Annotated in this window: 99 protein-coding genes and 2 pseudogenes (2 of these 101 cut by a window edge); 40 read left to right on the forward strand and 61 right to left on the reverse strand. The window is 66.2% G+C overall.

Annotated elements, in window-relative coordinates; genetic code table 11:
* The 5 genes in view from ACGF7Y_RS25805 to fadD11 are tightly spaced (at most 18 nt apart) and all read left to right on the forward strand, a layout consistent with a single transcriptional unit that may run on beyond the window.
* Window positions 1-221: the 3' portion of an aldehyde dehydrogenase family protein gene (locus tag ACGF7Y_RS25805; protein WP_393237510.1), read on the forward strand. It extends 1,276 nt beyond the left edge of the window; only the last 221 of its 1,497 coding nucleotides appear in the window; the start codon falls outside the window, past its left edge; it ends in the stop codon at window positions 219-221.
* A 3-nt stretch (window positions 222-224) separates the two neighbouring features.
* On the forward strand, window positions 225-1,688 hold the full coding sequence (locus ACGF7Y_RS25810) for a flavin-containing monooxygenase (protein WP_393237513.1): 1,464 nt from the start codon (window positions 225-227) through the stop codon (window positions 1,686-1,688).
* The gene (locus tag ACGF7Y_RS25815; RefSeq protein WP_393237516.1) at window positions 1,688-2,554 is read left to right on the forward strand and encodes an SDR family oxidoreductase; all 867 of its coding nucleotides are present in this window, start codon (window positions 1,688-1,690) and stop codon (window positions 2,552-2,554) included. The genes ACGF7Y_RS25810 and ACGF7Y_RS25815 overlap by 1 nt, the downstream gene beginning before the upstream one ends.
* Window positions 2,551-3,483 (forward strand): alpha/beta hydrolase, encoded by a 933-nt coding sequence (locus tag ACGF7Y_RS25820; protein WP_393237519.1) that lies wholly within the window; start codon window positions 2,551-2,553, stop codon window positions 3,481-3,483. The genes ACGF7Y_RS25815 and ACGF7Y_RS25820 overlap by 4 nt, the downstream gene beginning before the upstream one ends.
* A gap of 18 nt (window positions 3,484-3,501) precedes the next feature.
* A complete protein-coding gene (gene fadD11, locus ACGF7Y_RS25825) occupies window positions 3,502-5,307 on the forward strand; it encodes a fatty acid--CoA ligase FadD11 (RefSeq protein ID WP_393237523.1) in 1,806 nt (601 codons plus the stop codon).
* 156 nt (window positions 5,308-5,463) lie between these two features.
* Here fadD11 and ACGF7Y_RS25830 read toward each other — a convergent pair whose 3' ends face one another.
* Window positions 5,464-6,693 (reverse strand): alpha/beta fold hydrolase, encoded by a 1,230-nt coding sequence (locus ACGF7Y_RS25830; protein ID WP_393237526.1) that lies wholly within the window; start codon window positions 6,691-6,693, stop codon window positions 5,464-5,466.
* 138 nt (window positions 6,694-6,831) lie between these two features.
* On the opposite strand from ACGF7Y_RS25830, the gene ACGF7Y_RS25835 reads away from it, so the two are divergent.
* Window positions 6,832-7,437, forward strand: a complete 606-nt coding sequence (locus ACGF7Y_RS25835) for a TetR/AcrR family transcriptional regulator (RefSeq protein WP_393237529.1) — start codon at window positions 6,832-6,834, stop codon at window positions 7,435-7,437.
* Between the two features lie 80 nt (window positions 7,438-7,517).
* Window positions 7,518-8,343: pseudogene (locus ACGF7Y_RS25840) on the forward strand (Tn3 family transposase); the annotation flags it as partial.
* Between the two features lie 166 nt (window positions 8,344-8,509).
* Here ACGF7Y_RS25840 and ACGF7Y_RS25845 read toward each other — a convergent pair.
* Together ACGF7Y_RS25845 and ACGF7Y_RS25850 are read right to left on the reverse strand one after the other, a co-directional pair.
* Window positions 8,510-9,370: an alpha/beta fold hydrolase gene (locus ACGF7Y_RS25845; protein ID WP_393237531.1), complete on the reverse strand. Its 861-nt coding sequence runs from the start codon at window positions 9,368-9,370 to the stop codon at window positions 8,510-8,512.
* A gap of 136 nt (window positions 9,371-9,506) precedes the next feature.
* Window positions 9,507-10,340 (reverse strand): alpha/beta fold hydrolase, encoded by an 834-nt coding sequence (locus tag ACGF7Y_RS25850; RefSeq protein ID WP_393237533.1) that lies wholly within the window; start codon window positions 10,338-10,340, stop codon window positions 9,507-9,509.
* A 240-nt stretch (window positions 10,341-10,580) separates the two neighbouring features.
* On the opposite strand from ACGF7Y_RS25850, the gene ACGF7Y_RS25855 reads away from it, so the two are divergent.
* Window positions 10,581-11,210, forward strand: a complete 630-nt coding sequence (locus ACGF7Y_RS25855; protein ID WP_393237536.1) for a TetR/AcrR family transcriptional regulator — start codon at window positions 10,581-10,583, stop codon at window positions 11,208-11,210.
* A gap of 151 nt (window positions 11,211-11,361) precedes the next feature.
* Window positions 11,362-12,360, forward strand: a complete 999-nt coding sequence (locus ACGF7Y_RS25860; protein ID WP_393237911.1) for an NADP-dependent oxidoreductase — start codon at window positions 11,362-11,364, stop codon at window positions 12,358-12,360.
* Between the two features lie 418 nt (window positions 12,361-12,778).
* On the opposite strand, the gene ACGF7Y_RS25865 is transcribed toward ACGF7Y_RS25860, so the two are convergent.
* Together ACGF7Y_RS25865 and ACGF7Y_RS25870 are read right to left on the reverse strand one after the other, a co-directional pair.
* Window positions 12,779-13,669, reverse strand: coding sequence for an alpha/beta hydrolase (locus ACGF7Y_RS25865; RefSeq protein ID WP_393237539.1), 891 nt, complete (start codon window positions 13,667-13,669; stop codon window positions 12,779-12,781).
* 65 nt (window positions 13,670-13,734) lie between these two features.
* Window positions 13,735-14,292, reverse strand: coding sequence for a TetR/AcrR family transcriptional regulator (locus ACGF7Y_RS25870; RefSeq protein WP_393237541.1), 558 nt, complete (start codon window positions 14,290-14,292; stop codon window positions 13,735-13,737).
* 401 nt (window positions 14,293-14,693) lie between these two features.
* Here ACGF7Y_RS25870 and ACGF7Y_RS25875 point away from each other — a divergent pair, with 401 nt between their 5' ends.
* Window positions 14,694-16,073: a DEAD/DEAH box helicase gene (locus ACGF7Y_RS25875; RefSeq protein ID WP_393237544.1), complete on the forward strand. Its 1,380-nt coding sequence runs from the start codon at window positions 14,694-14,696 to the stop codon at window positions 16,071-16,073.
* Window positions 16,074-16,870: 797 nt separating this feature from the next.
* On the opposite strand, the gene ACGF7Y_RS25880 is transcribed toward ACGF7Y_RS25875, so the two are convergent.
* From ACGF7Y_RS25880 to ACGF7Y_RS25920, 9 genes are all read right to left on the reverse strand, one after another.
* Window positions 16,871-17,287: an SRPBCC family protein gene (locus ACGF7Y_RS25880; protein ID WP_393237547.1), complete on the reverse strand. Its 417-nt coding sequence runs from the start codon at window positions 17,285-17,287 to the stop codon at window positions 16,871-16,873.
* Between the two features lie 319 nt (window positions 17,288-17,606).
* Window positions 17,607-17,996, reverse strand: a complete 390-nt coding sequence (locus ACGF7Y_RS25885) for a hypothetical protein (protein ID WP_393237550.1) — start codon at window positions 17,994-17,996, stop codon at window positions 17,607-17,609.
* Window positions 17,997-18,414: 418 nt separating this feature from the next.
* Window positions 18,415-19,314 carry a class I SAM-dependent methyltransferase gene (locus ACGF7Y_RS25890; RefSeq protein WP_393237552.1) on the reverse strand — a complete coding sequence of 300 codons (900 nt, stop codon included), beginning with the start codon at window positions 19,312-19,314 and terminating at the stop codon, window positions 18,415-18,417.
* A 95-nt stretch (window positions 19,315-19,409) separates the two neighbouring features.
* Window positions 19,410-20,249, reverse strand: a complete 840-nt coding sequence (locus tag ACGF7Y_RS25895; protein WP_393237555.1) for a hypothetical protein — start codon at window positions 20,247-20,249, stop codon at window positions 19,410-19,412.
* A 656-nt stretch (window positions 20,250-20,905) separates the two neighbouring features.
* Entirely contained in the window at window positions 20,906-21,115 is a 210-nt protein-coding gene (locus ACGF7Y_RS25900) for an FAD-dependent monooxygenase (protein ID WP_393237558.1), read from the reverse strand.
* A 331-nt stretch (window positions 21,116-21,446) separates the two neighbouring features.
* Window positions 21,447-36,371 (reverse strand): helix-turn-helix domain-containing protein, encoded by a 14,925-nt coding sequence (locus ACGF7Y_RS25905; RefSeq protein ID WP_393237561.1) that lies wholly within the window; start codon window positions 36,369-36,371, stop codon window positions 21,447-21,449.
* A gap of 9 nt (window positions 36,372-36,380) precedes the next feature.
* Window positions 36,381-37,031: a hypothetical protein gene (locus ACGF7Y_RS25910; RefSeq protein WP_393237564.1), complete on the reverse strand. Its 651-nt coding sequence runs from the start codon at window positions 37,029-37,031 to the stop codon at window positions 36,381-36,383.
* A gap of 982 nt (window positions 37,032-38,013) precedes the next feature.
* Window positions 38,014-39,375, reverse strand: a complete 1,362-nt coding sequence (locus ACGF7Y_RS25915; RefSeq protein WP_393237567.1) for a hypothetical protein — start codon at window positions 39,373-39,375, stop codon at window positions 38,014-38,016.
* A gap of 368 nt (window positions 39,376-39,743) precedes the next feature.
* Window positions 39,744-40,709 (reverse strand): helix-turn-helix transcriptional regulator, encoded by a 966-nt coding sequence (locus ACGF7Y_RS25920; protein WP_393237570.1) that lies wholly within the window; start codon window positions 40,707-40,709, stop codon window positions 39,744-39,746.
* Between the two features lie 598 nt (window positions 40,710-41,307).
* Here ACGF7Y_RS25920 and ACGF7Y_RS25925 point away from each other — a divergent pair.
* Window positions 41,308-41,559, forward strand: a complete 252-nt coding sequence (locus ACGF7Y_RS25925; protein WP_393237573.1) for a hypothetical protein — start codon at window positions 41,308-41,310, stop codon at window positions 41,557-41,559.
* A 104-nt stretch (window positions 41,560-41,663) separates the two neighbouring features.
* On the opposite strand, the gene ACGF7Y_RS25930 is transcribed toward ACGF7Y_RS25925, so the two are convergent.
* Entirely contained in the window at window positions 41,664-42,101 is a 438-nt protein-coding gene (locus tag ACGF7Y_RS25930; protein ID WP_393237576.1) for a MarR family winged helix-turn-helix transcriptional regulator, read from the reverse strand.
* An 85-nt stretch (window positions 42,102-42,186) separates the two neighbouring features.
* On the opposite strand from ACGF7Y_RS25930, the gene ACGF7Y_RS25935 reads away from it, so the two are divergent.
* Entirely contained in the window at window positions 42,187-43,428 is a 1,242-nt protein-coding gene (locus ACGF7Y_RS25935; RefSeq protein WP_393237579.1) for an epoxide hydrolase family protein, read from the forward strand.
* Between the two features lie 265 nt (window positions 43,429-43,693).
* Here ACGF7Y_RS25935 and ACGF7Y_RS25940 read toward each other — a convergent pair whose 3' ends face one another.
* Together ACGF7Y_RS25940 and ACGF7Y_RS25945 are read right to left on the reverse strand one after the other, a co-directional pair.
* On the reverse strand, window positions 43,694-44,059 hold the full coding sequence (locus ACGF7Y_RS25940) for an HPF/RaiA family ribosome-associated protein (protein WP_393237582.1): 366 nt from the start codon (window positions 44,057-44,059) through the stop codon (window positions 43,694-43,696).
* Window positions 44,060-44,246: 187 nt separating this feature from the next.
* Window positions 44,247-44,693, reverse strand: a complete 447-nt coding sequence (locus ACGF7Y_RS25945) for an MFS transporter (protein WP_393237585.1) — start codon at window positions 44,691-44,693, stop codon at window positions 44,247-44,249.
* A gap of 20 nt (window positions 44,694-44,713) precedes the next feature.
* Between ACGF7Y_RS25945 and ACGF7Y_RS25950 the strand changes: the two genes are divergently transcribed.
* Window positions 44,714-44,857 (forward strand): hypothetical protein, encoded by a 144-nt coding sequence (locus tag ACGF7Y_RS25950; RefSeq protein ID WP_393237588.1) that lies wholly within the window; start codon window positions 44,714-44,716, stop codon window positions 44,855-44,857.
* On the opposite strand, the gene ACGF7Y_RS25955 is transcribed toward ACGF7Y_RS25950, so the two are convergent.
* Window positions 44,845-45,336 (reverse strand): hypothetical protein, encoded by a 492-nt coding sequence (locus ACGF7Y_RS25955; protein ID WP_393237591.1) that lies wholly within the window; start codon window positions 45,334-45,336, stop codon window positions 44,845-44,847. The two genes, ACGF7Y_RS25950 and ACGF7Y_RS25955, sit on opposite strands and share 13 nt — an antisense overlap.
* 282 nt (window positions 45,337-45,618) lie before the next feature.
* Here ACGF7Y_RS25955 and ACGF7Y_RS25960 point away from each other — a divergent pair, with 282 nt between their 5' ends.
* The 3 genes from ACGF7Y_RS25960 to ACGF7Y_RS25970 all read left to right on the forward strand — a co-directional run bounded on the left by ACGF7Y_RS25960 (window position 45,619) and on the right by ACGF7Y_RS25970 (window position 48,612).
* The gene (locus tag ACGF7Y_RS25960) at window positions 45,619-46,314 is read left to right on the forward strand and encodes a hypothetical protein (protein WP_393237594.1); all 696 of its coding nucleotides are present in this window, start codon (window positions 45,619-45,621) and stop codon (window positions 46,312-46,314) included.
* On the forward strand, window positions 46,314-46,997 hold the full coding sequence (locus ACGF7Y_RS25965) for a hypothetical protein (protein ID WP_393237596.1): 684 nt from the start codon (window positions 46,314-46,316) through the stop codon (window positions 46,995-46,997). Before ACGF7Y_RS25960 ends, ACGF7Y_RS25965 begins: the two co-directional genes overlap by 1 nt.
* Before the next feature lie 178 nt (window positions 46,998-47,175).
* Window positions 47,176-48,612 (forward strand): DUF4328 domain-containing protein, encoded by a 1,437-nt coding sequence (locus ACGF7Y_RS25970; protein WP_393237599.1) that lies wholly within the window; start codon window positions 47,176-47,178, stop codon window positions 48,610-48,612.
* 88 nt (window positions 48,613-48,700) lie between these two features.
* Here ACGF7Y_RS25970 and ACGF7Y_RS25975 read toward each other — a convergent pair whose 3' ends face one another.
* Window positions 48,701-49,222, reverse strand: a complete 522-nt coding sequence (locus tag ACGF7Y_RS25975; RefSeq protein WP_393237602.1) for a hypothetical protein — start codon at window positions 49,220-49,222, stop codon at window positions 48,701-48,703.
* A gap of 128 nt (window positions 49,223-49,350) precedes the next feature.
* Between ACGF7Y_RS25975 and ACGF7Y_RS25980 the strand changes: the two genes are divergently transcribed.
* Window positions 49,351-49,614 carry an excalibur calcium-binding domain-containing protein gene (locus tag ACGF7Y_RS25980; protein WP_393237605.1) on the forward strand — a complete coding sequence of 88 codons (264 nt, stop codon included), beginning with the start codon at window positions 49,351-49,353 and terminating at the stop codon, window positions 49,612-49,614.
* 349 nt (window positions 49,615-49,963) lie between these two features.
* Here ACGF7Y_RS25980 and ACGF7Y_RS25985 read toward each other — a convergent pair whose 3' ends face one another.
* Entirely contained in the window at window positions 49,964-50,929 is a 966-nt protein-coding gene (locus tag ACGF7Y_RS25985) for a DUF3626 domain-containing protein (protein WP_393237608.1), read from the reverse strand.
* 279 nt (window positions 50,930-51,208) lie between these two features.
* On the opposite strand from ACGF7Y_RS25985, the gene ACGF7Y_RS25990 reads away from it, so the two are divergent.
* The 4 genes from ACGF7Y_RS25990 (at window position 51,209) to ACGF7Y_RS26005 (ending at window position 54,232) form a co-directional block, all read left to right on the forward strand.
* A complete protein-coding gene (locus ACGF7Y_RS25990) occupies window positions 51,209-51,781 on the forward strand; it encodes a TetR/AcrR family transcriptional regulator (RefSeq protein ID WP_393237611.1) in 573 nt (190 codons plus the stop codon).
* Window positions 51,782-52,408: 627 nt separating this feature from the next.
* Window positions 52,409-52,885, forward strand: coding sequence for a DUF1772 domain-containing protein (locus tag ACGF7Y_RS25995; protein ID WP_393237614.1), 477 nt, complete (start codon window positions 52,409-52,411; stop codon window positions 52,883-52,885).
* A gap of 191 nt (window positions 52,886-53,076) precedes the next feature.
* Window positions 53,077-53,475, forward strand: coding sequence for a PPOX class F420-dependent oxidoreductase (locus tag ACGF7Y_RS26000; protein ID WP_393237617.1), 399 nt, complete (start codon window positions 53,077-53,079; stop codon window positions 53,473-53,475).
* Window positions 53,476-53,752: 277 nt separating this feature from the next.
* A complete protein-coding gene (locus ACGF7Y_RS26005) occupies window positions 53,753-54,232 on the forward strand; it encodes a hypothetical protein (protein WP_393237620.1) in 480 nt (159 codons plus the stop codon).
* Between the two features lie 18 nt (window positions 54,233-54,250).
* Here ACGF7Y_RS26005 and ACGF7Y_RS26010 read toward each other — a convergent pair whose 3' ends face one another.
* A complete protein-coding gene (locus ACGF7Y_RS26010) occupies window positions 54,251-54,607 on the reverse strand; it encodes a hydroxyisourate hydrolase (RefSeq protein ID WP_393237623.1) in 357 nt (118 codons plus the stop codon).
* A 175-nt stretch (window positions 54,608-54,782) separates the two neighbouring features.
* Between ACGF7Y_RS26010 and ACGF7Y_RS26015 the strand changes: the two genes are divergently transcribed.
* Together ACGF7Y_RS26015 and ACGF7Y_RS26020 are read left to right on the forward strand one after the other, a co-directional pair.
* Window positions 54,783-55,481 (forward strand): hypothetical protein, encoded by a 699-nt coding sequence (locus ACGF7Y_RS26015; RefSeq protein WP_393237626.1) that lies wholly within the window; start codon window positions 54,783-54,785, stop codon window positions 55,479-55,481.
* Window positions 55,478-55,987, forward strand: a complete 510-nt coding sequence (locus ACGF7Y_RS26020) for an HAD domain-containing protein (protein WP_393237629.1) — start codon at window positions 55,478-55,480, stop codon at window positions 55,985-55,987. The genes ACGF7Y_RS26015 and ACGF7Y_RS26020 overlap by 4 nt, the downstream gene beginning before the upstream one ends.
* 123 nt (window positions 55,988-56,110) lie before the next feature.
* Here ACGF7Y_RS26020 and ACGF7Y_RS26025 read toward each other — a convergent pair whose 3' ends face one another.
* Entirely contained in the window at window positions 56,111-56,872 is a 762-nt protein-coding gene (locus tag ACGF7Y_RS26025; protein WP_393237632.1) for a class I SAM-dependent methyltransferase, read from the reverse strand.
* Window positions 56,873-56,974: 102 nt separating this feature from the next.
* Here ACGF7Y_RS26025 and ACGF7Y_RS26030 point away from each other — a divergent pair, with 102 nt between their 5' ends.
* Together ACGF7Y_RS26030 and ACGF7Y_RS26035 are read left to right on the forward strand one after the other, a co-directional pair.
* Entirely contained in the window at window positions 56,975-57,136 is a 162-nt protein-coding gene (locus ACGF7Y_RS26030) for a hypothetical protein (RefSeq protein ID WP_393237936.1), read from the forward strand.
* Window positions 57,137-57,232: 96 nt separating this feature from the next.
* On the forward strand, window positions 57,233-57,589 hold the full coding sequence (locus ACGF7Y_RS26035; RefSeq protein WP_393237635.1) for a YybH family protein: 357 nt from the start codon (window positions 57,233-57,235) through the stop codon (window positions 57,587-57,589).
* Between the two features lie 24 nt (window positions 57,590-57,613).
* Here ACGF7Y_RS26035 and ACGF7Y_RS26040 read toward each other — a convergent pair whose 3' ends face one another.
* A complete protein-coding gene (locus ACGF7Y_RS26040) occupies window positions 57,614-58,561 on the reverse strand; it encodes an alpha/beta fold hydrolase (RefSeq protein WP_393237638.1) in 948 nt (315 codons plus the stop codon).
* Window positions 58,562-58,670: 109 nt separating this feature from the next.
* Here ACGF7Y_RS26040 and ACGF7Y_RS26045 point away from each other — a divergent pair, with 109 nt between their 5' ends.
* Together ACGF7Y_RS26045 and ACGF7Y_RS26050 are read left to right on the forward strand one after the other, a co-directional pair.
* The gene (locus tag ACGF7Y_RS26045) at window positions 58,671-59,756 is read left to right on the forward strand and encodes a glycosyltransferase family 4 protein (protein WP_393237914.1); all 1,086 of its coding nucleotides are present in this window, start codon (window positions 58,671-58,673) and stop codon (window positions 59,754-59,756) included.
* Window positions 59,753-60,667 (forward strand): hypothetical protein, encoded by a 915-nt coding sequence (locus ACGF7Y_RS26050; protein ID WP_393237641.1) that lies wholly within the window; start codon window positions 59,753-59,755, stop codon window positions 60,665-60,667. Before ACGF7Y_RS26045 ends, ACGF7Y_RS26050 begins: the two co-directional genes overlap by 4 nt.
* Here ACGF7Y_RS26050 and ACGF7Y_RS26055 read toward each other — a convergent pair.
* The 3 genes from ACGF7Y_RS26055 to ACGF7Y_RS26065 are packed head-to-tail and all read right to left on the reverse strand — an operon-like array spanning window position 60,597 to window position 63,614.
* Entirely contained in the window at window positions 60,597-62,237 is a 1,641-nt protein-coding gene (locus tag ACGF7Y_RS26055) for a CocE/NonD family hydrolase (RefSeq protein WP_393237644.1), read from the reverse strand. The genes ACGF7Y_RS26050 and ACGF7Y_RS26055 overlap by 71 nt on opposite strands.
* On the reverse strand, window positions 62,119-62,904 hold the full coding sequence (locus ACGF7Y_RS26060) for a PIG-L deacetylase family protein (RefSeq protein WP_393237647.1): 786 nt from the start codon (window positions 62,902-62,904) through the stop codon (window positions 62,119-62,121). Before ACGF7Y_RS26060 ends, ACGF7Y_RS26055 begins: the two co-directional genes overlap by 119 nt.
* Complete coding sequence (locus tag ACGF7Y_RS26065; RefSeq protein ID WP_393237650.1) at window positions 62,901-63,614, reverse strand: lysophospholipid acyltransferase family protein; 714 nt, start codon at window positions 63,612-63,614, stop codon at window positions 62,901-62,903. Before ACGF7Y_RS26065 ends, ACGF7Y_RS26060 begins: the two co-directional genes overlap by 4 nt.
* An 861-nt stretch (window positions 63,615-64,475) precedes the next feature.
* Here ACGF7Y_RS26065 and ACGF7Y_RS26070 point away from each other — a divergent pair.
* Together ACGF7Y_RS26070 and ACGF7Y_RS26075 are read left to right on the forward strand one after the other, a co-directional pair.
* Complete coding sequence (locus ACGF7Y_RS26070) at window positions 64,476-64,886, forward strand: hypothetical protein (RefSeq protein ID WP_393237653.1); 411 nt, start codon at window positions 64,476-64,478, stop codon at window positions 64,884-64,886.
* Window positions 64,887-65,624: 738 nt separating this feature from the next.
* Window positions 65,625-66,173, forward strand: coding sequence for a hypothetical protein (locus ACGF7Y_RS26075; RefSeq protein WP_393237656.1), 549 nt, complete (start codon window positions 65,625-65,627; stop codon window positions 66,171-66,173).
* 149 nt (window positions 66,174-66,322) lie between these two features.
* Here ACGF7Y_RS26075 and ACGF7Y_RS26080 read toward each other — a convergent pair whose 3' ends face one another.
* From ACGF7Y_RS26080 to ACGF7Y_RS26165, 18 genes are all read right to left on the reverse strand, one after another.
* On the reverse strand, window positions 66,323-67,750 hold the full coding sequence (locus ACGF7Y_RS26080; protein WP_393237658.1) for an aminotransferase class V-fold PLP-dependent enzyme: 1,428 nt from the start codon (window positions 67,748-67,750) through the stop codon (window positions 66,323-66,325).
* Window positions 67,751-67,989: 239 nt separating this feature from the next.
* A complete protein-coding gene (locus ACGF7Y_RS26085; protein ID WP_393237917.1) occupies window positions 67,990-69,189 on the reverse strand; it encodes an acetyl-CoA C-acyltransferase in 1,200 nt (399 codons plus the stop codon).
* A gap of 85 nt (window positions 69,190-69,274) precedes the next feature.
* Entirely contained in the window at window positions 69,275-69,925 is a 651-nt protein-coding gene (locus ACGF7Y_RS26090; protein ID WP_393237920.1) for a TetR/AcrR family transcriptional regulator, read from the reverse strand.
* 134 nt (window positions 69,926-70,059) lie between these two features.
* On the reverse strand, window positions 70,060-71,751 hold the full coding sequence (locus tag ACGF7Y_RS26095; protein ID WP_393237923.1) for an MFS transporter: 1,692 nt from the start codon (window positions 71,749-71,751) through the stop codon (window positions 70,060-70,062).
* Window positions 71,751-73,328 (reverse strand): long-chain fatty acid--CoA ligase, encoded by a 1,578-nt coding sequence (locus tag ACGF7Y_RS26100; protein ID WP_393237661.1) that lies wholly within the window; start codon window positions 73,326-73,328, stop codon window positions 71,751-71,753. Before ACGF7Y_RS26100 ends, ACGF7Y_RS26095 begins: the two co-directional genes overlap by 1 nt.
* Complete coding sequence (locus ACGF7Y_RS26105) at window positions 73,325-73,777, reverse strand: MaoC family dehydratase (RefSeq protein ID WP_393237663.1); 453 nt, start codon at window positions 73,775-73,777, stop codon at window positions 73,325-73,327. The genes ACGF7Y_RS26100 and ACGF7Y_RS26105 overlap by 4 nt, the downstream gene beginning before the upstream one ends.
* 12 nt (window positions 73,778-73,789) lie before the next feature.
* Window positions 73,790-74,923 carry an acyl-CoA dehydrogenase family protein gene (locus ACGF7Y_RS26110; protein WP_393237666.1) on the reverse strand — a complete coding sequence of 378 codons (1,134 nt, stop codon included), beginning with the start codon at window positions 74,921-74,923 and terminating at the stop codon, window positions 73,790-73,792.
* Complete coding sequence (locus ACGF7Y_RS26115) at window positions 74,920-76,092, reverse strand: acyl-CoA dehydrogenase family protein (protein ID WP_393237925.1); 1,173 nt, start codon at window positions 76,090-76,092, stop codon at window positions 74,920-74,922. Before ACGF7Y_RS26115 ends, ACGF7Y_RS26110 begins: the two co-directional genes overlap by 4 nt.
* Window positions 76,093-76,100: 8 nt before the next feature.
* On the reverse strand, window positions 76,101-76,871 hold the full coding sequence (locus ACGF7Y_RS26120) for an SDR family oxidoreductase (RefSeq protein ID WP_393237669.1): 771 nt from the start codon (window positions 76,869-76,871) through the stop codon (window positions 76,101-76,103).
* A gap of 58 nt (window positions 76,872-76,929) precedes the next feature.
* Window positions 76,930-77,970, reverse strand: coding sequence for a phosphotransferase family protein (locus ACGF7Y_RS26125; RefSeq protein WP_393237672.1), 1,041 nt, complete (start codon window positions 77,968-77,970; stop codon window positions 76,930-76,932).
* 25 nt (window positions 77,971-77,995) lie between these two features.
* Window positions 77,996-78,685, reverse strand: a complete 690-nt coding sequence (locus tag ACGF7Y_RS26130) for an HAD family hydrolase (protein ID WP_393237674.1) — start codon at window positions 78,683-78,685, stop codon at window positions 77,996-77,998.
* Entirely contained in the window at window positions 78,682-79,482 is an 801-nt protein-coding gene (locus ACGF7Y_RS26135) for an SDR family oxidoreductase (RefSeq protein WP_393237676.1), read from the reverse strand. The genes ACGF7Y_RS26130 and ACGF7Y_RS26135 overlap by 4 nt, the downstream gene beginning before the upstream one ends.
* Before the next feature lie 21 nt (window positions 79,483-79,503).
* Window positions 79,504-80,313, reverse strand: a complete 810-nt coding sequence (locus tag ACGF7Y_RS26140; protein ID WP_393237679.1) for an enoyl-CoA hydratase-related protein — start codon at window positions 80,311-80,313, stop codon at window positions 79,504-79,506.
* Window positions 80,313-81,560, reverse strand: coding sequence for an acyl-CoA dehydrogenase family protein (locus ACGF7Y_RS26145; RefSeq protein ID WP_393237682.1), 1,248 nt, complete (start codon window positions 81,558-81,560; stop codon window positions 80,313-80,315). The genes ACGF7Y_RS26140 and ACGF7Y_RS26145 overlap by 1 nt, the downstream gene beginning before the upstream one ends.
* Window positions 81,561-81,694: 134 nt before the next feature.
* Window positions 81,695-82,285, reverse strand: coding sequence for a QsdR family transcriptional regulator (locus tag ACGF7Y_RS26150; protein WP_393237685.1), 591 nt, complete (start codon window positions 82,283-82,285; stop codon window positions 81,695-81,697).
* Window positions 82,266-83,702 carry an FAD-dependent oxidoreductase gene (locus tag ACGF7Y_RS26155; RefSeq protein WP_393237688.1) on the reverse strand — a complete coding sequence of 479 codons (1,437 nt, stop codon included), beginning with the start codon at window positions 83,700-83,702 and terminating at the stop codon, window positions 82,266-82,268. Before ACGF7Y_RS26155 ends, ACGF7Y_RS26150 begins: the two co-directional genes overlap by 20 nt.
* A gap of 10 nt (window positions 83,703-83,712) precedes the next feature.
* Window positions 83,713-84,594, reverse strand: coding sequence for a diiron oxygenase (locus tag ACGF7Y_RS26160; RefSeq protein WP_393237691.1), 882 nt, complete (start codon window positions 84,592-84,594; stop codon window positions 83,713-83,715).
* Between the two features lie 29 nt (window positions 84,595-84,623).
* Window positions 84,624-85,082 carry a hypothetical protein gene (locus ACGF7Y_RS26165; protein WP_393237694.1) on the reverse strand — a complete coding sequence of 153 codons (459 nt, stop codon included), beginning with the start codon at window positions 85,080-85,082 and terminating at the stop codon, window positions 84,624-84,626.
* A 765-nt stretch (window positions 85,083-85,847) separates the two neighbouring features.
* Here ACGF7Y_RS26165 and ACGF7Y_RS26170 point away from each other — a divergent pair.
* Window positions 85,848-86,363 carry a CAP family protein gene (locus tag ACGF7Y_RS26170; protein ID WP_393237697.1) on the forward strand — a complete coding sequence of 172 codons (516 nt, stop codon included), beginning with the start codon at window positions 85,848-85,850 and terminating at the stop codon, window positions 86,361-86,363.
* Between the two features lie 1,200 nt (window positions 86,364-87,563).
* Here the strand turns inward: ACGF7Y_RS26170 and ACGF7Y_RS26175 are convergent.
* Complete coding sequence (locus ACGF7Y_RS26175; protein ID WP_393237700.1) at window positions 87,564-88,463, reverse strand: serine hydrolase; 900 nt, start codon at window positions 88,461-88,463, stop codon at window positions 87,564-87,566.
* Window positions 88,460-89,335, reverse strand: coding sequence for a LysR family transcriptional regulator (locus ACGF7Y_RS26180; RefSeq protein ID WP_393237703.1), 876 nt, complete (start codon window positions 89,333-89,335; stop codon window positions 88,460-88,462). Before ACGF7Y_RS26180 ends, ACGF7Y_RS26175 begins: the two co-directional genes overlap by 4 nt.
* 179 nt (window positions 89,336-89,514) lie before the next feature.
* On the opposite strand from ACGF7Y_RS26180, the gene bla reads away from it, so the two are divergent.
* From bla to ACGF7Y_RS26195, 3 genes are all read left to right on the forward strand, one after another.
* Window positions 89,515-90,429 carry a class A beta-lactamase gene (gene bla / locus ACGF7Y_RS26185; RefSeq protein WP_393237928.1) on the forward strand — a complete coding sequence of 305 codons (915 nt, stop codon included), beginning with the start codon at window positions 89,515-89,517 and terminating at the stop codon, window positions 90,427-90,429.
* A gap of 257 nt (window positions 90,430-90,686) precedes the next feature.
* Window positions 90,687-90,860, forward strand: coding sequence for a hypothetical protein (locus ACGF7Y_RS26190; protein WP_393237706.1), 174 nt, complete (start codon window positions 90,687-90,689; stop codon window positions 90,858-90,860).
* 1,197 nt (window positions 90,861-92,057) lie between these two features.
* Window positions 92,058-93,677, forward strand: a complete 1,620-nt coding sequence (locus ACGF7Y_RS26195; protein ID WP_393237709.1) for an ice-binding family protein — start codon at window positions 92,058-92,060, stop codon at window positions 93,675-93,677.
* 452 nt (window positions 93,678-94,129) lie between these two features.
* On the opposite strand, the gene ACGF7Y_RS26200 is transcribed toward ACGF7Y_RS26195, so the two are convergent.
* Complete coding sequence (locus tag ACGF7Y_RS26200) at window positions 94,130-95,143, reverse strand: serine/threonine protein phosphatase (RefSeq protein ID WP_393237712.1); 1,014 nt, start codon at window positions 95,141-95,143, stop codon at window positions 94,130-94,132.
* A 116-nt stretch (window positions 95,144-95,259) separates the two neighbouring features.
* Window positions 95,260-95,418, reverse strand: coding sequence for a hypothetical protein (locus ACGF7Y_RS26205; RefSeq protein WP_393237714.1), 159 nt, complete (start codon window positions 95,416-95,418; stop codon window positions 95,260-95,262).
* Between the two features lie 528 nt (window positions 95,419-95,946).
* On the opposite strand from ACGF7Y_RS26205, the gene ACGF7Y_RS26210 reads away from it, so the two are divergent.
* Window positions 95,947-96,789 (forward strand): alpha/beta hydrolase, encoded by an 843-nt coding sequence (locus ACGF7Y_RS26210; RefSeq protein WP_393237717.1) that lies wholly within the window; start codon window positions 95,947-95,949, stop codon window positions 96,787-96,789.
* Between the two features lie 93 nt (window positions 96,790-96,882).
* Here the strand turns inward: ACGF7Y_RS26210 and ACGF7Y_RS26215 are convergent, their stop codons facing one another.
* Entirely contained in the window at window positions 96,883-97,263 is a 381-nt protein-coding gene (locus tag ACGF7Y_RS26215; protein ID WP_393237720.1) for an inorganic diphosphatase, read from the reverse strand.
* A 311-nt stretch (window positions 97,264-97,574) separates the two neighbouring features.
* On the opposite strand from ACGF7Y_RS26215, the gene ACGF7Y_RS26220 reads away from it, so the two are divergent.
* Entirely contained in the window at window positions 97,575-98,630 is a 1,056-nt protein-coding gene (locus tag ACGF7Y_RS26220) for an alpha/beta fold hydrolase (RefSeq protein ID WP_393237722.1), read from the forward strand.
* A 180-nt stretch (window positions 98,631-98,810) separates the two neighbouring features.
* Entirely contained in the window at window positions 98,811-99,836 is a 1,026-nt protein-coding gene (locus ACGF7Y_RS26225) for an FAD-dependent oxidoreductase (RefSeq protein ID WP_393237725.1), read from the forward strand.
* A gap of 108 nt (window positions 99,837-99,944) precedes the next feature.
* Here ACGF7Y_RS26225 and ACGF7Y_RS26230 read toward each other — a convergent pair whose 3' ends face one another.
* Window positions 99,945-100,514 (reverse strand): hemerythrin domain-containing protein, encoded by a 570-nt coding sequence (locus ACGF7Y_RS26230; RefSeq protein ID WP_393237728.1) that lies wholly within the window; start codon window positions 100,512-100,514, stop codon window positions 99,945-99,947.
* 637 nt (window positions 100,515-101,151) lie between these two features.
* Window positions 101,152-102,000 (reverse strand): alpha/beta hydrolase, encoded by an 849-nt coding sequence (locus tag ACGF7Y_RS26235; RefSeq protein ID WP_393237731.1) that lies wholly within the window; start codon window positions 101,998-102,000, stop codon window positions 101,152-101,154.
* A gap of 164 nt (window positions 102,001-102,164) precedes the next feature.
* Between ACGF7Y_RS26235 and ACGF7Y_RS26240 the strand changes: the two genes are divergently transcribed.
* Entirely contained in the window at window positions 102,165-103,358 is a 1,194-nt protein-coding gene (locus ACGF7Y_RS26240) for a PucR family transcriptional regulator (RefSeq protein WP_393237734.1), read from the forward strand.
* Window positions 103,359-103,829: 471 nt separating this feature from the next.
* Here ACGF7Y_RS26240 and ACGF7Y_RS26245 read toward each other — a convergent pair whose 3' ends face one another.
* The 6 genes from ACGF7Y_RS26245 to ACGF7Y_RS26270 form a co-directional block, all read right to left on the reverse strand.
* A complete protein-coding gene (locus ACGF7Y_RS26245) occupies window positions 103,830-104,840 on the reverse strand; it encodes a DUF5914 domain-containing protein (protein ID WP_393237737.1) in 1,011 nt (336 codons plus the stop codon).
* On the reverse strand, window positions 104,837-106,432 hold the full coding sequence (locus ACGF7Y_RS26250; protein ID WP_393237740.1) for an FAD-dependent oxidoreductase: 1,596 nt from the start codon (window positions 106,430-106,432) through the stop codon (window positions 104,837-104,839). Before ACGF7Y_RS26250 ends, ACGF7Y_RS26245 begins: the two co-directional genes overlap by 4 nt.
* Window positions 106,429-106,761 carry a lycopene cyclase domain-containing protein gene (locus ACGF7Y_RS26255; RefSeq protein ID WP_393237742.1) on the reverse strand — a complete coding sequence of 111 codons (333 nt, stop codon included), beginning with the start codon at window positions 106,759-106,761 and terminating at the stop codon, window positions 106,429-106,431. The genes ACGF7Y_RS26250 and ACGF7Y_RS26255 overlap by 4 nt, the downstream gene beginning before the upstream one ends.
* The gene (locus tag ACGF7Y_RS26260; RefSeq protein ID WP_393237745.1) at window positions 106,758-107,111 is read right to left on the reverse strand and encodes a lycopene cyclase domain-containing protein; all 354 of its coding nucleotides are present in this window, start codon (window positions 107,109-107,111) and stop codon (window positions 106,758-106,760) included. Before ACGF7Y_RS26260 ends, ACGF7Y_RS26255 begins: the two co-directional genes overlap by 4 nt.
* Window positions 107,112-107,120: 9 nt before the next feature.
* A complete protein-coding gene (locus ACGF7Y_RS26265) occupies window positions 107,121-108,125 on the reverse strand; it encodes a phytoene/squalene synthase family protein (protein WP_393237748.1) in 1,005 nt (334 codons plus the stop codon).
* 124 nt (window positions 108,126-108,249) lie between these two features.
* Window positions 108,250-109,329 (reverse strand): glycosyltransferase, encoded by a 1,080-nt coding sequence (locus tag ACGF7Y_RS26270; protein ID WP_393237751.1) that lies wholly within the window; start codon window positions 109,327-109,329, stop codon window positions 108,250-108,252.
* A 799-nt stretch (window positions 109,330-110,128) separates the two neighbouring features.
* Here ACGF7Y_RS26270 and ACGF7Y_RS26275 point away from each other — a divergent pair.
* Window positions 110,129-110,239 (forward strand): annotated as a pseudogene (locus tag ACGF7Y_RS26275) (IS5/IS1182 family transposase); the annotation flags it as partial.
* A 393-nt stretch (window positions 110,240-110,632) separates the two neighbouring features.
* Here ACGF7Y_RS26275 and ACGF7Y_RS26280 read toward each other — a convergent pair.
* Entirely contained in the window at window positions 110,633-111,514 is an 882-nt protein-coding gene (locus ACGF7Y_RS26280; RefSeq protein WP_393237754.1) for a hypothetical protein, read from the reverse strand.
* A 194-nt stretch (window positions 111,515-111,708) separates the two neighbouring features.
* Between ACGF7Y_RS26280 and ACGF7Y_RS26285 the strand changes: the two genes are divergently transcribed.
* The gene (locus ACGF7Y_RS26285; protein ID WP_393237757.1) at window positions 111,709-112,275 is read left to right on the forward strand and encodes an AAA family ATPase; all 567 of its coding nucleotides are present in this window, start codon (window positions 111,709-111,711) and stop codon (window positions 112,273-112,275) included.
* Between the two features lie 155 nt (window positions 112,276-112,430).
* Here the strand turns inward: ACGF7Y_RS26285 and ACGF7Y_RS26290 are convergent, their stop codons facing one another.
* The 3 genes from ACGF7Y_RS26290 to ACGF7Y_RS26300 form a co-directional block, all read right to left on the reverse strand.
* Window positions 112,431-113,039 (reverse strand): hypothetical protein, encoded by a 609-nt coding sequence (locus ACGF7Y_RS26290; RefSeq protein WP_393237760.1) that lies wholly within the window; start codon window positions 113,037-113,039, stop codon window positions 112,431-112,433.
* Between the two features lie 333 nt (window positions 113,040-113,372).
* Entirely contained in the window at window positions 113,373-113,975 is a 603-nt protein-coding gene (locus ACGF7Y_RS26295; RefSeq protein WP_393237763.1) for a hypothetical protein, read from the reverse strand.
* A gap of 124 nt (window positions 113,976-114,099) precedes the next feature.
* On the reverse strand, window positions 114,100-114,309 hold the full coding sequence (locus tag ACGF7Y_RS26300) for a hypothetical protein (RefSeq protein WP_393237766.1): 210 nt from the start codon (window positions 114,307-114,309) through the stop codon (window positions 114,100-114,102).
* A 673-nt stretch (window positions 114,310-114,982) separates the two neighbouring features.
* On the opposite strand from ACGF7Y_RS26300, the gene ACGF7Y_RS26305 reads away from it, so the two are divergent.
* A protein-coding gene (locus ACGF7Y_RS26305; protein WP_393237931.1) for a DUF6492 family protein crosses the window boundary here: on the forward strand, window positions 114,983-115,343 show its start. It continues 623 nt past the right edge of the window; 361 of the gene's 984 nt are visible here — the first part of the coding sequence; the start codon lies at window positions 114,983-114,985; its stop codon lies beyond the right edge, outside the window.

A 115,343-nucleotide genomic window follows, 5' to 3' on the forward strand; every position in this document is an offset into this window, starting at 1 on the left:
TCGCTCACGCGACGGTCCCGGCACTTCCGCTGGGCGGAGTCGGGGCGTCCGGATTCGGCCGCGTGCACGGCCCAGATGGCCTGCGCGAATTCACCTATGCCAAAGCGACCACGCGGCAGCGTTTTCCCTCCCCGCTGGCGCTCACGACGTTCAGGCGCAGTGCACGCGTGGACTTCGTGGTCGATGTGCTGACCGCGGCACTGCACGGAAGGATCGGCTGACCCATGACCGCACACGACATCGAGCACCGGCAGATCGTCATTCTCGGCGCGGGCTTCGGCGGGATCGGCCTGGCTATCAAGCTGCGCGCGGCCGGATTCGACGACCTCGTGCTGATCGAACGCGCCGAAGACCTCGGCGGCACCTGGCAGGCCAATACCTATCCGGGCTGTGCGTGCGATGTGCCCTCGCAGCTGTACAGCTACTCCTTCGCGCCGAACCCGGATTGGTCGCGTACCTACGGCGGCCAGCGCGAAATTCTCGAATATATCCGCTCGGTAGCGACGAAACACGATGTGGTGCGCCACATTCGGCTGGGCACCGAACTCCTCGGCGCGCGATGGGACGAAGCGGCATCGGTCTGGCGGGTCGAAACCTCGCGCGGGCTCCTCACCGCCGACTACTTCATCTCCGCCGCCGGGATCTTCGCCGAAGCGAAGTACCCGGATCTTCCGGGCCTGGACACTTTCGAAGGCAAGGCCTTCCATTCGCTGCACTGGGATCACGACCACGACCTGTCCGGCGAACGGGTGGCCGTGATCGGCACCGGGGCGTCGGCCGTTCAGTTCGTGCCCGAGATTCAGCCGAAGGTCGCGTCGCTGACCGTCTTTCAGCGGTCCGCCCCCTGGATCGTGCCGCGGATGGATCGCCGGACGCGGGCGCTGGAACGTCTGTTGTTGCGTCGGGTTCCCCTGACCCAGAAGGCAGTTCGCGGCACCTGGTACACCCTGATCGAAAGCTTCGGCCTGGTCGGCTTCGTGGACAACCGATTCCGGCACCCGTTCGAACTGCTCGGCCGCTTCCAGCTGCGACGCCAGATCCGCGACGAGGCGTTACGTGCGCGAGTCACGCCGGACTACATGATCGGCTGCAAACGGGCCATCTTCTCCGATGCCTACCTGCCCGCGTTGGATCAGGACAACGTCGAGGTCGTGACCGACGGCATCGAAGAGGTCCGGCCGCACTCGATCCTGACTCGGGCCGGGGTGGAGATTCTGGTGGACACCATCATCTACGGCACCGGATTCACCTCCATCCCGACCGCGTACGAACGGATCGTCGGCCGCGAGAACCTGTCGATCGCCGACCTGTATCACAATCAGCCGCAGACCTACCTCGGCGCGGCCGTCGCGGGCTTCCCGAACTTCTTCTGCACGCTCGGGCCGTTCGGCGCGGCCGGCAATCAGTCCGCCATCTTCATGATCGAGTCGCAGATCGCCTACATCGTCGACGCCCTGTCGACGCTGCGCACCCGGCGCGCGCGGCGGGTCGAGCTGCGACCCATCGTCCAGGAAAGGTTCGTCGAGGAGATGCGGCGGCGCAGCGCCGAAACCGTCTGGCTCACCGGCGGCTGCGACAGCTACTACACCACCGCCGAGGGCGGCAACGCCGGGCTGTATCCGAGCTGGAGCTTCGAATATCGCAAGCGCACCGAACGGTTCGACGCCGAAGCCTACGAGGTGGTCTGATGACACGCAATCCGCTGAGCCGGTTCGCCGGCTCGAGTTATGACGTCAGCGGAAAGGTCGTGCTGATCACCGGCGCCGGACAGGGCATCGGCCGCGAACTCGCGAACCTGCTGCACACCCGGGGCGCGACCGTAGTGGTCTGCGACATCGATGAGATCACCGCGCGTGCGACGGCATCCCTGCTCGGCTCCCCCGCGTATCCGATCGCCGCCGATGTCGCCGACCGTACGCGGATGGAACAGGTCGTGGCGGAGGTGGTGCAGCGGTTCGGCCGCCTCGACGTCGTGGTCGCCAATGCCGGTGTCACTCCCGTTCCCGCCACGGTGCGCACGCTGGATCCGGCCGACTTCGACCGGGTGGTCGGCATCAATCTCACCGGGGTTTTCAATACCGTGCACCCCGCACTCGATCACATCGTCCAGGCCGAAGGTCATGTCGTGGTCGTCTCCTCGTGTGCCGCGTTCGCCCCTGGGATGGGCGGTTCGCCGTACATGGTCAGCAAGGCCGCGGTGGAACAGCTCGGGCGCGCCCTACGGGTCGAACTCGCTGCCGTGGGCGCGAGCGCCGGCATCGCCTACTTCGGCATTGTCGAGACCGCCATGACCCACGACATGCTCGACACCGACGAGCTGGGCCGTCGGCTCGACGCCATGCTGCCTTGGCCGCTGCGGATGCGGATCACCGCGAAACAGGCCGCGCGCAGCATCGCCGACGGCATCGCCCGCCGTGCCCCGCGCACGATCGCGCCCGCCGGCTGGGAGCCCTACGCGCTGCTGCGGGGTGCGGTCAACGTCGTTCTCGACAACCGTCTCGCGGCGAGTTCGTCCGTGCACGAGCTGCTTCGCACCATCGAGGCGCGCCGATGACCGCCCTCGTCGAGCGCGGATCGTTCCGGGCCCGCGCGGTGCGGCGCTTGTCGACGCACACCATCCGGCGGCTCGGTGCGCTCGCGCCGGTGAACCCGACGACCCTGGCCGCGATCCGGCCCCTGATCGACCGCACCTTGCGGGCCGCGGCGCCCACTCTGCGCGGCACCGTGACCCGGGTCGTGCACGGGCCGGTTCGGGGTGAATGGGTGTACGGCCCGCGAGCCACCCGCACCGACCACGTCGTGCTGTATATCCACGGTGGCGGATTCGTGGCCGGGTCCGCGGCTGGTTATCGCGGCGTGGCCGCACGAATGTCCACCGCGACCCGGATGCCGGTCTTCACTCTCGACTACCGCTTGGCGCCCGAACATCCCTATCCCGCGGCACCGATGGATGTCGCGCGCGGCTATCGGTGGCTGCTGAAGCAGGGCTACCGTCCCGAGCAGGTGATCATCGCGGGTGACTCGGCCGGAGGTTTCCTGGCCGCGGACCTGATCCTCGCCAACGGACAGTCGGCGGTGCCGCAGCCCGGCGCGGTGGTCCTGTTCTCCCCCATCACCGATCTGAGCCTCACGCTCGCCACCGGCCATGCCAACGCCACGCTCGACGGCTTGTTGACGGTGCCGATGTCGCGCCACGCGATCGCGCAGTTCACCGACCTGCCTATGGAATTGCGGCCCGAACCCGGGATGTCGCTGCCGCCCGCGCTCATCCACACCAGCGACACCGAGTTCTTCAGCAACGACGCCACGACGCTGGCGAACCGTTGGACGGCCGCGGGCGCACACTGCGAGCTGCAGGTCTGGCCGGACCAGATGCATGTCTTCCAGGCTCTGCCGGCGCTCATCCCCGAATCCCGCTTCGCCTACCGCGCGGCAGGCCGATTCGTCACCGCGATCCTCGAACCCGCCACTGCCGCCGGCTGATTCAGAAAGGTCAGTTCCGTGAGCCCTGCTCGCTTCGACACGCTGCCCGCAGCGTTCCAGCACACCGCGTCGATCGATCCCGACGCGATCGCACTGCGCACTCCCGGCAATGCCCGCACCCTCACCTGGCGGGACTACGCACGCCAGGTTCGTGAGGTGGCCGGCGGGCTCGCCCGACTCGGCGTCCGGCGCGGCGACACCGTGGCGCTGATGCTGACCAACCGCATCGATTTCTATCCCCTCGAGGTCGGCGCGCAACACCTCGGCGCGACATCGTTCTCGTTGTACAACACCCTGCCCGCCGAGCAGCTCGCCTACGTCCTCGACAATGCCCGCGCCCGCGTGGTGATCTGTGAACCGCAATTCCTACCGCGTCTGCGGGACAGCGGGGTCGAACTCGACCACGTGATCTGCCTCGACGACGCGCCGGCGGGCACACTGTCGATCGATCAGCTGATCAGTTCCGGCACAGCCGACTTCGACTTCGACGCGGCCTGGCGAGCGGTCCAGCCCGGCGACGTCGCGACTCTGATCTACACCTCGGGCACCACCGGCAACCCGAAGGGGGTGGAAACCACCCACGCCAACCTCCTGTTCCAGGTGTACGGCATCGACAGCGTGCTGCATTTCGAATTCGGTGACACCATCACCTCGTTCATGCCGACCGCCCACATCGCCGACCGGCTCACCGCCCTGTACGTCCAGGAAGTGCTGGGTACCCAGGTGACCTGTGTGTCAGACGCGAGCAACATCGCGGCCGCGCTCACCGATCTGCGCCCGACAGTCTGGGGAGCAGTGCCCAGGGTGTGGGAAAAGCTCAAAGCCGCCATCGAAATCAAGGTGGCCGGCGAGCAGGACGGGACCCGTCGCAAGGCCTTGGAGTGGGCGCTGGGGGTGGCCGGCGAGCGCAGCAAGCACCAGCTGGCCGGGGAGCCGGTACCCACCGGGTTGGCTGCCGAGTGGAAGCTGGCCGACGAGATGGTGCTGAGCGGCCTGCGCGCCGCCCTCGGATTCGATCGGCTGCGCTGGGCGCTGTCGGGTGCGGCGCCGATTCCGGCGCAGACCCTGGCGTTCTTCGCCGGACTGGGCATCCCGATCGCGGAGATCTGGGGCATGTCCGAGTTGTCGTGCATCTGCAGTGTCAGCCATCCTGACGACGCCAAGCTGGGTACCGTCGGAAAACTTCTGCCCGGCATGGAATCCCGCCGCGCGGCCGACGGCGAACTGCATGTGCGCGGTCCGCTGGTGATGAAGGGTTACCGCGGCCTGCCCGAGCAAACCAGCGAGGCGATCGACGCGGACGGCTGGCTGCACACCGGTGACATCGTGGAGATCGACGCCGACGGTTACCTGAAGATCGTCGATCGCAAGAAGGAACTGATCATCAATGCCGCCGGGAAGAACATGTCACCGGCGAACATCGAGAACACCATCAAGGCCAGTGCACCGCTCGTCGGGGCCATCGCGGTCATCGGCGACGCGCGCCCCTACAACACCGCGCTGATCGTCCTCGACGTCGAAATCGCCGGACCTTACGCGCGTCAGCACGGACTTCCCGACGCGTCCGCGGCCACCTTGGCCGCCGATCCCACCGTCGTGCGGACGATCGCGGCCGGGGTGGCCGCAGGCAATCAGCGGCTCTCGCGCGTGGAGCAGATCAAACGGTTCCGTGTGCTCCCGGTGTTCTGGGAAGCCGGTGGTGACGAAGTCACCCTCACCATGAAGCTCAAGCGGAAAGTCATTGCCGAGAAATATCTTTCCGATATCACCGACCTGTACAAACAGGAGCTCGCACCAGGGGTGCATGAGCCCCAGCGATCCTGACCTGCCGGTGTTGCACTGTGCCCCCGAAGGATTCGGCAAGGCACAGCCTGCCCGCGACGGTTCGGGTCGTGCTGGAGCGCTCCCGCGACCCAGCCGCCGCTGTCGGCGGCGAGCGGATCGCCGAGCACCAAGACGGCTTCGAGCAGCCGGGTGAGCTCACTCGGCGCGCGCTCGAGCGAGCGCTTCATCGGCGAGCGCTACCGCCGCCTCGTCCGGCGCGTACGTGGCCAGCGCGGCGACGAGGTCACGGATATCGCTGCGAATCGACGGTGCCGGCTGGGCGTGGCGGGCGATGTCGAGCTCGTTGGCGATGGTCAGGACGGCGAAATCGCGGAGTTCGGTTCCTTCGATCGTCTTCGAGCCGCCGGTGAATCTGTCGGTCACGGGCAAGGGCCGTCGGCCGAACTCGCGGTAGGTGCGCGCGCGATCGCATGCGCCGTAGAGGTACACCAGCGCCGCCGCGTCGGGTCCGATGACGTGATCCAGCCGCCGGCGATCCGTGGTCGGTAGCAGGGCGTGCCGGAACCCGTCGGTGCCGTATGACGCGTGGCAGATCGATGCCAGCCGAGTTCGTGGCGCGGCGTTCCATTCGACGGTGAGGGCGTGCACTCGGCGAAGGTGTTCGAACAGGGTCCCACCTGGGTGATCGATCTGTTCGGCGCCGAGCGTGCGCTGTAGCTCGAACGCGCGGCGGACGACGTCGTCGGTCCCGAGCCACTTGGTGGCGTGCGCCGAAACGATGCGCGCGAGTTCCGCCGGGGCGTCGCGAGCGACGAGATGCCCGGCGTCCGGTACGCGGGTAACGGTGACGCGCCGGTTGGCCGTGCGTAGCCGGTCCACGTCGGCGTCGGCGAGCGGAGACAGTGGTCCTCCCCGCACGAGCAGGATGGGCAGGTCCGATGCCGCGATGATCGCGTGGAGTTCGGAGCGGGACGCGAGAATGTCGTCGGCGAGCCCGGCATCGCGGGCGAGGAGTCCGTGGTCGTCGAGCCAGCGGCGGGCGCGATCCGCATCGATATCGGGGACGACGTCCACGAGCACGAGGCCGGCGACACGCCGCGCGACGGACGACTCCGCGAGGGCGGCGACGGCGGCGACCCCTCCGAGGGAGGCGCCCACCACGACGATCGGCGCCGGTTCGCGAGCCACCATCTCGATCACGTCGTCGGCGATCGCCCGCAAGGTGGTCGCCCGACCGGAACTCTCGCCGTGCCCGCGCAGATCGAAGGCCACCGTCCGCAGTCCGCACTCGGTCATCCCCTCCGTGACCGGTGCCCAGACGTCGCGACGTTCTCGGCCCGCGTGAAGCAGCAGGACCGTGGGGCCCGCACCGGTCACCGTGGCGCGAAGTGTGACGTCGCGCAGCGTGAGGGTCATGTCTGTCATCGCTGATCCACCTCCGTGCCGAATCTCGTTCTCAACTCCATGATTTCGACCATCGACATACCCCTCTCCGATTTACCTTGAGCCGTCGAGGTAACGGTACGCAAGGAAACCTTGGCCAGTCAAGGTAAGATTTCCGAGGTGACCAATTCGAGAACGCGCAGACCACCGGACGAAGCCCGTCGGTTGATCCTCGACGCCGCGGCTTCGCTGCTGGCCGAGGGAGGCGTCGCCGCTGTACAGGTGCGCGCGGTGGCAGCGCGGGTGGGGATGACCGACGCCGGCGTCTCCCATCACTTCGGCAATCGCGAGAAGCTGCTCGCCGAACTGCTTCGCCACGGTGGACGCGGGCTTCGAGCCGCGCTCCGAGACGTCATCGCCGTATGGCTGGAGCACGGCACCGATGTCCTCGAGCTCGTCGAGTCCCTCGAGTCCGTGTATCGGGGCGGCTACGGCGAACTCGCGGTGGCGCTGCACGCGGCGGGATGGCGCGACCCTGGTGCCGGCATGCTCGACCCGGTCGTCGACGCCCTGCATCGGAGTCGGCCTCCCGGAAGTTCCCTCGACGAGACACGACTCGCGGTCGCCGCCCTCCACCAGGCGATGGCAACCGAGCCCCTCTACGGCAGCGACTTCCGTCGGAGCGCCGGCCTCACCGGCGCGGCAGCGCAAGACTCGACCGCTCAGCTGCGCTGGTGGGCAAACCAGCTCCAACGCGCGCTCGACATCGACCCGGCACGCCGTTGACCCGAGAAGCGGTCGGCACGCTCGGTATCAGCAGCGCACTCCGATCCGCTCGCACTGCTTATGGGTCACCTCGGCGAGCCCCGCGGCGACCGCGCCGGCCGCCATGGACAGCGATCCGACGCCGAGCCGACCAGCACGCAAGCCGAGGCCGGATCGGCCGCGGCTTCACCGCACACCCCCACGGGTTTGCCGAGGCGCTGCCCCGCGGCCGCGGCGCGCGTGCCGATCACCCACGGCATGAGTTCCTGCTGGCACGGGCGATGGAGCACGATTCGCCGATGTTGTTGTCCCGGCCGGCGTGTGAGTATCTGATCTCGGCGCGGGTGATCCGGCCGGGCCCGGTGACGGTGGTGGAGCGGGTCGCGGACGCCCGCCACCAGGCCCAAGCTGAGACCTACGACCGGTTGGCGCACGATTTCACCCCCGAGCGGTCGCGGAGCTGGACGCGCTGCTGAATGTCGATCCTTCGCTGGGGATGTCACGGTTGCGGTGGCTGTCGACCGGACCGGTGGAGGCCTCGGCGACGGCGGTGAAAGCTGAGGTCGACAAGCTGGGGTTCCTGCGCAACCTGGGTGCGGACACTGTGGACATGTCGGTGCTGCCCGCGGAGCGGCGCCGGTTCCTGGCCACGATGGGCGCCGCCTGACCCCGCAAGCCGTCGAGTGCCGTGATCCGCAGCTCCGGTATCCGATCCTGCTCACTGTGCTGGCACAGTCGGCCACCGAAGTCCTCGATGAAGTGGTGGCGCTGTTCGACCAGGCGATCTCGGCGAAGTTCTCCACCGCTGAACGCCGGATGCGCGACGAACTCGCCGAACGCGGCAAGTCTGGTGAAGACCGCCAGGCACTGCTGGACGAGCTCCTAGAAATCATCAATGCCCCGTTGCTTGTGCCCGGCCAGTGGGGACAGCGCGTTCTCGAAGGTGACTTCGGCGATGCCGTCGATCTTGCGATCCTCGGCGATCGTGGTTTCGACGCCCTCGATGGCGGGCCAGCGCCCGGGGTTGTGTTCGGCGAGGTGGATCTGCCGGTACTCGTCCAGTCCGGGGGTGGCGGAGTGTGCGCACGGCGGGTCAGGGGGCGAGGAATTTCGCGGCGATAGGGGCGAACTTCTGCCAGTACTGGAAGATGCCACCGTGTCCAGAGTTCGGGTAGATGATCAACTCGCTGTTCTTGATCCGCTGGTGCAGGTCCTCGGACAGGACGGAGGGGACCATGCGGTCGTTGTCGCCGTTGGCGATCAGCGTGGGCTGGGTGATGACGGACAGGTCGGAAGGGGTGGAGCGTCCGTACTTCGCGATCGCCTTCAGCTGGGTCTGGAACGCGGAGACCTTTATCTTCTTGTCCCGGTCCGTGGTGCGTTCCTCGAGCCGCTTCACGAATGCCTTGCCGGCCCTCTTGCCTTCGTCGTCACGGTTGAAGAAGAGGAACTCCTTCGGGTCGGAGAAGGTCACGGCAGCGCGGAGCATGTCCCAATAGGTGGTGCCGATGACCTTGTCCATGTCCTTCCCGCCGCGAGGGCCGGTGCCGGTGAGGACGAGCTTGCGGACCAGATCGGGGTGCTTGACGACGAGGTCCTGGGCGATCATGCCACCCATGGAGAAGGAGAAGATGTCGATCTTGTCGTACCCGAGGCCCTTCGTGATGAATGTGTAAGCGTCGTCGGCCGCCCTTTCGAGGGTGTCGGGGACGCGGCCGCTGGATGCGCCGACACCGAGCTGGTCGAAGGTGATGACTCGGCGGTTCTTCGCGATGGCGTCCACGATGCGCGGGTCCCAGTTGTCGAGGGTGCCGGCGAGGTGCACGAAGAAGACCACCGGGATCTCCTCTGCGGGGCCGAGCTCGCGGTAGGCGAACGTGTCGCCTCCCGCGATGAGGGTCTTCGCGGGTGCGTTCGCGTACGAGGTGATGACGGGTTCGTCGGCGGTGCTCATGGTGCTTCTCCTTCTGGGGTCGGGTTGAATACAGTTGCTGACTTGGCGGTGGGTGCGGTGGTCGGAGCACCCCGTAGGTGGGTTGCGGTGCCCTCGTTGAAGGCCATGCTGATGCATTCTGCTGGTAGCCGGATGGTTACTCGGCGAGGAATTGCAACGCGTCGGGCACGAAATCCCGGTGGTGCTGGAAGATTCCGCCGTGCCCGGAGTTCGGGTAGATCTCGAGTTGTGCGTTGGGTAGTCGGCGCGCCATATCGGCGGAGTGGCTGCTGGCGACCATGAGGTCGTTATCGCCGTTGGCGACCAAGACCGGGTGGGTGACGACGGACAGGTCGTCGGGCTGGGAGCGGCCGGCGTGCCGGATGGCCTTGATCTGGGCGATGGCGGCCTGGATCGAGATCCGCTTGTCGCGGTTGTCGGTCCGTTCTTTGAGGCGGCGCAGGTAGTCGGTCGCGGCCTGTTTTCCTTCGGGGTTGCGGGGGAAGAACAGGAAGTTGCGGGGGTCGCTGAGGGTGAGCAATGCTTTGAGGTAGGCGACGGCGACGATGGAGCCCATCTTGTCGATGCCGCCGCCGCCGCGGGGGCCAGACCCGGCCACGATCAGGCGGCGGACCAGTTCGGGTGCTTGCAGGACCACCATCTGGGCGACACCGCCACCGAGTGAGAACCCGAGCAGATCGACTTTCTGCAGACCGAGCGCGCGGATGAACGCGATGGCGTCGGTGCCCATTTGTTCGACGGTGGATGGCACCGATCCTCCAGTGGCGCCGACGCCGCGGTTGTCGAAGGCGATGACGCGATGGTGTGCGGCGATGCCGTCGATGACGCGGGGGTCCCAGTCGTCGAGGACCGCGGTCAGATGGTGCAGGAACACCACGGGGACCTCGGAGGGTTCGCCGAGTTCCCGGTAGGTGAAGGTAGTGCCGTTGACGTCTATGGTGCGGTTGGGTGCGTCTTTCCAGGTCGTCATGGCGGGCCTTTCTCAGGAGAGCCTGTGAATCTGTCTGACGAGTGCGATCAGGGGGCGATGACGCTACGTGCGTCGAGTTCGGCCATGCGGCCAGGATTTGCGTGCTTCGTGCCAGTTGCGGGTCCAGGGCCCCTGCCCGGACGGCAGGGTCAACGGGTCATTGGGCGACGTCATAACAAGTTGGCCCACCGGATCTGCACCAGTTAACTTATGATCGTAATATTACGACCGTAAGCCAATGTGGTAGACTTTGGCAAGCACGAGATTTCGATAGCGATCGGGAAGTCAGTAGCAATGCCGAGATATGACGCGGAACACAAAGCCGAAACCCGGCGCCGGATCATCGATACCGCCAGTGCACGCTTCAAGCAGGCCGGCATCGATGCATCGGGCATCGCGACACTGATGTCGGACGCGGGCCTGACCAACGGCGCGTTCTACGCACACTTCGCCTCGAAGGGCGATCTGGTGGCCAACGTGATGGCCGATCAGCTGCGCATCCAGCACGAGACCCTGAGCGTGCTACCGACCGGACGCGCAGCAATCGAAAAGTTCGTGCACGAGTATCTTTCGCCGTTCCATCGCGACCATCCAGAGTCGGGCTGCCCCAACGCCGCCCTGCTCGACGAGGTCGGCCGCTGCGACAATGCCGTGCGCCAGAATTACACCCACGGCATGCAAGCCATCGTCAACGAGATCGCCGCGCGCTTGTCCCCGGATGACCCCGCTGGAGCGCGCACCACCGCACTGGGACTGTTCACCATTCTCGTCGCCACCCTGCAACTTGCCCGCGCCGTCTCCGACCCGACACTGTCCGACGAGATCCTGGCCGCTGGAATCAGCAATGCCCAGAAGCTCCTCGAAACCTGACGTGCACAGGCACCTCCGCTCTTCAGGCGGCCCCAACAAGAAGAAGCAGCCTCATGAAGGGTTTCGTCGACGCGCGATACGGCCACACAAGGTACCCACAACGGCCTCCACGCCGCCGCCCACGCGGAGGCCAACAGAAAGGCAGATTGTCATGAAGGCGTTCGTCGTCCGGAAATACGGCAAGGACGGCCTGGGTGCCGCAGTGGTACCGAAGCCGACCGTGGGCCCTACCGACGTGCTGGTCAAGGTGAGCGCAGCGAGCATCAACCCGTTGGACACCATGATCCGCAACGGCGAATTCAAACAGCTACTCAAGTATCGCAAGCCATTCATCCTCGGACACGACGTCGCGGGAGTAGTCACCGAGATCGGTTCGGCAGTAGAGGGTTTCGCGGTGGGCGACGAGGTCTATTCGCGGCCTCGCGACCTGCGCATCGGCTCGTTCGCCGAGTACATCGCGATCGATCAGGCCGATGCGGCATCCAAGCCGGTCTCGTTGAGTTTGCACGAAGCCGCAGCGGTTCCGCTGGTCGCTCTCGCCGCTTGGCAGATCCTGGTCGACCGCGCACACGTGCGGCCCGGTCAGAAAGTCCTCGTTCACGCCGGTGCCGGAGGTCTGGGGTCCACCGTCGTTCAACTCGCCAAGCACCTCGGCGCGCACGTTGCCACGACCGCGAACGGTCGCGACACCGACCGGCTGCGCGCGCTCGGCGCCGACATTGTCATCGACTACACCAAGGAAGATTTCTCGCAGGTGCTGTCGGGGTACGACTTCGTACTGGACTCACTCGGCGGGAAGAACCTTGAAAAGTCTGTCACCGTACTCAAACCCGGAGGCCTGGCCATCGGAGTCTCGGGCCCACCCGACGCCGGCTTCGCCAAGCAGTTGGGCCTGCCCCGTTTCATGAAGCTGCCGCTGGGTCTTCTCAGTCGCAACATCCGCAACGCCGCGAAGAAGCGGGGCGCGCGGTACGAGTTCTTCTTCATGAAAGCCAACGGAGCGCAACTACGTGACCTCGCCGCCCTCTACGACGCCGGCGTCCTTCAGCCGGTCCTGGACCGAACCTTCCCGTTCGACCGAACCCTCGAAGCCCTCGCGTTCGTCGAACAGGGCAAAGCCCACGGCAAAGTCGTCATCACGATGGACTGAGCCTCCCCGCCATCACGGAAACAACCGCGGTAGCCACCACGCCGGTGGACTAATTCGGGCGCATCCGCGAGCCGCCCCGGGCTCTTGCACCAGGAGGCGCCGATCAGGTCCATTACCCCGGATAACGGGCTGTCATCCGGGGTAGTGTCGGAGACGGCCTGCGGTGATCCCGCCCCCGGACCGGGCAAATACCTCGCCGACCGCGACATCTGCCCCGACACCGGACTCGCGCGGCTGTCCTACGACCAGGCCCGCGATCTCCTCGACGCCGCCACCGCCACCGATGGGCCCGCCACCGGCTGGGACCTACACGAACTCCGGCACTCCGGCCTGACACACCTCGGCGAATCCGGCGCGAGCCTGCTCGAACTGATGGCCGAGTCGCGACACCACAAGGCCGAGAACCTGCCCCGTGGGGTCACTTGCGCAGGTGGCGAACGAAGAAGTCGCGCGCGGCGGTCGATGCCTGGCCGAACTGTTCCTCGTACACCGAGAAATGGCCCCCCTCGATCAGTTCGAGCTGCTTGGGTTCCAACGCCTCGGCGTAGCTCTGCAACGCCAGATCGGTCGGTGTGAGGGTGTCGTTCGCGGCAACGATCATCAGCAGCGGAGTGGGTGAGACCCGGCGGATGAAGGCTTCGGGAGCGTAGGACTGGAACTTATCGATACTCGAGACCGTCACTTCGTTACGCCAAGTGGGAACCTGAGGCCCGTTGTCCATGAGCCACCGGTGAACCTCGACGCCGGGCATGGCAACCAGTTCCGATGGATCGTCCGACGCCGCCTTGATCGTGGCATGCGGCGCGCCGGCGAAGCGCTGCTTTCGATCGTCGGCGATCGCCTCGTGCACAAGGGGCAGTTGCACCGACGGAACCAACCGCGTGAAGGTCGCCCAGCCTCGAGTCAGGGGCACCTGCGACACGACGGCGCGGACCCGGCGGTCCGTGGCCGCCACTACGAGCGCATGCGCGCCCGCGTAGCTCGTCCCCCATACCCCGATTCGTTCCGCATCCACGCCCTCGAGCTGCTGCGCGAAGGTGATCGCGTCGCGGTATCCGTCGATCTGCGCCACCGGGTCCACCTCGAAACGAGGCTCGCCGTCGGAGGTTCCGAACCCGGGATGGTCGTAGACCAGGCATGCGAGGCCCGCGTCGGCCAGCACTTCGGCGAAGGGGGCGACCCACTCCTTCACTCCCGCGAAACCGTGCGTCATCACCACCAGCGGTGCGTCAGCCACTGTCTCTGTCGGGCGGTACAGCCACCCCCGCAACGTCACACCCTTACTGGCGAACTCCACGTCGGCGCGCACGGCGAGCCCCTTTCATTACAGAATGGAACGTAATGATGCGAGGGTAGTGGCGCTCCCGAGTGGCGTCAATCACACTGTGAAAATCCGACGGCGTCCAGCGCGGATCGCACGGTCAGCCGTACCAGACGCTCATCGATGGGGCCGACGGCCGGAAACAGCGCACGCATCATCATCGGCCCGGTGATCAGATCGCAGATCCATTCCGGGTCGGTCCCCGGCTCTATCTCGCCCCTTGCCACCGCCCGATCCAGGATGGAAGCGGTGGATCTGCGGCGCGGCCGGAGAAATCGCTCATGGAAACTGACCGCGAGCGCCTCGTTGCGCGACAAGTCATCGAGCAGGCCGGGCAATGCGTTGCCCAAGACTTCGTCGGTGAACAACTCCATCTGGTGGCGCTGGATCGCGAACAATTCCGCCTCGATACCGCCCAGATCCTCCGAACCGGGATGTACCCCGTAGCGGTCGATCAAGACCGCGACCACCAGCTCGGCCCGGTCCGCGTAGCGCCGGTACAGCGCCGGTCGCGTCGTCGCCGCCTCTTCGGCCACCGCTTGCAGGGTGAGCGCGCCGTACCCACGCTGCGCGATCAGCCGCGCAGCGGCGTCGAGCAGTGCTCTGTCCACTGTGCGGTTCCGCGGCCGCCCCACACTCGGCAAGTCTTGACCGTCAAGCATCCGACCACCGTACGACGGCCGATAACGCCCGCGAACCAGGTCGGTGGTGTGGCGACCATTTATCCTCTGGCGGAGATGACACTGGCGGCCCAGCCCGGGCCAGAGGCGAGAAACGTCACCCGATGCGTACGAACAGCCCATCACAGGCTATTGTTGATCGAGTGCGTGACATGTCACGCCAAGCGTCGTAGATCGCATTCGCTTCGCAACCAGCGCTTGCCGCATCCGCTCTTCTTACGGCGATCGATTTTGCCCATCGGCAATCTCGCCATTTCGTGCCCCGGCGCGGACCCGGAAGGTCCACAGACGGCTCGGGCACCACCTGATGTCCGAAAGGCACCGCACCACCTATGAGTTCTGCTGACATCTCTTTTGCCACGCTCGGCGTGAGCGCACCGCTGGTGAAGGCGTTGACTCGCGCCGGGATCACCGAACCTTTCCCGATCCAGACCGACACCCTGCCCGATTCGCTGGCCGGACGCCACGTGCTGGGCCGTGGCCGGACCGGTAGCGGCAAGACGCTCGCCTTCGCCATCCCGATGGTCAACCGTCTCGGCGGCGGTCTCGCCGGTAGGCGCGCACCGAGCCGCCCGACCGGCCTGGTGCTGGCGCCGACTCGGGAATTGGCCAGCCAGATCACGGCCGCGCTGGAACCCCTCGCCGCGGCCTATCGCATGACCGTCACCACGATTTTCGGTGGCGTCCCGCAGAACCGGCAGGTCCGGGCGCTGCGCGCCGGTGTCGACATAGTCGTCGCCTGCCCGGGCCGGCTCGAGGATCTGATGAACCAACGTCTGATCTCCCTGGACGCCGTCGAGGTAACCGTGATCGACGAGGCCGACCACATGGCCGACCTCGGGTTCCTGCCAGGCGTGACCCGTATTCTCGCGGCCACCCCGAATGACGGTCAGCGCCTGCTGTTCTCGGCCACCCTGGACAACGGCGTCAACAAGCTGGTCAGCCGCTTCCTGCCGGACGCCAAGCTGCATTCCGTCGATGAGGCGAACTCCCCGGTCGCCGCCATGACACATCACGTTTTCGAAACCGCGAGCGTCGAAGCCAAGCGCGAGGTCGTACACCGGCTCGCCTCCGGCTCGGGTCGGCGAATCCTGTTCATGCGCACCAAACATCAGGCTCGCAAACTGGCCAAGCAGCTGACCCTCGCCGGAATTCCGGCCGTCGATCTGCACGGCAACCTCTCGCAGGGCGCCCGCGACCGCAACCTCGCGGTCTTCGCCGCCGGTGATGCCCTGGTGCTGGTGGCGACCGATGTGGCCGCGCGCGGCGTGCACGTCGACGGTGTCGAGCTGGTCGTGCACGTTGATCCGCCCGCCGAACACAAGGCGTACCTGCACCGTTCGGGCCGTACCGCCCGGGCGGGCAACTCCGGTGAAGTGATCACCCTGGTGCTGCCCGGCGAACGACGCGACCTGGCCGACCTCATGCGCAAGGCCAAGATCACTGTGACCCCGCAACGGGTCACCGCCGATTCGCCCGTGGTAGCCGAGCTCGTCGGCACGATCGCCCCATTCGTCGCGCCCTCCTACAGCGAGCGGGCGGCACGTGAAGACGACCGCCGTAGCAGTGGCGGACCGTACCGTAGCAGCGGCGGACCGCGCAGGGGCAGTGGCGGACCGCGCCAAGGCAGCGACCGTCGCAACGGCAGTGCGGCGCAAGGTCGGTCGCGCGCCAAGCCGCGCTCTCACTCCGCGCGCGGAACGGCCGCATAAGGCCCGTTTTCGGTCGCTCCCCCGGACAAGCCCATGCCGGGGTCGCCGGGTCGCTGAGCGTCTCCGGCGAACAGTTCATCGAATGCTGGTGAACGTGGCGACGCCGATACTGGCGGGCAACCCATCGAGTGCGAGGCAGTCGCGCCCGATGGGTTGCCGTGCGATTGCGTAGCCGGGAAATCTGCGGGCGTGGCCTAGAGGACACGCCGGGACATGACCACGATGATCTCGTCGCGCTCGTCACCGTCCCCGGACTCCGCGTCAGCGCGCCTGTTCCACCCGGAACACGCCGATCCCGATGCCCTCACCGAACCCGGTCAACTCGCCGCACACGGGAAGGGCGCTACACTTACGCCAGTGCCCGGACGATGATCGGGCTCCGTCGTCTCGAACGCTGAAACCGGACTGCCTCGAGATCCCGCGTACGTCGCTGCTCTTGCACCGGACAACGGCCGATATCGCGGCACAGGCGCAACGAATACTGGGCACGAACCGCTGATGACACGGGACGATCCCGTATGTCGGACGCACCGACATACAGCGGGGCACGTGATCTCCGGGTGCGACACACTGTGGCGCAGGACATCCGCAGCAGAAGGTAGTGCGCCTCAAGCACGGCTGCGGTAGGCGAGCCCGGAGGAGGAGCCGGGCCGCACCGACCGGTCTGATTCCGTTCAGGTCAATCGCGGTGGAACCGCCCTCGGTGACAAGCTGCTGCAATTCTCTGTCCGCGACCTTGATCTAACCGGCTGCGAACGTCCGGGTGCCGGATGCCGAATGCCGGACGCCCGGCTCAGCTAGCAGCCGTGCGTGGCTGTGGCCTCGATCGCCCTCTTCATCTCCGCGATACCCAACTCGGTCCGGATCCGGATTTCTGGTGCGAAGGTGTCGGGCAGGATGTCGCTGATCCAGATGAGCCGAGCTTGATTCCCCTCGTCCCGCACCTCGAATGAGGCATGATGGTGATCTAGTGCGGGCCTGGATCCCTCGACCACGGAGTAGGCCAACCGGCGGGCTTGGTCATCGTTCGAAACGATCAGCTCCCGGACGACATGTCCGTCGGGGAACATCAGGAACCGCTGTACTCCGTCGATGCGGGTATCGAGAACTCGGCCGGGTAGTAGCCGCTTGTGAACGGCGCCCACGTCGCGCACGACATCCCAAACATGTTGTGGCGACGCATCGATGATGACTTCATGCCGAATGGAGGCCATGGTGCCAACCTACCGCGCGAAACCTTGTCCGCACTGATGCCGAAGGTATCGGACAGCAACGACAAACCGTGCTGGCCTGCATCCTTACCACCTGAATTCCGTCACCTGGGACCGGCGACGGCGCCAAGTCAGGGCGATATCTCGACCGAAGGCCAGGCCCGCCGAGGCGGTCGCCGCGGTCGACTTCGCACCGCTCGGAGACGGGTTGCGGCGCAGAACCCGCCAGCGGGTGTCGACTACGGCAGCGGTGACAAAGCACGGGTGGCCGGTGCCCAGGTGGGGCCGGCGGCATCGGTCTCGGGGAAGTCGGCGGGCATCGCTAGGCCACCAGCGTCCAGATCGTCAGCGCCGCGAGCACGAGGAGATAGGCCGCGCCGGTGATGGTTCCGATACAGTGCACGCGGCGACCCATGTGCGAATTGGCTGTGCGATCGTCGAGAATCGGAATCAGCATGCCGTTGTCGCCGCCGTCGGCCAGGGTCAGCGCGGTGGCGAGGAGAAGCACATCGGCAAGTACCAACAGAGGCCAGGCGGCATGGGGCGCGCAGAATCCGGCGAACACCAACGGCCCGAACAAGATCAGCGGGACCAGCCCCAGCGACACCAGGACGCCGATCAGCAGAAACCAGCCCATCGAGGTCAACCGCGCCAGAGCGGCGAGGGTGACCACGACCAGTTGGACGAACCCCATGATCATGTCCGAATTCATACCAGCGAAGGCTGACGGCGCGGAACCCGTCGCCGCCACAGCACGCTCACTCATATCCCCTCCGCCGCAGAGCCGTACCTCGAATTCAACTTCGATATTCGGCGCACGGCGTAGGCAACCGTCCGCAGAGAACGCCTTGTCGCATCCGGGCTCTGGAAGTTGGGTTCTGCATCTCGTCGTGGTGATCCGAGTTCTGCTGTGATTTCGGTCCGGCCGCAGCGCGGCGGCGGGCAACCTGCGCTGGGAGCAGAGTGGGCGGGCTGTATTCCCGCACGGGCACACAGCAACGAATGGGCGACGGCTGCAATCGGGTTGGTTCGCGACAGATTCGCCGGTTGTGCTCGAGATGGGGGACGTGACTTCGCTCAGTCTTGGAAGGCCGGCCTCCGCGGTGATGGGCTGCGCGGCTGCAGGAAATTCATTCGGGCCGCGCCGGCAACAATGATTTCCGTTCGCCGCCATGAGGTCCTGGACGTCGGGCGACGAAATTCGCGATATGTGGGGCGGAGTGGGAGTCGAGTTCTTCCGTGCAGTCGGCAAGAGCTTCCTGCATGAGCGCGATACGCTTGCCGATCGGAACGTTCATCAGCGACGGCAGAAAGGTGACCCGCGATCCATGACTATAGAAACCATCGAGTGTGAAGCGAAATGCTTGACTGGGTTTCAATGGCAACGGCCAGGCCTCGATCTCGACGTCGACAAAACCGGCCGCGTGTAGCTTCGCTGCTTCCCAGGCCGTATCCGTGAACTGACCGGATGACTCGTCGTTCCGGACGCCGGGATCGATACCGTGACGCGCAACGGTAGATTTGAGCTGGTCGACATAGATTTTGCCGAATCCATTGTACTCGTCTCCTGCAATTCTGATTTCGCCGAGATACTTGGTCAAGTTGAATGCCCATCTACCGCCAGGTCTGAGAACGTCGAATACGGCGCGGTGGAGTGAGGGCCTGTCGTGAGAAGTGTAATAGTAGGTGAAACTGGAAAAAACCGCATCACACCCGAGGAACCCCTCCTCTTCTGCGATCGACTGGATCTCTTCCGCCTCGCCCCTATGGAAGGTGATCGGACATGGATAGGCTCTCTCACGGGCTCGCTCGAGCATCGGGACGCTCGGATCAATCGCTAACATATGGCCCCACCTCCCGACCCCGCGGGCTAGAATCTCAGTGGAGAAGCCGCTGCCCGCGCCCACATCGATTACCACACCACCACGAGAGATTCCCGACACTGTCATCAGCCGTTGGGCTGCAGTCGAATAGAGTTGCCCATATTCGTCGTTCAGGTGCTCGTACCGGTCTGCATAGTCGGCAGGCAAGGAATTCCAATCGAATACTCGAGGCCCTCTGTGCGGCATATTACCCCCACGGTGTGGTGGCCGATTTTCGACATTGCCGAAACGCTGGGTGCAACTCACTTCAGTCGGCCGATCATGCCTTGGGCGAAGCCGGTAACCAGCGCGGCAAGGCCGAAGGTTATTACGCCCGTCAGCACATTCGTTGCGAATGCAGCAGGAATGGCGATGACGGCGCCACCCGCAATCGCGATGACCGGCTCGATCGCCGACGACCAGATTCGGTACGTCACGCAGCCGCTGATTGTCTGACCTTGCCGCGGCTCCCAGCTCGTGTACGAGTACACCGCACGCCCGTCGATCTCCGCAGTGCGTTCGAAGGCATGTAGCGAGGTTTCGTTACTGTCGACGCTCAGGCTCGCACCTCTCGGAAAACCGAGTTTGGTCTCGAAGTAGTCGGTATGAGATACGAAGGTGTATGTCCAGACGAAGGTGTGACTCGTAGAGAATAGACCACGGCGCGTTATATCTATCGAATTCTCAAGTGAGTAGCTGAATACTAACTCGATAACCCTTCCCTCTGCGCAGTCCGTCAGATCGAAAACAACGGTGGTGCAGGCAACATCGGTCGATATCTCTGCTTGCTCGATGCGATACGCCAAAGGATTCGGAAGCACTCGAATGTCCAGGGCGAACGGCGGCCGTCGCGGCGGATGTGGAATACGCCAACGATATTCTGGCGTTCGCTCCTGCAGATTGCCGAGGCGGAGTATGACGCGAATCCTCCTGGTGAGGTCGCCAGTTTTCGACAGGTCGCTGTCGAAGACAACTGCCACCAACTGATGAGGGGACGGGGTGGCGCTACCGAATGCCATGTCTTGCTCGCGCAACTGGCGGTAGATCGCACGCTCATTGGCTTGTCGCCGTTGAGCGGGCCGTGAGTGTTCGTTACTCACCATCGGTCCCTCGCCTACCTCGAGATGAGCTACGGCTCGCATAGTCTTGGCACTCCGATCATAGCCAAGCGTTCGGCGAAACAACCCTGACATGCCAGGCTGGTCTTACCAGCACTCGACAATCCGTTGAGCAACACAACCTGCCCAGCGCAACATCCTTCGCGGGCTAGATCGTGAACCCATGGTAGTAAGGATGGAGTTGATGCCGCAGCCGAAGCCCGCATCCGATCGCTCCTGACACGGCATGTGCGGGTGTTGATGGTGCGGGGGATGCGGTGTCGTCCAGTTCCCGGATGGTGTGAGCACGATTCTGCCGAATACCTCGCCTGCTGCCAGTTTCGATGGGCCACAACGGCCTGCGCCAGGGAAAGCGTCTCGTGCACGAACGCGTTCAACTCGCCACGAGCTGCGGCGGCGAACAGTTCGGCGGTCGCGGCGCCTTTGTCCGGCGCGGGCACGGTGTCGGCACTGAAGGTCCCGAACGACAGCGATTCCCTGAACGCCGCAACCATCTCCAGCGCGAGATGGATTTGCCGAAGGCTGCCGCGTCGAGCAACTGACGCCCCAATTCACCGATCTGCCCCTCGGCGAAGCTTGTGCGCCCTGACTCCGGCATCGCTGGACAGTAGTCCACCTCGAACGCAGTTCGGATACGTGGATCAGTTGACCGCTCCACGTCCTCCGCCTCGGCGTTTCAGCTCCGAAGCGGCGGTGGCCAATTCACCCGCGAGGGTGTAGGCGCCGACCAGCGACAGGTCCGCGCCCTGCCCCGACAGCGGAGAGGCGCAGTAGCCGGCGTCGCCGACGAGGGCTATCCGGCCCGTGTGCCAGGTGTTCATGTCGCTGAGCGTCTCCGGTGAACCGGTCATCGAATGCTGGTGAACGTGGCTGATGACACCGGTACCGGCGGGCAACCCATCGAGTGCGAGGCAGTCGCGCCCGATGGGTTGCCGTGCGATTGCGTAAAGGTTTTGCTGTGGCTTGACGACCAGCCGCCAAGTCGCGGCAGGCGCGATCGATTTTCGCCTGCGCAGTCATGACCGGGACACAGCCCGTGCTCGACGCCTTCTCGACTGGTGGAGAAGCAGATCCGATGTCCGCCACGATCGTGGCGGTGATGCGCGCGAACTCATGGCTCGAGTCGCGACGCGGCCTGAGCGCCCCGCTATCGCCCTGGGGTGGCCCTAAGCCCGTGACGGTTCAGGAGTCGTCGTGCACGGTCGCCGGCTGGTGAGGCGAGTTGCCTGGGCTCCCCGACCACGGCGTGGCTCCCGCCGGTCGATGAGGCGTCTCGGCGCAGGGATCCGGCAGCGGGCCGGTATGGTCGGCGCCGAGAGATCTCCGCCACGGATGCGGGGGTACGGGATCGACTGGTACGTACGCCTCAGGCGGGGTGCTGCCCCTGCGTGACCCTCGCGGTGATCGGCGATCCCGCGCAGAATCTATCGGTTCGAATCCCTCCGGTGGCCGGCTGCCGATGAGGCCTGGTGGACGATCGCTTTCACCTTGCCCAGCCGCCGGTTTCGGCGCCGGATCGGCCTCTGTGGCACCACCTGTGCCCGCACCGGGCAAGCCACTCGCTCCGGAATCGGGCGCGCTATCGCTTGCCCCGGCGGCGGGTGCTTCATCCTCGACGAAATGGTCTACCACCGGTCGCCAGTCACCGAGCGCTCGAGCGCTTGTCTCGGCGCCGACCGGATATCCCAGCCACGAAGCCACCGTGAGCACCCGATGGTCCGTGTCGGTCGTAGGAGAACGGCTGCCATCCAACAGCGCGGTGGCAATGGCCGGGTCCGCACGCGCCAATCGCGCCACCACATCCGGGTCGGGCCGCGGGGCCACCCCGAACTCGTCCAGTACCAGGAACGACTCAGCGGCGTTGAGTAGCGTCAGAATCCGAGAGGCGTCGGTGTGCCGACCCAGCCGCCGGAGCTCGGTGACCGGATCGGTCACGGCCGATTCCGACACCGAATCCGCCCCGCCGACCATCTCCGTCAGCTCCTGTTCGATCCGATCAGCCTTGCCCTGCAGGCGATCCCAGACCGCCGGATCATGTCGTCCCAACCGGGCCATCTGTGTCATCGCGGTGGCGACGTCTCGCTTCCACAGCATCGTGTCCCTGACCCAAGGCAGCAGGCGGGCCGGCAAGTCGGCGTCAACCGCATCCCGCCACTGCTCGAAATCCGCACCCTGCAAACGATCCAGCGCCAGATTTAGCGCCCATTGCAGCGGCACCGCCTCTACTTCGTCCGGGTCTATCTCGATCAGTTCGGCCAGCGACACGCGGAGAGCGTGCCACCGCTCGGTCGCGTCGACGGAATCGACGGTAGGCTCCACAGTCCCCATCGCATCGCCCGGGGCCGGTGCGGTGACCGGGCTCTCGACCGGGAATGGAATCGGCCCGAGCTCACCTGGGTCGAGGACGGACTGCCCGGTCATCAGGTCGGTCAGTGTGGGCCCGGTGAGCCGAAGTTGCGGATAGTCGCGACCCAGGAGCGGAAGCAGGAATCCGCCGACCATCATGGCGATGTTGGAGCCGGAGCTCGAGCGGTGCGGCTCGACATCTATTCCTGCCAGCGACCGCCGGAGCTGATCGGTGGACACCTCGGCTTCGCCGGCCGGGTAGAACGTGACGAAACCCGGGCACACACCCCCACGGTCGGCAGCGCGTGCCTGTTTCGCCGGTCCGGTGATCGCGACCGACGTGATCGTCCGGCTCGCGGTGTCGAATTCGACGGCGAATCGCGGCGGGTGGCGCGGCTCGGTGAAGTCTCCCAGTGTGGTGAACGTGACCCCGGCCATCACACTCAGGCGGCTGGCGAATTCCAGGACGCCGTGCTGGATGGCGGCCCACGGCCAGCCCTCGATCATGTCGGCATGCTCGGCGAGGCTTTCGAGATACCCGCGCAGCACGATGAGCACGCTGCCCATGTTGGTCGCGGCGCTGAGCACCGTGTTGTTGCCCGGTATGTCGAACTCGTCGACGGAGTGGGCCGGCAGATCGAGTTCGGCCCGGCGGTGCGGCGGGATCGAATTCAGGATGGGTGCCCGGTCCCGGGTGCGTTCATCCTTGATCGCCGCGAGATCCTGCCATGCCAGCCCGTCCACCAGCTCCCAGACCGCCGTCAGGTGCTCCACCGCCGCCTGCATGAACACGTGCCGGCCGCTGTGGCGGGGGTATCCGTCCCGGCCGTGCATCACGTAGTCGTCGTCCAGCCACGACGCGATGTAGCCCGGCTCGACGTGCGAATACGTCGACCGGAGTGCCGCCGTAACTCGCTCGGGACGGTGCATCATCTGCTGCAACGCCGTCTCGGTCAACTTGTACTGCAGGCATCCCGAGGCGATCGATCGCTCCAACGAATACCGCAGGTAGGCAAGCTCATCCGGTGGGAACAACTCCGCCAGCCGCCGGCTGGTACCACCGATCTTCAGCGGCACATCCGTTTCCGCGAATCGCCGCCCGATCTCGGTGATAATCGCGGGTCCCAGCGACGGGTCTTCGAGCACCCTCGTCAGGCCCTCCTTCAACAACCCGCGGATCAGCGATACGACCGTGCGGGGCACATGCGCCGACGGCAGCCACTCCGTCGGTACATTCACCTCTCCCGGCGAGCCCACCGGCTCCCGGCCAACCGCACGGCCGTCATCGTCCGACGATGGATCGGATGATTGCTCGGCACCACCCGCCGCGCGGCGCACTGCCGGACCTGGCTTCCCGCTGCTGCGGCCCATCCCCTGCCGCGATGCGCTACCCGGGTCCCGCGACCATGGCGTGACCCCCGGCACCGCCTTGTCTGACGTCGATCGATGCGCCGTCTCCGCGGCAGGATTCCGTTGTGCGGCGGGGTCGTTCGATTCGGCACTGGAAGATCCTCGCCGACGCCGATCGTCCGTGGAATCGAAGTTGTCGGATGGTTTGCTGCCGATGTATCCGCCCGGGCTCGGCTCGCCCTTGCCGTGCCGAGAATCGCTGTTGCCGTCGGCGTATCGCCCGTGTTCGGAGTCGATGGGTCGCGGGATCACCCTGCGGCCGGGTCGACGGCGATCCACCGATGCCAGGGTGGCGCCGCGTCCGGCGGTGATCTGCGCGGAGTTGGTCAGTGCTTCGCTGGGCTGCCCGGTCGCAGAGTCGTGGTGCAGATAGCCCTGATGCACGGCCTCGACGCCGGCGAAGGCCGGTGAGTCGGGGAACTCGGCGCCGATTCGTTTGCCGCCGAATGCCTCGGTCGCGGGGTCCATGCCGAGGCCGAGCCGCGGGTTGAACCGGCTCCATGCGCCGGGCTCGTCCGCTCCGAACATGGTTACCGGGTCGCGCCACGACGCGAGGACATAAACCTGGCCTGGGCCGAGGCCGAATTCCTCGGCGTGCCGGACCGGACCAGCTCCCGGTGACCCCGACAGGGTGATCGAGCCGACCAGACCGGCGAGCCTGCCGCCGCGGCCGGCATAGCATGTGGTGACCGAACCGTAGCTGTGCCCGTAGAGCCGGTTGACAAGCCTGCTGGGGGCGGCGGTTCCGGCGCGACGCCGGGTGGCGTGCAGCGCCGCGATGTCACACAGCAACCGGTCCCCGCCGACCCGTGCGCGGCGTCGGAAGGCGGCTTTCACATAGCCGGTGTTCACCGGCCCGGTCGGCGCGTCATATCCGATCCAGATGATCGAGGCCAGCTCCAGCGACGGATCGACGCGCAGCGTCTCCGCATACAGGTTCCGCAGTGGCTTGAACTGGTAGGCCAGCGAGGAAGACGTCGTATTCGTACCGGGCACATGCCAGTTCACCGTGTGCGCGGTGTCGACATTGCCGAGCGCGGCGACGACCTTGCCCTTGCCGCGGAAAGCGGTGGAGTCGTAGCACAGCAGGTGCACCGGAGGACTGCCCGGTATCTCGGCGGCCTGCAGGTCCAGCTGTTGCAGGTGATTTCGGACATGGATCAGGTTGCTGAACTGTTTCCTCTCGGCGGCAGTGAGTTCGGTCCGGATCCAGTCGAGCATTCCCACGCCGACCGGCCTGCGGGCGACGACCTCGTCCAGCTCGCGGCGGATCGACAGCCGGTTTGCGTGGTCGCGGATCACGGCGGGAAGGCCGTCGGCGTTACCGATCTGGTGTGGGTAGACCTGGATGAGCGCCCGTTGCGTGCTGCTCAGCCCACCGGGCTCGGCGGGGTCGCTCAGCGCGTCCCACCACTCGCCGTTCTCGGTCGCACGGCGTTGTGCGGAACCCGCCGACAGGCGATGCCCCCAACGCTGCAACCTATCCGCGTCGTCGATACCGCCCGCGCGCAGCGCCTCGTCGGCCAGTCGCCGCTGTTCGTCATCGAAACCGTGATCCACGGGCAACGAGCCCCAGCGGTATGTCACGGCCGCATCCGCCTGCGTCGGGTCCTGCCGGTCCATCCATTCCACGACCGCGTCCAGACATTCGTTCGTCGTGTACGTCTGGGCTGCCGCGGAATGCGTGTGCTGCACCGCGGTAAGAAGTTCGTTCTCCGCGAGGTATTGTCCGGGCTGGACTTCGCTTCTGTCCGAATCGGTTTCGCCGTCGGTGGACATTTCCGCGCGGGTCGCGATCCGCGTCGCGACGTGTCGGACGATATCGACCGCGCGCAAGCCACGCACGGAGTCCTCGGGATCGAAGGTGGCAGGTGATACCACCGGTCCGAACCGGTTGATCAGGAGTTGGCGTTCGGCGGCGGTGAGTTCGTCGAGTGCGGTCTGCAGGTCGGCCGGACTCGCCTCGGCCAGCGCGGTGGCCAACACCGCCTGCGACCGGTTGTGTTCGGCCGCGAGCGCACTCACCGATCGACGCGCCGCGAGGAGCGCCATGTTGCGGATCACCTGGCTGCGTGCTCCCGCTCGGACTTGGCGTAGCGCTCTCCGACGATCCGAACCGAGTTCTTGCACAGTGCGTTCCAGCTGCTCTTGGCTCGCCTCGGCAATCAGTTGTCGCGGATCCGGTTGGTCGGCGCCGACGAGGGCGGCGTACATGGCCGCTCGGAAACGGTCGGATTCGGATGTCGTGGACGGGTCGGCGAGACGGCCCGTCGTCACAAGCCGCACCCGCTGATTTCTGAGCTTGCGGCGGACACTGGCCAGCTTCGCCCGCACTTCACGCTCGGAAAGATCGAGCATGATCGCAATCTCGGCGTGCGTAATGCCCTTTCGCACATGAGCGAGAATTTCGGTCTCGCTGGGTGTGAGCGATAGTCCGTCGATGAACTCGCGCGACCAGGGCGTCGTCCGCGGCGTCTCCTCCGAAGCCTGCCCATGTGCTGACTCACCCGGTTCGGGTGGTCTGCTCCCGATGAACCCGCCCGGCTTGGTCGTACCCTCCCCTGGCTCGGAATCGTCGCGCGGCGCCGATGTAATCGGCGACTGATCCGGCTCCGCCCTCGCCTGCTGCTCGCTGGCGACGACGTCGGCGGGTTCACGATACTCGAACGCACTGCGCAATCGGACCACCATATCGGCGAGAACATCTCCCGCAGCAACAACCGGCAACCCCACCTGCTGGGCAGCGCGGACCAGCGACATGCCCTCGACCAGATGAAGCATGACCAGCCGCTCCGCAGTGGCGGGGTCGGCCATGTCGGCCAAGGCGGCGCGGACCGTCATCGCGAAGTCACGGTCGGCGAACCCTTGGGGCACCGGATCGGCTACGGTCCAGTGCCGTGACCCGTCGTTGCCGCTGATCGGGGCGTCCAGCCGCAGAATGGGCCGAGCCAGGATCTCCCGAGCCAGCCCGACGTCGGCCACCTTCAATCCCGCTCGTCGCGCGATTTCGCTGTCCTCGAGCGCCGCGCCCTCGGAGACCATCCGATGGATCTGCGCTTCCACCGTGCTCACGAGCTTACGTGTGCGGTTGTCGAGTTCGGGGAATCGGAGCGCGAGACGGTACCGGAACACCGCCGCGCGGCAACTTGCCCAAGCATGGGCGGCGAACGAGGCAGACGGAACGTGGTTGGTCATCGCGCCCAGCATCCCGACCCAAGCGGCCTGGACGGCCTCGTCACGAATGTCTGCGGGTTCGCGACGCGCCACCGCCTCCGGAACCCACGCGAATCTCTCGAGGATCTTGTCCTGAGCCGCCTTTTCTTCGGGCGAACCCACCCGAGTCACGAGATACCGTTTGAACAGTTCTTCTTCGTCTCGATAGCCGGACGGCTCGTAGCGATCCGCATAGAACCGCTCGACGATTTCCAGCAACAACTCGCCACCGACGCCCTGCGCTCGACACAGTTGCCGCAATGTGCGCAGCCGCGGAAGATAGAGATCGTTGTCGATACTGGATACGGTTTTGCGAGGCATCCGCGCTCGCTGCGCGAGTTCGGCCGCCGATATCCCTTCGTCGTGACGTAGCGCCGCGATCCAACGCCCCAGCGATCGGTGTGAAGCGGGATCGATATCGGCGGTGACATCCGGGTAGAAATCCCGCACCGCATGGATCAGCAGGCCACCGGAGACGCTCAGCGCCCGGCAGATCCGCCGGAACGTCTCGAACCGCGGGCGCTGATTCTCGGTCTCCACCTGTGCCAGGTACTTCGTGGACAGACCGGTCACCCGGGCGAGTTCGGCACGGCTCATGTCCCGGTCGTTACGCAGCGCGGTGATCCACCCGCCGAGGTCGTGTGCCGCCGGTTCGAGATCGAGATCGACCTGCGGATAGAAGTGCCGGGCTGCTTCCGCGAGCGATACGTCATCGATCCCCAATACCTCGCAGATTCGCCGGAAAACCGCGAACCTCGGTACATAATTCCCGGTCTCTATATGGGCGAGATGCCCCCAGCCGGGCCCGATCGCTTTCGCGAGCTCGGTCCTGGTCATATCCCGGTCGTGCCGCAGCGCCACGAACCATCTGCCGGGTGCCGCGGGATCGTGCGCCGTCGGATCGAGATCGAGCACCAGATCCGGATAGAAATGGTGTGTAGCGGTGCTGAGGTGTTCCGGCGCGACCAGAGCCCGGCAGATCCGCCGGAAGATGATCGAGCTCGGAATGTATTCTCCGCCCTCGATTCCGGCGAGGTATCCCGCCGACGTGCCCGCGGTGCGCGCCACCTCGGCCTGGGTCGCGTCCTGGTGGTGGCGCAACGCCACGATCCAGTTACCGGGTGCGCCGGGATCGTGCGCCGTCGGATCGATATCGAGCACAAGATCCGGATAGAGGCTACGTGTAGCCTCCGCCAGCGCCTGCTCACCCACACCCAATACCCGAGCGATTCGGAAGAAGAGGTTCGGTGGCGGGCGGTCCCCGTTCTCGATTTCCCCGATCCGCGTCGGCGTCACTCCGACCGCGCGTGCGAGGTCCGCCTTCGTCATGCCCTGGGTATTACGATGCCCGGCGACCCAGCCACCCGGCGAATCATGCGCAGCCGCATCGGTTTCGAGCTCGACATCCGGATAGAACCGCCGAGTGGCCTCGGTCAGCGCCTCGCCCCCGACCCCCAGCGCGCGGCAGACCTGCTGAAAAGTGCCGAGTGACGTCCGTCGCCCGTTCTCGATATTGGACAGCGCGGCATTGGAAAGGCCCGCCGCTTGCGCCACGTCCTTCTGCTTCATCCCCTGCTCGAGCCGCAACCTCTTGAGCCACGCGCCCCGCGAGGCGTCCAACGACGGATCGGACTGCTCCGGGGGACGGCTGCCGATGAATCCGTGGTTGCCGGCCGAGGGCGGTCGATTCCCCTGCGCCGGCGACTCGACGACGAGGTCCGGCGTGATCTGCGGTGGCCGACCGGCGGAGACGTACTGGTGGATCACCCACTGCGGCGTGCCGACCGCCGCGCCGTGGATGTCCGCCTCGGCGAACCCGACGGCAAGGGCCTCGTATTCACGAAGCGTCGCCTTTGTTCCGTCGACGAAGGCGTACATGGGCAGTCGGGCCAGCCAGGTCTGCTCGGTTTCTCGGATCAGGCCCAATTCGTGGAGCCGGGACCAGGTCTCGTTCAGCACCTGCCGCAGGGTTACCGACAGGAGCTCCACCGCATCGATCGCGTGGACGAATTCGTGGACGGCATCGTGGTGGAACGGTCTGTCACCGATCGGATTGAAACCGCGCTCCCGCATCTCGATACCGCGTTCGACAGTCCATGCCGGCCTGCTGGCATTGCGCAAGCTGAACTGTATCCCCAGGGTTCGAAACGTGGTTTCGGAGTCGCGCTGGGCGAAGGACGCGGCGCCGGCGTTCTCGTTACCCAGGTAATCGATCCATAGTCCCCGGATGTTGGTGCGACCCGGGAACCTGGTGAACATCTCGTCCAGCGCGCCGAGGATCTCCTCGACAACGTGGGCGGGAACATCCGGATGTTCGAACCCCACGATCGTGATGTGCGGGTAGTCGAGGTTGAACGCCTCGACCAGCCGCGCCTTGGCCTGCGCTTCGACGTCGAGCCCGGCGCGATGCGATATCTCGCCCGGGGTTTGCGCGGCGCGCCACTCGACCTCCGCCAGCGCGTCCATGTACCGGCCGTGTATGTGATGCAGCGCGGGCTTGTACTCGTTGGGTACCGGAAGATCCGAAATCCACGATTGCAGGTACGCCACCCGCTCCCGAATGGCCGAGAGCTCCGGCCTCGGAATGCCGTGGTGCTGCCACACCTCACGGCCGTCGATAGGCCGCACGAACATCGCGGCGAACGCACCTGTCGGCGTCGCGTTGATCGCGGACGGGGCGCGACCGCCTCGCACCTCGTTGTCCGAACTCACACTCCACTCCCGCGCAGCGCGGTTCGTCCTGGTCACCGCGTCGAAAAGGCCGAGTCGCCCGGCCATGCGCGAGCCGAGAATCTCGCGGTCCAGTGCCGGCAGGCTGTCGCCCGGCTGCCCGGGAGTGATCTCCCGATAGACGGTGTCGTCCTGCAGAATCAGGCACGTACGCGCGACCGGCGCGTCCATGATCTCAGCGACTTTCCGCTGCAGCACCTGCTCGAGAGCTGCGATAGGGTCGGTGTACGTCTCGGCGAAGACGCGGGTGCCGGTGCCGAAGGTCACCGATTCGACCCGCACCCCCGGCGCATCCTCGACCAGCGAGCGGTCAGCTGCTCCGGACGCCCTGCCTGCGAGCACCAAGTCCTGGAAGTCGGGACCGGCTGACGCGTCGTCGCCGGACGCGTTCTCTTCCCGCGGCCGACTGCCGATGAATCCCGGTGGAACGCTCCCATCGCCCAGCAGCTCCGCCACCATTGCGCGCTCCCGCTGTCGGGACATGTCCGGTGAGGACACGGCCGAGTCACTTCGTGCCGGGCCGCCGGGCCGCGGAGTGGATTCCCCCGGATAGCTACCGTTATCACCGGCGAACGGGTCCGGTCCGGTGGGCTGATGTCCGGGAGGGTCACTGTCGGCAGCCGTTGTCCCACCGATGTCGGGCAGCGGAGATCGGACTGCGGCCGGGTCCGATAGTGGCAGGCTGCCGATGGGAACACCGTGTTGACCCGACCGCGACAAGTCGGGTTCCCGTCGGATCGCGGGGGTGGGAGTGGACGCGCGGATGTTGTCCGGAGGCTCACCATCAACAGGTGGTCGATAGCCTGCCAGTGCGAACTGGCCCTGGCGAAATGGTGGGCTGCGGCTCGACCATTGCGATGGTGGGGACCAGCCCGGCTCCTGGGAGGAGACGACCGGACGCTGCGGCGTGGTCAGGCGAGCGAGGGGTTCGCCCGTATGGTCGAATTCTATTGCCAAGATGTCGCGGTCGGCTTGGTCGAGCTGGTCTATGTAGGGCTGTTGTTTGTGTTGCCACTGCTGAAAGGGGACGGCTTTGTTCAGCAGCGCACGGGATTCGGCCAGATCCGTGGGGGTGATCGGAGCCTCTCCGAGGGCGGCCGCTATATCCAGGACGACCAGATTCGGGGCATCTGCCCGGACACTGTCGTTGACCAGCAGCACCAGGTGGCTTTCGACTTCCCCGTTGTTCAGCCACTTGTAGACCAGTGCCTGGCTACCCCCGGGCCGCTCTTTCAGCGAGGCGGCGGCCTCCTCCAGCGACCCGAAAGTCCGGAAGGCACCGCCGAAGGCGCGCTCCGTGTCCTCCTCGGTGTGGCCCCGCAGTGGCATGTCGTCCGGCATGTGGTACGCGTGCTCGTTGTGGGGGTACAGCACCCGCATCATCGTCACGCCGTTGTTGACGCAGCTCTTCGGGCTGCGCTGGTGGATAGCGACGGTGAGGTCGAGCATGGCGTTGACGGCCAGGTAGGTGGAGGCGGCGAGAACGAGGAGTTCGGTGACCGGGTCGTCGGCGGTTTCGCCGGGGCCGAGCATCCGGGCGACCGCGCCGGCGAGTTCGTCGCGAGCAGTGACGCTGTTCACCTCGGTGGCGGGAAGGTCCAGCAGGTCCGCCAGCTCTTCGCGGGCTGTGTCGACGGCGGCGCCGACCTGGCGCACTCCTTCTGCGCCCGCGACCTGGGCGGGATCCCAGCCGAGTTCGGCGGCCAGCCGGTTGCGCCGCGGCGTCAGATGATTCAGCGCTTGCTCGTCGGTGAGGGCGTCCGCCTGCATCACCGCCGTGGGCGGGGCGTGGTCGAGGTGCTGGTTCAGCGCTTCCACAGCAGCGGAGGAGACGCCTGCTCGTTCCAGCAGTCGGCTCAACGGGTCGTCGTCATCGTCGGTGTCGAACACGGCCGCCTGGATCGATGCGGGTATTCCCAGCCACGCGGTCAGCCGCCCGAACCGGTCCCCCCGCAGGTGCGATTGGAAGGCGTCATGGCCGGTGTGCACAGCATCCATCGCGGCCCGGTCCACATCCGCCCCGACGTGGCGGGTGTCCGATCCGGTCTGGTAACTATCCGCCGCGGTATGGGCAGTGCCCGGCCAGGTGTGCAGGAGGCTCGCGGCGTCGGTGTTGTGGGGCGAGATTGCCGAGGTGGCAGCCAGATCTCTCGCGGCAGGGGGCGCGTGGGCCTGGTTGGCGCGGCGCATCACACGCTGCAGATACGTGCGGTCGGCCGCGTCGTCCTGCAAGGGGGACGTCAAGCTGCGCATCTCCCGCTCGGCCGCGGCGACATCGGCCGCAGCAGCCGCGACCTTGGTCCGCGCCGCCCGCACGGCCTGCCCCGATTGTGCAGCGTCCGTGTTACCCACCTGACGGGTGGCTTCGGTGTACTCGGCGGTGGCCTCGGCGTGCTTGGCCACCGCGGCCCGATAGTGGGTGACCGCGACCCGCGCACCGTGATGCTGAGCCTCGCTGTAGAGGCGGTCGGACGCGGCGACGTTGAAACAGAAGCTGCCGTTGCGGCCGTTGCGGCCCGCGCGCGCCGACCACTGATGGTCCTCGTCCGGATTGGTCGGCGAACGCCCCAGCATGTGCGCGTGCACCCCGCCCAGCTGGTCGACCTCGTCGCTGATCGACACGTCGAAACCCCGGCCCAGCATCCCCGTGCCGACAGTCACCGCGCCCCGAGCGCCCGCGGTGTCCTTGACCGACAGCAGGTGTTCCTCGGCGGCATTGTTGTCGCGGTGATCGGCGAACCACCGGGCGTCGATCGCATTGTGTTCCACGCCCGCCTTGGTCAGCATCAGCGAGAAATTCCGAGCCACATCGTTGAACGGGCAGATCACCAGCACCGGCCGCCCCTCGCCCTGCAACTGCTGCACCCGGCCCACCGCGTCACGCAATTTCTCCGGCTCGGTCAGGAATATCCGATCCTCCTCCCCTGCCAACTTCGAACGACCGAAGTCCTCCACCTTCGCCAAGCCACCCTCGACCGGGAAATTCTCCTTGATCTCCGCCGCGGTCCGCTCCAGCGTCCCCGACATCAGATGCAATTTTTCGTACCTGCCGAGGACATCCTCCACGGTGACCTGTTTCGATCCCGTCCCATCGGAATACACCGGAGCATCGAATATCGCCTCCACCATTTTGTGGCGGCCCCCGAACCACCTGCTCTCGGTGCCGATCTTCGGATCGCTTCGCGGCTTGCCGTACTCGTCGAGAATCTGTACCTTTTTCTCGAGACCCGCTCCGAAGATCTGAAAATCCCGATTCAGTTTCAGCCGACCGGCTTTGACGTCGAGAAAAGCACGAGCCATCTCGGTTTCCTCAGCGGTGAAGTTCCGCCCGGCGTACCTTTCCCACAACCGGTTCACCGTATCCAGGCACTGCTCGGGTTGCTCGCGCAGCGACCGCGCCGACAGCGTCCGCGCCGCGCCGACCTCCTCCGCCGACAGCGCTCGTACCGCCCCCGCCTCCTCCGCCGTCAACGGCCCATCGTGCAGTGCCTGTTCCAGATGCACCGACAGGTCCTCCGACGCCGTGATCCTGCTGCGCAAGACGGCTTTCAAGAAGTCCCGCACCCGGTACACCCCCGCGGCCTCCACCTCCGAGGCGATCTCCCGCGGCCCCTCGGACTGATAATGCACCGTCTGGTTGTGCACCAGCACCGCGTCCGCCTCATCGATGGTCGCGGTCTTCCCCGGTGGCGGCCGGTCGAACAGCTCGGCGGTCGCGCGCTCGTCGTAGGTCATGTAGTACACGGTCGGACGTTCCGGCTCGACCGGCGGATCGTGTGGATCCCAGCGCGCTACCTCGTACCCGAGACTGCGCAGCATCGGTGCGAATTCCCGGACTCCCTCGTTGGCCAGCACCTCGGTTGTGGTGATCACATGATGCACCCGCACCGGTTTACCGCTCGCCTGCTCCACCGGCTCACCGCGCGACAACTGCCACAACGTATCCAGCGCGCCGACCATGGACTTGCCCTGCCCTGTGCCCATCTGACGCATGAACCCATGCTCGCCGAGCAGGAACGCCTTGATCTGATTCCACCGCGGTGTCTTCCCGGTCCCCTCGCGCATCGCATCGATGTACCGCAGCAGCGACTCCACTCGATCGCCGTGCTCCATCGCGTGTCTGCGCTGCTCCCACGACTCACCGGCCAGCTCCTCGCGCCGCAGCCGGTACAGTGTCAGCGCCTTCTGCGCCGCGGCTTTGAACTGCGTCTGCTGCTCGGGGCCGAGGTCCTGCTTCGTCGCCGGATCCGCCGAAGGCAACCCCACCAGCTCCTGTGCCAACTCCTGCGCTGGGCGGCTGGGTTCGTCGTACCCGGTCGGGCGAGCATCAGCGGCCGCATCCTCGGAGTTCCCCACAGACGACCCGTCCCGTGGCGGTAGGTCCGCCTGCTGCGGCGCCGTAACCCGGGCCGGGGCCTCGCCACCCCCACCATGGCGGCCGGATACATCGCCCACCTCCACCCGCGAATCGACCTTCGCCGATCCCGGCCGCGCGAGGGCAGGCTCGTGCCCAGCCGTACCGTCACCGACCGGAGCCCGGGCCCTCCGGCTGCCACCGACCGCGGCCGCTTCTTCCTCGCCATGCTCTGCCGATCGCTGCTGTTGCCAACCGGACTGGTCGCCGCCCCTGCCCGACAGGGCCGTACCGGAAGCCACACCACCTCCAGCCGGCGCACCACCAGCACCGTGGACACCACCATCGGCCTGTGCATTGCCACCACCGTGCGCGCCGCCACCCGCCTGCCCATTGCCGGCGTGGGCGCCGCCACCATCAGCTGTCCCACCGTCCCCGGTTCGCGCTTCGCCGGTGCCACCGGTCTGCGCGCCGCCGCCATGCGCGCCATCGCCAGCACGGGGCTGCGCAGCGCCAGCACGGCCTTGCGCGTCCCCGTCGGCCTGCGTGCCGTCACCGGAGGGATCATCGGCACCGGCGGAGAGGTCTACACCGGGCGCTCGATCCTCGGCACGGTCCGCCGCTGCCCGCTCGCCCTGCCCCGCAGGCGAATCGGAGTCCCCCGGTTGCGCGTCCGCCCCCGCCTGACCGCTCACGTGTTCAGCCGAGCCCGGGGTGCGCTCATCCGGTCCCGAATCGGCGAGGCGACGCGCCAGGTCTCCCGCCTCGTCCAGCTCATGCTGCCCATCACCCGTCGCTCCCGACGGACCCGACGAGACGGGGATCTCTTCGGGCTGTGATTCTCCGGCGCCCATAGCGTCGCCCGGCGAGGCCGAGTTCACGGGCTGCGGCGCGGAACCGCCCTTGCTGTCCACCGCGACAGGCGGGGCGGGCGTCAGCGATTTCACACCCTGGGGTGCCCCCGCCAGCCGCGTCACGGCATCCTTGCTGAGACTCACCGTCGAAGGATCCGGAGAGACGTAGCCCCCGCTGCCGTCGACCACTTTCCCGAGGGGGGAACCGAGATCCGAGTGGGCGCGACCGTGCACATCGACGACTCCGCCGAGTCCACCGCTGAGCAGCGACGCCAGAACATCTTCGAAGTTTTCCGGCCAGCCGGTGATCAATGCCGCCGCACCCAGACCCGACACCGCGCCCGCGACCCCCTGCATCAGCCCGAGCGCCGAGCGGCTGGTCTCCAGACGAGGAAAGACCTTCGGCGCGAACATGCCTGCGGCTATGCCGCCCACCGCACCCCCCGCGCCCGACACTGCTGCGGCTTCGATCGACTTCAGATCGATACCCCTCGGGTTCTCCCCGTTCGGGCCCTTGACGGTCGAGTTCCGGTCCCCGGACGCGACCTGCATAAGCTGCGCCCCGAGATCCACCCCCGCGGGCAGCGCGGCGGCCTTGCCGACGGCCAGAACCAACCGGTACGGGCCCAACGCAGAGAGTCGGGCCGCCGTCGTCGCCGCGCTCACTTTGTAGGCCTGCTCCAGGCCCGCGCGCATCAGCGCGACTTTGCCCCGGCCCTCGACCAGCATCGACTCCACCACCGGAGCCGCGGCAACCTCTCCGGCCGGGCCGGCCGCGGCGGCTGCCGAGACCGTCGCGACGATGCGCCAGGCCAGCTCGATGCCGAAGGCGAACATTACGCACAGCGTTTTCTCCGCATCGTTGGCGGCGGCATGCGCTTGATCGGCCAAGGCCAACGCTTCCTCGCGCAGCCTGGCCGCGCCCTCGCGGTGCAGATGCAATATCTCGCGCACTCGGTCGCCCAGCATTCCGAGCGAATCCTCCTGCGCCAGTATCGTCTCCGCGTCCTCCGCGTGACCGTTCATGGCGGCGGCCTTGGATCGCAGCTCCGCGGCCATCCACCGCATCCCCGACACGTCGGCGCGCGGCAGGTCTCCCCCGAAAACCCCCAGTTCGACCGGGCGCCGCACCGGAGTGGGCAAACCCTCGAACAATGTGCGCAGTTCCACGACCGGGTTCAGCGACCACGAACCGTCCACCCGCACCGCCTACTCCCGCGGTGCCGTCGCGTCGATCAGCACCGCGTGCAATGCTCGCGCCTGGACACTCGCCTGATCGCCGCGCAGCACGACATCGGCGAATCCGGCGCCGAGGGCCCGGCTCACGTCGAACCCGCGTGCGTTCGTGGCGTCCCCGGCCAACTCGGCACGCCATCGCCGGTAACCGCTGACCACCTCGGCGAGTGTGCTGTACGGTTTCGCCTCCAGACGCAAGTACTCCGCGATCAGGACGCGCTGTGCCTGCTTGCGTGCGAGACCGCCACCGGCGAAGTCGAGTGCCCGGCCGAATTCACGGAGCGTCGCCCGATAGATTTCCGGCTCCGCCGACTCGGCGTCGGACTCCGTCGTTCCGGTCGCGCGCCTCGATTCCTGCGCGGTCCGCTGGTCGAGGGTGATCGACCGACCGGTGCCTGTGCCCGGCGTATCGCGTGGCTCGACACTCCACCACACCGGCCCGGTTTCGGCACCGAGCTCCGCCACCACGACGGCGTCGAGAGCGATCACCGGGTAGTCGGTGAGCACCCGATCGACAGCGGCCAAGAATTCTCGCACGGCCGACACCTGCAAGCCGGGGGTATCGAATCCGACCACCCGCACATCGTGGTGCTCGGCCAGCGTCCGTGCCAGCCAACCGATCACGGGATGCGTTACCGCGCGCGGGCCGGAGCCACGCCGATCGCGCCCGCGCCGCGATTCGTCAGCGGGCTTGTGCGGCCGCGGCGGAGAACCGTACCGAGAACTCGAGGGCCTCGGCTCGGTACCGGCGGGGGGTCCGGCCGTTCTGGGTGGCTGCCCGGACCACGGAGTGTCTGGCCGTCCCGCGACGCCCCGGGGGCCGACCCCTGCCTGCTGACCGGCTGGCGCACGAGGCGAACCGCGGGCGGTGGTCGGGGCGAATACCGCGGAGGTAGGAGGGCGGCGAGCGGAGTCTCCGGCAGGCTTGCCGGAGTTGCCGCTCCCCGGTCCGACTACTCCCCGGTCCGCCTCTCGCCCCGCTGCCCGGCTCGAGAGATCCCGTTGCGGACCGCCCTCGGGCGTGGAGTGTCCGGCGGACGGGTCCGGTGTCCGCACTCCGCCGGGGATGGATGGTTCGGGGAGGTTGGTCCTGTCGGTGGGATGCTCAGGGTTCGTCGGATACGCGGGATTCGTCGGATTCGCAGGGTCTCCCGCGGCCGAAAAGGGTGCTGTGGAATCCGATGTCACGGGTGCCCGAGCGCCGGCGGGCGAGAACGCGCCCGCGCCGGCGTGCGCCCGGGGCTGCGCCGGCTCGCCGATCGGGTCCAGGTCGTCAGCAGTAGTGCCGACCCGGCCGGCGCCGTACCTGTCCTGCACTTCGAATTGACTTGCGGCGTCCACTATTCCAGCGGCGGTGCTGTGCAGGCTCTCCTCCATTGCCCGCAGATTGGCCAGCAACTGGTCCGCATGCGGCTTGAACTCCTTGGCGAACGCCAAACCCAGATCATCGTCACCCCAACTGCCTTCGGCGTGGGCCAGGGAATCGCGCAGTCCCGCATAGGTTTGCCCCACGCGGTCCCCGAGCGCGGCCAACCGTGCTCCCCGATCACGCAGGAGGTCGGGATCCAACCGGAGTTCGTCGTTCACGTCGCGATCCCCCCTTCGCTCAGGCTCGGCCGGTGCCGCGCAGCCGGAACCGTCGCTCGAAACCGGCGACGAACACCGACAGCGGCACCGACGTTGTCGAGCGTTCCACAACGCCGTCGTCGGCGACATAGAAGACCGCGCGGTCCAACGCAATTCCGCCATCGGGCACCGGCGAACGTACTATCCAGCCCACGCTGATCCGATCGGCCCGCAACGTCGACAGCGGGTATCCCACAGTGTCATAACTGCGTCGTCGGATGTGTTCCCGGACCAGTTCGATGGCATCCGCTTCGCCGATGCCCTCGGCGTGGTTCGCGTCCAGATCCGCGAGCACGAATTGGAACATCGCACCATCGATGTCGGTGCCATCACCGTCACCGAAAGCCTGCACGATCGCCTCGCGAGTCACCGCACCGGCCTGCGCCGCCGACACCAACATTTGCGCCGCGTCCGACCTACTACCCGACCGGTCGTCCAGCAGGTTGCCGACGACGCCCGCCAGCGTGCCGACCGTCCACACCGCCGGCATCGCCGGCGCGCATTCTGGTATCGGCGCGGATTCACCGCGGTACCACCGTCCGGCCTCCCACCAGTAACAAAACGACAGCAAACCGGTTGCCGCCCGCGGATTGAGCACCGGGTCGGCCACCCAATCCGGCGCTCCGGCAAACAAATCCGGCATACCCGCGCCCGCGTTGTACGCGGCGTCCAGCACCGGCGCATCCCACACACCACCCGACAGCACTGCCCGGTCGCCGGGCAGCAGCGTCAGCGTCGAACCACTGCGTCCTGCGCCTTCGAAGATGCCCACCGCCGGACCGATCCGTGGCCCCTGCCCTGACCCGATCGCCACGAAGGCTGCCGCCAGCACCGCCCACCGAGCCCACAACACGGCCAGCTCCGGCAGTTCGTTATCCACGGCCACTGCTCGCACACCCGCACGCTGGTCCGCGCGCATCGCGGCGGCGGCGGCGCGCGGCGACCGCGTACGACTCTCGCCACGCCCGAGGTAGGCCGCCAACCACACCGGCAGCCGATCCCGCGGATAGCGTTCCAAATCGGCCAGGTAGGCCTCCGGCGCGAACAACTGCTCACCGGGGAACGGCACCGCACCGTGATCGGCAGCAACCTCGACACCGTCCACATCGATGCGCACCAGCAGTCGCCACCACGGCCCGCCGTCGGCCTCTGCCGACAGCTGCCGATGCCTGCGCACCGCATCCCACACCGCATCCGGTACCGGCCACCGGAACGACCGGACACCGTCGTCGACCACCAGCAGCGCCGATTCGGCCACCACGGTCATCGCGAACCACGCCTCCAGCCGCCGCCAGCCGGGCGGGGCCACCTCGCGCAGCCCGCCCGCGATCCGATCGGCCAACCCGGCCGGCTCGTCATCCCCGCCTGCGTCACGGCACTCTCCGTGCTCCGGGAACGACGAACGCGCCGAAATGCCGGAGGGCCCAATGCGCGACCTCGACCACGAGCAGTTCACGAGCAGTCCCTACATCGCCTGGATCGGTACGTCCTCAGAATCTGGAACGCCCCAAGCAGAAGATTTCGCACTTCACGTTCCAGCGCAATACCGGTATTCACCAGCCATGGCAAGCCCTCCGGTCGGTGCCAGGCAAGGCTTTGCGTGATGGTGGTCGGTGTCAGGGCCGGATCGTCGGCGCGCCTCGGACCAGTCCAAGGGTCGCCGCGGCACCCCGAAGGCCGTGGGTCGACAGTCGCCTCGCGAACGGTCGCTCAAGTCTCGCGCGTGGCTTTTGTGTAGCGGGCGGCGATTATCGTGACGGCGGCTGCAAGTTCCGGTGCCTGTTCGGTGTCGAGGTGGAAGTCGAGGTCCATTGCGGCGAGGTATGCCGCGAGGAGTTGGGGGCTTTGAGCTCCAGCTTCCAACACGCTGGTGTGTGAATCGATCGGTTCGACGGTCCAGATGCCGGCGGGGATGCGCGCTGCGACGGCGTCGGCGGGCGCGTGAACTGTGACTCGTGCGGTGTAGTTCCATAGTGCTGCCATCCGCCCGCGGGTCACGAAGGTCGCCAGATCCGGTCCGGGAAGTTCTCTGATCGTGAAGCCCGGCCCGGTCGGTGTCTTCGGGTCGATGCGATCGACGCGATAGCAACGCCAGTCGTGGCGATCGAGGCCGTAGCCGACGAGGTACCAGCGTCCGCCGCTGTGCACCATCCGGTGTGGTTCGACTCGACGACAACTGGTCGTCGCGTGCCGATCGGAGTAGTCGAATCGGAGTATCTCGGTGCGCTCGATCGCCGTGGCGACAGCCCGAAAAACGCTGGTGTGCAACAGGTTACCGGCATCGAGTACCGGCTCGGTTGCCGAGCGCACCGTGTGCAGCCGGTGACGGAGCCGAGGTGGGAGCAATTGTTCCAGTTTGGCGGCCGCCCTGCCCGCGGCGTCACCGATACCGACCACGCCCGCGCGCGCCGCGGTGCGTAGAGCCACCGCGATTGCGACGGCCTCGTCGTCATCCAATTGCAGGGGAGGCAGCGTGGCACCGGCACGGAGTCGGTACCCGCCGGCCACACCGGGCGCAGCGTCGATCTCATAGTCCAGCCGCCGCAGCCGGGCGATATCGACACGGATCGTGCGAGGGTTCACGCCCAGACGAGTAGCCAACTCTGCCTCGGTCCAGCAACGCTGGGTCTGCAGCAAACCGAGCAGCCGCAAAAGCCGGACAGTGGTATCGACCATGCCGATCAGCCTCTCATCTATCGCGGAGCGATTCGTGCCGCGATAGATGCCACTGTTACCGACATGACCACTTCGTTGAATCCCGCCGCCAGTTCCCCCAGTCGCTGGCCGGTCGCGGCGCCCTGATCACCGGGGGTTCGCACGGAATCGGTCGCGCCATCACTGCCAGGTTGGCCGCCTCAGGTGCCACTGACCGTGCCGGGGCACTGGTTCGGGCTGCGGCTGCCGTGGCCACCCCGTCCGGTCGCGGAACCTCAGCACGCCCATCTCACCGATCCCGGCCCGATCGCGCGTAGCCGCTCCTTCGTGACGCTGGCGCTCGCGTTGAGTGCCGCGGGGTTCGCGTCGTTCGCGGTGGTGGTCACCCTGGTTCCGCTGCTGACCGAACGCGGTCTCGACAACGGCCTGGCGGCGGTCGCGCTCGGGCTCGGCGGCGCCGGGCAGGTCGCGAGCCGTATCGGTTACTCCGCGTTCGCCGCGCGCACCAGCATCCGCACCCGCACCGTGGTGATACTGCTCGCCATCGCCGCGACCACCGCCCTGCTGGGGGTCCTCACCACCGCGTGGACGTTGATCACAGCTGCGATCGCCGCCCGGCATGTCACGCGGAGTGTTCACCCTGTTGCAAGCCACCGCTGTCAGCGACCGCTGGGGAACCGGGCACTACGGGCATCTCACCGGCCTGCTTGCGGCACCGCTGATGATCAGCATGGCCTCGGCGCCGTTCGCCGCCACCGCTCTGGCATCTGTCTTGGGCGGATACGCCACCGCCTTCCTGCTCCTGGCCGCTCTCGCCGCCGCAGCCGCCGTTCTGTCGACCGCGAGCATCCCGAAATCCAGACCGAAGTGACAGAGCGCCCGTGCCCGCGCGCTTTATCCCGGGTGCGGCATCGCACCAGCCGGAATCAGAGAATTGCCGATGAGCGAGCGATAGGTCGCGGCCCGTCCTGTGTGTCAGCGCTCTCGTCCCAGCTGGGCGAGCCGGGTGAGGGCGGGCAGCGCGGCGGCGAGTGCCCGACGATGGGCGGGGCTCAGTTCGGCGACCATCGGAACCAGGTACCGGACCCGGTCGTCGTGGCGGGCCTGCCGCACCTGCCTGCCTGCCTCGGTGAGGTGCACGATCACGGCCCGTCCATCGCCAGGGTCACGGCGGCGCTGTACCAGCCCGTCGCGCTGCAAGCGCGCGATGAGTTGAGTGATGCCCGGCTGGGTCAGCTGCTCGGTCTCGGTCAGATCGGTCAGCCGCGCCGCGCCCCGCTGGGCCAGGGTGTCGAGCACCGACAGTGTGGTGAACGGCAGCTTCTCCTGTACCGGGATGCGGATATAGACGCGGTTGAAGTCCTCGATCGCCTCGGCGAAGGCGTTCACGTCGAAATCGTCGATGTCGTCCACGCGACCAACTATATCTCGGACTTATGAAAGTTGCTTAAATAAGCTACTTATGTAAAGTTGAAGCCCAAACGGCGCAGGAGGCCAGATGACCGAGAGAACCCACGATGCCCGACCGTTCCCCTTGGCGCCGACGAAGATCGAGGTCCCCGACAGCGTCCTCACCGACCTGCGGCAGCGCCTGGATCTGACCCGCCTGCCCGACGACGTGGGCAATGAAGACTGGTATTACGGCGTTCCTCGTAGCTATCTCCAGGAGCTGGTGGACTACTGGCGCAGCGGATACGACTGGCGCGCAGCCGAAGCCGAGATCAATACCTACCAGCATTTCCAGGTCGAAATCGACCATGTACCAGTGCATTTCATGCGCAGGCCTGGCGTAGGCCCGGATCCGGCGCCGCTGATTCTGACACATGGCTGGCCCTGGACGTTCTGGCACTGGTCCAAGGTCGCCGACTCGCTGGCGGATCCCGGGGCGCACGGCGGTGATCCGGCCGAAGCGTTCGACGTGATCGTGCCCTCGTTTCCCGGCTTCGGGTTCTCCAGCCCGCTGACGAACCGCCCGGATCTGAACTTCTGGAAGGTCGCCGACCTCTGGCACACGCTCATGACCGAAGTTCTGGGCTACGAGAAGTACGGTGCCGCCGGCTGCGACGTGGGCGCGCTGGTCACCGCGCAGCTCGGCCACAAGTACGCCGACGAGCTGTACGCCATCCACATCGGATCCGGACTGAAACTCGACTTCTTCAACGGCGATCGTGCCTGGGACTTCAGCGGCGGACAGCCGAACCCCGGCGACCTGCCCGCGGAGGTGCGCGCACGAATCGTGGAGCTGGACAGGCGTTTCGCCGTCCACCTGGCGGCACACCTCCTCGCACCCAGCACCCTAGCCCACGCCCTGTCCGATTCCCCGGCGGGCATGCTGGCCTGGATGCTGGAACGGTGGTTCAAATGGAGCGACAACGGCGGCGACATCGAAACCGTCTTCAGCAAGGATGACCTCCTCACGCACGCCACGATCTACTGGGCCACCAATACCATCGGCACCTCGATACGCCTCTACGCCAACCACAACCGCTACCCCTGGACGCCTTCCCATGACCGTCTCCCGGTCGTGCAAGCCCCCACCGGTATCACCTTCGTCGGCTACGAGAACCCGCCCGGCGTCAGCACCGCCCAACGCGTCGAACACTTCCGCGCCGGCGACCGCGCCCAGTGGTACAACCACGTCAACCTCACCGTTCACGACCACGGCGGCCACTTCATACCCTGGGAAATCCCCGATCAATGGACCGACGACCTACGCCGCACCTTCCGGGGACTGCGCTGACACACGACGAACTCAGCACCAAGGGGAGCTGCTGGACCTCGAGTTCGGGGCCTTCACCGCTTCGCACAACGCCGTGACGACAGGCTTGGCCGTGCCGGCGCCAGATGTCTTGGACCGCTGCCGTCATCCGGAGACGCGACAGAACAATGGGTTCTGCCGCGCTGGCCAAGGGTCCGCCCTGGACCGACCAACCGAGCACAGGGCGGATCCATGGCGGTCTTTTTGCGACAGCGCCCGGAGGACCGAACAGCCCGCTGCTGCTGACTCAGTTCGTGTGGGGGTGGTTCTTGTGCGGGTGCCGGATGGAGTCGCCCCCCTTTGTCTCGTGCAGCCGCCCGAACCGGCTGGCGAGCAGATGCGCCATACTCTCGGCCGCGCCCCGGCAGGCGTCATCGATCGTCGCGGCGTTGTGGGTCACCGCGACCGGCTGCTGACCAGTTGGGCGAGCCTGCAGCACGCAACGCTTGTCGTCCGGTCCGCCTTTGCCCGCGTTCTGGTCACTGAGGTGGGCTTCGACGCTGGTGATCTGGTCGATGAAGCGCTCGAGTGCCGACTCGATCTCCTCCTCCACGTGCCGGATCAGCTTTTCGCCGCTGTCGATGTTGCTGTCGGTGTTGATCTGAATCTGCATGTGCGTATCCATTCCGGTAGGTGGCAACTGTTACTCGGACGGAGGGCGGATGGGGTTCGTCGTCGACTCCACCGCCGTAGCCTGCTCCGCGTATACCCCCGTACTCACCCCTAATCCCCGATGATCATCGGACCGAGCGATTTGGGTCGCCCAACTGTTGCGAAGCGAGGCCCAGCCCGCCAACCGTCTACGCCCCCTGCGCGGTCTCCGCAGCCACGAGCGTCTCCGGGAAGCCGGCGGTCAGCAGCGACAACGAGGTAGGGGCCACAATCGCCGCACCGACGCCCTGCAGGGCGCGCGCCGCGATCATCCATCCACCGGTCGGTGACACCCCGACCAGCAGCGAGGCCGGCGCGAACACTGCCGGCCCGGCCACGAACACCCGACGCCGTCCCAGCAGGTCACCGGCGCGCGCCCCGAGCAGCAGCAGGCCACCGAAGACCAGTGTGTAGGCGTCCTGCACCCACGACAGCCCGGTCACGCTCAGGTTCAGGGCGTCGTCGATGCTCGGCAGCGCGGTGAAGATGATCGAGTTGTCCAGCAAGATCATGAAGTAGCTGACCAGCACGATCGAGCCGAAGCGCAGTGGCTCAGCGGTGTCGATCGGCTGGAGAGCTAGCGTGGGCACTGTCACGAGCTGTATGCCAAGCACAGATGATCGTCCCCGATCGGGTGCTGGTGGTCGCCTCCGAAGTGGACCTGTGTCCGGGCAACACGTATCGGGCTGTCCACCAGATGAGCGATCACGCCGACGCTGATGTGTATCACGACGGTGTGCCGATCGCCTATCCGAACTGATCCGCGGCAGGCGCGCACACCTTCCATTGGTCGTCTTCTTTGCGGAGATACAGTGGCCGGGGCTCGCTCGGCGGGCGCGCGACCTGAGCCGAGGCGATGTCACCCCGGATGACGATGCCGGAGATGTCGACCGAGCGCCGCTGGTCGTCACCGGTCGAGCCGCCTTGCTCGGCTTCTTCGCCACCGGAGACCCGGTCGGAGAAGATCGCGGCCTCCTCGGCGCAGAGCAGTTCGACCACCTGCTGCGTGCTGCCCGACTCCACGGCGTCCGCGAAATCTCCGAGCACCGAGCGTATCTGCGCATCATCGGTGAGTTCCGTTCGCGCCTGCTGGATCACGAGCGCGGTAGCGCCACCGGTCCCGCCCAGCGCGAAAAGCGTGATGAGCGCGATGAACCCGGTGCGAGAGAGCTGGAATCGAGGTGATGGTGAATCGGTCACGACTGCCTGCTCCCCCAGGTAGATGGCGATAATCTCCACCGTAGCCCACCGTCGGAACATGATGCTACCGTTGGGATTACGGAGGGGACCATGTCGCATCGGCCTGCTGAATCCAGCCGCCTCGGCATAGTGATGACGGCGGCACTCCTGGTGTGCGCCGTGTTGGTCGGCGCTCCGGTGGGGAGCGCTCAACCGCCTCCTCCGCCGCTGCCGACGACTACGCAGCCCGCTCCCAAGCCCCCGAAACGGTTGTGTGAAGCGCAAGAAGTAGCCGTTGAGCGTGTCGAACAGGCAATCGCGCAACACAATGCGCGCCCGAATGTGTTCGATCCGCGCCAGCGAGCGGCGTACGAAGCGTACAACGACGAGGCCCGCAGGCTGAATCAGGAATACGCCACCGCGAAAGACAACCTACGCAGATGCGTCGGCACCGTGCAGCGATTGGCGGATGCCGGCCTGGCGGCTCAGGCGTCCCCGCGTCAGATCGACAGCGCCAACGCCGCGAAGAACAAGGTCCCGCCCGGCTACACACTGCCCTACCCCAGCGGCGGCAAGCAGGGATACTCCGTGCCGAGGCAATCACCCGCTCGCGAGCTGTACGAGGTCATGCGCGAGATCAGTCCGCCCAGCAAGAGCAAGGTCACCGGTCCGCTCCAAGGGCAGTCCCGGCCTGCTGTCGGCGACCGCGACCCGGCCTATCCGGGCGGCCGGATAGGCAAGGACGCCAAAGGAGGCTCAGCGGTATCTCTGGACCACGTCGTGCCCCTGGCCGAACTGTTCCACATGCCGGGATTCCTCGCCCTGACGCCCGAATACATGATCATGGTCGCCAATGCCGCGCTCGATCTGCAATGGCTGTCCTTCTCCGCGAACCGGGCCAAGGGATCACGCAGCGTAGGTGACATACTCGGGGTCGACCCGAACTGGCAGACCGCGCAGGTGGCCCTGGAGAACCGGGTCAGAGCGGAACTGATGCGCGTGATCCAGGATCTTCTCGAATTTCAGGGAGGCGGATAGTGCCCCGGATCGACCCCGAGGACATCGTCACCGCCCTCGACGAGGACAGCCCGGTCGTCTTCGTCGACGCCACGACGGTGGACAGCGCTCCGGTCCCGGCCCGGTGGCGCCCGATCGCGGAATCGGACGACCCGGCCGATCGGGGGCGGCTCGCGCGTTCCCTATGGAACAGCGATCTGGTCGGCCTGGTTCCGAATTTCACCGCGGCGCTCGATGAACAGCTCGCCGACGTGCGCGTCTGCATGCTGCGCGGCGAGTGCGTGCTCGTCTACGCCGCCGTGGGCGTCGACGAACCGTGGGTGGTGTGGATCGGTTGGGACCCGGATTCCGCCCGCGATTTCACGCCACCGCTCTGGGCGGGCATACCCACCCCGATCCGCGTCTTCCTGCGGGAAGTGCATGCCGGTTACACCGCTGAGGACTGGGAGTCCTACGGGCTACTGACCCCCCGCACCATGCGTACCTATGCCGCCGAGGCGGGTCTGCCTGACGGGATTCCCGGCTGGGACCGAGAGATCGACGCAACCCGGCTGCTTCGCATCGGCAAGACCTACAGCGGGGTCACCTACTGGGTCTCTCCCGACCTGCCCCCCGACAAGGTCGTCGTCACCTATGAACGGGACTTCGACATCGAAGACCTGGCCCCTGAGTTGGACAAACTCTTGTCCTACCGCATTGCGTGACCGCCGCTGTCCAGACATCCGATCCGACTGTGAAGCGAAAGTTCGTCGCGCAACATGGTTCCGGTTGATCCGGCCGCAGCGCCGCCGGTAAACGCTCGACTCGCTCCGCGCCATAGTCTCACCCGTCGAGACCATGCCATACTGTCAGGTTGCTTTCGCTGACGGTACGGGGGGGAACATGGTCACGAACCACACCGAACACGGACGCGCAGTAAGCTTTTCCGCATCGGGCACCCCATCGTCGTTTCGCTCGGTGCGCGGGCTGGGGCTCGTCATCGTCGCCGCGGCCACAGCGGTGACGGGTCTGCGCGCGGTCGAGCTGGTGTTGACCTGGCAGCTGAGTACGCGGCTTCAGGAATGGGAAGCGGACGGGTACGGCGGCACCGAGGATTCGGTGCAGCAGTGGGTGGCGGCCGTCGGTGCCATCACGTGGATCGCCATGTGCCTGCAGATGCTCACGGGTCTGCTGTTCATCGCCTGGGTCTACCGTGCCCGGCGGAATGCGGAATTGCTGTGCTCGGCGAGGCATCGGCTTCCCGGCGTGTGGGCCATCGTAGGTTTTCTCCCGGTGGTGAACTGGGTGATTCCGCCCATTCTGGTCGACGACATCCAGCGGGCGAGCGATCCGGCCACACCCCGGAACGCCATGCGCCTGCCTCCCTCCTCGACGACGGGGTACGTCGTCGCCTGGTGGTTTTCCTTCGTCCTCGCAGCCACCTTGTATTTCCTGGCCTACCTGCTCTCGATCGGCGTCAGACGGGGACTCGAGGATTCCGCGGGGTCCGCGGACGCGGGGTTGCTGGTCCACTGCACGGGCTTGATCCTGCTCACCACCGCCGCCGGTCTGCTCACCGTGCTGCTGACCCGGATCGGGCGTTGGCAAGCCGCGCGGGCGGAGCACCTCGCCGCCGATCCGGAGCCGGAACCGGCTGCCGTGTCACCGGCTGCGGCGCCATCGGCCCCGGGCGTTCGCCCCGTGCCGCAGCTCGCGCCGGGCGGCGGCCTCGGCCTCGTCGCGGCGGTGCTGAGCTGTACTGTCGTCGCCGGGCCCGCGTTGATCGCCATCGCCTCGCCCCACTATCAGACGGTGCGTGACGCTCCGACCGGCACGGCCGAATACGAGGCCGCAATGGATGCGTGGGCACCGCTCACGCTCCTGGGAATCCTCGCTTGGGGCTTCACCATGACGCTCGCAGGCGTGCTATTCCTGTGCTGGTTGTGGCGGGCCAGAATCAATGCCGAACATCTCGATCCGAGTGCCCATACGCTCAGGCGTGGCTGGACCATCGGCAGCTGGTTTCTTCCCCTCGGAAATCTTGTCCTCCCCGCGCTTGTCGTCGGCGACGTGCACCGAGCCGGCCGCGCGCCCGTGGCGGGCGACGCCGCCTCGACGAGTTACAGCCCGCTGGTGGCGTTCTGGTGGCTGAGCTGGCTCACGACCTGGATATGGACCTGGCTCGCGCTCTTGCTCCAGCAGCCGATCCTGTGGTGGGCGACGACGGCGTTCTTCGCGCTGACCGCGGCTCTGCTCGTCCCGGTCATCCGGCAGATCGACGGCGGGCAGCAGGCGGCAGCGGACCAGCCATACCCTGTCCGGCAGGCGACGACTTCCTAGTACTCCAGCCGGACTTCGCCCTCAGGGGGTAATTGCTCCACCGCCGACAGCCGCGTCGACCAACCTCCAGGCTTGCCGATACATCGGCTCAGCTGTCGGATGTCAGCAATTCCCACGACAGCAGGGTTTCCAGCTGGGGATCTTCGTTCCGCCACGCGCGATACACGGTGTACACGATGTACGCGAGATCCTTTCCGGCGATGGTGTACGCGCCGGTAATCCTGGCGCGGTAGTGCTTGTCCGGGCCGCCGTCGCGGAACTGGACGTCATAGTCGATGTCAACCTCTTCGTCGGCATTCGGGTCCTGGTCACCGACGTAATCGAGGTGAATTTGGAAGTAGAACTGGCCCGTCGGCTCGCGATCGAGCCTTTCCACGATCGCGAACGGCCAGCGTGCGTTCAGGCCCGCGAAGAGGTCGTGCACTTGGGTGTCGGTCGGATCATCCAGTGTCTGTCCGCTCGCATCGGATGCTCGAAGTCTCGGGGCACTCACACGAACGATCGTAGAGACCGCGATTCGGGAGATACCGACACCGACCCACCCGGGTATCGGTGGCTGCTGATCCCCCGCAACCGCAGCACCGGTGAGCCGGCTTATTACCGCTGCCACGCACCCGAACCCGTGCCGTTGCACAGGCTCGTCACCGTCACCGTCACCGTCGCCGGCTGCCGACGGTCGATCGAGGTCCGCCGTCGAACACTCCAGCACCAGCCACGCAGACGACCGCTGCGTCCACCATGCCAACGGCAACCATCACCGTCGAGCAGCCCGCACCTCAGCCATTCGTTCCAGCCCCCGCACCAACCCCGGCTCCCGCACCAACTGCGGAGCCGGCTCCGGCCCCCGCAACGGCTCAGCCCCGGCCTCCTTCAACTGCCGGTGTCTTCTATCCTGACTGCGACGCAGCTCGCGCCGCCCCGTTGCACCGCAGCGAGCCCGGCCACAGACCACAGTTGAACAGCGACCACGACGGCGTGGCCTGCAAAGCTCGCCGCCGCTGACGGAAAATGCCGCGCCACTCGATGATTCGTTCTACGCCCCCTTGGCGAGCACGAGCAAACTGTAGTGCCGACTTCGTAGCCACAGGTGGAGGGGCGTCGAGAATCGTTCGGCTCTTCGACATCTCGGGGCACGAGCCGGGTGCGGCCGGTCGGCCGAAGTCACCCTGAATCACGTGTGTCGCCGGACGTGTTGAGAACGCTGTCGGACGACCGCGACGTGTTCCGGTCAGGGGTCCCTGCCGAGTTCATGGAGCCACCAGCCACTCCCGAGAGCTGGGATGGCACCCAGTTCGTCTTCGTGAACTCGGAGAAATCAGCCGAATAGCGTCCACAAGGCGCGAGAGGCATTTCAGGCTGACGCTGTCCAGCCTGGTCGCTGCTGTCCAGGTGGGGTGTACCTCAGGCGGACACTTTGCGCGGGGACGGCCGCAGAGGTGCAGTCCTGTCTGCCGAACCGGGCGAGGTAGTGCCAGACCTTCTTCAGTCCCTGGGGGTCGGCCCAGGATCGAGCAGCACCGAGGACTCGCGGAGTTAATTTTCCGTGCTCGTCGGCAACTGCTTCGCCCAGCTCGACCACCGAGGGGCCGCGGTAGGCGGGGTTCGCGCGAATTCGGTCGACTTCGAGGGTGTAACCGTCGTGCCAGCCGAGCGGGCAGGGCAGTGTGGTGGCGGTGGCGTGGATCGGGGTGTCTCGGTAGCTCGGGTCGAGGATCAGTTCTTCCACATCGCGGTCCAGCAAAAGCGGGCCGTGCAGGTGCGCTTCGATGTAGTGGTCGAGCGGGTCGGTCACGGTCGTCGCCTCCACCATGCCGACGAGGTTCATCCGGGCGGCGGTGCCGAAGGCGTCGGGTTCGAACACGCTGTCGGGGAAACAGAACGTGGTGCGCTCCAGGGTGTGGGCGGCCAGGCGCAGGTAGCACGAGCCGAAGCGGGGTGAGCCGCCGTAGCGGTCAGGCCGGTGGTTCAGCGAGCCGTATTTCGGGCGGGCCGAGGCAGGTGCCGAGTCGTAGCAGCCGCCGAACATGCGGCTTTCCCACACCCAACGCGCCCCGCCAGGGTGCGCGGTCAGCCCGCCATTGCCCAGCCCGGTCTCGAACTGCGATCGGTACACACCCTCGCGTGCGAGGGCGGCGAGCACGGTCTCCTCCCTGAACACCACATCGGGGTGGAAGTGCACCGTGACGCGCAGTTCACGATCGAGCGCAGCACCGGTGGACAGCGCGGCGACGTGAGCGAGAGCGGCTTCAGCAGCACTGACGGTCTTCTCGTGCTCGCCGGCCGATGACTCCCGTGTGCCGGCAGAGGAGGCGTCCATGTCGATGTTTCTACCGGATCTCTTCAGCGCAAACTCCGCGTCGTGGCGGTGTCGAGCAGAGGTGTACCCCCCTGCCAGGCGATTTCCCACCATCCACCCCCAAGACCCCACAGATGGGTGCTCCCCCAAACGACAAGACCGTGCAGCGGGCCGTGATCTGGCAGTCGCCGTGTCCTGAGGTCCGGAACGCACACGCGCAGTAGTGCCCTCCCTGCACTTGCCACCCAATAAGACCAAATCTAGTGACACTAGATTGTCAAGCGATGCTATAGTCGGCCGATGGGGATCCAGACACGACGAGAACGGGAACGCGCCGAACGGCACCGGCTGATCATCGACACCGCTCGGGAGTTGGCCGAGTCGCAGGGCTGGGACGCGGTGACTGTGCGCAGGCTGGCGGAGCGGATCGAATACAGCCAGCCTGTGCTGTATTCGCACTTCGCGGGCAAGGACGAGATCGTCACGGCGGTCGCCGAGGAAGGCATCGCGGAGATGGCCGCGTGGAGCCGCGCCGCGTTGGAGTCCGCGGGCGGTGAGCCGCGCGCAGCGTTGGCGGCGGTGGCGCGGTCCTACCTCGACTTCGCGACCGCGCGGCCCGCGCTCTACGACGCGATGTTTCTGATGAAGGTGAACCTCGCGTTCGGCGAGAATGCCTCGCAGCCGCTGCGGGACGCGTTCGCCGTCATGTTCGCCGCCTTCGCACCGTTCGCGGGCGAGCATGATCCGGAGACCTTCACCGAGGTCGGCTGGAGCGCCCTGCACGGGCTGGCGACCCTGGATCGCGGTGGACGTCTGCGGCCGGCTCAGCGGGACGCCCGCCTGGCGGTGTTGGTCGACCAGTGGACCCGGTAGACCTGCGCATCGATCTGGAGTCGCCATCCCTGCCCGACCCGCGCGCATCCGAACCGAGTCATGCCGAAGGCGCCGACATCCCTGGTTTCGTCCCGTAGATCCCGCGCACGGGCTGTGACCCGACTCGCGGTTTCGGCGAGCTGCGGATTCCGGTGCGCCAAATCTGATTTGGGTCGGAAACGACCTTTTGGACCCATCGCATCGCGCGGTATGCGGCAGATGAGCGCGTTTCTGCGGGTGGCCCCGGTGCGTGGCGGTGATGCCGCCTGAGCTGCGTCATCACCAAGCAGCAGGTCAGCCGACCGTCGTCAAGGTGGGGGTTGCCAGGTGTCGTCGATCGCCGACCCCGACGCGGTCAGGCTGCCCGCAACCCGGTCGACGAGGGGCCGGGATCGTAATGAGCCCAGCACTCTCAGCGGATCCAGCAGGCCGAAGATCTCTCTGCGTTACGTGACCGGCTTACCGGGCGACAGTGTCTGCTCGATCGCAACGGGCTTGTACAGCTTGCTGATCCGAGCGCGATCCCGCGGCAGCGACTCGAAATCTAGCAAGGCTAGACAACATAGCGGACGAATGCTACCGTTGCTCTAGTTGCTAACGATGCTAGAAATTGGAAGGGAAGTCGAAATGCTCATTCTCACCGGCCAGGCCGTCGCCACCGTCGCCGTTCTCGCCAATGCCGTCGTCTATGGCACCGATGTCTGCGGGGCCGTGATCACCCGGTCTGTGTACCGCAAGCTCGATGACGCGGCCGTGACCATGAGTGCGGGATGGGGTCACTACTACGGCGACAAGCGCATGCCGGTTGTCGGTGCGGGCGGCGTGGTCACCGCGGTGCTCACGCTGCTGATCGCACTGCTGGCCGGTCAGATCGGCGCCGCTGTCGCGGCGGGGATCACGGTGGCGGCACTGTTCACCTGGCTCGCCTTCTACGTCCGCGTCGCCAAACCGATCAATACCCAGCAGACCGCCGCCGCCCAGAGCGGCATCATTCCGGCCGATGCCCGTGCGCTGCAGGACAAGTGGGACAGCATTCTGAAATACCGGGTCACCCTGCAGTTCATTGCCATCGCCGGACTGTGCGCCGCGCTGATTCTGTTCTGATCCCAGAACACGCGGTAGGCGGTGTCGCGCGGAGTAGGTGGTCGGCGCACCAGTGGAAAGCTCGTCGCCGCCGTCCCGCTGACGCACGACACGCGGGACGCGGCAGGCAGCAGCTCGAGCTTCCTCCACCCGACAATTTCCGGCTGATCGCCGGGCACACGAGATATCGAATTCACCCAGGAGTGACGGACATGACCTTCACCATCAATGAACAGCAGTTCCTCGCCGAGGCCGGGATCGGTCGGCTGGCAACGGTGTCGCCCGACGGCGTTGTGCAGAACAACCCGACCAGCTATCGGGTGAACGCCGACGGCACGATCGACATCGGGGGAATGAGGATGCGTGCCAGTCGAAAGTACCGCAATGTCGAGGCGGGCAGCCGGGTGTCGTTCGTGATCGACCAACAGGTTTCCATGGAGCCATACGTGATCCGCGGCATCGAGGTACGTGGCACGGCCGAGGCACTCGATGACGAGGAGCCACCGTTCCCACCCCAGGAACGCGCGGTCATCCGCATTCACCCCGAACGGATCATCTCCTGGGGCATCGACGGCGGATCCTTCGACTTCACCAGTCGCCGCGCCGAATAGTGAGGCCCACACGAAAGGCCGTCACCGACCGTCCGCTAGCGAGCGGAATGGACCGCGTCAGCGAGTGAGGCCGGGCGCGACGACATCGGTTACGCAACTTCGCGGATCTGATTCAGCACGGGTTCGCGTCCGAGGATGCGCTCGATAGCGTGCCCGGGTGATCGAATCCGAATACGAAATCCCTTGCGGTCCTGGCCGGAAGGGGTTTTCGCGCGCTGGCGCGAAACCAGCCGAAATGAGGAAACAGCGCGTCGGACCGTGTCGTCAGTCTGCACCCATGAGCGACGAAGACACCTGGATCGTTCCGACTCGCTGGTTGGCGAAAGCCGAACCCATTCGAGGTATCACACCCCACCGACCCGTGCCCATGACAGCCGATGCCGCGGCGGCCCTGGACAAGATGCCGGACCGGTTCCGAGTCGGAATCGAAGGGATTCTTCTCAACGCGCACCATGAGGGACACAGCGGACTCGCGGACGCGGGCCTTGCCTATCTGCGCTCTGGCGAACCGTCAGTGTCGAGCGCTGCGGCGGTGGCTGCGATCATCCGCGATGATTACACCGCATGTTGCAGTTCGCTGGCTCGGCACAGCGAACACTTCCGTAACGAGCTCGCGGCCCTACTCATCGACGGATGGGTTGTGCAGCATGGTATTCGATTCGCCGTTGATGGCCATGGGGCACCTGGGCCGGCTCGAGCTCGAGCGACGATCCCGCCAGCAGGGCCGATGACTTTCTGCGGTGCTGGTGGCGGTTGAGTGACATTGGCGTCCTCATCAGAACCTCCTGCGGAACAACCTATCCCGGTGATTGTATGCGCGCCGGGATGCGACCGATCGTGGACCGGTGGCGTCCGTAGTCCGGTGTATATCGGTGGGCGCAGGTCCCGGGATCGGTGGGTGATGTTGTGCCGTAGCGCTGGCAGTGGTGCGGGGTCGCAGCTGGCGGGGTAGTTCGAGCAGGATGCGGCCGGCGAGGCTCGACTCCCCCCGGTACGTCGAGTACGAAAACAGCGACAACAGCAGCGGCACGTGACAGTGCCGTTCGTCGGCGACGGTGACCTCCGGGTAGAAGGTCGCGACCCGCTCGACGGCTGGGCTGCGCGGGGCGGATAGCGCGCAACGAGTACCCAACCTTTCGGCATGCGTGGTGGTTGTTTCCTGTAAGGAGGTCGACGCCGATGACTTTCACTGGAAGATGCACCGATGAACAGTGGCCGAACCGAGCAGGGCGGACATGGTCGCGACGTTGCGCGGGATCGCGTGGGGGTGGGTTGTGAGGCCCCGTCGACTGCTGTACCAAGGATCCTTGGGTGAGCGTTCTCTTCGGCAGTGGATCATCGTCGCGCTCGGTGTGGGTGTGCTTGTCATAGCGCTCGCCTCCGCCGCCGGCCCATACCGGCAGACCCGGGAGTTCCGGGCGGCCGTGGGGTGCGAGGAGAGTGCGGGCGACTGTTTGGCCAGCGAGCGGGGTTTCATTGCGGGTCGGCGCACCTACACCACGACGACGACGCATACCGACGCCGACGGCCACACGAGCACGACCACGACAACCCACTACGAGGTCACCTGGCAGCGGACCGACGGGTCACGGCAGACCCGCGAGGTGTCGTCGAGCTTCCACGGCAAGGTACGGGAGGGTCAACCGGCCACGCTGCGGCTCTGGCGCGGGGAGGTGGTCGGTGTGGAGGTGGCGGACGGGAGCGAGTGGTTCCTACCGGAGTCCGGCAAGAGGCTCGGTCTCTGGCTGCTGCTGGCCTTTTTCGGATTCGGTGTCCTGCTGTGGGGACTGTTGTTCGGCTGGTGGGACGGGTTGTTCATGCTCGCCTTCCGTACGTTCGCCTGGATGTTCATCGGCGTCGTGCCGGTTGACATGACGACGCATGCCTTGGCCTACGGCCTGCGGACCGGGGTCGATCTCGGCATCGAGATCGCGTGGGCCGCTTTGTGCATCGGCGTCGCCGGTTGCATGCTGATCAGCTCACTCAATGGTAGGTGGTGCGGGTGAGCGACCGCCCGGCCCTCCCACTACTTTTCCTGGATATCGACGGACCGCTGCTACCGGTCCGCGGGTATCCGCGCCCCCGACCCGCGACCACGGATCCGCAGTTCGAGCGGCTGAAACGCGCAGCGGGGCTTGCGCTTTCGGCAATGCCGTGTGTACTCGTCTGGGCGACTGCCTGGGACGAGGAGGCGAATACGGAGATCGCGACGCGGATCGGACTACCGCCGCTGCCCCGGGTCGGGTGGTCGAGGTCCACCGACGAACGTCAATATCGAGAAGACCGGCGGATCGGCTTGCACTGGAAGACACGAAATCTGGTGGACTGGGCGGCGGGACGCCCATTCGCCTGGATCGATGACGAAATCACCGATGCCGACCGGCACTGGGTGAGCGCGAACCATCCCGGGCATGCTCTGCTCCACCTCGTCGACGCCGCCCGCGGTCTCGATGACACGGATCTCGTCGTGATCGGGGACTGGCTGCGAACGGTCCGGAATCAGCAGCCGTGACGGTCAGCTCCCCCGGTACATCGAATACGAGACAGCAGCAGCGGCACGCTGAGTCCTTGGAAATACGACATCCGCAGGTTGCGGTTCAGGCCACGGACCTACGCCGGGCCTCGTCGGCGCCAACTAACAGGCGCTGGGAAGTGTGTTGCTTCGCAGCACGATCAGTGGCGTGACGTAGTGCTCGGTAACCTGCCCGCCGAGTTCGTCCACCGCTCGAGCTGCCTCTTCCACTTCGGCGGCCTTCCAGTCGCTGAATGTGGTGAACAGATCGCGGATCTGGTCGGTCCGCATGTCGATCGACCAGGAGAAGTGGCGAATATGCGTGGTGACGAAGTGTCCGCTGGAGCTCAGGCGAGCTGCCCACGTCTGCGTGTCGAGTTCACCAGGCACGCGGTGTGGTTCTACGGTTTCGCGGCGGGCCACGATCTGGGCGACTCGCTCGCGAAACGGTGTGATCGGGACTGTCGGGTCACCGAAGGCATTGCGCCACACAGCGAAATAGCCGCCGGGGCGCAACATGCGATGCAACTTCGGCACGACCACCTCCAGATCGAACCAATGCACAGCGGTGGCGGCGACCGCGAGATCAAAGACTCCTGTCGGCAGCTCCACCTGCTCGGCCGTGTCGACATGCACGACTGCGGCCGGCCAGCGCCGACGCAGACGATCGGCCAAGGCGAGGCCCGGTTCGACCGCGTCGACCGCCGCGCCCGCCTCCAGAAGCGGTCCGGTGGCCAGTCCACTACCGGCGCCGAGATCAATCGCCCGGATCCCTGGCCGCAGCAATCCGAGAGCTTGCAGCTCGGCCCACACAGCAGCCGGATAAGGAGGCCTCGCCCGGTCGTAGACCTCCGCGTGGGTATCGAAATGCAGTGGACCAGGCACCCAGAACACTCTAATCCGACTGTGGCCGAGCCGGACATCGCGTTCACCGGGCGTCGTTGATCGGTGGACTGCGGTACTGGGTGTGGCGGGTTCGGAGGCTGCGTGACAGTGAAGGTCACCTCACTTGTCGGAGCACGGGCGCAGGTCATCGGCATGCTGGAAAAGGACCGCATCGTCGCGATCTGGGAGTGCCGGGAGGACCACGCCGAACGCGAGAGATCACCACCGCTGCCGGTGCGGTTACCGTGCGTGCGCCACGGGTGAACGACAAGCGCACCGATCCGGAACCTGGTGAGCGCAAGCGGTTCTCCTCGGCGATCCTGCCGGATCAAGATCTCGACAACATTGCATAATGCGGGTATGGAAGCTCGAGCCCACGCCGACGCCTGGCTGGCAGCATGGAACGCAGGCGACCTCGATGCCATCATGGCCTGCTACGCCGACAACGTGGACTTCGTCGCCTCTACAGTGACGCGCCGGTGGGGCAAACCCGATGGCCGACTGCGCGGCAAGCTCGAACTACGCAGGCACTTCGAGCTCGGGTTGCAACTCGCCCCCAACCTGACCTTCACCGAAGAAGCACTACTGACCAGCCCTGGCGGGTACGCCCTACTCTACCGACGAGAGAACGGCAATCGCGTACTCGACGTCGTCGAGCTGGACCAGGACGGCCACGCCGGCCACGTTCGCGCTTTCTACGAACAGCAGCAGCAGTAACTCGACAAGTCAGGAGATCGTCATCTACAGCCCTTGACAATTACTCGATCGGGCATGACCGCGATCGTCTTCGCCTCCTTGGTCGTTCACCTGGACGTGCGGGACCGGGAGTGCGCTGATGAAGGCGCGCAGATGCCCATCCACGCGAGCCGGTTCGACGATCGAGCTGAGGTGACCGGCCCCGGCCACGATGACCAGCTCGGCACCGGGTATCCGGGCGGCGGCGCGCACCTTGTGTCGTAAAGGAATCATGCGGTCTTCGGCGCCCGCGATGACCAAGACCCGTGCGCGGCCGAGAGCCGACAGACCAGCGCTGTGGTCACAGATCGAGACATCGGCCAGCAATGACAGCAACGTCATCGTTCGCAGGGAAGCGATCAGTCTGCGGGCCCGATGTAGCGAGACGAACGGCGTGCGCCTGCTCGGCGCAGTCCGGCGTCCGGCGAGTTCAGGGTGTCGGCGTTCGCTGGTGTCGGTGAGCAGGCGACGCAACGGAGGTATCGCCCACCAGAGCATCCGCACCACCGGACCGACGACGAAATCAGGTAGACGCAGGGCGATCGCACCCCACCCTCGGGGAACACAGTCCAGGAGTGCGACTCCGGCCACCTGGCGTCCGAACAGCTCCGGACGCTGTTCGGCCAAGGCGGACACCGCCATCCCTCCCAGTGAGTGCGCGACGATCACTACCGGACGCTCGGATGCGATAGCGTCGATGACCGTTCCGATGTCGCGCCCTAGCTGCGCGACCGTGGCACGGCCGGTCGCCGGTTCGTCGGAGCGGCCGTGCCCACGGTGGTCGAACAGCACGATGCGGCCCAGGTCGGCGAGAGTCGCGCGCTGACGGCCCCAATAGATCAAGCCGGTATTGATACCGTTGACGAAGAGGAGGGTGTGCGGACCGGCCGGGTCTCCGTCGAGTTCGACATGCAGTCCGACGCCGTCCTCGGTGATGACCCGCATCTCGTCCATGCCGAGGATTATCCGTCACGTCTCGCCATTGCTTGTCCGCCAGCACTATTCGTCCGAAGGTTGTTGACATCCAGGGGGTCCGACCGTGGCGCAGGGGTCAACGTTGATAGTGCATCTGACCGATGTTTTCGCGCCCCGCGTCGGGGGCATCGAGGTGCTGGTCGAGTCCCTGGCTCGCGCACAGGCAGCTGTCGGCGAGGAAGTTCACGTCATCACCGCGACCGTCGGCGGCAGCGACTCGGATCTGCCGTTCCGGGTCCACCGGCCACGCCGAATGACCGACGTGCGCGGCATACTTCGGCGACTGCGGCCCAGCGTCGTGCACATACACGTGAGTGTGGCGTCACCGCTTGCGCTGTACTCCGCGCACTACGCGCTTCGGTTGTGTATCCCGCTCGTGATCACGGTGCACAGCATGTGGGATCCCCCGGTCCGGGCTTGCTACAGCGTGATCGGGCGGCTGGGCGGCTGGCACGACGGCATGGTGTTCACGGCGGTGAGTACAGTTGTCGCCGACCAGGTCGGGCGGGCGTTGTCCAGTACCCCCGTCGTAGTGCCCAACGCGGTCGCGACCGATCTGTGGAGGGCGCCGTCCGCGAGTGGCGCCGATCTGCATGTCGTTTCGGTGGGCAGGCTGGTCACGCGCAGGCAACCGTTGAAGCTGCTCGAGGTGCTGCGGCTGGCGCAGGACCGGCTGGCCGGTGAGGTGCGGGTGCGCGCGACGATCGTCGGCTCGGGCCCGCGCCGCGGTGCGATGCTCCGCTATCTGCGCAGGCATGGCATGGCCGAGTGGGTGCATTTGGTGGGTTCGCAGGATCATCGGGCGGTACGCGAGATTCTGGCGTCGGCGGATGTGTACCTGAATGTCACACGCCGCGAGGCCTTCGGATTGGCAACCTTGGAGGCTCGAACGGCCGGTGTTCCAGTGATCGCTCGATCCGGCACCGGCGTCGCAGATTTCGTCGAGGACGGCCGCGAGGGCCTGCTGGGCCGCTCCACCGAGGACCTCGTCACCGCGCTGGTGTCGCTGGGCCGGCGGCGGACGTTACGCGAACGCATCAGCGCCCATAATCGATCGGTACCCCCTGCCGAATTCAGTTGGCCTGTCGTACTGGATCGGCTGCGTACCTGCTACGACGACGCCGCACGGCGCGTCGTGTCAGATCCGGCCCGCAGGGAGGACGCGCTCGGATGATCTCGCCAACGCATGTCGCCCGCATCGGGTGGAGCAACGCCGAACACTTCCGAAAACGGTTCGTCAACACGACGATCAGTGGTTTCGCGCATGACCTCGCGCGGGCCGTACGGCTGTTGCACCGCGATCCGCCTGAGCGCACGGTGCCTGCGCGCGCCGAGCGCGTGATCATCACGTTGTCGACCGTGCCGCACCGTGTGCAGTACCTGGGTCCTGTGCTGCGCAGCCTGCTCGACCAGACCGAACCCGCCGATCGGGTGGTACTTGCCTGGCCGCGGCACTCGCTACGCACGGGTGACCCTTACCCGCACCTGCCGGCTCTGCCGTCGGGTGTCGAGGTGCTGCGGTGTACGGATCTGGGCCCAGCGACAAAGCTGCTGCCCACGCTGCTGGCCGAGCCGGACGCCGTCGTCGTGGTGGTCGACGATGACGCGATCTACCCGGATACGTTTGTTGCGGATCTACTCGCGGGGCATCGTGTGAATCCGAAAGCCGCTGTGGGAGTGCGGGGATCGCGCGTGCGATTCGACCGCGATCCCCGCTATTTCGGACACGTATACGGAACCGCGGTGTCCGAGGCCACCACTGTCGATGTGCTGATGGGTATGTGGGGATATCTGATCCCGCCCGGAGCGCTGGACGACGATGTGCACGATTTCGACGGCTGGCCGCCGGAAATGCGATGGCAGGACGATGTGTGGATCTCCGGGCACCTGGCGCGCCGGGATGTGCCGCGGTTGGTGATACCAGTACGCGGCGTGCCGATCGAGGCGGCGGGTGCGTTCGTAGGCGCGCTGCACCACACGGTGAACAGATCCGGCCGTAACGAGGCCGTCGCCCTCAGCACGTTCCGAGACCGGTGGGGGCCGTCGGCAGAATCACGGACGAAGGAACGCTCGGGTCCCGAATGAGCTCGTAGGCGGCCGGGTCCGGCTGCCGCATGTAGCGCGGCACCGCTGCTCCGCACACCTGCACGCGCAGCCGATGTCCGGTGGCGAACCGGTGCGCGATCGGCCACAACTCGACCCGGATATCGTCCGCGTCGGTTGGTGGCTCGACCCGCCGTACGCCTTCGCAGATGTTGAAAGATCGCCCGCCGGGATGAACGTCGCACATGCGCACGACGACATCGCAGACGCCACGCCGGCGCGGCGGATGTGCGGTGGCTATGCGCAGCCGAAGTTCGGCGACCACCGTTCCGATGACCTCGAGCGGTGCGCCGAGCGGGTCGCTGGTGTAGGTCAGCAGATCGGGTCGACTTTCGATCTGCCGGCAGTCCTGTGGCCGCGAGAACCCGACGATCACGGGACCACGGGGCGCGGGCGTGGGGTCCGCGGGGTCGTATCGAAAATGATCGCTTCCCGCCTGCTCAGCAGGCACACGCGACAGCCGCCCGAACTCACGCAGATGCCATCGCACGGGACTGGTTCCGGGTGGAGGCCAGGAAGCGTATTCGCGCCAGCGCCGGACCCCGGTGACGAACAGGCGAACCGGCTTGCGAGACGGACGATCCTCACCTCCACGCAGGTGAGCGTGAAACCACTGCCGGGCTTCACGATTCGCGACGACGAACTGCCGGAGGTTGTAATGCCCCCATGGTCCGATGGTGAGTCGCGGCGCACCACCAGCCGCACTCAATGCGGCATAGTCGCGGACGAGGCCCGGCAGGAAGATGTCGTACCAGCCGCCGACCAGATGCACCGGAGTTCCGGCGCATTCCGCGGGTGCACGACCGTGGTCGAGAAGTTCCCGCAACGGGCTGCCCGCGCCGAGGTCGGCGATGACGGCTTGATAGAAGGAGACTGTTCGGCCACCGGTCAGCACATCCAAGTCCGCGGCCGGACGGCCCGACGCGATTGCCCGACGCGCCCGACGGGGCGCCCGCAGCGCGGTGATGAAGCTGTGATTCGAGCACCAGATCAGCACGGACTCCAGCGCAGTAGAACCGCCGGTGAATATTGTGTCGGCAACCGATGAGGCCGCGACATGAACCGAAACAGCACGCAGTTCAGGGATGTCGGCCGCTATAGCCCAGTGCGCGAACCCCATCGCGCTCATTCCGTGCAACGCCAACCGTCCGTCGAACCACACCTGGTCTCGAAGCCACTCGATCGTCGCCAACCCATCGGCACGCTCGGTGCTCAGCGGTAACACATCCTCGGCCGAGCGGCCGTCCTGCACCACCACCTGAAATCCTGCGCGCGCGAAATACAATCCATAGATGATGCCGAGCGGTCGGCGTCCCATTGGGGATCGCACCAGGATGGTCGGTCCGGGTGTACCCGACGCACGGTGGTACCGGTCGGCGAGCAGGCGTTCACCATCCGGCATCGGAACGGGGAGGTCTCTTTCTATGCGGACATCAAACATGGCGCTGGACAAACCATTCCGTGCCGCAGACCCGTCGAAACAGCGGCATGGGTAGCCGCCCCAACAAGCGCAGGGTGCGCAAGCCGTCACCACCACCCGCCTGGCTGGCATGGGCCAGAACGCTGGCGCGCTTGACGCTCGCATAGCGTCGCACGTCGACCCGGTGGGTGATGTCGGCGCCGGGGACAAAGCTCGTGCTGAACCGATCCATCGCCACCCCCGAGGGCAACAATCCGACAGCATTTACCAAGCGCAATACCCTCAGTAGCCGATCGCGATCGACTGTCGCCTCCAGCAACAACGGTGTGGCGGCCTGCCGCGCAGCCGCCGCGACCACCCGATGAACCTGGACATGATCGGGATGTCCGTAACCTCCGGATGCGTCATAAGAAGTGACCACCCCGGCCCGCTCCTCGATCAAGAGTGCGGCAAGCCGCTCGGCCGCCTGGGCGACAGGTACGCCGCAGAAGCCGCCCGGGACGCGGCCGTCGAGTCCGGAATCCGCGTACCGCAGGAATTCCACCCGGTCACACCCCAGGACTGCGGCTGATGCCAATGCCTCCCCCTCGCGACGCGCTGCGAGCTGCGGACCTGGTGGCGAATCCGCGAGTCCGGCGGCGCCATCGGTCGCGAACACGACGACCGTGCGCCGGCCGGCTTCGCTGACCCTGCGCATCGTTCCCGCCGTCAACAGTGATTCGTCGTCGGGATGCGCATGCACGAAGACCCACGGCGTATCCGGCGCACCGAGCCACTCGACGGGGGTTCGGGATGTCACGCTTCGCGCCGATCCCGTGCGTCATTCTCCGCGGCGTCCAGGGCCACAGCCTCGGCAGGGGTCGGTGCGGACCCGCCGAGATGACGGGGTTGCCACCCCTGTCCCGTCCCGGAGTCGGGGTACTCCCGTTGTGCCCGGTCCAGCAGTTCCTTCATACGATCACGCAGCTGGACGGTGACGTATTCCGGGTCGTCGTCGGCCGCGGGGAACATCGGCTCACCCACGATCACCGTGAGTGGTAGACCCCGCTGATCGAGCTCACGATGGTGCGTGGTCCATAGCCGCTGTGTGCCCCATACGGCCACCGGCACCAGGGGCACCCCTGACCCTGCCGCCAACCGTGCTGCTCCGGTCCGCAACCGCTGGACGGTGAACGATCGCGCGATAGTCGCTTCCGGGAACACCACGAGGAACTCCCCTGCGGCGAGCGCGGCGGTCGCGGCGCGGTAGGCCTCGCCATCCCCGCCGGAACCCACTGCGATGTGCCGCATACTCCGCATCGCAGCGCCATATACCCGATGGTCGAAATGCTCTCGCGTCGAGAGGAACCTGGCCATCCGGCCCACCTTGTCCGCGGCGAGGGCGATAGCGAAAGGGTCCAGATACGACACGTGATTGCTGGCCACCACCGCACCTCCGACACGGGGTAGGTGTGATTCATCGACTATCCGAGTCCGCAGGCGCCATACACGCTCAACGGCCTTCACCATGGAAACCGCAACAGGATAGACGATTTCATTCACAATTCGAATCTAGCCGCTCCGGATCGGCACCGAGCATGCCCCCGCTTACCCGCGGGCAGCGCGGTGAGATTCGCTCTGGGTCAGAGCATCGCTCTCAACGGGTACCACCTGACCCGGTGCGGTACCTGTCCACGTACTACGGAGACTGCCCACACCCGCAGCGCCACCGCGGCCGTCCGGTGCGCAACACCACCATGATCGGCACCAGGCGCAGGGCGAACACCGCCGCGGCGATCAACCGCGGCGGAGGCCGACCGCACCATCGCCGACGGGTTGACCTACGCGGCCGGCGCACCACCCGCCGGCACCAACGCAGAAAGGCGCGGCCTGCACCGCCCGCGCCTCCGTACTCCCGCCACCGTCCCGCGATCCCCGCACTGCGCGGTACGCGTCTTTGAATTCATGCGCCGTGGACGTCGAGAACGCTCGGGCGGCTCCATCCAGGGGTACAAGCAGCCGAACGTGGCTCGACGACATCGACGAAGAAGCGGCCCTTCACCATGCCCGAACATGCCGCTGATCGAGCGGGTTTCTCCTGGTCACGATCGGTGTAGGCGTGCGGGGTGTTCGATCGCCGAGCGTATGGTGTGGCCTGATCGGGCTGTTGTCCGCAGGAGCGCCGCCGGATGGCGTTGATCAGCGTAGGTCTTCCATGGGTGGAGGCCGATGCTGAATTTGCCGGGTGTGCGGAATCCGGTCCGATGTGGTGGCAGTCCTGATTTACTTGATCTTGGAGATTCGCCCTGGACGACGACTACGAGATCAGCGCAGTGTTACCGGCGGTTCGAGGCTCGGTGGCAGTGCGCTCACACAGTGAGGACGCGAACCATGGCTGATTTGACCGAAGGCACATACCGGATCTGCAACCTGAGCGACATCGACACTGCCATGAACGTCGAAGACGACGGAAGCGTGAACGTGAAGTTCGGTGGAGGCGACCCGCAGTACTGGACGCTGACGAGGACGGCGAACGGTACTTTCCAGATCACCAACAAATTCAAGGGCACTCAGCTCGCACTCCCTGTGATCGAGAGAGGTGCCCATGTCGTGTGTGATGGTCATGATGCGACGACGTGGGAGATCCCCGGTGACCCTGATCAGGGAACAACTGTGGGCCTACCCGACAGCGAAATGTACCTCGGCGCGGAGCTTGGGAGTGGTCCGAGGTGGGTCGAACTCGAGGTGCCTGGAGCATTCATATCCAGCGATCTCATGTTGTGGCGCTTCCAGCGTGTGTAAACGTCGTGGCCAGGTCGCGCCACGAGAGTGCACTCGCGATAACGGTTCCCGCGGCAAGGGCAGGTTGTGCAGGGCACGTCCGCTGGAAACAGCCTGCGGATCCGCGGTTCAGTTCAGCTGGCTGTCCAGGGCTGCAGTTTCTCCGGGTTCCGGATCGCCGAGATGCGGGTGATCCGGCCGTCGGCGATATCGAAGGCGTAGGCCGAGACGATGGTGTCGACGAGCTGTGCTGCCAGGCCGGGCCGGCCGTTGACCGTCCGCTCCAGCAGGGTCGCCTGCGGATCCAGCAGCCCGATCAGGGCCTCGATATTCCCTGTCTCCCATGCTCGTTTGAAGTCCCGGACGACCTCGGCGCGCTCGGTGCTCGACGGCCCCCGCGAGGCGACTGTTCCTGTCAGGACCGCAGAACCCGGCGCGGTGGCGGTGTCCCGCAGAGGTGATGTTTCGATCGAAGCTCCTCATCTCGGCGGCCGTTACCAACGCCCGATCCTGGCGGGCATACTGTGCTACAGCCGGTGTCACGAGTGGCGGACAAACGCTGCCGACTCGGTGGCGTACGGCGAAGAAGCCGTCGGGCACGCTCACGTAGTCACAGTCGCCACTCCCCCGAATCGTCGGCAGCACCCCGGTGCCCGTTGTCCGCGCAACGCCGCTGGGCGTCGGGGAACCTGATCCGGGTCGGTAGCCGATTAATGTTTGGAACGGACATCAGCCGAGCAAGAACGACCAAGGAGACGCATGTTCACCCGATATCGTCTGGCCGGAGCAGTTGTTGTCGCAAGCGCGTCGCTCGGGGGCATCCCGTTCGCCGCACCGGGCATCGCCGCACCGCCCGGTATCAGAACCGCGGATTCGATCATCACCTGCACCGAAAACGGCACAGTCCGCTGGGCTGGTTCCGGGTTGGGCGAGAAACCGTCAAAGCTGGAATGGACGGCTACCACCGCGTTCACCGACTGCAAAGGGCCCGCGGTCGAGGAGGGCGATCCGTACCCCGTCAGCATGGACGAGCAGGGCACCGAAGTCGCCTCGTGTGACGGGAAAGTCAACGTTCATCAGGGCACGGGCACCATCACCTGGTCCGATGGCGGCACCAGCAGGATCAGCAGCGCGTCGGCGGGCAACCAGAGCAAGTCCAAGGGGTCCGGTCCGGCCACCTTCCCGATCATCATCGAGTCCGGCACCTACGCCGGGCATACCGCCTCCGATGACAACACCGTCAGCACCGAGCAGTCCTGCCCTGGCGTGACCGAGGCGTCACTCACCGGCACATTCACCGTCAACTGACTTTCCGAGACAGGCGCGAGCGCCGCCGAGCCCGGCTCCGGCGGCGTCTGCCAGGCGGTAACCAGGGCCCCATTACGCGAGGGCGCCCCTCCGCGGCGGTCCTGCACCGGCTCGGCTGATGCCGCACCGACCTGCTCGGCTCATTCCACTCAGCGCGGTGCGGCGAGGATATCCGCCCCCTGGCACAACAGCGTCCACGCGGCGGCCACATGCTCCTGGCGGGTGGCGGTGCCGCCGACGGCCAACCGGAGCACGAACACCCCGCGAACTTCCGTGTGGGACAACAAAACTCGTCCTGTCGCGTTGACGGCGTCCAACAGCGCCCGATTCGCCTCGTCACCGCCGCGCAATCGGAAACAGACCAGCGACAGTGGATGCGGCGCCAGCACTTCGAAACGATCATCCGCGCCGACCCACGAGGCGAACTGCTGGGCCAATGCCACGCTGTGCCGGATATGGTCGCGCAGCCCGACCGCACCGTACCAGCGGATTACCGCCCATAGTTTCAACGCCCGAAACCGACGTCCCACCGGCACCTGCCAATCCCGGTAATCCACCACAGCGCCGGATTCGCTCGCACTGTTGCGCAGGTATTCCGGCAACACCGACAGCGCACCGGTCAGCGCACCACGATCGGCTACGTAGCAGGCGTCGAAGTCCAGCGCGGTGAGCAGCCATTTGTGCGGGTTGGTCGCGTACGAATCGGCGAACTCGGCCACACCCGCGTGAATCCACCGCAGCTCCGGACATATCGCCGCGACACCCGCATACGCCGCGTCAACATGCAGCCACACACCGTATTCGCGGCAGACGGGGCCGATGAGCTGCACCGGATCGACCGCGCCGGTGGACGTCGTGCCCACCGTCGCCATCACCAGGACGGGGGTTCGGCCGGAGGCCACATCCTGTTCCATCGCCGCCCGCAGCGCTTTCGGGTCCATCGACAGGTCGGCGCAGGTGTCGATGAAACGCACGGCCGAGGAGCCGAGGCCCGTGATGCGCGCGACTTTTTCGAAACCGCAGTTGGCTTCGGTCGAGGTGTAGACGACATAGCGCCCTCGGCCGACACCGTCACGAGCTGCCCGCCCATCCGAGGCTCGGTGCAGCGCCGCGAGCAGCGTGACGAGCATCGCGCTGGAGGCGGCGTCCTGAATCACACCGCCACCGCTGCCCGCGAAAGTGAAGCGTTCAGGCAGGCCGATCAGCCCGGCAAGCCAGTCCAGGACATGCTGTTCCAACTCGGTACAGGCCGGGCCGGTCTGCCAGATCATCCCCTGCACACCCAGTCCGGAGGTCAGCAGATCGGCCAGCGCCGCAGGACCCGACGCACCCGTCGGGTAGTAGGCGAAGAAGCCGGGGTGCTGCCAATGCGTCAGGCCGGGAACAATGACGCGATCCATATCGTCGAGCAGAGCGGCGAACGGCTCGCCGACCTCTGGCGGAGACGGCGGCAGTTGTGCGCGCACGGCACCGGGGGCCACTGTCGACCGCACCGGCAGCGACTCCACTCGCTCCCAGTAGTCCGCCACCCAATCCACCACGGCGCGACCGTGTTCCCGGAATTGTGCCGCCGTCATATGCCGAGGCACGGGCGCGTCGTCCACCGGCCGCGCACCGGGGCAACTCGGCGCGGTCACGTCGTGGTGGGATGGAGCAACTCGAGGAGTGGTCGCCACCGATCACAGGGTAGAGGTCCGGTGCACCGATCAGCGCTGATGCGGCGGTGAGGCGTGTCGCCCTTACCCGGCGCCGGAACAGGCAGGATTCGTTCCCCTCGGGGTCGGCCAGTACGCGCCATGTCCTGCGGCGGTCACTACTAGGCGACTTCGAATAGTCCGGCTGCCCCCATTCCGCCGCCGACGCACATGCTGACGACCACATAGCGCGCGCCTCGGCGTCGACCCTCGATCAATGCGTGGCCGACCTGTCGTGAGCCGGTCATCCCATAGGGGTGGCCGACGGAGATGGCGCCGCCGTTGACGTTGCAGCGTTGCGGGTCGATGCCGAGTTTGTCGCGGCAGTACAGAGCCTGGGAGGCGAAGGCTTCGTTGAGTTCCCACAGGCCGATGTCGTCGACAGTGAGGTGGTGGCGCTGGAGCAACTTGGGTACGGCGAGAATCGGGCCGATACCCATCTCGTCAGGTGCACACCCGGCGACAGCGATGCCGCGATAGACCCCCAGCGGCGGGAGTCCTCGACGCTCGGCCTCGCGGGCTTCCATCAGCACGCAGGCAGATGCCCCGTCCGAGAGTTGAGAGGAATTGCCTGCGGTGACGCTGGCTCGGTCGGTGAGTTGTCCGTCTGCCAGTACGGTCCGTAACTTCGCCAGGTCGGCCGCGGTCGTCGTCGGACGGTTTCCTTCGTCATGACGCAACGTCACCACTTCTTCTGTGGCGGAATCGTTGTCGGCGGCGGCCACTGTTCTGACCGTCGTGATGGGGACGATCTCCGCGTCGAATCGCCCGGCTGCCTGGGCTTCGGCGGTTCGCCGCTGGGATATGAGCGCGAACTCGTCTTGCGCTTCGCGGCTCACACCATATCGTTCGGCGACCAACTCGGCCGTGTGCAGCATCGGCATATAGATATCGGGACGATGCTCCACGAGCCAAGGATCCTGCGCGCGATACAGATTCAGATGGTCGTTTTGGACCAGCGAAATCGATTCGACGCCGCCGCCGATCGTGGTCTGCATCCCATCGACGACGATTTGCTTGGCCGCGGTGGCGATCGCCATCAGGCCGGAAGAACACTGGCGGTCGATACTCATGCCCGGTACCGATTCGGGCAGACCGGCACGGAGCACCGCCTGCCTGGCGATATTGGGTCCGGAGGAGCCCTGCTGCAGCGCACAGCCGAGGACGACGTCCTCGATCTCGGTCGCGTCGAGGCCGGCTCGCCGCACGGCGTGCGAAATCACGTGACCGGCCAGCTCCTGGGCCTGGGTGTTGTTGAACGCTCCGCGGTATGCCTTGGCAATCGGCGTGCGGGCGGTGGAAAGAACAACGGCTTCTCGCACTTCGTTCACTCTCTCGAATATGACGTCAACCTCAAGTTGAGGCACGTGCTATAGCGGCTTTCGGGGCGTCGGGTCGACCCGGTTCTTACGGTTGGGAGGGAGAAGACAATCTGAGGGAATTCGCCCACAGCCGGGTGGTGAGTGACACCAGATCGTCAAGGGTGCGCGGCCGCCCGGGGTCGCCGTCCTCGGAGGACACGAAATACCAGTACGCGATGCGGCTGACCATCGCCGACAGCGCCCACGAGGTGAAGATCGGATCAAGTTCGTCGTCGACCGCACCGCGCGCCTGCAGTTGTTCGATACTGTGCGCATTGCGGAGAACGAACGCGTGAGCGCGTTTGCGTCGTAGATCCCGGAATTCCGGCTCGATCTGGACGACCTGTTCCAGGATCGCCATCAACTTGGCATTGCGTTCGTAAGCGGTGAAATAGGCGCGGTTGCTCGCCTCGATGACCGCCCAGGGGTCGTCGTCGTGGCCGGCATGCGGCGCACCCGGGTGCATCATGTCTTCTTGAGCCTGCTCCAGCACCGCCGCGAAGATTTCTTCCTTGCTCGCGAAATAGGTGTAGAAGGTGCCCGTCGAGCAGTTCGCCTCCATGGTGATGTCGGCCAGGCGTGCGTCGAGGTAGCCCAGGCGCTCGAAGACCGTGCGAGCCGCGGCGATCAGTGTCAACCGGGTGCGTTGACCGCGTTCGGTGGTCGGCAGCTCGCGGAGCAAAGCCTTCGGCACCATCGACGGCGGTTCGGATTCACGTCCCTGGGTTGATGACGACATAGCAGTAGTTATACGGGACCGGTTGCCTGTCATAGGAAAAGCCTGAGTCCGGACCGCCCTGTACCGGCAGGGCCCGATTTGGACGGGTGAGTTCATTTTTTCTCCTGCACCGCCACGGGCACCGCGAGCTCGGCCATTTCCCGTACCACTTCCGCCCGGTGGCGCGCCTCGTCCTGGCGCGCCCGCTTCGGGCTCCACCGACCGCTCATTACCAGCGTCAGCGGGATGAAGACGAGTTGACCCGCCAGACATACCAACCACCAGCGCTGCCATTGCTCGGGGTTGCGCCGTTCGGCTTCGGCGACGACCGGGCCGTGAACACGGAGGAATTGCTGGTCCTCCGGTGGGATCGGGTGTTCGGCGAGTTGCCGGATTCGCGCTCGCGCGGCCGGTTCATCGGCGGCGGCGCCACTGGCCAGCAGTTGTGTGACCGCATCGTCACGGGTGCGCGGATCCGAGGCCCCGCCGGCCAGCGCCGCCCGAGTGGCCGGGTCCAGATGGTCCAGCGTGGCGAGCTGGGACCGATATGCGGTGGCGAGCCGCGACACCTCGTGACCTTGGTCGGCCAGGGTGGACACCGCGGGCAGCATCAGCCCGAATCCGGCCAGTGCGGCGGTGACGACGAGCCTGTTGATCCATCCCCACAGCGCCAGGCCGGTCGCCGTGGCGGCCGGATTGTGGCGTTCCACGGTCTCGGTGAAGCCGGCCATCCACGTGCAATACGCCAGCCCGGTCCCGACGCCGAGAACGACGAGCACGACCGCGAGATGGTGATAGCTGGTGTCGGGGCGTGTGGCCAGCCCGGCGAACACTGCCACCGCACCGGCGCTCAGAACGCCACCGGCCACCATGAGCGGCTTCCGTACCCGAAGCCGGTCCGAGATCGCTCCGCTGAGCGGGAGGGTGATCGCAATACTGATCCAGAACCATTTGGCCAGCGCGTTGGCCCGCGCCTCCGAATAGCCGAAGACGGTGACGAAGTAGACGACGAAGAACCCGACGGCGATGTAATAGAAGATCAGATAAACGCTGATCGCCCCTGCTGAGGCGAGGACATCGAGGCGCAACATCTGTCGCCAGTGCCCTCGCAAGGCGCGCACAGGATCGATCTGTCGTGCGCGTGCCTCGATCAACCCTTTATCACGCACACTGACCATGAGTTGGTCGCGCAGTCCGGGCTCCAATTCACGCAAACCGAGTAGGGCGATCACGGCCGCGGCCAAGCCGATCATCCCGCAGACCCGGAACTGGAACTGCCAGTCGGGATGCGAGGCCGCGGTGCCGCTCGATACGGTGGTCACCAGGATGCTGCCCAGGACCGGTCCCAGTGTCCAGTACCCCATCGCCGAGGCTCGGCCCAGTTGCGGTGAGAAGTCGCGGATCAGCGCCGGTGTGGCGACAAGGACGACGCCCTCCACCGCACACAGCAGGACGAACAGGCAACCGTACATGCCGAAACTCGATGCCGCGGGCAGGCCGAACAGGACCAGCAGCGCGGTGATCAGCAGTCCGGCGACGACGAGGTTGGCGCGTCCCCACCGATCGGCCAGTCCGGCGGCAAGCGAAGCGAAAGCGCCGAGGAGGTTTCCGATCACGGCGATCGCCACGAATTCGCCGAAGGAGACACCGAATGTTCCGATTATGGTTGTCGCGACTGCCCCTTGCACATACAGCTCGTAATACAACACCACGGTGCACAGCACCGTGATAGCAAGATATGAATATCGCTTCGGGCCGGACGGGTAATGATTCAGCTGACGGCGCCACAGCCGGTTCGGTGACATCACGTGTTCTTTCCTTCGGCAGCACTCTCCGAACCGGGTCGGTTCACGAAAAGCGCCCGCAAGTCACGCTTGACGATTTTCCCGGACGGTCCTTTGGGTAATTCATCGATGATTCGGATGCTGCGGGGGTATTTGTAGGCCGCGACACGTCGGCGGCAGAATTCGATGATCTCTTCCGGCTCGGCATGTGTACCGGGTCGCAGGGCTACCACGGCGTGCACCTCCTCGCCGAGCCGGGCGTCGGGGACCCCGATCACGGCAGCCTCGGTGATGGAGGGGTGGGCGTAGAGGACCTCTTCGATCTCCCGGGGATAGACGTTGTACCCGCCGCGGATGACGAGGTCCTTCTTGCGGTCGACCACGAAGACGTATCCGTCCTCATCCCGGTAGCCCAGGTCGCCGGTGTGGAGCCAACCGCGGGTGAAGGCGGCGGCAGTGGCCTCGGGACGGCGGTGGTACTGCTCGATCACATTGTGTCCGGCCACCACGATCTCGCCGATGTGGTCCGGTCCCGGAGGGAGGGCATGGCCCTGATCATCGACGATGCGCAGTTCGACACCCCAGATCGGTTTCCCGACCGACCCGAACCGTTGGTCACCGGGTTTGTTGACCGTGGCCGAGCCGGCCGTCTCCGACAAGCCGTATCCCTCGACGATCGGGACGCCGAATCTCTGCTCGAACCGGGTGTGGATCTCCGCCGGCATGGACGCGCCGCCGGACGCGCCGATCCGCAGTCGTGACAGGTCGAATCGAGAGGAGTCGGTCTTCAGCAGCTCGAAGTACATCGTCGGTACGCCGAGCACGATGCTCACCCCGTCCCGTTCCATCTGGCGCAGGGCCTCACCGGCACGGAATCGGCTCATCACCGACAGCGCGGCACCCGAACGCACCGTGGCGTTGAGCATCCCGAGGCCGTAGACGTGGAACATCGACAGGCCCCCCAGAGCGATATCGCCGGGGCGGAGGTCGACCGTCTCCGCCGACAGCGTGCAGTTCATATACAGCTGGAAGTGTGTGAGGGGGGCGCCCTTGGGTGCTCCGGTGGTGCCACTGGTATACAGCAGCACCGCTGTGTCGGTTGCGGAGGTGGGCTCGATCTCGCCGACACCGATCCCCGGCGCGACACTGTCATCGATCAGTAGCTCGCGATAGGACCGCACCTGCGCCGGCAACGCCGCCGAGGCTTCGCAGACCGCGAAAATGGCAGCGCTGCCCGTCATTTCGACGCCCTCGCGGACATCGTCGAGAAACCGGTGATGGGCCAGCACGGCGCGGGCGCCGGAGTCCGCGAGAAGGTAGGCCAGTTCTCGAGCCTTCAGCAGTGGATTGAGCAGTAGGACCGTCGCCCCTGCTTTGAGGGCGCCGAAATAGGCGACGACGAATTCGACGCCGTTGGGCAGCGCGATGGCAAGCACCGAGCCTCGCTCGAATCCGTCGCGGGCGAGCCCGCGGGCGAATCGGCTCGACTCGTCGTCGATCTCGGCATAGCTCATCGGACGGCCGTCGATGAGCAAACAGGGCGCTTGCGGGGCGGTGGTGCGCGATTCGCGCAGGATGGCGGCCAGGTTGAAACTCATAGCACGACCAGGGCGAGTGTCTCGGCCACGCAGGCGGGTTTGGGCGCCCCCTCGATCTGGATCGTGTGCCGCATCGTGAGTCGGGCTCCGTCGGGTCGCTCCGACACGTCGAGCAGTTCGGCGCGGTCACGCAGCCGCGAGCCGACCGGGACCGGGGCGGGGAATCGCACTTTCTGGGTGCCGTAGTTCACCCCCATGCGGGCGCCCTCCACCGAGAACAACCGCTGGCTGAAGTACGGGATGAGCGACAGGGTCAGGTAGCCGTGGGCGATCGTCGCGCCGAACGGGCCGCTTGCGGCTCGTTGCGGGTCGGTATGGATCCATTGATGATCTCCGGTGGCTTCGGCGAACCGGTCGATCTGTTGTTGCGTGATGGTGTGCCAGTCGGTGATGCCGACAACGTCGCCTACAGCGGCGGTGAGTTCGTCGAGGGTGGCGAATACTCGCATCTGGGTGCCCTTCTACGCGGGGAGGTCCAGCAGGGTTGCCAGGGTGGCGTGGTGCGCCTCGGCCGAACCGAGTGCCAACTGGTCGGCTTTGGCGCGCTTCAGATACAGATGGGCCGGGTGTTCCCAGGTGAAGCCGATGCCGCCGTGCAACTGGATGGCCTCTTCGGCGGCTTGTATGGCGGTACGGGAACAGAACGCTTGCGCGACGCCGACGGCGATCGGAGCGTCGCGATCCGCCTCCGCGACACAGCTCGCGGCGTACCTGGCGGCCGCACGGGCCTGGCCGAGGTTCACGTGCAGCTCGGCCAGCCGATGTTTGACCGCCTGGTAGGAACCGACGGGACGGCCGAACTGGTATCGGGTTTTGACGTATTCCACGGTGGAGTCCAGACAGTAGGCGGCGATTCCGACCTGCTCGGCAGCCAATATCGCGGCCCCCACCGAGAGTGCTCGGCGCAGTGCGGCTTCGGCGTCGTGGCCGTGGGCCAGCAAGGTGGCCGGTGCCGACCGCAGCCGCAGTGCCGCGATCGGACGGGTGAGATCCAACGACGTCACCGATTCGATGCCGACACCATCGGAGTCGGCGTCGACCAGGTAGAGGCCGACACTTCCGTCGGCCGTCTGGGCGGGCACGAGAATCCGCTGAGCCGGTGCCAGATCAGCGACCGCGTTGACGGTGCCGGTCAATTCGAGGCCGTCCGCGCCCACGGTGGTCGCGATGTCACTGGTGGGCGACGCGGTCAGGGGCACCGCGAGCGTTGTGAGCGTCGGTCCCGCGGCGATCGCGGCGAGCAGGTCGAGTGTGTCGGGCCGCTGCGGCGTGCCGAGCAGGGTGGCGGTCGCGAGAACTGTGCCCAGGAAGGGCAGCGGCGCGACAGTTCGGCCGATCTCTTCGGCGACCACCGCGACCTCGCGCCAGGTCGCGCCGACTCCGCCTGCTTCTTCGGCGATCGGCAGACCGGCGAGGCCGATCTCGTATGCGAGAGTCACCCAGTCCTGGTGGGCGTAGGGTTCGTCGGTCTCGATCCGTGCCAGGATCGATGTCGCGGTGGCCGCCTCGGACAGGAACGCGCGCACGGTGGCGCGCAGGTCGTCTTCGTCCGCGCTGTAGAGCAGATGATCGGCCGGGTGCCGGGTGGCGTTCATCGGGGCAGGTCCTTCCAGGCGACGGTGGTGTCGTGGCGAGTCTCGGCGGGCAGGCCGAGCACTCGCTCGGCGATGATGTTTCGCAGAATTTCGCTGGTCCCGCCCTCGATCGAGTTGCCTTTGGCACGGAGGAACCGGTAGCCGGCACTGCGGGCGCGGAAATCGACCGTGGCCGGGCGGCGCATTTCCCAATCCTCGTAGCGCAGCGCTTCTTCGCCGAGCAGATCCAGTTCCAGCGAGGATGCTGCTTGGTTGATGCGCGCGAAGGCGATCTTCGCGCCGGCTCCTTCGTTGCCGGTGCGGCCGGAAGCGAGCAGACGACGCTGCCGCTCGCCGGCCAAACGGGCAACTTCGGCTTCGACCCACAACGCGACAAGCCGTTCTCGCAGACCAGGTTTGCGAAGTTCGGGGCGCTGCCGCCAGAGGTCGGCGACGATGCCGATCATGCCGTCCTCGCGCGGCGCCGCGCCGCCGCCGATGAATACGCGTTCGTTCATCAGCGTGGTCATCGCCACCGGCCAGCCGGCCCCCACCTCGCCGAGGCGGTCGGTGTCGGGAATGCGGGCTTCGGTGAGGAAAACCTCGTTGAATTCGGCCTCGCCGGTAGCCTGACGTAGCGGGCGAACCTCCACGCCGGGCTGGTCCATATCGCACACGAAGTAGGTCAGTCCGCGGTGCTTGGTCGCCCCGGGGTCGGTGCGAGCCAGCAGTATCGCGAATCGGGCTTCGTGGGCCATGGAGGTCCACACCTTTTGTCCGTTGACCACCCAGTCGCCGCCGTCACGGGTCGCCCGTGTGGCGACCGCCGCCAGATCCGAGCCCGCATCCGGTTCGCTGAACAGCTGGCACCAGACTTGTTCTCCGGTCCACAGCGGTCGCAGCCATCGCTGGTGTTGTTCGGGTGTGCCGTGCGCCAGGATGGTCGGCGCGGCCATTCCCAGGCCGACGCCGATTCGTCCGGGATCGTTGCCGGGTGCGTCGGCTTCGGTGAACAAGGCGTCGACGCGGGGTTGCAGCGCTCGCGGTGCGCCCAGGCCGCCGAGGCCCTGCGGGTAGTGAATCCACGCCAGCCCGGCGTCGAATCGGGCTCGCAGGAAAGCCAGTGGTTCGCTCTGTCGTGGATCGTGGGCGCGAAGGAATTCGGCCACATGCTTTTCGATTTCATCGATGGTGGGATTCACGCGACCGGACCTCCGGCGACGTAGAGCACCTGGCCCGAGACGTACCCGGCTTCTTCGCTGGTGAGGAAGGCGATCGCGTGGGCGATGTCCTCCGGCGAGCCGACCCTGCCGACCGCGACCTTCGCCGCCACCGTGGCTTTCAGTTGGTCGAAGTCGATGCCGGTGCGGGCTGCCGTTGCCGCGGTCATGTCGGTCACGGTGAAACCGGGCGCCACGGCGTTGACCGTGGCGCCGAACCGGCCGAGCTCGATGGCGAGGGTTTTGGTGAATCCCTGCAATCCGGCCTTGGCGGCGGCGTAATTGGCCTGTCCGCGGTTGCCAAGGGCCGAGGTGCTCGACAGGTTCACGATTCGCCCCCATCCGGCATCGGTGATGTGCTTTTGCACCGCGCGCGACATCAGAAAGGTTCCGCGCAGGTGGACGCCGACGACCGTGTCCCAGTCATCGTCGGTCATCTTGAACAGCAGGTTGTCGCGGGTGACCCCAGCGTTGTTGACCAGTACGGTCGGTGGTCCCAACTCCTCGACGACCCGGCCGACCGCATGCTCGACCTGACCGGGGTCGGCGACGTCGGCGCCGAAGGCCATGGCACGCCCGCCGGTTTCGACGATGGCTCGCACGGTGTGGGCGCACTGGGCGGAGTCGAGATCGAGCACGGCCACGGCCATGCCCTCGGCCGCGAGCCGGATAGCGGTCGCGGCGCCGATGCCGCGCGCCGCGCCGGTGACGATCGCGATGCGCGAGGCCCGAACAGAAGAAGATGTCATCGATTACCTCGAATAGGTTGCTGAAGTGAATGTTTCGACACGACGGCGCCTGGGGATCTCAGCCACTGAGCGCGGATAGGCCGTGCGCGGCGATGGGCTCGACCAGTGCGCCGATGTGCTCGAAACCGGAGCCCACCGTCTTGCCCTGGCGGTAGCGGAAGTGGATTCCTTCGAGAATCGCGGCGACCTTGAAGAACCCGAAAGCCAGGTACCAGGACAGGTCGGAAAGGTCAGCACCGGACCGTCGGCCATAGCGGCCCAACAGCTCCGCGGACGACGCGAACCCGGCCTCTGCGCTGACCCCGCCGGCCAGTGGGTTGCCGGGCATTTCTGCCAGCCCATCCCAGTACGCCGCGAACAACCCGAGGTCGGCCAAGGGGTCTCCGACCGTGGACAGCTCCCAGTCCACGATCGCGGCCAGCGAATCGTCGTCGGCCACAATGGTGTTGTCGAGCCGGAAGTCGCCGTGCACCACCGCGCCGGCCCGATCGGGCGGGACCGCGCCCATCAGCCGATCGCGCAATCGGCCCAGGTCGGGCAGATCCCGGCTGCGGGAGGCAGCTAGCTGCTTGGACCAGCGTTGCAGCTGCCGGGTCAGATAGCCCTCGGGGTGGCCGAGTCCTTCCAGGCCGACGGCGTGTGGCTCGATGGCGTGGAGTTCGGCCAGCGCGTCGATGAGCGCGAACGATATGCGGCGCGCCCGTACCGGTCCGAGGTCGGCGGTGTCGGCACCGGTGCGGTAGACGGTGCCCGCGACATCACGCATCAGATAGAAAGGTGCGCCGATGAGATGCGGGTCGTCACACAGGAGCACGACCTCCGGCACAGGGACGGCGGTGGGCGCCAATGCCGACATGACCCGGTATTCGCGAGCCATATCGTGCGCGGTGGCCAGCACGTGGCCCAGCGGTGGGCGACGCAGCACCCAACTTCGAGTGCCGTCGGTCAGGCGATAGGTGAGGTTGGAGCGGCCGCCGGCGATCAGCTCGATACGCAATTCGCTCGAATCGATCTCAGGAAGTTCGCCGGCCATATATTTGCGCAGGGCATCGAGATCTACCCCGATGTCACCGGCGGGTGAGGTGGAAGTTTCGGTCACGATGTTTTTTCTCTCTCGCTGCGGGTCACCGCATCCAATGGGTGGAGCGGGGACGTCGCCAGATCGTCTTGGGCCGGTTCGGGGTCGGCGGCAGCTGCGGGAACACCCCGAAGCGGGTGGCGAGTTCTTCCGCGGTGGTGGCGGCATCGCCGTGCACGATGCCGTCGATTCCGGCGAGGTGGGCGCCGTCGATGTTGTGCGGCAGATCGTCGATCATGACGACATCCGCGGGCTCGACGCCAAGCTTCCGGCAGGCCAGCTGGTAGATCGCTCGCGACGGCTTGCGTAGTCCGACCTCGGCCGACACGACGGCGACATCCACCAGCGTGTCGAGATCGACGCCGTCGTAGCAACCGCGTCCCAGCGAATTCGACACCAGCGCGACCGGATGCCCCGCCGCCTTGATCCCGGCGATCAACTCGATCATCGCGACATCGGGTCGGATGCCCGCTCGCATGCGCCGCAGCAAACCCGTGGCCTCGACGGTCCCGCCGTGCTCGGTGAGGGCGGTAGCCATGACCGTTTCGAAATGCTCGTCGGTCAGGCGGCCTGTCTCGAATTCGACGAAAGCCGAATTGACGAGTGGATCGGAAGCAAGCAGACGGAACGGAAGCTCCGGTGCGACCCCGACGCTTCGCGCGAATGCTCGGAAGCCCTCGAACACGCTGGTCGTCAGCACTCCACCGAAGTCGACGAAGATGGCTCGGGTCTTCATGTCGTCGGTCTCCGATCAGCGGGGGCAACCGCCGAGGGCCGGAACCGGCCTGCGTCGCCGAGTACCTGGCCACCGTCGACCACCAATGTCGTTCCGGTGATCCAGGACGCGGCCTCGGAGACGAGAAAGACGATGGCGGCGCCGATGTCGTCCGGTTCTCCGATTCGCGCCATCGCCGTGGCACCCGCTACCTCGGCTTCGTGCTCTTCCCACAACGCCCTGGCCAGTTGCGTACGGACCACACCGGGCGCGACCGCGTTCACCCGGACTCGCGGGCCGAGCTCCAGCGCCAGCTGCTCGGTCAGGTGAACGATGGTGGCCTTGGAGGCGTTGTAGAAGCCGAGGCCCGCCTCGTGCAGGAATCCGCCGATGGAGGCGGTGTTGACGATCGCTCCCCCGTGCTCGCCCATCCAGGCCTCGACAGCCAATTTCGTCCACAGGATCGGCGCCCAGACGTTGACGTCGAAGGTCTTGGCGAACCGGGCTTTGTCTTGATCGACGAGTGGACCGAAGGCCGGATTCGTGCCGGCGTTGTTGATCAGGATATCGATGCTGCCGTAGGTCGCGAGTGCGAAGTCGATGCACCTTCGGGCAGCGTCTTCGTCGGCGACGTGTGCGCCGAATCCCACCGCGCCCGCGCCGATAGTCTCGGCGGCTGCCTCGGCGGCCGCCTGCGACCGCGACGTGAGGATCACTTCCGCTCCCGCCGTCACCAGCGCGCGGGCGGTCGCCAATCCGATTCCCCGCGAACCGCCGGTGACAATCGCGGTCTTCCCGCTCAGTTTGTCGCTGCTCATGTCACGCCTGTCCCGTCGTGTTCACCGCGACCGCAATGCTTGGAAAGCGGGATCTCGCCGTTGCAGATAGCTCGTCACGCCTTCGGCGGCGTCGGGTTGGCGGAACGACTCGAGCATGAGCCGGTCGGCCTCGGTGGCGGCGGGTTCGAATTCGGTGTGCAGGCCCTCGTACACCTGCCTCTTGATAACGCTCATCGAGCTCGGCGAGCTGAAGGCGGCGAGCTCGGCGGCATAGTCCACGGCGGCCTGGACCAGGTTCTCCGCCGCCACCACACGATCGGCGAGGCCGAGTCGGTAAGCTTCCTCGCCGCTGACCACCCGGCCCGACAGCAGTAGGTCCAGCGCCTTGCTCGTTCCGATCAGGCGCGGCAGCAGCCAGGAGATTCCATATTCGGCGATCAGACCGCGTCGCACGAATGCCGTGGTGAATTTCGCCGCGGGGGTCGTGAAACGAACGTCGCAGTACAACGCCTCGACCAGGCCCAATCCGGCCGCGGCGCCGTTGACGGCGGCGATCATCGGCTTGCGCATCGTCAGCGGATACCACCGAGGCCGAGACCGCTCTGGCGGTCGTAGGTCGTCCGTGGTGCTGGCGTCGTGCAGGTCGTCCAGATCCGCACCGGCGCAGAAGCCGCGGCCTGTCCCGGTGACGACGATGGACCGCACCTCGGGATCGCTATCGGCGTCATCGAGGAGTTCGAAGTATCGCTGCTCCAGATCGTCGTTCCACGCATTGAGGCGCCCGGGCCTATTCAACGTGAGAACGAGCACGGCACCGCGCCGCTCGGCGAGCACCGGCTGGTCGGTCTCAGCACGCTCCGGCTGACTCATCACTGTTCGTTTCCTTCGATCGAAGCGGATCGGACGGTGGCACGGTGCTTGCGCAGTTCGTGCGTGGCGATGGCGCGTTTGTGCACTTCGTCGGGACCGTCGGCAAGGCGCAACGTGCGCAGGCTCGCCCAGAAGCGGGCCAATGGCACATCGTCGGTGACCCCAGCTCCGCCATGGACTTGGATTGCGCGATCGACGATGTCGAGCGCCATGATGGGGGCCGCGACTTTGATGGCAGCGATCTCGGTGCGGGCGGCCTTGTTGCCGACGGTGTCCATCATCCAGGCCGCCTTGAGCGTCAACAGCCGGGTCTTCTCGATCTCGACGCGCGCTTCGGCGATCCAATCCTGAATGTTGCTCCGCTCGCTGAGCGGTGAGCCGAAGGTGACGCGGGCGTCCGCACGCCGGCACATGAGTTCCAGCGCCCGTTCGGCCACACCGATCGCCCGCATGCAGTGGTGAATGCGGCCCGGGCCCAGCCGAGCCTGGCTGATCGCGAAACCCTCCCCCTCCCCCGCCAGCAGGTCGGCAGCCGGTACGCGCACGTTGTGGAACACGATCTCGGCATGTCCCTCGCGGTCGAGGTAGCCGAACACGGGAAGACTGCGGACGATCGTGACGCCCGGGGCGTCCATCGGCACGACGACCATCGACTGCTGGCGGTGTACGGGTCCGGCGGGATCGGTTTTACCCATCACGATCAGCACGGCGCAGTTCTTGTGCATAGCATTGGAGGCGAACCACTTCCGGCCGTTGAGCACGTACTCGTCGCCGTCTCGCTCGATGCGCAACTCGATATTCGTGGCATCCGAGCTCGCCACCGCCGGCTCGGTCATCGCGAACGCCGAACGAATCGTGCCCGCCAGCAACGGTTTCAGATACTTCTCGTGATGCTCCGCGGTCCCGAAGAGGGTCAGCACCTCCATGTTCCCCGTATCCGGGGCGGCACAGTTGCACGCCTCGGGAGCCAAATGCGGACTGCGACCCAAGATTTCGGCGAGCGGGGCGTATTCGAGATTCGTCAGACCCGGCCCCCACTTCGGGTTCGGATGAAAGAGATTCCACAGTCCGCGTCGGTGAGCCTCGGCCTTGAGCTCCTCGAGAATCAGCGGATGATGATGCGGATCCCCCGACGCACGGATCTGTTCTTCGTACACGGCCTCGGCCGGATAAATGCGTTCGTCCATAAACGCCAGCAGATCGTCCTGATACCGCTTCGCGCGGTCGCACAAATTGAACAATTCCATGAGACTCCCTTATCGAGCGGAACGGCCGGGCTCGGCCTGCGAAATTCCTCGGTACTACTTGAACATGATGTCAGCTTCAATATTTTGGGCGGAGGCTTTGGGCGGAGGCCTCGCCACAAGGCCCTCCGCTGTGCTCAGCCCGCCTGTAGCGCCCCGTCGACGAGCGCGGTGACCAGTGTCGAGGCCGCGGCCACGCTCGCCCGGCGACCAGCGACGATGTCGGCGTAGAGAATCGACTCGCCCAGCCGGACCACTCCGTAAGCGAGAGTGTCCAGATCTACCAGCGGACGCAAACCGCCGGCGGCGACGTCTCGCTCGAGCAATGTCCGTACCGCGGTGACCATCTGCGGCTGCATCGCGCCCATCGGATCGGTCAGCGCCCGAATAGCGGTCACCGGCTCCTCGGCCAGCAATTTCTGCAGCGCCGGGTCCCTACCGGCACGAGCCGCGTGATCGGTCATGATCCACACACTCCGCAGTACACCGTCCCGATCGCGCACCCGATCCCCCCATGCCTGCCGCCAACGTTCGGCCGATGTGGCCAGACTTCGCTCAGCCAGCCACCACAACGCCGCGCTCAGGAGTTGATCGCGGTTGCCGACCCGGCGGAACAGCGTGGCTCGGGAAATATGCAACTCGGTTGCCAGCGTGCTGAGATCGAGACGTTGTCCCGCCACAATGGAGGCGACCGCACGCTGGACTATGTCATCTTTGGCCACCGGCATGTCCCATACCGTATGCCGACGTCGGCCCCTGACCGCTGTCGCTCTCACCGATGTTCTTCTGGTCGGCGACGATCCGCTCAACCGTTTCGACAGCACATCGACGGTTGTCGCCGACACCGCCGCGGGCGCCGCGCTTGGCCCAGCCCACCACGTATAGCCCGGCGATCGGCGCACCGGTGTCCGCGGAGACGACTCTGCCGCGGCGGTTCGAAACGACCCCGTCGTCGGTGAACGGAACACCGGTCATCGGGGCAGAGGTGAAACCTGTCGCGTAGATGACGGAATCAGCGATGAATGTTCGTTGTCCGGCGGTTTTCAGCTGGACGCGACCGCCGACCGCACGCAGCGACGTGACCTCGTTTCCGAACCACAGACTGACCGCCATTTTCCGGGAACGCGTCCTCGGCCTCGGATTACCGGCCAGCTCGGCGAACAACCGCTGCACGGGGTCGGCAGAGCCGGTATCGGGTGGCGCCCCGTCGGGGGCGATGCTCAAGTCGATGTCGAGTTCGGCCAGTTCGTGCACAGCCGAGAATGTGAAAGACGGGCGCTGGACCGGCGACCGAGCGACCACGACCACCTGTGTGATCGGCTCGCCGGCACGGGTGGCGATGTGCCGCTTGGCGATCGCCGCCGCGACATCCAACGCGACGTTGCCGCCCCCCACGATCAAGGCCGTCGGGCCCCGGAGCAGCCGTGCGGCGATACCTTGCCGGGCAGCGCTGTTCGCTGCCGACAGAACGGTGATCGCCTGATGCGCACCGGGTATCGATGATTCTCCGACTGCGCGCGGACTGGAAGCGCCGAAAGCCAGGATGACCACATCGAACTCCCGTCGGAGAGCAGCGATCGACACCTCCAGACCTACGCGGATATTCGTCCGTGTCTCCACCCTGTCGTCGGAGAATGGGACATCGAACAGTCGGATCATGTTCCGGATACCGCGGTGATCCGAGGACACCGCCGTGCGAAGCAGCCCTCCGACCTCGGTGTGCTGTTCGAACACGGTGATCCGAATCGAGCTCGATCGTTGCAGCAGTTCGCGCACCGTATACATGGCAGCGGCTCCGCCGCCGACGACGGCGACCCGCAACGGTCCGCCGGCCCGTTGGAACGCCTGCGGGAGGCCGAGAGGTCTCGGGACACGCGACCGGGCCCCGGGAAGGTCGGCGAAGAAATCGCGAGTGCGCCGCGCGTAGAGGCGCTGCGAATCGGTGAGTTCGCTGTCCGCTCGAATGGCTCCCGCGGGGCAGGCTTGGACGCATGCGGAGCAGTCGATGCAGGTGGCCGGGTCGATGTAGAGGTGTTCGACGATGCCGAAGTCCGGGTCTTCCGGTGTCGGCCGGATGCAGTTCTGGGGGCACACGCGGACGCAGGAAGCATCTTTGCAGCAGTGCCCGAGGATGACGTGGGTCATGGCTATCCGTTCAGAGAAGGTTCGACTTGCGATAGATCCATCGCGCGAACCCGTTCAGCAGATCTTCTTCGTCCAAAAAGGCCACCAGCGGCGCCGCGGCCCGCCGGTACATCATTCGGTGATGTTCATTGCGGCCGATTTCCGCTCTGACCGACCGCCATTCCATGCCGAGGCCACGGTATATCCGTCGGTTGATCAGGCCTTTGGCTATGAGGTGCGTGCCGACTGCGATGAGTATCGTGCTGAGACAGCGTCGCGTCCGCGATATTCGCTCCAGGTGGTCTCGAATTCTCTGGCGGGCGAACGCCATATGCCGCGATTCCTCGACCACATGCACGTACGAGGTGCGACGCACCGTCTCCGCGACCCTGTCGTCAGCCATCCAGTCTCGCTGCATGACATCGAACATCTCCTCGCCTGCCAGCACGATCGCGTAGGCGATTTCACCCCACGCGAAGTTCCGGAACAACCAACCGGTGAAGATCAGCGAGCGATCCAGGCGATAGTGTCCTGCCCCCAGCCGGTCGATCGCATCGGCGAACATGAGCGAGTGCAGATTCTCATCGGCACACTCGTTGAACAGGAATTTCACATCCGGCCGCGTCGGATCGGCGCTGTGATTCCGGCGCAGCAAGACGATTTGCAGCGCGACTTCGAGCCAGATCGCCACGCCCAGATAGTGGGCTACCTCGCATCTTGTCAGTTCCCTCCTGGCGGCTTCGGGCATGCGCGTCCAGGTTGGCGTACCGAAGAGCGGGGACCACTCGGGAGTCATGCCGTGACGATCGCGATCGGAGTCCTCGAGGTCGATCCGTCGCAGATCGAACGAGAGGCGTTGCGCCGACCGGAGAAGATCCTCGTACACCGGCGCGGAATGTTCAGGTACAGCCATTGCAGCTCTTCCCGCTCGCGCTGACCGTGTCAGCTCGTACAATTTCCTGGCGCCGGTTGGCCTGCCGACCTGCGCCCGAGCCAATCCAATGCCGCGTTGCCGCCGAGCACGGCTGCGGTGATGTGGCCGGCCAACGGAATCGCATGTCCTTCCACCGCATTTCCTAGGTAGTCGGTGACCGCGACCGCCCAGCCCTTCTCCGGCACGCCGCCGATCTCCCCCGGACCACCCGTCGCCGAGGGCGCGCACTGATCGCCCATTCCCACCGTCCCGACGGCGAATGCCGCCAGCGGCCGCGTCCCCGGGACGAGATCGAACTCGGACGTCTCGACACGGACCACATCTCCGGGCAGGCTCGCAACGCCGGGATCCTCGGCTCGGGCGACGCCTACGCCGACCAGCGGGCTGGCCACCGGTACCGCTGTGAACACGGCGGAGGTCACCCGTTGCCCGAGCGGCTTTCGCGTCCGGGGGAGGATGCACTTCATTGTTCTCCTCGAAACTTGTTGCGCGGCAGAGCGTTCGATCCCACAACGGCGTGAAGATGCGCGGAACACCTCGTTCGCCGACGGGGTACACATCATGAAACACTTCGCTGGTGTGTTTCACAATCCTTGATTTGTAGCAACTTGAGTGGTATCAGGGCCCACTTGGCGTTCGTCGGCCGCGGCCGCGACCCACCCCCGAGCGGCGAGACGCCCTTGACTCACGCCAGAGAAGGGCATATAGGTATACGAACCCGACGTCGGACTCAACTCCGAGTCGCCTCATCCGTCGCACACTTCCCCCGCATACCCGCAGCTCTCCGCTGCGAAGTACCGAAAGGCCTCCTCGAATACTTCACCACCGTCAACACCTGAGCACTGGCGCGCTGCTCGATCAGGATGGTTTGGCGACCCGAGCCGGGGACGTCACGCCCCGGATTCGGCCGCACGTACAGCGGTTCGATCCGCTCCGTCGCGACCGCGGAGTTCACGGCCTCAGCAGAAAGTGCTCAACAGTTACCGGCCTGAGTACATACGCACGGTCGTAGGCCCCGCTGGTTCAGGTTGCCAGTGTCTTGCCGGCGCTGCCGTTCGCAGTGCTCCGGCGGCTCACGAGAGAGAACGCAGACCCGGGACTGCTGGTACTCCATTGTGACAGTTATCGGTGCCCGCAATGCGGCGGCCCGGATCACGCGTCCCGTCCACATGATGGGTTCCTGCGGTTCGGAACGTCGCTGACGCCGCGGGTTGCGAACAGAAAGGATTTTCATGAAATTGTCGTGGACAGCGGTTGCGGCCGTCGTTGTCGGGGTGGTGTCGAGTCCCGGTCCGGCTCACGCGGATGCCTGGAGCGACCAGGTTCTCGCATCCCACAACCAAGCGCGGATGCACTACGGCGCGCCCGAGCTGACATGGGACCCCGCTCTGTACGCCGACACGGTGGCATGGGCCAAGGCCTGCGTGTTCCAGCACTCGGACCCGCAGGGTCGATACGGCGAAAACATCTATGCCGTCACAGATTCGAACGCCGGCATCAACGAGGCAGTGGCGGCGTGGATGCAAGAAGCATCCCAGTACAACTACAACAACCCGACGTTTTCCACCGGAACCGGCCATTTCACCCAGGTGGTGTGGAAGTCCACTACGCAGGTCACCGCAGCTGTCGCCGACTGTCCGGCAGGCACGATCTTCCCGGGTTACCCGGCCAGATTCTTCGTCGCCCAATACACCCCACCTGGTAATCAGCAGGGGCGGTTCCAGCAGAACGTGGGCCCCCGCGAGTGAACCACAGGAGGAACGGCACAGGTAAGGCGCGCTTGGGTAGGTAGTCGCCACAGCTGGAGGACAGCAGTGTCCCCGGCCCCGCGGCGAAGAACCGCGGATCTCCGCACGGCGGCGTCAGCAGTTCGGGGCGCGGCGATCCCTGTCGCGGCACACGCTGCTGTGACCGACGGGGCATTCGGTGAAAGGATCGGCGTCAGAGTTCTCGGCTCGGACGCGGTGGCCGCGGACTTGTAGGTTGCGGTTCGTTGGCCGAATGAACTCGGGGAATGTGCTGGCGCGCAGAGGGTTACGACGACGTATGGACATGGTGACAGTCGCGTGGATGGCGACTATGACCACGGTGGCAATGGCTGGAGCCGCGCCCGGCTCGGTGGAAGCCGATGCCGTGATCGTCTCGCTGCCCTCCCCTACCGACAAGAACCCTGTCGGTGCGACCGAGTTACATCTCACCGACGCCGATCGAAACGACCCGTGGGGCGCGGACCCGCGAAGGCGACTTCGTCGAACCGATCTCCATCGGGCGGGACGGTTCAAAACCACGTCACACTGTATTGCGTTGCACTAGAATGTGATTCGTAGCCAAGTTGTCTCGGGCTTGCAGGGATCCCTGGCAAGCCGCCTCGGCTAGTGCACCTCGACCTCGATGACCATGACGCTCGTGCTCGATGCGGCCACACACGCGAATCCGGACCCGGCATACCGCCTGGTTTATGCGGGAAACGTTGTACAACAAGCAGATAGGGGGCTCGCCGTGCATCGATTACGTTCGGTGAGAGGCGCTGGCAGAGGCTGGGATCCAGTCTACGGCCGGGCAGCAGGTGCTGTTGCAGCAACGCGCTGGTGACGATTGGTCCGGGTCGCCCGTAACCGCGACACCGAGGTGACCTGGATCAGATCGCTGCTGATTCCGAAGTGCACAGCTTCGCGACCTGCGTCGGCGAAATTCGCAGCGCGAGAATCGAATACATGTCGTACACCTAGCGTGCGCAACAGTGCCCGCTTTTCTGAGCTGCCGGCTCTGTCGTGGGGTCATCTGCATGATGGCGGTCCAGTGGACCAGGGCGAGGTGTTGGCCGCACGTGAGAAACAGGTCCGTCGATGGGATCGCGAAAGTCTTGCGCATCGTGCACCCCTTCTGTCGATGAGCCAGCCGCTGTCCTCGGCGGGAGACGTCGGAAAGATGTGCGCGGAATCGTGACGTCACCCTTGCGGTAAGGGGAGGCGGAGTTCGGTGACGGCGATGCGGGCGGTTTCAGCGATGGCGGCGTCGACAACGGGCAGGTGGGGATCCGCGCGGGCCGCCCGGGTGAATATTGCGACCGCGACGGGGTGCTCGCCGGGAAATTCGACGACCGCTACCTCGTTGCGGATGACCCCGATGGTTCCGGTTTTGCCTGCGACCGCCACACTGCGGTAGGGGAATCCGGCGGTGACGCGGTGCGGCCAGACTTGGTGGCGCATGACGGTGCGGACGAATTCGGTCTGCTGGTCGGACAGCACCGCGCCGCTCCACAGCGCGCGCAGGAGACGGGTCATTTCCTCCGGTGTCGTCGCGCTCGTGTACGACGGGTCGTACGCCGACACCGACCATGCGTCGTCGTTCTCGGCCAGCACGGCGAACGCTTCGGCGGTGGTGTGGGTGTCGGTGTCGCGGACGAGGCTGCGGTGCAGGTCGGCGGTGCCGCCCACGATCCGGGTGCGGGTGAGGCCGAGATCGTCCAGCAGGCCCTCTACCGCGCCGAGGCCCGTCGCGCCGAGCAGAACATCGGCCGCGGCGTTGTCGGAGACGGTCATCATCGACGTCGCGAGGTCGCGCAGGCTCATGGTCACCGGGTCGCGCATGACGGCGATGCCGGTGGGCCCCGGCGTGCAATCGGACGGTGTCACCGTCAGCCGGGTGGCAGGATCGAGGCGCCCGGCGTCGACGAGGCGGCAGAACGCGACGAACAGCGGCAATTTGTACACCGACGCGAGCACCACCCGCTCGGCGCCGCCCACGGAGATCTCGGTCGCGGAGCCGTCGCACCGGCGGGCGTGCAGCCAGCCGCTGCATCCCGCGTCGGCGAACACGGCGCGGATCCTGTCCTCGGCGGTGCTCATCGCAGCCGCTCCCGATACAGCACCCGGTCGACGGCATCGGCATGGGCATCAGCGCCCGGACGGTGGACGACGCGGACTCGCAGGGCGACCGCCTGCGGCGCGATGCGCAGCCAGGTCACGCCGGGCGCGGACGACGGAGGTACGGCGGTGAGCCCGAAGCTCGTGCCAGCCGCCACCGCCGCGAACACGGTCCGATCGTCGGGCGCGGGCACGATCGGTGCGTCCAGGCCCCGCTCGCGCAACAGATCCACAACGGTGTCGAAGGCAGGAGGATTGGTGGCACGTGGCGGGCAGGCGAAACTCAGTCCGGCGAGCATGGGGAAGGTGGGGCGTTCGGCGCCGGCGCTGCGATGATCCGACGGCACCACGAGCCACCGCGGAATCCTGACGACCGGGCGGACCTCGACACCGTCGACCAGCGCGGGATGCTCGACCACGGCGACGTCGCACAGTCCCGAGCGCACATCGGCGACCAGGTCGACGCTGGCGCCCACCGTCGTGGACACCGCGGTATCCGGGACGACCGCCGTGCGCAGCGCGCCCACACACGCCGTGACCACCCGGTCGGGCAACGCCGCGGTCGCGCCCCAGTGCACGGCGCCGTGGGCACTCGCGATGCGGTGCGACTCGGCGAGCAGGCGCTCGGCGTCGTCCACGAGCAGCCGAGCGCGCGGGAGCAGCTGCAGACCGGCCGAGGTGAGCACGGCCCCCTGCCGGGTGCGGTGGATGAGGTCGACGCCGAGATGCTGTTCGAGCCGCCGAAGTCCCTGCGACAGCGGTGGCTGGGTCATGTCCAGCGCGGCCGCCGCCCTGCCGAAGTGCCCTTCCTCCGCGATGGAGACGAAGAACCGAAGGTGGCGGATCAGGTCCATGCGGCCATTGAACCAGCGAATTCGCGGACATCGGTTCCGCCGGCCCACCAAGCACTCCGACCGGCGCCGAACCGCGGGCGAACCTGCGACGATATCCAAGTCGACTCGTCCACGCCGCAGCCGGATATTGGCGTCGGCGGCGGCGTCGATGATGTGGTGCGGCAGTGACCCTTTCCGACATTGCTCACCGTTCCTCGTTCGGTCGTCGCCGGCTCCTCGCCGCTGTGGCGGTGTCCGCGCTCTCCCTGGCCACCGCCGCGTGCGGGTCCGGCGCCGATGCGCCAGCGGCCTCGGACACCACACCCGCTGCCACGATTCCGTCGTTCGCCGAGATGGAGACGACACACTCCGCACGACTGGGTGTGTATGCGATCGACACCGGCACCGGCCGCACCGTTGTCCATCGAGACGGGGAGAGATTCTTGATCGCCTCCACGTTCAAAGGTCTCGCGTGCGGGGCCCTCCTGCGCGACCATCCTCTGGCAACGGGCTATTTCGATCAGGTGATCCACTACTCCCGGTCCGAACTCGTCGCCAACTCGCCGGTCACCGAGAAGCATGTCGATACCGGCATGACCGTCGCCGAGCTGTGCGATGCCACGATCACCCTGTCCGACAACACCGCGGGCAACCAGCTGCTGAAGCTTCTCGGCGGCCCGGAAGGCTTCACCGCGTTCCTGCGGTCCATCGGCGACACCGCCTCCCGCCTGGACCGCTGGGAGCCCGAGTTGAACACCGCCGTCCCCGGCGACGAGCGGGACACCACCACAGCCGCCGCCCTCGCCACCGACTACCGCAACCTCGTCCTCGGCGACATTCTCGCCGAACCCGAGCGAGCGCGATTGAAGTCGTGGCTGGTCGCCGCCAAGACGGGGGACGCACGCATTCGTGCCGGGCTGCCTGCCGGCTGGACCGTCGGCGACAAGACCGGCAGCCCCGCTTACGGCGGCGCGCTCGACGTCGCGATCGCTTGGCCGCCCGGACGCGCCCCGCTGGTCATCGCCGTGCTGTCCGCGAAATTCGAGCAGAGCGCCGAAGCCGACAACCCTCTCGTCGCCGAGGCCGCCCGCGCCGCGGTTGGTGCGCTCGGATAGACGAACCGGCCAGTCGGCGGCCACCCGGTGGCGCCACGGTCCGCTCCCACTCCACCGTGCCGACGTCACCGACCACTTCCGGGGGATGGCCGCCTTTCGGTTCGCTGCGGGTCTGTGACCCTTCGACGTGGAACTCGGCCGGCTCCCACCCCGGCCGGTTCATACCGATGATCCGAAAAGCCAAGGCGCGCAGTATCAACGGCGTTCGTTCGATCCACACTCGCCGGTTGCGTCGCAAACCCGCAAGGGATCTCGGCATGCCGGAGCCCGGAGATGTTTCGCTCGCCGACCCACAGCGGCGCTGGAAGAAGAAGCGCTACTGGTTACCCGTCACGGTGATCGCGCTGCTGGCCGGGCTTCTGTTCGCGCGGGAGCGAGCGCTGGTGTGGCGCTGCCGGCCGCAACGCAGGCCGTTGCCGCACACAGCCTGACCTGTGGCTCCTCACACAGCCTGACCTGTGGCTCCTCCGTGTGCCCCGCGCTGCCTCGTCCCCGGTGCCGGACTGCAGTTGGCGCAGCAGCTCCGGTACGTCACCGGCCGATCCATAGGCATGACGCAGATTCGCCTATGGCACCGATTCAAGCTGCCCAGCATGGGATCCGCAACCATGCCGACAAACTGCCCACTGTTCCGGGCTGGGAAGTCTATTGAGGTGGTAGGCGGTCGGGCCCAGCCTTGACGCATAGTCGAGATCAACTACAAGAGCCTCGCTGAACGCGGTTGGCGCACAGTCGTAGGTCACGTGAGGCATCGGCAGCTGGGTCGCCGGTCCCCGCAGGCTTGCCGCCGACCTCAGCAAGCATTGTCGGACCACAACATGCGCACCCGAGTCTGCTGCTGGAGATACGTAGCCGCGCGAGGCCGTCGGATGCAAGCCGATCGTCAATTGTCAGAATTCCCAGAAGATCTCCAATGCCCGCCATCCGAATTTCAAGATCTCTCATGTGGGCAGTACGAACCTCGCCATAGATCGCCGACCGGCATGAAATACACTGCCGCGAACGCGCCTTTTCTTGCGCCTTGGTAAGGCCTCGACGTTACGGAGATCATGTCTCGTGATCGTTCGCGGAAGTTGGTGTCAGCCACCCATGCCGTCGCGCCCACTTTTCAGATCAAGCAAACATCCCGAACTGCCGAATGGCAAGTGATAGAAGTATCCCCGATCAGACCTCTCCGTACATTTCGGCCAGGCACGCTGGTGACGCTTCCCGCTACCGGCGTGCCTACCAAGAGGATCTCAGTAGCCGCTTCGGCGGCCTCGGCCGAGCCTGCCTCGAAACATCTACCCACCGGGTACGGTTCGCGAAGTCGGCGCCCAAGCGCTGCTCGCCTCATCAGGCACCATGCGTCCGAGCTTCCGCGACATCGGTAAGGAAGCGATGGCCGATGGATCGACCACACCAAGATGCCCCATCGAAACCGGGCGACAACATCACCCCTGATTTCTAGTTTCCCAACAGCTAACTGCCGGAGTCGAAAACGGACAAAACCGGACGAAAACGGACCGGGAATGCATTGCCAAAATGCCTCCACCGGAGGACTACTGGTATTAGCGGCATAGCAAGAATCAGGCCTGTGCTGCTGCGTGGGAACCCTTTTCACGTTTTTCTGAATAGAAGGTAAGAAAATGGCACCTGTCATCACCTCGCTGAACCCCTCTTTCGGTCCTCCAGCGGGCCTCAACTCTGTAATCATCACCGGCTCCGGATTCGCCAATGTCGGTCCCTTGACGGTCCGGTTCGGCACGAACGCAACGACATTCGCCATCAACTCCGATACCCAGATCACGGCCATCGCACCGCCCGGAACCGGCACGGTGAACGTCACCGTACAGGCACTGCTGGACGGCACGAGCAACCCGCTGCCCTACACCTATGGTGGTGGGCTTCCTACCTTGACCAGCATCAATCCGGCTTCGGGGTCGGCAGCCGGTGGGACGACGGTCGTGCTCACCGGGACGAACTTGACCGGCGCCACCGCGGTGAGTTTCGGTGGCACACCGGCGACCTCGTTCACGGTCAACTCGCCGACGCAGATCACGGCGGTGGCACCTGCCCATTCCGCTGGAACGGTGCAGGTCACCGTCACCACCGCGGTGGGCACCAGTAACGGTGTCTCGTTCACCTATATCGCGGTGCCCACCCTCGCCAGCGTCACTCCGAGTTCGGGGCCGCCGAGCGGTGGCACGGTGGTTGTGCTCACCGGCACAGGATTGACCGGCGCCACCGCGGTGAGTTTCGGTGGGACACCGGCGACCCTGTTCACCGTGAACTCCGACACCCAGATCACCGTGCTCACCCCAGCCCATGCAGCTGGGACAGTGCAGGTCACCGTCACCACCCCCGGCGGAACCAGCAACGGTGTCTCGTTCACCTATATCGCGGTGCCCACCCTCATCAGCGTCACTCCGAGTTCGGGGCCGCCGAGCGGTGGCACGGTGGTTGTGCTCACCGGCACAGGATTGACCGGCGCCACCGCGGTGAGTTTCGGTGGGACACCGGCGACCCTGTTCACCGTGAACTCCGACACCCAGATCACCGTGCTCACCCCAGCCCATGCAGCTGGGACAGTGCAGGTCACCGTCACCACCCCCGGCGGAACCAGCAACGGTGTCTCGTTCACCTACACTTCGGGTTTGGCGCCGGTCAATTTGGGGACAGCCGCATCGTTCGCGGTGCTGGGTGCCTCGACGGTCACCAACGCCGGAGCCACGGCCATCACCGGGAACCTGGGTGTCAGCCCGGGCACCGCAGTGACCGGATTCCCCCCGGGAACGGTGACCGGCGGAGCGATCCATGCCGGGGACTTGGTCGCGGCGCAGGCACACACCGATCTGCAGGCTGCCTACCTCGACGCGGCGAGCCGCACGCCCACCGCTTTCGTGGTCGCCGATCTCGCCGGACAAACCCTGACCTCCGGCGTCTATAAGGCAACTGGCGGGATCGGCCTCAACGGCACCGTCACCCTCGACGGGCAAGGCAATCCGAACGCGGTGTTCATCTTCCAGGCCGGGACGACACTGATCACCGGAGCGAACAGCACCGTGAACCTCATCAACGGTGCCACCGCGAACAACGTGTTCTGGCAAGTCGGTAGCTCGGCCACACTGGGCGCCAGCAGCAATTTCGCCGGGAAGATCCTGACCTTCACCTCGGACACGGTGACAACCGGCGCCACCGTGAACGGGGGTGTCTTGGCCCTCAACGGCGCGGTCACCCTGGACACCAACACCATCACGGCCGTCTGAGCCCCAACCCCTCGAAAGGAACTCCGACCCCTGTCCGCGCGCCCGAAGGCGCGCGGACAGGGGCGTATCGGGGTGCGGGTAGCCGCGACATATCCCGGATCCGCTGCTACGGGGTGGAGGCAATTGGAACGGAGTCCCCCGGCGCTAATTCCCGCGCGAACCAGCCACCCCCGCTCCCCGACCGGCAACGTCTCCGCAAACGCATGCTATTGGGCGAGTCGGCTGATCAGTCGCGAACCGTACCCACCAACGAGCTTCGGCCACCGCGAGATTGCCTGGTCGACGCGAGTGCGCGCCCTCGCCGAACTACTCACCGCACCGCGCCCGCGCGGGGTTGCGTCCCGCTGACTCGACGTCCGCCGCATCGATCACGATCTGGACGGCGGTGGCTGGTCGCGGCGGGGTATCCGGCCGACCGGCCCCAACCGACGCCGGATCTGGTTCGAATGTCACTATCCCTCAACCGGACCCGGATATTCCGCGTGGAGGTCGCCGCCGAACAATTTCCAGTAGAAGGCGTTCATCTTCGCGGCGGTAGGTGCGTGCCGGGTCAGGAGCGCGGCCGCGACTGGCGGCACGTCGTCTGGGATGTGGTTAGTGGCGCACCGGAGTACATACTCATTGCGGGCGATGGGGCCGCCGCTGGTCGGCATCGGCATTCCGCAGACGTCTGTCACCAGCCAGTTGACCAGTCGCATGGCGGCGTAGTCGGCGTCGTGAGTGGCGTGGCGTTCGGCGAAGTCACGCTCGGCGGGCGACAGATCGAAATGTGGTGAGGTAGCCAGCCCGAAGTCGCTGAGATAGATCCGCTCGCCGTCGGCGCGCAGGTTGCCGAAGTGTCCGTCCATGTGCAGCAGCTCCCGATCGCGCAGGAACGTCACAATCTCTGAGAACTGCCGCTCGACCGCGGCGGCTTTACTCGCCGGGTTCTCGCTCAGCCAGTCCGGGATCGGGTGCGGAATGTATTCGCAGAACAGCACGAGGCTGGATGGTGCGGCGGCCAGCGCTTCGAGACGGGCACGCACGGCTGGGCAGCCGCCATAGGCGGCGACCACCGTGTCGACGTCGGCGTGTTCGGCGGCGACTTGTGACCGGCCGGGCAACACCCGCCAGTGGTAGAGCATCGGGAACGACTGTGTCTCGCCCGCCAGAACGCCGTCGGTGACGATGATGTTCGCGGCCAGCTCGCGCCATGCGTTGAAGCTCGGGCCGCCGACGCCGTACTGGCAGAACACCGGCAGGTCGAACAGGTTCGCGGTGGAGCCCCGGTGGGCGAGTTCTCGATCGGTCAGCGGGATGCGCTTGGCGAACACCGACACGCCGTCGACGTCCAGGACTGCCGTACCGCCGCCCACTCCCACGCTGTTGGACCGACCCGTGTCCAGGAGCTCGGCGAGCTCGATGTCGCTGTGGGAAGCCAGGAAAGCCGAGAGTCTGCGGTGGTGATCGCTTCTGGCAGCTGTCATCGCACGATTCTGCCACCGACCGGGTGGTTGACCGCTTGCGGCGAGGCGGCCCAGCCAGGACCCCCGCCCCGGGGTGAGGGCGCATGTCCGACCCGGTTGTCGGATCGGCGGTGATCTCATTCGGTGCGGATCACGGCGACCGACCGGTCGACCGTGTAGGCGTGGGCAGCGGTGAGTACGCGGGCCTGCTCGCCGATGGGCAGGTCATCTCCGGCATCCCCCGGACGTATCCGGTTCCACTCGAGCGTGCCTCCTTTCGATCCGGCGGCCTCCAAGATTCGGACGAACTACTTGACACCACTCCATGTGTAGCACTATGTTCAAACCACTTCGTATGGAGTACTACGATGGAGGCGGTAAGGATGAGGGCGCTCGTCCGCTCCGCCGAAAGCTCGGACTCCACCGATTCACGAAAGGCACGACCGATATGCGAAAGCAGCACAGCACTCACCAGATTCCGAACAACCAGCAGCGTTTCGTGGCTCGCCCCATGCCTCCGCGGGCTGGCACCCCTGCCAACAACGGATGGACCCGGCACGGCAGGCGCGGGGCCAGGTAGCGCGACCCGGCCGCATCAGCCTCCGGACCCGGCGATCCGGATGGTGACCTGATCCGGCGCACAGCGGAAGGACATCCCCCGCCTGACACATCCGCATCCCGGCGCTCGGCGAATCCCGGTCGTGCCGTGAATATCTTCGATGAGGCCGGACCCCGGCCGGAAGGACGATCTCGGACATATGCGAGACGTCAACATTTGGAGTGAAGAGTTCGGCGCCGAGACAGATGCGCCGATCCTGTTGATCATGGGGTCGATGTCTCAGGGCATCCTGTGGCCGGACGAGTTCGTCGGCCGCCTTGTCGCCGGAGGCCGCCGTGTCATCCGGTACGACCACCGTGACACCGGAATGCCGGACGCCGTCGACTTCGCGGCGGATCCGTACACGTGGGACGACATCAAGAACGACGTGTACCGCGTCATGGACGCCCACGGTCTGGAGAGCGCGCACCTGGTAGCCCACTCGGCGGGCGGCCTGCTCGCCCAGTTCGTTGCGGTGGAGCAGCCGGAACGGGTGCGGTCGCTGACCGTCATCGGCTCCTCCCCGCTCGGCGGCGGCGAAGGTCAGGTGCTCATGCGGGCTCTGACGGGGCAGCCACAACCCGAGGGGAGCCTGCCCGAGCCGACGCCGGAGTTCACGTCCTTCTACCGCGCACTGATCGCCGGCCCACCGCCCCAGGGTCGGCCCGCCCGGATCGACGGCATGATCGCCGAGCAGCGCCTGCTGCACGGCACCGGACTGCCGTTCGACGAAGATGCGGCCCGTCGGCTGCAGGAACGGATCTACGACCGGGCCCGCGACTTGTCCGCGGTGGTCAACCACCGGCTGGCCGCAGCGGCCGAGCCGGACTTCGAGCCGGTGGGCGTGCTGCGTCAGGTGAAGGCGCCCACGCTGGTCATCGAGGGCAGCCACGAGCCGGTCAAGCCGGGCCACGGCGCGATCATCGCCGAGCGGATACCTGGGGCCCAGTTGATGATCGTGGCGGGCATGGGCCACACGCTGCCGCCGGAAGTACACGAGGAGCTGGCCGCCGCGATCCTCGCGCATACCGCCCGTCTGCCCGTGTCTCCGGTCGGAACGGTGTTGTAGTGGCCGGCATCGTCCGGGGGTGTCCCGATTTTCGTCAAGGACGTCGGCCGGGTTGTGCGCGGCGGGGTTCGAGAAGTCGGAGACGCGGTGGGTTCAGGGCCTGATGATGATGTACTGCCCGGCGGTCTCCTGGAACTCGACGGCGGCCGCGATGGCGGCATCGTCGAGGGCGGCGCTGTTGTCGGGGACGGCGATGAGCTTGTCGTCATCGTCGTAGAGCCGGTGGATGATGCCGACGCAGGTCCCGCGTGCTGAGGTCATCGGTTCGGCGGGGCCCAGGTAGTAGGCGTCGAGTTCCTCGCCGTCGGGTGCGAGTGTGCCGGGGACGTAGCCGTAGTTGGTCCGGTAGAGGAATCCGCAGGTCGGGTGGAGGCTTCCAAAGGGCCGGTCGATGGTGAGATCCACTGTTCGGCCGAGGAACTGCCGCGCCGATCTCAGCGAGCCGGATTCCTCGATGGGGTCTGGGGCGGTCATAGTCGCAGACTAGTCAGGCGGCCGAGCGTCATGTGGCTGCCTGCGGAGTTCGGTAGCGCCGTTCGGTTTCGAGCACCTCACCGGCTGCCGGCGTCGCGGCCAACCCCGCGCAGCCTGGTTGGAGCTGACAGCGGAAAGCCACAGTGAATCCTTTCGGGTCGTTGGCATCTCTTATAGCCAGCACGACCACTCAGCCGAAAGAAGGCAGAGGTCGTGAGGTGAGCAGGACGCAGAACGCAGTTCAACGCATTCGGCTGGTCCCACCGCAGCACAGCCTCGACCCCGCCCGTCCGGAGCCACAAGGAGCCGACATGTCCGCTTTTCACCCGCCGCAGCCAACACCGGCAACGCCCGACCGCGGGCCGACGCCCCGCCGTGGTCGGCTCACCTCGCGACACCCAACACCCGCCCTGGCCGTCGTCGCGGTCCTGGCCACCAGCATGCTGCTGATCGCTCCCGCCGCCGCTGACGCCGCCCCCACGGCCGGTCGGCCCGCCCACACCGACATCGACTCGACAACGGCTGAGCACTTCGACCGGTCACCGTCGTTGACAGCACCCACCCACGTCGCCACCGTCGCGGGGTTGCCGATCGCCTACCGCAGCTTCGGACACGGACCGACCCTCCTGCTGACGCCGTGTCTCGGATTCAGCATGGACGACTGGGACCCGGCGCTGCTCGACCGACTGGCCGCGACCAATCACGTCGTCATCTTCGACTCCGACGGCGTGGGACGGACCCCAGCCGGGTCCTCGGTGGTTTCGACCGTCCCGCAACTCTCGGATCAGGCCTCTGGCCTGATCCGGGCTCTCCACCTGAACCGACCCACCGTCGTGGGCTACTCCCTCGGAGGATTCGTCGCCCAACGCATGGCCGTGGACCATCCCGACGACGTCGGCGCGCTGATTTTGATGGGTACCGGCCCCGGTGGATCACAGCAGGTGCTGCCCGACCTGCCCGGTCTGGTCCGGGGCATGCCGGCATTCGACCCGCTTGTGCCTGCCGACCAGGTCATCCCACTGTACTTCAGCGGCCACCCCGACGCCCTGGCTGCGTGGAGTCGACGAACAGCTCTGCGTCCCGACCGGGTCGGGGTGAACCTGAGCGGCCTCAACCGTCAACGCGCCGCGATGACCGGATGGCTCGTCGACCCCACCACCAACGTCGTCAGCGGCCTGCCCGCCCTGCGGCTGCCCACCCTCATCTTGGGTGCTGAAAACGACGAGCAAGAACCCGCCGCCAACTCCAGCGTGCTCCATAGCTACATCGACGGTTCGGAATTGCTGATCTACCCCGGGCTCAGTCACGCGTTCCCCTTCGAAGCACCGGAGCGCGTCGCGGAAGACATCGCGCGGTTCGCTCGGTAGCACAGCCCGAACAGCGGCGGCCGGATCGGGAATCGTGGCGCCGGCCTGCTACTCACCGTGCTCCTGAGCCCGGTCGCGACAGAGCCACATCGACCTCGTCGGTGGCAGAACCGCCGAGGCGCTGCGCTGTCGATGCGGGGATCGGCAGTGGCTCATCAGATGTCGCTCTACGCTGAGTGCATGGTCACCATCATCGGCGGAGGAATCGCAGGGACCGCTCTCGCCGGAGCTCTTGGGAGGGAAGGCATTCCGGCCCGGGTATACGAGAGTCAGCCATCGGTCGGCGCCGGTGCGTTCCTGGTGCTGGACGACCGAGCGCATGCCGCGCTGACCGGCCTCGGCGTGCCCGCCGACCGGCTGGACGAGGTCGCTCATCCAGTGGATGCCCTTCGGGTCGAATACCAGCCGCGCGAAGCGCGTTTCGGGCCGAGCCGTGGTCATCGGCTGTACCTGCGCGCCGAACTCATGTCGGTGTTGATCGAATTCGCCGCTGCTACAGCGTCGGAATTCCATTACGGCACTGCGGTAACCGATGTCGACCAAGGTGTGCTCTACAGCGGCCCTACCCGGCTGCCTACCGATGACGTCGTCATCGCGGCCGACGGCATCGACTCCCTCGCCCGCCGCCGGATCGAGCCGGAGCGAACACCCGAGTACGCCGGGCAGATTGTGTTCTACGGCCGTACCGAGCGTGCCCTAGCGTTGCGCACCAAGAGCACGGTGCTGCATTTCGACGGCCGGATCGGTGCGGACGGCCGTCCGGCGGGCGCTTTCGGCCACTTCTGGGACGAAGGACTTTCCGTCTGGTTCGCCAGAGTCACCCGCCCGCCTCTTCCCGCCGAGAACATCGGCTTCCATCCGGTAGCGGAGTGGGCGGAACTCATTCGAACGGTCGCCCCGGGCGTCTCCGACGTGGTGAATCTTCTGTTGACCGAGACGGAGAGCGTGCATGTCTCGAATGCGCGCAACGTCCCCTTCGCCGCCGCCGCTGCTCCACGGCTTCCGGTGATCCTGTGCGGCGACGCCGATCACGCCATCACACCCGCTGAAGGAGTCGGGGCGCGTGACGCGATCGAGGACGCGGCAGCGCTCTTTCGCGCGCTGTCCACCGGCTCCTCCCCCGCGGATGCGATGGCGGCCCGGCGGCGGCAGATCGCCGCCGATCGGGAGCGGGTCGTTCCGCCCTATCGCCGCACCGAGAACTAGACGTCCTTGCCGCTCGAGCACCCGTTTGCCACGGATTCACACCACCTCGGCTCGGGGTCCGGCGCTGGCGGCGCGGCGGCCCCTGACTGCCGCGGCCGGACTGCCGAGTCAGTTCCGCTTCAGCGTGCCGACATTCAGCGACCCGCTCGCAGCGGTCGGCAGCTTCCTCTCCGCCGCCCGGACATAGCTGACGGGATCTTTGTCGACGGGCTCGACGCCGGCGTAGTTCCGCGCCTCGTAAGCGGCGAAGGCGACGGCCAGCTGATGGCGGCGCGACAATCCGGCCAGCCTGCGGAAGTCGGTGAGGCCCTCGCGTTCTTCCTCGGCCATGTGATCGCTGTTGGCCGAGTTCGCCGCCGCGACGGCCGCGTACCAGGCCGCCGTGCCGACCTGATGACGCGCCACTTCGGCGATCGCGTCCCTGATCTCGTTGTGGTCGTGGATGGCGTCGAGTGTCTCGTCTTCCACACCGCCCGCGCGCCGGGCCGCGATGCCCGCCTGCAGCAGTGCTGGGTAGAAGATCTCCTCCTCCGCCTGCGCGTGCAGCTCGAGGAAGGCCGCCAGCCTGCTCCAGATCGCGGAAAGCGCGTCGGCCTCCGCGGGGTCGATCTGCTCCAGGATCGCGAACAGCCGCCGCTGCTCATGGTGGTCATCGAGGATCAGCTCGGCAATGTCCACGATTCCTCCCTGATACGTACTCGAGGTCGGTACTGGACGCCGGGGCAGACCGGCGCTCGAGGCAGCCGGCGCGTCCGTCAGAAAGCCGACGATAATCCATCGGCGAGCCGCCCCGCCGCTGACGCACCGCCGAGCGATCCACCGGTCTTCGAGGTCGACCCGCGACAGCTGACACCCAACGTCATCCGCGTCATCGACGCGGTGTCACCGCTGCTGCGGCGCTCGGCGGCACCGCGGATCGTGAACATATCCGGCATGGTGGGCTCCGCTAGCCCGCAGACTCCCCTACCCGCAGACCACTCCAGGAGCGGGACGCGGGCGATTGCACTGCCTGACCACCGGACACGCGCTAATGCTGTTGCCTGCCTCGCTTTCTCGCAATCGAACCGCTCGGCATACGCACCACCACCGTCCCGGCTCAGCGCACAGGGCCGAAGGTTCCCGAGGAGCAAGTACCCGGTATTTCGATGACCGCGCCCGCGACGACTCCACGCCGCCGGCACCGTGATGCCTGGCCGCACGCTCACGGCCCGATCGGCGGTCCGGCTTTGGACGGCGGGTCCGTGGCGACACGAAGGATTCGCGGCCCCGCAGCGCCCGGAGCCGCGCCTATGCTAGGGGTCCCCTAGCAGCAGGGTCAGGATTCGCCGCGGGTGATCCAGTCGATGAGATCGTTCTCGACTTCGTCGCGGTTGAGCTCGTTGAGAATCTCGTGGCGGGCGTTCGGGTAGATCCGGTAGGTGATGTCGGTCAGACCGGCATCACGGTAACGCTGGACTTGAAGGTCACTCAGCCGCAGCTTGTCGTTGAGCGGGTCGGCGTCCCCGACCATCACGTAGAGAGGCAGATCGCTACGGATTCCCCTGGGTTCCGCCAGCCGCTCGGTAGCGACGGTGGCCAGCAGCGACATGTTGGCGGGGTCGAGTTCGAATCCGCACCACGGGTGGGCCAGGTAGGCGTCGACCTGAGCTTCGTCGCGGCTCAGCCAGTCGGCCGACGTGCGCGTCGGCTCGAAGTCCCGGTTGAACAACGCCTGCAGGTCACCCCGAGCGGCGGCGATGTTCGCGAACAGCTCGTCCACGGCTGTCGTGCCACACAGCACGACCTCGTCGACGAGATGGGCGTGGTCGAGCAGATATTGCTGGACGGCGAACGAGCCGAGACTGTGCCCGAACAGGATCACCGGCAGCCCTGGGTGCTTGTCGCGCAGGATCGCCGTCAGCGTGGCCATATCCGCGACCAGCAGATTCCACCCGTCGTCGCCGAGATCGCCGGGGGCGCCCGTCATGCTGTGGCCGTGGCCGCGGTGGTCGTTGGCGTAGACGGCGAACCCGAGGCCGACCAATCGTTCGGCGAGATGACTGTAGCGCCCGGCGTATTCACCCATGCCATGCGCAATTTGGACGACGCCGCGGGCTGCGCTCCCGGCCGGACGCCACTCGTGTACGTGGATGGTTGTGCCGTCACTGCCGGCGAAGGTGGACATCGGATACTCCTGTGGATCCGCTCGTGTGAACGAGCTTGTGTGGCGCGGGACCGAGACGGACGAAATCGTCGCACCCGCGGTCGCTCCCACCCATGGACACACGAACAACATCGCCCGGGAACTGTTGTTCCCTGGAACAGTCAGACCCTCGGTAAGCTGCGGAGATGTCGAAAACAACGCCTCAACGGGCGATCGTCGACGTCGCCGCGATCCTGCTCGAGCGCATCGATGAACTCGGGCTGCGCCTGGCTCAGCGCTTCGTCGCCGAACTCGACACCTATCGCAACCAGACCCAAGTGCCGTTCGAGACGATCCACACCTCCTGTACCCGCAATCTCACCCTCATGGTCCGCCACTTCACCTCCACCGCACCGCTGGATCCCGAATCGCCCAAGGAGACCGGGCGACTGCGCGCCCGACAAGGCGTGCCGTTGGCGGAAACCCTGCATGCCTTCCGCATCGGGTTCGAATTCCTGTGGTCGGAACTGGTCGCCGAAGCCCGCCGACATCCCTCGGTCACCGACGTGATGCTGGTCGACCTCGCCGCGGAAGTATGGGCGCTCTCGGGCGAGTACTCCGTCGCCGTCGCCGCCGCCTACCGGGAGATGAGTTCGGAACTGATGCTCCAGCGCGAGCACGAGCGCTCGGTACTCGTAGAAGCGTTGTTCACCGGCGTCATCGCCGACCCTGCCACCCTGGGCGAAGCCACCCGAATCCTCGGACTGCCACCCACGGGACGCTATGTGGTGGTAGCAGCTGACGTCCCCGCCGCAGGTCGCGAGGCGCTGCCAGGGATCGAGACCGCACTGCGCGGCGCGCAGATCACTTCTGCCTGGCGGCTGCTGCCCGACCAGCAAATCGGTGTTCTGTCTGTGCCCGAGCACCGAGAAGATTCGGCGATCCGCACACTTCGCAAGTCTCGCGCGCGCGTCGGTATGAGCCCGCCCTACGAGGCGCTCACCGACACGCCACAAGCTCTGCGTTTCGCCCGCCTGGCAGTGAGTGGGCTGGGTACACGCGCCTTCGGCGTCGCGCGATTCGACGACAACCCCCTCGCGATGCTCATGGCGGCAGCCCCCGCCGAAGCCGAACGAATGGTCCGCCTCCGGCTCGGCCCGCTGCTCGCGCTGCCGTACGAGGAGCGGACCCGATTGCTGGAGACGCTCGAAACCTGGTTCGACGCAGGTGGTTCCGCCGCGCGGACCGGTGAACGCCTCTACCTGCACGCGAATTCCGTGCGGTACCGGTTGCGGCGAATCGAGGAACTGACCGGCCGATCGCTGACGAATCCCGCGGCAGTTCGCGATCTCGGCGCGGCGCTCGAAGCACTGCCGGTGCTCGCAACACGACCGCTGTGACACCGCCAGGTCCCGGCCGAGACCCCGTCGACCAGCCCGATTCGGTGCAGTTCTCCCCTGCACTGCACAAGGTGCGGGTGAGCTGCATGATCCGGGCTGCGGGGCGCATCGGTCGGCGACCAGTCGGGTACCGGTGCCGAGGGACCAGCACCGCATGCCAGGCGCTGCTTCCCAATCGATCCGAAGCTCGGTCGACCGGGTGTCCGGCTCGCCGCGGGTCCGCCGACCAGAGACCTAGTGCCGCGTCCAGGAAGGCCGACGTCGTAGCTGGGTGACCGGGGTGGCGGTTGATCACCGGTGGTGGGCGGTGATGCTGCCGGTGGAGGGGATTCCGGTGACTCGGAAGCCGGGACAGTGCGCCCGCGAACCGGCCCCAACTTCCCCACCGCCGAATTCCGCGCCGACTTCGTCCGAATCGCCGGCCCGAGCCCGGCCTGCGGGTTCGATCCGGAAGACCGGATACCGGCCCGCCTACCGACGATGGGTACGCAGTTGATACCGGCGCTCGGCGTACGCCATGTCGTCACGCCACAGCCGCGTCGCGGCGTGAGTCATCAGCGGGCGCAGCACCGGCAGGACCCGGCGCGCGTACCGGAACCCCGGCCGCTCCGAGTTCGCGATCACGACCTCGATCACCGCGGTACGCGCTCGGCCGTCGGGGCCGGAACCTATTGGGGTCGCGTGGGTTTCGATGACGCTCCCCGTTCCTTCGCCGGAGAGGATTCGCATGACGATGGTGCGCGGATCCGGGCAGGTGAACTCGGCCTCGACGGGCACCCCGAGCCGGCGGGTCACTCGGAAGGTCACGGTGAGCAGGAACCGATGATTCTCCTCCATGATGTCGTGCCGCGGCGGGGCCTGCGTCACCTCCAGGTGGGTGAACGAGTATGGATGCAACCAGGAGCCGTGCCAAGGGTCGAGCCGGTTCGCGATGATGTCACGAGGCTCGCATACGCCGGTCAAGCGCGTCACCGCGTGGACGGTGGTGTCGGCGGGGCGGGGGCCGATGATCGGTGTGTCGGTAGGTGTCTGCTCGCCGATCGTGTCCAGCCGCACCCAGGCCAGCACGCCGTCGTCGTAACTGGGGTATGGACACCATCGGGCGGATCCGGTCGCTTCTACCCGCAGACCATGCCATCGGCAGATCAGTGCGACGTCATCGACCTGCGCCTCGGCAAGTGGTGCTCCCAGATGCGGACATGCTCCCGGACCGACGTGCAGGACGTTCCGCTCGTCACGCCAGGCCACGAGTTCGATCCCGCCGATGGTCGTACTCAGCGGACGGTCGCGACCGATACTGCGACTGGCGGCGAAGGTGTACCAGTTACCCGAGGGACGCTGTTGTGACCATCGCAGCGCGGCCGCGATCAGACCAGGGTCGGCATCCCCGTGGGTCGGCCGTTGGCGAGACCATTCCTGCGGCGAGAACCGCTGTAGCGGCATGTTTTTCGGCCGTTTGCCGAACTCGGCGCGTTTGCTCATCGCGTCCCCTTGCGAGTGGCGAGCGTGCGCAGGATCGCCGATCGACCCTGGTGCGGGACCGTCTGCAAGGAATGCCCGGCACCAGCCCACTGACGAACCAGCGTGTTCGCCGCGATCCAGCCGGTGGTCGCGGCGCGCTCCATCAGAGCTACCGGCAAGTCGACGCGTATGCCGTCGCCGGCCAGCACCAATCGCGGATGCGGAGTCGAAACACCGGGCCGTCGAGCGAAGTCTCCGGGCGCGAACCGTGGGCAATCCTGCCGCCACAGTAGGTTCTCCCCCACGATGCGGGCCTCGGCGGTCTCGGGATAGATATGGTGCAGCCGGGTGAGCAGCCGTTCGCGCACCTCGTCACGTGCCGCGTCGCGCGGTATCTCATCCGCAACGGCGTAGGCGTGCAATTCGATGACGCTTCCACCACTACCGCGTGCCCAAACCGCTGCTTGCTTCTCGTACCTGTCCACCACGCTGATGTTGTCGAGCGGATCCAGGTTTCCGGTGCCGAGGAAGCTCGGGCGGTCGGCGCGCACCGGCTGATCCAGCCACAGACGGTGCACCGCGAAGGACGGCGCCACACCCATTCGGCCTACCTGTGCACGCCATGGCGTATCACCGAGCGTGGGGGACGCGGCGACTATCCGGCGCAACCCGGTGATATCGACGGCCAGGACCACCGCGTCGGCGGTCATCTCGGCGTCGGTGTCGTCGAACACTCGGAACCCGATCGCGTCGTCGGTATCAATTCGGTCGACGCACACGCCCGTGTGTACGCGGACCGTCCCCGGCCGCTCGGGCACTTGCGGCGCGGTGAGGTAGTCCGCGAGCGGCGCCCACAGGCTGACATCGAAATTGTCCTCTGCCACGTCGAAGAGCAAGCCCTCGCTGGAGCCCAGGAAGTAGATGTGGAACATCGTCGCCAGTTCGGCGGCGGACATGTGCTGGGGAGCGACGAAGAAGCTGCGCGAGAAGACCTCGAACGCGAGGTGGCGGGCCGCGTCGGGGAAGTTGACGCGACGAAGGAAGGTATCCGCATCCAGGTGATCGATCCTGTGGTAGATGTCCGGGACCGAGACCGCGGCCAGCGGCGCGGCGGCGCGTGGGTCCATACGAATCAGATCGCGCAACCGAAAGGTCGGGCTGCGCAGCGCGAAGGCGAGCGCATTCCAAGGTGGAGTCCTCGGCAGACGGCGAAAGGTGTCGCGGCGGCCCTCGGCGTCGATGAGCGGATAGTCGTCGAGCCGGCGCAGCCTGCGTAACCGTGGATCGGTGCGGGCGAGCAGTTTGCGAAGGTTGTAGTACTGCGCGAAGAAGGCGTGGAAGCCACGATTCATTCCGACCGCGCTGCGATCGGGAAGATGTTCGGTCCAGCCGCCGACACGCCCACCCAGGTACCGCTCGCGTTCGATGACCTCGACATGAAATCCCCTTTCGGCCAACCCCGTCGCAGCCGCCAGGCCGGCGATCCCGGCACCGACGACGACGGCCCGCGGACGCCGACCGCCACGGCCGACGTCCATGTACCCCGCGGCTGCGGGATAGTGCACGCGCCGAGGATCCCTGCCGTGCCGAGAAGCCGACGCACCGAGTCTCATCGCCGCACCTCACTCTGCCGCTGCCGGGTCCGCTCCCAGCCCAGGAGCACCGATGTCACCAAGACGAAACCGAACAAGAAGTCCTCCACCGGGATATCCCAGGGGAACCGGAGTCCGAGGATGTGGTCCGGGTTGTATCGCACGATCGGCGCGTCGAGCCTGGTCAGCCACCCGTCGACGGGGATTTGGAACCCCAGGACGATCAGCATCGTCAACCAGTAGCCGGGTCGCCGAAACAGCCCGGTTCGCAACAGCGCGCACTCGACCAGACACACCGCCACGACCGCCAGCAAGGCGGGCAGCGTATACCCCCAGCCCACCGAGTTCATCGTCGCAGCCCTTTCGTCGCGCTTCTGCTACCGCGGCGACGGCCTGCCCCGAGCAGCGTTTCGACCGCGCTGTAGGTCAGCAATCCGCACAGCGGGACAACGATGAAGAACAGCAACTCCTCCAGCGGAATCGCCCCGGGCAAGATCACGCCCAGCACATAGCGGGAGTTGAAATCCCACACACCGGCGGCAATCGCCACCAGGTCCCAGACCACGAACAACGTGACCACGGGCAGCAGGACGCCGAGCAGCAGCCGCGGCCTGCGGTAGACACCCGGGCCGAGGAACTCCAGCGGAGCGGTCAGCACCAGGCAGGCGACGAGAATAAGGAGATAACGCCAGTGGTCCATAGCAACACCTCACGTGTGTTCGCGCGGATCGGCGGAATCGAGCGATATGGCGGACCCGTCCAGGGTGACGTTCGAAGCGCTGGGCCGAGCCGGTCTCGCGGATCGCCGTATCCACCACGCTCGCAGCTGGCCCGCCGCGCCGACCTGTAGTCGGCGACCGATGCCGACTCTCGCACGTCGTCCGAACACTTCGAAGTCCGCCACTTCGATGCGGTCGAGTATCTCTGCATACAGCGTCGCCGCGGTCGTCACGCATGGCCGCGAGCGAGGCGCGAGCAATTCGATCCCCTGAAGCGCGTAATCGTAGACTTCTCTGGTGATCGCGTGCTGTGCCGCCAACGCGCGTCGCACTCGCGGCTCGCCTCGGCGATGTCGGCGGCACCACAACAGCAATTCCCGGTCCACACCGTATGCGGCCAGCTCGTCAGCGGGCAGATAGATGCGGTTGCGAGCCAGATCCTCGTCGACATCACGCAGGAAGTTCGTCAGCTGGAATGCCTTGCCGAGGGCGGCGGCGTACGGCGCGGCTGCCGCCGAGTCCCTGGTGCCCAGCACCGGCAGCAGCTGCAGCCCGATCACCTCCGCCGACCCGTAGACGTAGCGGTCCAGCGCGGCGCGGTCCGGATAGTCGGTCACGGAAAGATCCATACGCATCGAGGCCAGGAACGCACCGAACAGATCGTTCGGTATCCGGTAGGCCTCGGCGGTGTGCAGCACTGCGGCCAGTACCGGATCACCGCCGGTGTTCGCGGCTTCGAATTGCCGTGCCAACCTGTCCAATCGAGCAGCACGGTCGGCCGTTGACGAATGCGGGTCGAATTCGTCCAGGATGTCGTCGGCGCGCCGCGCGAATCCGTACAGCGCGTGCACAGCGGGTCGCTGATCGGGTGCGAGCAACCGAGTGGCGAGAAAGAATGTCTTCCCATCGCGAGCGTTGATTTCGCGGCAGATCCGATACGACTGCCGCAGTTCCTGGTCTGTGATGCCTGCGGCGTCGAGCTCCGTGCGCATCATGGCCACCTCCTCAGCAGCACGAATCGCGGGTATCGGCGGGCACGTGAGATGGAGACTGCACGCTGTCGCCGGTGGCAGAACACGTCCGGCGGCCACAGCGGTTTGTGCGATGCCGCGACGACTGTCATTCTTCGTCCCCTGCCCTCGGATGCCATTCCTGGATGGCGGGTGCGGATAACGCGCGGCGAGGGCCAGAGGCCACTTCCGTCAATGCGGCCGCGACGGCGTCGAAGGGGGACCGATTCGCGATTTCCAGCGCCAACCGGTTTGCCGCGTCACGGAAGCTGCCAGATCCAAGCACTCTGTCGACCGCCGCCGTGATGGCAGCGGGCCGGGGCCGGGCGGTGCGGAGATCGATGCCTGCACCGACGTATGCGACGCGGGCCGCGGTCTCAGGCTTGTCCGCAGTATCGCCCGCGACGATCAACGGCACTCCGTAGCGCAGCGCTTCGTTCACGCCGCCGTAGCCACCGTTGGTGATCATCACGTCGACCCGCGGCAAAAGCCGGTCATAGGGGATGAAATCGGCGGCATATGCGTTCGCGGGCAGAGTTCCGATCGGCGAGCGCGAGCCACCGGTACACGCGATGACCAGTAGATCGGGGCGTTGGCTCAGCGCCGACAGAGACGGGCGGAGCAACTGATCGAAACACCGATTGTCCCATGTGCCCTGCGTGACATGGACGATCTTTCTCGCATCATCCGAAGCAGGCCACCAGCTCGGCACAGCGACATCCATGGCGACAGGAGTCGGAATCGGTCCGACGAAGACCACCGACGGCGGCAGATCGTATCGCGGGTATTCGAATCCAGGCACAGTGAATTGCAATATTCGATCGGCAAGCAGGGGCCAATCGAGCAGAAAGGCCGGCGCGGGCCCCAGCTCGAGCGCGCGCAGTATTACCTCGAGCTTCGCCTGGACGCCACGAAACAGCACCTGCTGCACGAACCGGTTCATGGCCGAGTAATCACGACCCGCTCGCGGTTGCCAGCCGATCCCGAACGGCGGGCAGTCCGCGCTGGACAGCATCAACGGAACGACGCCGCAGGCGATCACCGGCGGACGTTCTCGCTGCGACAAGAGCAGCGGAATGGCACCGGTGAACATCACATCGACCAGAACGACATCGAAGTCCGTGCGATCCAGCTCAGCGCACAGTGCACGGTACTGCGCCGGGATCGGCGCGAGAAAAGCGGACTGCAACTCCGCCCGCCCGGTTTGCCACCGCCGAAGCAGGTCAGAGGCCCTACCACGTGGTCGCGCAGCGGGTGCGACCTCTGCATCTCGAGGTAGCGCCGAGAATTCGACACCCTGCGCTCGAGCGGATGCGCCGAACGCTGTCCCGGTGAGCAAGCGCACCTGATTCCCACGCCGTCGCAGCTCGGCCGCGACGGCCTGCATGGGTGCCACATGCCCGGATATCGGACTCGCTGCCAAGAGGTATCGAGCCATGCCCAGATTCCTTCGCTGATCTCTCGAGCATCGCAATAGTTTCGAGCGTGGCCGCCGTATCAAGTCGTCGGCTCGATATCGCCGACTCGCGCCCCATGCTTCCTGCCGGCAGTTCTCGTGGTGAACGCGAAAAAATCGGGTGCCCACCCTGTGTGCATCCAGATCAATTGTGTCAAATTTCCGCGGGGCGTCGGACCGAACGCGCAGAAGACACGCCGTTCCGGGTCGAGTGTGTCGATCGGGGCCGGTTGTTGGCGGTGGATCGGGGGGCGACAGGGCCCGGCTGTCCCGCGCCGCTATTTCAAGCCGTCGCCGGCCGAATCAGCTCACTGCGCTGCTGCTGTCGGTCCTGGAATCGGCGGCCGAGTCGCCGAAGCTTGCGCGAAATCGACACGCCCTTCTCAGCGGGCCGGCCACACTCGACGGCAGCCTCGCCCCAGGAGATCCCGGCACCGCCGCACCAGGTCGTCGCGATGGGGGGTTCGACCGGGTCCAACCGGCCCAACACTCGCTCGACCACCGGGTCGTCGAATCCATCGAGTTGCATTGGTTAACCCCAGGACAATGGGGTGACGGTCCACAGTTGACAGCGGTCTTGGATCGCATCCGTGTTCCGCGTCCAGCTGGTGGCCGTCCGCGCACGAGACCGGACCACGTGTCCCGCGCGCCGAGAACGACCTCCACCTCGCACTCCTCGACGATCGCGGGGGATCTCCTCGACGAGTATCAGCTGTTGGGCAGCCGACAGGGGCACGGCGCATCCGGAACCCGATATGCCAGTCCGAGGTACGCCGGATCCGCATGCGCAACAACATATTCCGGCCTACAGATACCTTCCGGCCCCAAGCTGGGCGCGCGGAGGTAGTGTGCTCGGCAAGTGGACCGCGGCGTCGGCGTACGTGCGATCATCGATCGCCGTCCGGTCACTGCTCCTCGCGCGGACTACTGAGCCGTCTCGAGGCGTGCGGCCGCCGACTCCATGCGTACTGCCGCCCTGTTCGCGAACTCGTCGTGGACCTCGGTCGCACGCCCTGGTCGAGCTCTCGCCGGCATCTCAGTCCTTCGGCGCGGGGTTGATTGTGTCGCCGTCCCAGCTCAGATCCGAATTTTCGGCGATCTCGAAAGCCTCGAAACGATCGTCGGCCACAACCGCGTCGATCAGAACCCGTGAGCCGGCGACGATCGTGAAGTCGAAGTCGATCTCGCTGGCTACGACCCATGCGCGGTCGGCGGGCCAGAGCAGCTGCGGCGTCACTCCGGGGAAGTCGGTCGTCCATCCCAGGCCCGCGGCATGTACCCAGCTGGGATCGGCGAGTTCGGAGAGACTGGTGTCGAACAGCATGAAGTCGCGTCCCGGCCACTGCAGGAAGGGCCCTGCCTCGACTGCCCGCCTGACCTGCGGCGCGAGAGAGGCAGCCAGCTCGGCGTCGATTCGAGTTCGCGCGCGCTCGAGGTTCTGCGGATCGCCGTCGGTGGACGCGACGAACACCGCACCCGAGGATGTGTTCAGCTCGCCGAATCCATTCCATACTCCAGCCGTTACCTCTTCCGGTGCCTCGGTGGCTGCGCGAAGGTGGACAGTGAGCGCGGCCAGCAGGCTCGGGTCGAACCACCCCTCGACGGTCTGGCCCACTGTCCAGCCGTCATCGAACGACATCGCCGCTTCGTCCTCAGCGTCGGTGAGGTTGCGCCACTGCACCAGCGGATGCATCACTCTGCCGTTGCGCGCGGCGACCTCGGCCCACGGCCACATCGCCTCCTCGATCTCGGGAGTGCCCCACTCGTCGGTGACCGTGACATCGCGGCGGGTCGCCTCGACCGGGTGCAGGATTCGCGCATAAGCCTCGAAGCCGGTACCAGCGACGCCGCCGACCCCGTGTTCGCCGACGCGCGCCAGCAGCCACCCACCGCGCTCCAAATCCGTTGTGAACTCCACTCAGCCAGCCTAATGAGCCACGCCTGTCGGGCAGCTCCGTCTCTGACGTCAGCTCCGGTCGCCGCGGTCGCCCTCCTGCGCCCGCCCGCCCACGCGTTCTCGTAAGCGTCGAGCAGCCTGCGGGCGTTGGCAGGCAAAACCAACGCAGACGACCGCGGCGGACATCACCGGTGAACGAGATGCCAGAATGCGGCATGGCGCAATCCACCGTCGTCATCGTCAGCGGTCCCCCGGGCAGCGGAAAGTCGACCCTCGCCCACGCCCTGGCCACGCGCATCGGTGTCCCAGCCATAATCCGTGACGAGATCAAACAAGGCATGGTGCTTTCCGGACACCGCGACCCCGCCGATGGATACGACGACCTCAACATCCCCACCCTGGAGGTGTTCTTCGCCGTCCTGTCCACCCTCGCCCGCGCCGGGGTCACCGTGGTCGCCGAGGCCGCGTTCCAGGACAAACTCTGGCGTCCGAACCTGCTGCCATTGGCCGAGATCGCCGACATCCGCGTCATCCACTGCACCGCCCCCACAGCACTGATCCACCAGCGCATCACCGCCCGCGCCGCCGCCGACCCGCACCGGCACGCCCACAACGACAGCGACCTCCTCACCTCGATCACCGCCGCAGGCCGATCACCCATCGAAGCCTTCGACCCGGTCCGGCTCGACGTACCGGCACTGACCGTCGACACCAGCGACGGCTACCAGCCCGACCTCGACGCGATCACACAATTCGCCATCCCACCCCGCGCCGCGACGTAGAGAAATATGAGGAACAACCTCGACGGGCGCGTCGTGGACAGGCAATCGTTGCAGCTGGTCGTTGTGGCCGGTGCGCATGCTGCGGAACTGCGCCCACGGATCAGAGCGACCTCGAGCTGAGATTAGTACTCTTTAGTCGATTCGAACCGTCAGGATCATCGCCGCCGTCGGGGTGTCGAAGTGCTCGCACCATATTGGCCCACCAGCGCGATACCGACTCCGATCATGAAGACCACTAAACCGTTTGTGGCATCGTTCATGTGTCCCGGTGTGTGCTGGGCAATCGCGATCCCGGCGATCGCCCAGCCGATTACCCCGATCGTCGTGCCGATCCAGAGCAGGACTCTGCTCCACAGAGGTGCCCGCGACAGATCCCCTGGAGCCGGGGAATCGTAGGTCGTGTGATAGACGTCGTCGCCAGCGGTCATGCCATCTCCGCCCGTGACGATTCGACTGCCGTGGGTGGCGGTGTTGATGATGGTCGAGCCGTTCATCCGGTCGAGTCTGTCTCGGAGCTCGGCGAGTTCGCGGGCGAATTCCGCGTCGGCGGATGCCACGCGTTCGATCTCATCGGCGAGTTGGCGGCGTGCTGCCATGCTGGCCGGGTTTCGGTCGAGGTCGTCGAGTGCGCGCCGTCCCAGTCTGCGCGCGACCGCGCCGGTAAGAGCCGTCAGTCCTTGATCCAGTGATCGGTCGACCAATCGTCCACCGGCTGCCCCCAGCGCCGCAGCCACGTATGCGGCAACGACCATTCCGTCGATCATGTCAGTCTCCTCCACAGCCGCCCCGGCAGCACACTCATCTCATCGAACGAGCCAGCGGCGTTGTTTCACACATTCCGACTGGAGATCGATCTCGCAGAATTCGGTACGACCCCGAGTTAGCGGTCTGCATGCCAGGAGTTGGACACGATCGCACACCGTGGATATCGAAAGGACATACCCGCAGCTTGTTTCAATCGGCGAGCGAAGATGCCATGATCCAGCTGTCTTCCAGTAAACATGCCGCGCATGTGAATTCCCCTGCGGACCTCACTCGTCGCACGACGGACTGGCTGTATCACCGTAGGGCGACCGAGTGTTCGAACTGTTTCCGACCTACCGGCGGCGTCGAGGCGTCGACGTTCTTGCACCGAGTTCGGCGAAGGTCATGAGGATACCGCCGATGAGGAAGAACGGCAGCAAGTTGAACTGTCCCGACACCGACGCGCCTTGGGACATACCGATCAGACCGCCGACGAAGCCGATACCGACGAAGATCAAGCCGATCCACAACAGTGCCTTGGTCCAGCTCGGAGCTCGGGACAGATCCTCATCCGACGCTATGTCGTATGTGGTGTTGTGAATGCTGCCTCCGGCCGTGATCCCTCTGCTGCCGGTGACAATCCGGCTGCCGTGAGTCGCGGTGTTGATCACGGTTACGCCGTTCAGCATGCCGAGCGTGGCTTGCAGGGCCGCGAGTTCGCCGGCGAATTCCGCGTCGGCGGCAGCCGCGCGTTCGATCTGATCGGCGAGTTGGCGGCGTGCTGCCATACTGTGCGGGTTCTGATCGAGGTCATCGAGTGCGCGCCGTCCGAGCCCGCGCGCGACCGCGCCGGTGAGAGCGGTTAATTGCTGATCCAGTGATCGGTCCACGGCCTGTCCGCCCGTCGCTCCCAACGCCGCAGCCACGTATGTGGCGACAACCATTCCGTCGATCATCTCAACTTCCTCCCCGGCCGTCCCGGCAACATGATCGTCTCATCGAACGAACCACATGCGGCGTTTCAAACATTCCGAGCTCAGTGTCGTTCTTATGCAGAGCTAACGCGCCAGGCACCTATTGTCAGATCCGTTCGGCTAGGAATTGCTTCAGAGCGAACCTGGCGCGGACCTGGGGAAGCTCGGCGATCATCGCGGCCTTCGAGACCGAGCCCGCGCCGCTACCGCCGATCCGGATCCGCCTGCTGCGCAGCAGAGCCGCGGGCAACGCCGCCTCGGTTCCGGCGAGCGAGCCGATCTGCGCGTAGTCGATCGTCACTTTCGTTGTCGCCAAGCAGTTTCCGAGGTCCTCGATCCAGCACGAGTGGTTGGTGGTGTCGGAGCAGTGGCATCGAGTGCCATCGGTGTGCGCCGACGACGCGTGGGAAGTTTTGTAATATACGGGGTTGCCGGTTGGCTCAAATCGCGAACCTCGGTGTCGGCTGATCGCGAATCCGACACCACCTCTGAGGGAGCAATTCCTTGTGATCGCGAATCCGGGCAGTGTAGGGCAACGGAAGCGGGTTGATGGTGGCAGTCCAGCGGAGCGGCTACTCTCCTCGCCAGGGCAAGCCATGGAACGCGAACACGGCCTTGCCCTGCTCCAACACGCTCACGACCATCTCGGCCGGCGCCGGAGCGAAGATGTCCACTACCTCGAGCTCCTCACCACGTCGATCGTGGTCAAGGACGTATGCCCGCCGACCATTCTCGAACTGCCGCAACTTGCCCGAAGGCCACACATCCGGCCGAGCGCCCTGACAACACAACAGCTGCCCCCGCTCCGCGAATCGTGTCATCGAAGCGGGTCCAGGCGCAGGAACAGCCCTCCGTGACTGCCAGCGATGAAAATGCTGGAGTTCCGGCGCTTTTCGAGCGCGAATCCTGGCTATGGTTACCAGTGCCGACCCAGCCTACGGAGTGTGAACGTGGCCACCGACACTGTGCGCCTACCGGCAATCGACGTCATGATCCCGGTAGCGGCCAAGGACCTGCTCAGCCTCGACGCCTGTATCACCGGGTTGAGGGCACACTGTCGTAATCCGATTCGATCGGTGAATATCGTCGGGTCCGCGCGACTGCTCGCACAGCTGCGGACCGAGCACGAGGTGCAGTGGATCGATGAGGAAGCGGTCTCGCCGACACCGGCCGCCATCGAGGCGGCCCTGCGCAGATCGGGCGACCATCACCGCAATTCGTCGTGGTATTTCCAGCAGTTGCTCAAACTGCACTGCTTCCGCATCCTGCCGAGCACAGGCCGACACCTCCTGGTGCTCGATGCGGACTACGCGATCGTCGACGATGTCGTGTTCGTCGAAAACGATGGCA

Origin of the sequence: Nocardia sp. NPDC047654 (assembly GCF_043205035.1) — a bacterium.
Lineage (GTDB): Bacteria > Actinomycetota > Actinomycetes > Mycobacteriales > Mycobacteriaceae > Nocardia.

Bases quoted from the DNA above. Each gene is read 5' to 3' on its own strand.
- ACGF7Y_RS26180 (WP_393237703.1), bottom strand. From the start codon at position 89,335: ATGGACCTGATCCGCCACCTTCGGTTCTTCGTCTCCATCGCGGAGGAA.
- ACGF7Y_RS25875 (WP_393237544.1), top strand. From the start codon at position 14,694: ATGAGTTCTGCTGACATCTCTTTTGCCACGCTCGGCGTGAGCGCACCG.
- ACGF7Y_RS26120 (WP_393237669.1), bottom strand. From the start codon at position 76,871: ATGACATCTTCTTCTGTTCGGGCCTCGCGCATCGCGATCGTCACCGGC.
- ACGF7Y_RS26155 (WP_393237688.1), bottom strand. From the start codon at position 83,702: ATGACCCACGTCATCCTCGGGCACTGCTGCAAAGATGCTTCCTGCGTC.
- ACGF7Y_RS26245 (WP_393237737.1), bottom strand. From the start codon at position 104,840: ATGAGCAAACGCGCCGAGTTCGGCAAACGGCCGAAAAACATGCCGCTA.
- ACGF7Y_RS26160 (WP_393237691.1), bottom strand. From the start codon at position 84,594: ATGGCTGTACCTGAACATTCCGCGCCGGTGTACGAGGATCTTCTCCGG.
- ACGF7Y_RS25900 (WP_393237558.1), bottom strand. From the start codon at position 21,115: ATGACCGGTTCACCGGAGACGCTCAGCGACATGAACACCTGGCACACG.
- ACGF7Y_RS25940 (WP_393237582.1), bottom strand. From the start codon at position 44,059: ATGCAGATTCAGATCAACACCGACAGCAACATCGACAGCGGCGAAAAG.
- ACGF7Y_RS25895 (WP_393237555.1), bottom strand. From the start codon at position 20,249: ATGGTGAGTAACGAACACTCACGGCCCGCTCAACGGCGACAAGCCAAT.
- ACGF7Y_RS26035 (WP_393237635.1), top strand. From the start codon at position 57,233: ATGGAAGCTCGAGCCCACGCCGACGCCTGGCTGGCAGCATGGAACGCA.
- ACGF7Y_RS25995 (WP_393237614.1), top strand. From the start codon at position 52,409: ATGCTCATTCTCACCGGCCAGGCCGTCGCCACCGTCGCCGTTCTCGCC.
- ACGF7Y_RS26295 (WP_393237763.1), bottom strand. From the start codon at position 113,975: ATGATCGACGGAATGGTTGTCGCCACATACGTGGCTGCGGCGTTGGGA.
- ACGF7Y_RS26250 (WP_393237740.1), bottom strand. From the start codon at position 106,432: ATGAGACTCGGTGCGTCGGCTTCTCGGCACGGCAGGGATCCTCGGCGC.
- ACGF7Y_RS25880 (WP_393237547.1), bottom strand. From the start codon at position 17,287: ATGGCCTCCATTCGGCATGAAGTCATCATCGATGCGTCGCCACAACAT.
- ACGF7Y_RS26145 (WP_393237682.1), bottom strand. From the start codon at position 81,560: ATGGAATTGTTCAATTTGTGCGACCGCGCGAAGCGGTATCAGGACGAT.
- ACGF7Y_RS25935 (WP_393237579.1), top strand. From the start codon at position 42,187: ATGACCGAGAGAACCCACGATGCCCGACCGTTCCCCTTGGCGCCGACG.
- ACGF7Y_RS26090 (WP_393237920.1), bottom strand. From the start codon at position 69,925: ATGGTGCCGAAGGCTTTGCTCCGCGAGCTGCCGACCACCGAACGCGGT.
- ACGF7Y_RS25990 (WP_393237611.1), top strand. From the start codon at position 51,209: ATGGGGATCCAGACACGACGAGAACGGGAACGCGCCGAACGGCACCGG.
- ACGF7Y_RS26070 (WP_393237653.1), top strand. From the start codon at position 64,476: ATGGCTGATTTGACCGAAGGCACATACCGGATCTGCAACCTGAGCGAC.
- ACGF7Y_RS26055 (WP_393237644.1), bottom strand. From the start codon at position 62,237: ATGCCAGCCAGGCGGGTGGTGGTGACGGCTTGCGCACCCTGCGCTTGT.
- ACGF7Y_RS26255 (WP_393237742.1), bottom strand. From the start codon at position 106,761: ATGAACTCGGTGGGCTGGGGGTATACGCTGCCCGCCTTGCTGGCGGTC.
- ACGF7Y_RS26195 (WP_393237709.1), top strand. From the start codon at position 92,058: ATGGCACCTGTCATCACCTCGCTGAACCCCTCTTTCGGTCCTCCAGCG.
- ACGF7Y_RS26050 (WP_393237641.1), top strand. From the start codon at position 59,753: ATGATCTCGCCAACGCATGTCGCCCGCATCGGGTGGAGCAACGCCGAA.
- ACGF7Y_RS26240 (WP_393237734.1), top strand. From the start codon at position 102,165: ATGTCGAAAACAACGCCTCAACGGGCGATCGTCGACGTCGCCGCGATC.
- ACGF7Y_RS25885 (WP_393237550.1), bottom strand. From the start codon at position 17,996: ATGAATTCGGACATGATCATGGGGTTCGTCCAACTGGTCGTGGTCACC.
- ACGF7Y_RS26065 (WP_393237650.1), bottom strand. From the start codon at position 63,614: ATGGTGAAGGCCGTTGAGCGTGTATGGCGCCTGCGGACTCGGATAGTC.
- ACGF7Y_RS26110 (WP_393237666.1), bottom strand. From the start codon at position 74,923: ATGAACGCCACCCGGCACCCGGCCGATCATCTGCTCTACAGCGCGGAC.
- ACGF7Y_RS25985 (WP_393237608.1), bottom strand. From the start codon at position 50,929: ATGGACGCCTCCTCTGCCGGCACACGGGAGTCATCGGCCGGCGAGCAC.
- ACGF7Y_RS26285 (WP_393237757.1), top strand. From the start codon at position 111,709: ATGGCGCAATCCACCGTCGTCATCGTCAGCGGTCCCCCGGGCAGCGGA.
- ACGF7Y_RS25845 (WP_393237531.1), bottom strand. From the start codon at position 9,370: ATGAGCACCGCCGACGAACCCGTCATCACCTCGTACGCGAACGCACCC.
- ACGF7Y_RS26290 (WP_393237760.1), bottom strand. From the start codon at position 113,039: ATGATCGACGGAATGGTCGTTGCCGCATACGTGGCTGCGGCGCTGGGG.
- ACGF7Y_RS25860 (WP_393237911.1), top strand. From the start codon at position 11,362: ATGAAGGCGTTCGTCGTCCGGAAATACGGCAAGGACGGCCTGGGTGCC.
- ACGF7Y_RS26165 (WP_393237694.1), bottom strand. From the start codon at position 85,082: ATGAAGTGCATCCTCCCCCGGACGCGAAAGCCGCTCGGGCAACGGGTG.
- ACGF7Y_RS26080 (WP_393237658.1), bottom strand. From the start codon at position 67,750: ATGACGGCGGCACAATTCCGGGAACACGGTCGCGCCGTGGTGGATTGG.
- ACGF7Y_RS25850 (WP_393237533.1), bottom strand. From the start codon at position 10,340: ATGACGACCTGGAAAGACGCACCCAACCGCACCATAGACGTCAACGGC.
- ACGF7Y_RS25925 (WP_393237573.1), top strand. From the start codon at position 41,308: ATGTCACGCGGAGTGTTCACCCTGTTGCAAGCCACCGCTGTCAGCGAC.
- ACGF7Y_RS26220 (WP_393237722.1), top strand. From the start codon at position 97,575: ATGTCCGCTTTTCACCCGCCGCAGCCAACACCGGCAACGCCCGACCGC.
- ACGF7Y_RS26215 (WP_393237720.1), bottom strand. From the start codon at position 97,263: ATGACCGCCCCAGACCCCATCGAGGAATCCGGCTCGCTGAGATCGGCG.
- ACGF7Y_RS26210 (WP_393237717.1), top strand. From the start codon at position 95,947: ATGGGGTCGATGTCTCAGGGCATCCTGTGGCCGGACGAGTTCGTCGGC.
- ACGF7Y_RS26040 (WP_393237638.1), bottom strand. From the start codon at position 58,561: ATGGACGAGATGCGGGTCATCACCGAGGACGGCGTCGGACTGCATGTC.
- ACGF7Y_RS26140 (WP_393237679.1), bottom strand. From the start codon at position 80,313: ATGAGTCAGCCGGAGCGTGCTGAGACCGACCAGCCGGTGCTCGCCGAG.
- ACGF7Y_RS26170 (WP_393237697.1), top strand. From the start codon at position 85,848: ATGAAATTGTCGTGGACAGCGGTTGCGGCCGTCGTTGTCGGGGTGGTG.
- ACGF7Y_RS26005 (WP_393237620.1), top strand. From the start codon at position 53,753: ATGAGCGACGAAGACACCTGGATCGTTCCGACTCGCTGGTTGGCGAAA.
- ACGF7Y_RS26265 (WP_393237748.1), bottom strand. From the start codon at position 108,125: ATGATGCGCACGGAGCTCGACGCCGCAGGCATCACAGACCAGGAACTG.
- ACGF7Y_RS25980 (WP_393237605.1), top strand. From the start codon at position 49,351: ATGCCAACGGCAACCATCACCGTCGAGCAGCCCGCACCTCAGCCATTC.
- ACGF7Y_RS25830 (WP_393237526.1), bottom strand. From the start codon at position 6,693: ATGACAGACATGACCCTCACGCTGCGCGACGTCACACTTCGCGCCACG.
- ACGF7Y_RS26130 (WP_393237674.1), bottom strand. From the start codon at position 78,685: ATGAAGACCCGAGCCATCTTCGTCGACTTCGGTGGAGTGCTGACGACC.
- ACGF7Y_RS26150 (WP_393237685.1), bottom strand. From the start codon at position 82,285: ATGCCGGTGGCCAAAGATGACATAGTCCAGCGTGCGGTCGCCTCCATT.
- ACGF7Y_RS26105 (WP_393237663.1), bottom strand. From the start codon at position 73,777: ATGCGAGTATTCGCCACCCTCGACGAACTCACCGCCGCTGTAGGCGAC.
- ACGF7Y_RS25970 (WP_393237599.1), top strand. From the start codon at position 47,176: ATGGTCACGAACCACACCGAACACGGACGCGCAGTAAGCTTTTCCGCA.
- ACGF7Y_RS26175 (WP_393237700.1), bottom strand. From the start codon at position 88,463: ATGAGCACCGCCGAGGACAGGATCCGCGCCGTGTTCGCCGACGCGGGA.
- ACGF7Y_RS26095 (WP_393237923.1), bottom strand. From the start codon at position 71,751: ATGTCACCGAACCGGCTGTGGCGCCGTCAGCTGAATCATTACCCGTCC.
- ACGF7Y_RS26225 (WP_393237725.1), top strand. From the start codon at position 98,811: ATGGTCACCATCATCGGCGGAGGAATCGCAGGGACCGCTCTCGCCGGA.
- ACGF7Y_RS26200 (WP_393237712.1), bottom strand. From the start codon at position 95,143: ATGACAGCTGCCAGAAGCGATCACCACCGCAGACTCTCGGCTTTCCTG.
- ACGF7Y_RS26260 (WP_393237745.1), bottom strand. From the start codon at position 107,111: ATGGACCACTGGCGTTATCTCCTTATTCTCGTCGCCTGCCTGGTGCTG.
- ACGF7Y_RS25920 (WP_393237570.1), bottom strand. From the start codon at position 40,709: ATGGTCGATACCACTGTCCGGCTTTTGCGGCTGCTCGGTTTGCTGCAG.
- ACGF7Y_RS26075 (WP_393237656.1), top strand. From the start codon at position 65,625: ATGTTCACCCGATATCGTCTGGCCGGAGCAGTTGTTGTCGCAAGCGCG.
- ACGF7Y_RS26000 (WP_393237617.1), top strand. From the start codon at position 53,077: ATGACCTTCACCATCAATGAACAGCAGTTCCTCGCCGAGGCCGGGATC.
- ACGF7Y_RS26235 (WP_393237731.1), bottom strand. From the start codon at position 102,000: ATGTCCACCTTCGCCGGCAGTGACGGCACAACCATCCACGTACACGAG.
- ACGF7Y_RS25820 (WP_393237519.1), top strand. From the start codon at position 2,551: ATGACCGCCCTCGTCGAGCGCGGATCGTTCCGGGCCCGCGCGGTGCGG.
- ACGF7Y_RS26100 (WP_393237661.1), bottom strand. From the start codon at position 73,328: ATGAGTTTCAACCTGGCCGCCATCCTGCGCGAATCGCGCACCACCGCC.
- ACGF7Y_RS26190 (WP_393237706.1), top strand. From the start codon at position 90,687: ATGCCGGAGCCCGGAGATGTTTCGCTCGCCGACCCACAGCGGCGCTGG.
- ACGF7Y_RS25950 (WP_393237588.1), top strand. From the start codon at position 44,714: ATGATCGTCCCCGATCGGGTGCTGGTGGTCGCCTCCGAAGTGGACCTG.
- ACGF7Y_RS26135 (WP_393237676.1), bottom strand. From the start codon at position 79,482: ATGAGCAGCGACAAACTGAGCGGGAAGACCGCGATTGTCACCGGCGGT.
- ACGF7Y_RS25810 (WP_393237513.1), top strand. From the start codon at position 225: ATGACCGCACACGACATCGAGCACCGGCAGATCGTCATTCTCGGCGCG.
- ACGF7Y_RS25815 (WP_393237516.1), top strand. From the start codon at position 1,688: ATGACACGCAATCCGCTGAGCCGGTTCGCCGGCTCGAGTTATGACGTC.